The sequence below is a fragment of the Priestia sp. VA7 genome, assembly GCF_055710015.1.
The window spans coordinates 113,239-228,581 of sequence record NZ_JBVQPN010000005.1 but is presented as its reverse complement, the minus strand read 5'-3'; the positions used below and the strand labels follow the sequence as shown (position 1 = coordinate 228,581).

At 38.4% G+C, this 115,343-nt stretch carries 115 protein-coding genes and 1 tRNA gene (2 of these 116 only partly in view); 100 read left to right on the top strand and 16 right to left on the bottom strand.

All coding sequences use genetic code 11. The features are described from left to right. The 22 genes from wecB to fabZ all read left to right on the top strand — a co-directional run. Positions 1–11: the end of a non-hydrolyzing UDP-N-acetylglucosamine 2-epimerase gene (gene wecB, locus AC0C45_RS23265; RefSeq protein WP_016765923.1), read on the top strand. The gene continues 1,141 nt to the left of window position 1, outside the view; only the last 11 of its 1,152 coding nucleotides appear in the window; the start codon falls outside the window, past its left edge; it ends in the stop codon at positions 9–11. A gap of 67 nt (positions 12–78) precedes the next feature. Further along, positions 79–2,271: a S8 family serine peptidase gene (locus AC0C45_RS23260; protein ID WP_237893135.1), complete on the top strand. Its 2,193-nt coding sequence runs from the start codon at positions 79–81 to the stop codon at positions 2,269–2,271. A 297-nt stretch (positions 2,272–2,568) separates the two neighbouring features. Continuing rightward, on the top strand, positions 2,569–2,790 hold the full coding sequence (locus AC0C45_RS23255; RefSeq protein ID WP_013085464.1) for an AtpZ/AtpI family protein: 222 nt from the start codon (positions 2,569–2,571) through the stop codon (positions 2,788–2,790). Between the two features lie 6 nt (positions 2,791–2,796). Then, positions 2,797–3,168 (top strand): ATP synthase subunit I, encoded by a 372-nt coding sequence (locus AC0C45_RS23250; protein WP_013059806.1) that lies wholly within the window; start codon positions 2,797–2,799, stop codon positions 3,166–3,168. Positions 3,169–3,186: 18 nt separating this feature from the next. Continuing rightward, entirely contained in the window at positions 3,187–3,897 is a 711-nt protein-coding gene (gene atpB, locus AC0C45_RS23245; RefSeq protein ID WP_013059805.1) for a F0F1 ATP synthase subunit A, read from the top strand. 90 nt (positions 3,898–3,987) lie between these two features. Next, positions 3,988–4,200 (top strand): F0F1 ATP synthase subunit C, encoded by a 213-nt coding sequence (atpE, locus tag AC0C45_RS23240; protein WP_013059804.1) that lies wholly within the window; start codon positions 3,988–3,990, stop codon positions 4,198–4,200. A 102-nt stretch (positions 4,201–4,302) separates the two neighbouring features. Beyond that, the gene (locus AC0C45_RS23235; RefSeq protein WP_013085463.1) at positions 4,303–4,821 is read left to right on the top strand and encodes a F0F1 ATP synthase subunit B; all 519 of its coding nucleotides are present in this window, start codon (positions 4,303–4,305) and stop codon (positions 4,819–4,821) included. After that, on the top strand, positions 4,818–5,363 hold the full coding sequence (locus AC0C45_RS23230) for a F0F1 ATP synthase subunit delta (protein WP_013059802.1): 546 nt from the start codon (positions 4,818–4,820) through the stop codon (positions 5,361–5,363). The genes AC0C45_RS23235 and AC0C45_RS23230 overlap by 4 nt, the downstream gene beginning before the upstream one ends. 15 nt (positions 5,364–5,378) lie before the next feature. Then, on the top strand, positions 5,379–6,887 hold the full coding sequence (gene atpA / locus AC0C45_RS23225) for a F0F1 ATP synthase subunit alpha (protein WP_013085461.1): 1,509 nt from the start codon (positions 5,379–5,381) through the stop codon (positions 6,885–6,887). 105 nt (positions 6,888–6,992) lie between these two features. Beyond that, the gene (locus AC0C45_RS23220) at positions 6,993–7,850 is read left to right on the top strand and encodes a F0F1 ATP synthase subunit gamma (protein WP_013059800.1); all 858 of its coding nucleotides are present in this window, start codon (positions 6,993–6,995) and stop codon (positions 7,848–7,850) included. Between the two features lie 36 nt (positions 7,851–7,886). Further along, positions 7,887–9,308, top strand: a complete 1,422-nt coding sequence (atpD, locus tag AC0C45_RS23215) for a F0F1 ATP synthase subunit beta (RefSeq protein WP_013059799.1) — start codon at positions 7,887–7,889, stop codon at positions 9,306–9,308. A 26-nt stretch (positions 9,309–9,334) separates the two neighbouring features. Further along, complete coding sequence (locus tag AC0C45_RS23210) at positions 9,335–9,739, top strand: F0F1 ATP synthase subunit epsilon (protein WP_013085460.1); 405 nt, start codon at positions 9,335–9,337, stop codon at positions 9,737–9,739. A 274-nt stretch (positions 9,740–10,013) separates the two neighbouring features. Continuing rightward, positions 10,014–10,250 (top strand): DUF1146 family protein, encoded by a 237-nt coding sequence (locus AC0C45_RS23205; RefSeq protein WP_013059797.1) that lies wholly within the window; start codon positions 10,014–10,016, stop codon positions 10,248–10,250. A 160-nt stretch (positions 10,251–10,410) separates the two neighbouring features. Beyond that, a complete protein-coding gene (locus tag AC0C45_RS23200; protein WP_013059796.1) occupies positions 10,411–11,151 on the top strand; it encodes a YwmB family TATA-box binding protein in 741 nt (246 codons plus the stop codon). Positions 11,152–11,182: 31 nt separating this feature from the next. Further along, positions 11,183–12,487, top strand: coding sequence for a UDP-N-acetylglucosamine 1-carboxyvinyltransferase (gene murA, locus AC0C45_RS23195; RefSeq protein WP_472928877.1), 1,305 nt, complete (start codon positions 11,183–11,185; stop codon positions 12,485–12,487). Positions 12,488–12,649: 162 nt separating this feature from the next. Beyond that, entirely contained in the window at positions 12,650–13,672 is a 1,023-nt protein-coding gene (gene spoIID / locus AC0C45_RS23190; RefSeq protein WP_047931255.1) for a stage II sporulation protein D, read from the top strand. Positions 13,673–13,834: 162 nt separating this feature from the next. Beyond that, the gene (locus AC0C45_RS23185; protein ID WP_016765919.1) at positions 13,835–14,665 is read left to right on the top strand and encodes a M23 family metallopeptidase; all 831 of its coding nucleotides are present in this window, start codon (positions 13,835–13,837) and stop codon (positions 14,663–14,665) included. A gap of 275 nt (positions 14,666–14,940) precedes the next feature. Beyond that, entirely contained in the window at positions 14,941–15,204 is a 264-nt protein-coding gene (gene spoIIID / locus AC0C45_RS23180; RefSeq protein ID WP_013059792.1) for a sporulation transcriptional regulator SpoIIID, read from the top strand. A gap of 186 nt (positions 15,205–15,390) precedes the next feature. Further along, positions 15,391–16,392, top strand: a complete 1,002-nt coding sequence (mreB, locus tag AC0C45_RS23175; RefSeq protein WP_013085455.1) for a rod shape-determining protein — start codon at positions 15,391–15,393, stop codon at positions 16,390–16,392. Between the two features lie 114 nt (positions 16,393–16,506). Beyond that, complete coding sequence (locus tag AC0C45_RS23170; protein ID WP_047931254.1) at positions 16,507–17,331, top strand: flagellar hook-basal body protein; 825 nt, start codon at positions 16,507–16,509, stop codon at positions 17,329–17,331. 23 nt (positions 17,332–17,354) lie between these two features. Then, entirely contained in the window at positions 17,355–18,176 is an 822-nt protein-coding gene (locus tag AC0C45_RS23165; protein ID WP_034648291.1) for a flagellar hook-basal body protein, read from the top strand. A gap of 83 nt (positions 18,177–18,259) precedes the next feature. Further along, a complete protein-coding gene (gene fabZ / locus AC0C45_RS23160; protein WP_013059788.1) occupies positions 18,260–18,694 on the top strand; it encodes a 3-hydroxyacyl-ACP dehydratase FabZ in 435 nt (144 codons plus the stop codon). A gap of 28 nt (positions 18,695–18,722) precedes the next feature. Here fabZ and AC0C45_RS23155 read toward each other — a convergent pair whose 3' ends face one another. Then, the gene (locus tag AC0C45_RS23155; RefSeq protein ID WP_034648293.1) at positions 18,723–19,145 is read right to left on the bottom strand and encodes a helix-turn-helix domain-containing protein; all 423 of its coding nucleotides are present in this window, start codon (positions 19,143–19,145) and stop codon (positions 18,723–18,725) included. 523 nt (positions 19,146–19,668) lie between these two features. Next, on the bottom strand, positions 19,669–20,106 hold the full coding sequence (locus AC0C45_RS23150) for a YwpF-like family protein (RefSeq protein WP_013085451.1): 438 nt from the start codon (positions 20,104–20,106) through the stop codon (positions 19,669–19,671). A gap of 96 nt (positions 20,107–20,202) precedes the next feature. Between AC0C45_RS23150 and ssb the strand changes: the two genes are divergently transcribed. Further along, positions 20,203–20,565 (top strand): single-stranded DNA-binding protein, encoded by a 363-nt coding sequence (gene ssb / locus AC0C45_RS23145; protein ID WP_016765913.1) that lies wholly within the window; start codon positions 20,203–20,205, stop codon positions 20,563–20,565. A 517-nt stretch (positions 20,566–21,082) separates the two neighbouring features. Here ssb and AC0C45_RS23140 read toward each other — a convergent pair. The 3 genes from AC0C45_RS23140 to AC0C45_RS23130 form a co-directional block, all read right to left on the bottom strand. Continuing rightward, the gene (locus tag AC0C45_RS23140) at positions 21,083–22,129 is read right to left on the bottom strand and encodes a C40 family peptidase (RefSeq protein WP_472928876.1); all 1,047 of its coding nucleotides are present in this window, start codon (positions 22,127–22,129) and stop codon (positions 21,083–21,085) included. Between the two features lie 297 nt (positions 22,130–22,426). Then, positions 22,427–25,057 (bottom strand): DEAD/DEAH box helicase, encoded by a 2,631-nt coding sequence (locus AC0C45_RS23135; RefSeq protein WP_047933499.1) that lies wholly within the window; start codon positions 25,055–25,057, stop codon positions 22,427–22,429. Then, the gene (locus AC0C45_RS23130) at positions 25,050–26,612 is read right to left on the bottom strand and encodes a replication initiation protein (protein ID WP_237893131.1); all 1,563 of its coding nucleotides are present in this window, start codon (positions 26,610–26,612) and stop codon (positions 25,050–25,052) included. Before AC0C45_RS23130 ends, AC0C45_RS23135 begins: the two co-directional genes overlap by 8 nt. A gap of 241 nt (positions 26,613–26,853) precedes the next feature. Between AC0C45_RS23130 and galU the strand changes: the two genes are divergently transcribed. From galU to AC0C45_RS23115, 3 genes are all read left to right on the top strand, one after another. Continuing rightward, positions 26,854–27,738 (top strand): UTP--glucose-1-phosphate uridylyltransferase GalU, encoded by an 885-nt coding sequence (gene galU, locus AC0C45_RS23125; RefSeq protein WP_016765909.1) that lies wholly within the window; start codon positions 26,854–26,856, stop codon positions 27,736–27,738. A gap of 245 nt (positions 27,739–27,983) precedes the next feature. After that, on the top strand, positions 27,984–29,267 hold the full coding sequence (locus tag AC0C45_RS23120) for a nucleotide sugar dehydrogenase (protein ID WP_013059780.1): 1,284 nt from the start codon (positions 27,984–27,986) through the stop codon (positions 29,265–29,267). Between the two features lie 66 nt (positions 29,268–29,333). Next, positions 29,334–30,041: a WecB/TagA/CpsF family glycosyltransferase gene (locus AC0C45_RS23115; RefSeq protein WP_013059779.1), complete on the top strand. Its 708-nt coding sequence runs from the start codon at positions 29,334–29,336 to the stop codon at positions 30,039–30,041. A 36-nt stretch (positions 30,042–30,077) separates the two neighbouring features. On the opposite strand, the gene AC0C45_RS23110 is transcribed toward AC0C45_RS23115, so the two are convergent. Both AC0C45_RS23110 and AC0C45_RS23105 read right to left on the bottom strand, forming a co-directional pair. Then, positions 30,078–31,607 carry a flotillin family protein gene (locus AC0C45_RS23110; RefSeq protein WP_013085445.1) on the bottom strand — a complete coding sequence of 510 codons (1,530 nt, stop codon included), beginning with the start codon at positions 31,605–31,607 and terminating at the stop codon, positions 30,078–30,080. 20 nt (positions 31,608–31,627) lie between these two features. Beyond that, positions 31,628–32,161 (bottom strand): NfeD family membrane protein, encoded by a 534-nt coding sequence (locus tag AC0C45_RS23105; protein WP_034648312.1) that lies wholly within the window; start codon positions 32,159–32,161, stop codon positions 31,628–31,630. Positions 32,162–32,789: 628 nt separating this feature from the next. Between AC0C45_RS23105 and AC0C45_RS23100 the strand changes: the two genes are divergently transcribed. After that, entirely contained in the window at positions 32,790–33,842 is a 1,053-nt protein-coding gene (locus AC0C45_RS23100; protein WP_013059776.1) for a glycosyltransferase family 4 protein, read from the top strand. Positions 33,843–33,880: 38 nt separating this feature from the next. Here AC0C45_RS23100 and AC0C45_RS23095 read toward each other — a convergent pair whose 3' ends face one another. Both AC0C45_RS23095 and AC0C45_RS23090 read right to left on the bottom strand, forming a co-directional pair. Next, complete coding sequence (locus tag AC0C45_RS23095; protein WP_013059775.1) at positions 33,881–34,879, bottom strand: LCP family protein; 999 nt, start codon at positions 34,877–34,879, stop codon at positions 33,881–33,883. 195 nt (positions 34,880–35,074) lie between these two features. Further along, entirely contained in the window at positions 35,075–35,710 is a 636-nt protein-coding gene (locus AC0C45_RS23090) for a YigZ family protein (RefSeq protein ID WP_013085443.1), read from the bottom strand. A 439-nt stretch (positions 35,711–36,149) separates the two neighbouring features. On the opposite strand from AC0C45_RS23090, the gene AC0C45_RS23085 reads away from it, so the two are divergent. The 15 genes from AC0C45_RS23085 to cudC all read left to right on the top strand — a co-directional run bounded on the left by AC0C45_RS23085 (position 36,150) and on the right by cudC (position 48,040). Next, on the top strand, positions 36,150–37,298 hold the full coding sequence (locus AC0C45_RS23085) for a sensor histidine kinase (protein WP_034648316.1): 1,149 nt from the start codon (positions 36,150–36,152) through the stop codon (positions 37,296–37,298). Between the two features lie 77 nt (positions 37,299–37,375). Beyond that, positions 37,376–38,059 carry a response regulator gene (locus AC0C45_RS23080; RefSeq protein ID WP_013059772.1) on the top strand — a complete coding sequence of 228 codons (684 nt, stop codon included), beginning with the start codon at positions 37,376–37,378 and terminating at the stop codon, positions 38,057–38,059. 423 nt (positions 38,060–38,482) lie between these two features. Continuing rightward, entirely contained in the window at positions 38,483–38,914 is a 432-nt protein-coding gene (gene fliS / locus AC0C45_RS23075) for a flagellar export chaperone FliS (RefSeq protein WP_237894170.1), read from the top strand. A gap of 119 nt (positions 38,915–39,033) precedes the next feature. Then, positions 39,034–39,471, top strand: coding sequence for a YaaR family protein (locus AC0C45_RS23070; protein WP_472928872.1), 438 nt, complete (start codon positions 39,034–39,036; stop codon positions 39,469–39,471). A 106-nt stretch (positions 39,472–39,577) separates the two neighbouring features. Continuing rightward, the gene (locus AC0C45_RS23065) at positions 39,578–40,423 is read left to right on the top strand and encodes a DegV family protein (protein WP_034648322.1); all 846 of its coding nucleotides are present in this window, start codon (positions 39,578–39,580) and stop codon (positions 40,421–40,423) included. 79 nt (positions 40,424–40,502) lie between these two features. After that, complete coding sequence (locus tag AC0C45_RS23060; RefSeq protein ID WP_280168762.1) at positions 40,503–42,011, top strand: ATP-dependent helicase ComFA; 1,509 nt, start codon at positions 40,503–40,505, stop codon at positions 42,009–42,011. A gap of 53 nt (positions 42,012–42,064) precedes the next feature. After that, on the top strand, positions 42,065–42,700 hold the full coding sequence (locus tag AC0C45_RS23055; protein WP_237893127.1) for a ComF family protein: 636 nt from the start codon (positions 42,065–42,067) through the stop codon (positions 42,698–42,700). A 61-nt stretch (positions 42,701–42,761) separates the two neighbouring features. After that, positions 42,762–43,175: a TIGR03826 family flagellar region protein gene (locus AC0C45_RS23050; RefSeq protein ID WP_237893126.1), complete on the top strand. Its 414-nt coding sequence runs from the start codon at positions 42,762–42,764 to the stop codon at positions 43,173–43,175. A gap of 159 nt (positions 43,176–43,334) precedes the next feature. Continuing rightward, entirely contained in the window at positions 43,335–43,589 is a 255-nt protein-coding gene (gene flgM, locus AC0C45_RS23045; RefSeq protein WP_472928871.1) for a flagellar biosynthesis anti-sigma factor FlgM, read from the top strand. Positions 43,590–43,610: 21 nt separating this feature from the next. Then, entirely contained in the window at positions 43,611–44,072 is a 462-nt protein-coding gene (locus AC0C45_RS23040) for a flagellar protein FlgN (protein WP_223269021.1), read from the top strand. An 18-nt stretch (positions 44,073–44,090) separates the two neighbouring features. Next, positions 44,091–45,614, top strand: a complete 1,524-nt coding sequence (gene flgK, locus AC0C45_RS23035) for a flagellar hook-associated protein FlgK (RefSeq protein WP_257063963.1) — start codon at positions 44,091–44,093, stop codon at positions 45,612–45,614. A gap of 2 nt (positions 45,615–45,616) precedes the next feature. Beyond that, a complete protein-coding gene (gene flgL, locus AC0C45_RS23030; RefSeq protein WP_016765898.1) occupies positions 45,617–46,498 on the top strand; it encodes a flagellar hook-associated protein FlgL in 882 nt (293 codons plus the stop codon). A gap of 81 nt (positions 46,499–46,579) precedes the next feature. Next, entirely contained in the window at positions 46,580–47,002 is a 423-nt protein-coding gene (fliW, locus tag AC0C45_RS23025) for a flagellar assembly protein FliW (RefSeq protein WP_016765897.1), read from the top strand. A 24-nt stretch (positions 47,003–47,026) separates the two neighbouring features. Then, positions 47,027–47,257: a carbon storage regulator CsrA gene (gene csrA, locus AC0C45_RS23020; RefSeq protein WP_013085431.1), complete on the top strand. Its 231-nt coding sequence runs from the start codon at positions 47,027–47,029 to the stop codon at positions 47,255–47,257. Positions 47,258–47,485: 228 nt separating this feature from the next. Then, positions 47,486–48,040, top strand: a complete 555-nt coding sequence (gene cudC / locus AC0C45_RS23015) for a choline uptake/conversion transcriptional regulator CudC (protein WP_171776517.1) — start codon at positions 47,486–47,488, stop codon at positions 48,038–48,040. Positions 48,041–48,082: 42 nt separating this feature from the next. Here the strand turns inward: cudC and AC0C45_RS23010 are convergent, their stop codons facing one another. Beyond that, positions 48,083–49,285, bottom strand: coding sequence for an iron-containing alcohol dehydrogenase (locus AC0C45_RS23010; protein WP_171776518.1), 1,203 nt, complete (start codon positions 49,283–49,285; stop codon positions 48,083–48,085). Positions 49,286–49,306: 21 nt separating this feature from the next. Continuing rightward, positions 49,307–50,797, bottom strand: coding sequence for a betaine-aldehyde dehydrogenase (gene betB, locus AC0C45_RS23005; protein ID WP_237893124.1), 1,491 nt, complete (start codon positions 50,795–50,797; stop codon positions 49,307–49,309). Between the two features lie 628 nt (positions 50,798–51,425). Between betB and AC0C45_RS23000 the strand changes: the two genes are divergently transcribed. Next, complete coding sequence (locus tag AC0C45_RS23000; protein WP_047931143.1) at positions 51,426–53,138, top strand: high affinity choline transporter 1; 1,713 nt, start codon at positions 51,426–51,428, stop codon at positions 53,136–53,138. Positions 53,139–53,175: 37 nt separating this feature from the next. Here AC0C45_RS23000 and AC0C45_RS22995 read toward each other — a convergent pair whose 3' ends face one another. Further along, positions 53,176–54,573 carry an amino acid permease gene (locus AC0C45_RS22995; RefSeq protein WP_034648348.1) on the bottom strand — a complete coding sequence of 466 codons (1,398 nt, stop codon included), beginning with the start codon at positions 54,571–54,573 and terminating at the stop codon, positions 53,176–53,178. Between the two features lie 331 nt (positions 54,574–54,904). Between AC0C45_RS22995 and AC0C45_RS22990 the strand changes: the two genes are divergently transcribed. The 5 genes from AC0C45_RS22990 to hpf all read left to right on the top strand — a co-directional run bounded on the left by AC0C45_RS22990 (position 54,905) and on the right by hpf (position 59,090). Then, the gene (locus tag AC0C45_RS22990) at positions 54,905–55,585 is read left to right on the top strand and encodes a hypothetical protein (protein ID WP_171776520.1); all 681 of its coding nucleotides are present in this window, start codon (positions 54,905–54,907) and stop codon (positions 55,583–55,585) included. Positions 55,586–55,787: 202 nt separating this feature from the next. After that, positions 55,788–57,590 carry a flagellar hook-associated protein 2 gene (locus AC0C45_RS22985; RefSeq protein ID WP_047931142.1) on the top strand — a complete coding sequence of 601 codons (1,803 nt, stop codon included), beginning with the start codon at positions 55,788–55,790 and terminating at the stop codon, positions 57,588–57,590. Between the two features lie 16 nt (positions 57,591–57,606). Continuing rightward, entirely contained in the window at positions 57,607–58,008 is a 402-nt protein-coding gene (fliS, locus tag AC0C45_RS22980; RefSeq protein ID WP_025752547.1) for a flagellar export chaperone FliS, read from the top strand. Next, complete coding sequence (gene fliT / locus AC0C45_RS22975) at positions 57,948–58,349, top strand: flagellar protein FliT (RefSeq protein WP_234943174.1); 402 nt, start codon at positions 57,948–57,950, stop codon at positions 58,347–58,349. The genes fliS (AC0C45_RS22980) and fliT overlap by 61 nt, the downstream gene beginning before the upstream one ends. A gap of 189 nt (positions 58,350–58,538) precedes the next feature. Then, positions 58,539–59,090 carry a ribosome hibernation-promoting factor, HPF/YfiA family gene (hpf, locus tag AC0C45_RS22970; RefSeq protein ID WP_013059750.1) on the top strand — a complete coding sequence of 184 codons (552 nt, stop codon included), beginning with the start codon at positions 58,539–58,541 and terminating at the stop codon, positions 59,088–59,090. A gap of 71 nt (positions 59,091–59,161) precedes the next feature. Here the strand turns inward: hpf and AC0C45_RS22965 are convergent, their stop codons facing one another. Beyond that, positions 59,162–59,566: a GNAT family N-acetyltransferase gene (locus tag AC0C45_RS22965; RefSeq protein WP_074896298.1), complete on the bottom strand. Its 405-nt coding sequence runs from the start codon at positions 59,564–59,566 to the stop codon at positions 59,162–59,164. A 226-nt stretch (positions 59,567–59,792) separates the two neighbouring features. On the opposite strand from AC0C45_RS22965, the gene secA reads away from it, so the two are divergent. The 6 genes from secA (at position 59,793) to cccB (ending at position 67,005) form a co-directional block, all read left to right on the top strand. Next, a complete protein-coding gene (gene secA / locus AC0C45_RS22960) occupies positions 59,793–62,309 on the top strand; it encodes a preprotein translocase subunit SecA (RefSeq protein ID WP_074896299.1) in 2,517 nt (838 codons plus the stop codon). A 99-nt stretch (positions 62,310–62,408) separates the two neighbouring features. Continuing rightward, positions 62,409–63,507 (top strand): peptide chain release factor 2 gene (prfB, locus tag AC0C45_RS22955; RefSeq protein WP_115655064.1). Its coding sequence is split into 2 segments (ribosomal slippage): positions 62,409–62,471 and positions 62,473–63,507, totalling 1,098 coding nucleotides; the frame shifts between segments, so codons are not numbered across the junction. A gap of 304 nt (positions 63,508–63,811) precedes the next feature. Then, positions 63,812–65,545, top strand: coding sequence for an alkaline phosphatase D family protein (locus tag AC0C45_RS22950; protein ID WP_372588401.1), 1,734 nt, complete (start codon positions 63,812–63,814; stop codon positions 65,543–65,545). A gap of 26 nt (positions 65,546–65,571) precedes the next feature. Then, positions 65,572–65,790 (top strand): twin-arginine translocase TatA/TatE family subunit, encoded by a 219-nt coding sequence (locus AC0C45_RS22945; protein ID WP_034648359.1) that lies wholly within the window; start codon positions 65,572–65,574, stop codon positions 65,788–65,790. Between the two features lie 59 nt (positions 65,791–65,849). Continuing rightward, positions 65,850–66,566: a twin-arginine translocase subunit TatC gene (tatC, locus tag AC0C45_RS22940; RefSeq protein ID WP_034648361.1), complete on the top strand. Its 717-nt coding sequence runs from the start codon at positions 65,850–65,852 to the stop codon at positions 66,564–66,566. A 124-nt stretch (positions 66,567–66,690) separates the two neighbouring features. Then, positions 66,691–67,005: a cytochrome c551 gene (gene cccB, locus AC0C45_RS22935; RefSeq protein WP_013059743.1), complete on the top strand. Its 315-nt coding sequence runs from the start codon at positions 66,691–66,693 to the stop codon at positions 67,003–67,005. Between the two features lie 25 nt (positions 67,006–67,030). On the opposite strand, the gene AC0C45_RS22930 is transcribed toward cccB, so the two are convergent. Then, positions 67,031–67,567 carry a flavodoxin family protein gene (locus tag AC0C45_RS22930; RefSeq protein ID WP_472928870.1) on the bottom strand — a complete coding sequence of 179 codons (537 nt, stop codon included), beginning with the start codon at positions 67,565–67,567 and terminating at the stop codon, positions 67,031–67,033. 338 nt (positions 67,568–67,905) lie between these two features. Between AC0C45_RS22930 and ftsE the strand changes: the two genes are divergently transcribed. From ftsE to pruA, 8 genes are all read left to right on the top strand, one after another. Beyond that, complete coding sequence (gene ftsE, locus AC0C45_RS22925) at positions 67,906–68,592, top strand: cell division ATP-binding protein FtsE (protein ID WP_013085414.1); 687 nt, start codon at positions 67,906–67,908, stop codon at positions 68,590–68,592. Further along, entirely contained in the window at positions 68,582–69,472 is an 891-nt protein-coding gene (gene ftsX, locus AC0C45_RS22920; protein WP_016765882.1) for a permease-like cell division protein FtsX, read from the top strand. Before ftsE ends, ftsX begins: the two co-directional genes overlap by 11 nt. Positions 69,473–69,632: 160 nt before the next feature. Beyond that, positions 69,633–70,841 (top strand): murein hydrolase activator EnvC family protein, encoded by a 1,209-nt coding sequence (locus AC0C45_RS22915; RefSeq protein WP_034648370.1) that lies wholly within the window; start codon positions 69,633–69,635, stop codon positions 70,839–70,841. 173 nt (positions 70,842–71,014) lie between these two features. Beyond that, entirely contained in the window at positions 71,015–72,454 is a 1,440-nt protein-coding gene (locus AC0C45_RS22910; RefSeq protein ID WP_257063934.1) for a S41 family peptidase, read from the top strand. A gap of 162 nt (positions 72,455–72,616) precedes the next feature. Then, complete coding sequence (locus AC0C45_RS22905) at positions 72,617–73,807, top strand: PDZ domain-containing protein (RefSeq protein ID WP_016765880.1); 1,191 nt, start codon at positions 72,617–72,619, stop codon at positions 73,805–73,807. Positions 73,808–73,833: 26 nt separating this feature from the next. Further along, positions 73,834–74,058, top strand: a complete 225-nt coding sequence (locus AC0C45_RS22900; RefSeq protein WP_047931138.1) for a DUF2198 family protein — start codon at positions 73,834–73,836, stop codon at positions 74,056–74,058. A gap of 316 nt (positions 74,059–74,374) precedes the next feature. Continuing rightward, positions 74,375–75,289, top strand: coding sequence for a proline dehydrogenase family protein (locus AC0C45_RS22895; protein ID WP_237894168.1), 915 nt, complete (start codon positions 74,375–74,377; stop codon positions 75,287–75,289). A 27-nt stretch (positions 75,290–75,316) separates the two neighbouring features. Then, on the top strand, positions 75,317–76,888 hold the full coding sequence (gene pruA / locus AC0C45_RS22890; RefSeq protein WP_472928867.1) for an L-glutamate gamma-semialdehyde dehydrogenase: 1,572 nt from the start codon (positions 75,317–75,319) through the stop codon (positions 76,886–76,888). A gap of 66 nt (positions 76,889–76,954) precedes the next feature. Here pruA and AC0C45_RS22885 read toward each other — a convergent pair whose 3' ends face one another. Beyond that, positions 76,955–78,616, bottom strand: a complete 1,662-nt coding sequence (locus AC0C45_RS22885; protein ID WP_472928865.1) for a sigma-54 interaction domain-containing protein — start codon at positions 78,614–78,616, stop codon at positions 76,955–76,957. Between the two features lie 336 nt (positions 78,617–78,952). On the opposite strand from AC0C45_RS22885, the gene uvrB reads away from it, so the two are divergent. The 25 genes from uvrB (at position 78,953) to AC0C45_RS22760 (ending at position 102,533) form a co-directional block, all read left to right on the top strand. Continuing rightward, positions 78,953–80,932: an excinuclease ABC subunit UvrB gene (uvrB, locus tag AC0C45_RS22880; protein ID WP_013059732.1), complete on the top strand. Its 1,980-nt coding sequence runs from the start codon at positions 78,953–78,955 to the stop codon at positions 80,930–80,932. Between the two features lie 6 nt (positions 80,933–80,938). Further along, positions 80,939–83,815, top strand: a complete 2,877-nt coding sequence (uvrA, locus tag AC0C45_RS22875) for an excinuclease ABC subunit UvrA (protein WP_047931135.1) — start codon at positions 80,939–80,941, stop codon at positions 83,813–83,815. Between the two features lie 87 nt (positions 83,816–83,902). After that, on the top strand, positions 83,903–84,214 hold the full coding sequence (locus tag AC0C45_RS22870; RefSeq protein WP_013059730.1) for a hypothetical protein: 312 nt from the start codon (positions 83,903–83,905) through the stop codon (positions 84,212–84,214). Between the two features lie 38 nt (positions 84,215–84,252). After that, on the top strand, positions 84,253–85,344 hold the full coding sequence (locus tag AC0C45_RS22865) for a DUF4097 family beta strand repeat-containing protein (protein ID WP_237893116.1): 1,092 nt from the start codon (positions 84,253–84,255) through the stop codon (positions 85,342–85,344). Between the two features lie 41 nt (positions 85,345–85,385). Further along, a complete protein-coding gene (locus AC0C45_RS22860; protein ID WP_047931133.1) occupies positions 85,386–85,580 on the top strand; it encodes a PspC domain-containing protein in 195 nt (64 codons plus the stop codon). A gap of 2 nt (positions 85,581–85,582) precedes the next feature. Continuing rightward, positions 85,583–85,948, top strand: a complete 366-nt coding sequence (locus tag AC0C45_RS22855) for a phage holin family protein (protein WP_013059727.1) — start codon at positions 85,583–85,585, stop codon at positions 85,946–85,948. Between the two features lie 188 nt (positions 85,949–86,136). Next, entirely contained in the window at positions 86,137–87,072 is a 936-nt protein-coding gene (gene hprK / locus AC0C45_RS22850; protein ID WP_016765874.1) for an HPr(Ser) kinase/phosphatase, read from the top strand. A gap of 16 nt (positions 87,073–87,088) precedes the next feature. Next, the gene (lgt, locus tag AC0C45_RS22845) at positions 87,089–87,922 is read left to right on the top strand and encodes a prolipoprotein diacylglyceryl transferase (protein WP_013085403.1); all 834 of its coding nucleotides are present in this window, start codon (positions 87,089–87,091) and stop codon (positions 87,920–87,922) included. Positions 87,923–87,982: 60 nt separating this feature from the next. Continuing rightward, positions 87,983–88,630 carry a pyrophosphatase PpaX gene (ppaX, locus tag AC0C45_RS22840; protein WP_047931132.1) on the top strand — a complete coding sequence of 216 codons (648 nt, stop codon included), beginning with the start codon at positions 87,983–87,985 and terminating at the stop codon, positions 88,628–88,630. Further along, positions 88,627–89,154: an acyltransferase gene (locus AC0C45_RS22835; protein ID WP_013085401.1), complete on the top strand. Its 528-nt coding sequence runs from the start codon at positions 88,627–88,629 to the stop codon at positions 89,152–89,154. Before ppaX ends, AC0C45_RS22835 begins: the two co-directional genes overlap by 4 nt. Before the next feature lie 183 nt (positions 89,155–89,337). After that, positions 89,338–90,519, top strand: coding sequence for an ATP phosphoribosyltransferase regulatory subunit (locus tag AC0C45_RS22830; protein WP_034648405.1), 1,182 nt, complete (start codon positions 89,338–89,340; stop codon positions 90,517–90,519). Then, positions 90,519–91,151, top strand: coding sequence for an ATP phosphoribosyltransferase (gene hisG / locus AC0C45_RS22825; RefSeq protein WP_013059721.1), 633 nt, complete (start codon positions 90,519–90,521; stop codon positions 91,149–91,151). The genes AC0C45_RS22830 and hisG overlap by 1 nt, the downstream gene beginning before the upstream one ends. 15 nt (positions 91,152–91,166) lie before the next feature. Further along, on the top strand, positions 91,167–92,435 hold the full coding sequence (gene hisD, locus AC0C45_RS22820; RefSeq protein WP_221789138.1) for a histidinol dehydrogenase: 1,269 nt from the start codon (positions 91,167–91,169) through the stop codon (positions 92,433–92,435). A gap of 75 nt (positions 92,436–92,510) precedes the next feature. Then, positions 92,511–93,095 carry an imidazoleglycerol-phosphate dehydratase HisB gene (hisB, locus tag AC0C45_RS22815; protein ID WP_013059719.1) on the top strand — a complete coding sequence of 195 codons (585 nt, stop codon included), beginning with the start codon at positions 92,511–92,513 and terminating at the stop codon, positions 93,093–93,095. Then, entirely contained in the window at positions 93,096–93,743 is a 648-nt protein-coding gene (gene hisH, locus AC0C45_RS22810) for an imidazole glycerol phosphate synthase subunit HisH (RefSeq protein ID WP_016765871.1), read from the top strand. Then, positions 93,730–94,464: a 1-(5-phosphoribosyl)-5-[(5-phosphoribosylamino)methylideneamino]imidazole-4-carboxamide isomerase gene (hisA, locus tag AC0C45_RS22805; protein ID WP_171776528.1), complete on the top strand. Its 735-nt coding sequence runs from the start codon at positions 93,730–93,732 to the stop codon at positions 94,462–94,464. The genes hisH and hisA overlap by 14 nt, the downstream gene beginning before the upstream one ends. Beyond that, positions 94,464–95,222, top strand: a complete 759-nt coding sequence (hisF, locus tag AC0C45_RS22800; protein ID WP_472928859.1) for an imidazole glycerol phosphate synthase subunit HisF — start codon at positions 94,464–94,466, stop codon at positions 95,220–95,222. Before hisA ends, hisF begins: the two co-directional genes overlap by 1 nt. Next, positions 95,219–95,842, top strand: coding sequence for a bifunctional phosphoribosyl-AMP cyclohydrolase/phosphoribosyl-ATP diphosphatase HisIE (hisIE, locus tag AC0C45_RS22795; protein ID WP_013059715.1), 624 nt, complete (start codon positions 95,219–95,221; stop codon positions 95,840–95,842). The genes hisF and hisIE overlap by 4 nt, the downstream gene beginning before the upstream one ends. 181 nt (positions 95,843–96,023) lie before the next feature. Continuing rightward, positions 96,024–97,526 (top strand): tetratricopeptide repeat protein, encoded by a 1,503-nt coding sequence (locus AC0C45_RS22790; protein WP_237893114.1) that lies wholly within the window; start codon positions 96,024–96,026, stop codon positions 97,524–97,526. Between the two features lie 111 nt (positions 97,527–97,637). Further along, positions 97,638–98,591 (top strand): thioredoxin-disulfide reductase, encoded by a 954-nt coding sequence (gene trxB, locus AC0C45_RS22785; RefSeq protein WP_013059713.1) that lies wholly within the window; start codon positions 97,638–97,640, stop codon positions 98,589–98,591. Positions 98,592–98,895: 304 nt separating this feature from the next. Continuing rightward, on the top strand, positions 98,896–99,354 hold the full coding sequence (locus AC0C45_RS22780) for an 8-oxo-dGTP diphosphatase (RefSeq protein ID WP_013059712.1): 459 nt from the start codon (positions 98,896–98,898) through the stop codon (positions 99,352–99,354). Between the two features lie 41 nt (positions 99,355–99,395). Then, a complete protein-coding gene (rapZ, locus tag AC0C45_RS22775; protein ID WP_013059711.1) occupies positions 99,396–100,289 on the top strand; it encodes an RNase adapter RapZ in 894 nt (297 codons plus the stop codon). Then, the gene (locus AC0C45_RS22770; protein WP_013085391.1) at positions 100,286–101,272 is read left to right on the top strand and encodes a gluconeogenesis factor YvcK family protein; all 987 of its coding nucleotides are present in this window, start codon (positions 100,286–100,288) and stop codon (positions 101,270–101,272) included. Before rapZ ends, AC0C45_RS22770 begins: the two co-directional genes overlap by 4 nt. Positions 101,273–101,305: 33 nt before the next feature. Beyond that, a complete protein-coding gene (gene whiA / locus AC0C45_RS22765; protein WP_013085390.1) occupies positions 101,306–102,250 on the top strand; it encodes a DNA-binding protein WhiA in 945 nt (314 codons plus the stop codon). A 28-nt stretch (positions 102,251–102,278) separates the two neighbouring features. Then, the gene (locus tag AC0C45_RS22760) at positions 102,279–102,533 is read left to right on the top strand and encodes an HPr family phosphocarrier protein (RefSeq protein WP_013059708.1); all 255 of its coding nucleotides are present in this window, start codon (positions 102,279–102,281) and stop codon (positions 102,531–102,533) included. 32 nt (positions 102,534–102,565) lie between these two features. Here the strand turns inward: AC0C45_RS22760 and clpP are convergent, their stop codons facing one another. Beyond that, the gene (gene clpP, locus AC0C45_RS22755; RefSeq protein ID WP_013059707.1) at positions 102,566–103,153 is read right to left on the bottom strand and encodes an ATP-dependent Clp endopeptidase proteolytic subunit ClpP; all 588 of its coding nucleotides are present in this window, start codon (positions 103,151–103,153) and stop codon (positions 102,566–102,568) included. 220 nt (positions 103,154–103,373) lie between these two features. Here clpP and AC0C45_RS22750 point away from each other — a divergent pair. From AC0C45_RS22750 to rnr, 13 genes are all read left to right on the top strand, one after another. Continuing rightward, positions 103,374–103,445, top strand: a tRNA-Arg gene (locus tag AC0C45_RS22750). A 201-nt stretch (positions 103,446–103,646) separates the two neighbouring features. Then, a complete protein-coding gene (locus tag AC0C45_RS22745) occupies positions 103,647–104,321 on the top strand; it encodes a hypothetical protein (RefSeq protein WP_237893112.1) in 675 nt (224 codons plus the stop codon). Positions 104,322–104,607: 286 nt separating this feature from the next. Next, a complete protein-coding gene (gene rpoN / locus AC0C45_RS22740; RefSeq protein WP_013085388.1) occupies positions 104,608–105,918 on the top strand; it encodes an RNA polymerase factor sigma-54 in 1,311 nt (436 codons plus the stop codon). Positions 105,919–105,930: 12 nt separating this feature from the next. Further along, the gene (locus AC0C45_RS22735; RefSeq protein WP_013085387.1) at positions 105,931–106,179 is read left to right on the top strand and encodes a glutaredoxin family protein; all 249 of its coding nucleotides are present in this window, start codon (positions 105,931–105,933) and stop codon (positions 106,177–106,179) included. A gap of 133 nt (positions 106,180–106,312) precedes the next feature. Then, positions 106,313–107,341, top strand: coding sequence for a sugar-binding transcriptional regulator (locus AC0C45_RS22730; RefSeq protein WP_013085386.1), 1,029 nt, complete (start codon positions 106,313–106,315; stop codon positions 107,339–107,341). A gap of 45 nt (positions 107,342–107,386) precedes the next feature. Next, the gene (gene gap, locus AC0C45_RS22725) at positions 107,387–108,394 is read left to right on the top strand and encodes a type I glyceraldehyde-3-phosphate dehydrogenase (RefSeq protein ID WP_013059702.1); all 1,008 of its coding nucleotides are present in this window, start codon (positions 107,387–107,389) and stop codon (positions 108,392–108,394) included. A gap of 309 nt (positions 108,395–108,703) precedes the next feature. Next, complete coding sequence (locus tag AC0C45_RS22720; RefSeq protein ID WP_013059701.1) at positions 108,704–109,888, top strand: phosphoglycerate kinase; 1,185 nt, start codon at positions 108,704–108,706, stop codon at positions 109,886–109,888. Between the two features lie 175 nt (positions 109,889–110,063). Continuing rightward, complete coding sequence (tpiA, locus tag AC0C45_RS22715) at positions 110,064–110,819, top strand: triose-phosphate isomerase (protein ID WP_013085385.1); 756 nt, start codon at positions 110,064–110,066, stop codon at positions 110,817–110,819. Further along, the gene (gene gpmI / locus AC0C45_RS22710) at positions 110,819–112,351 is read left to right on the top strand and encodes a 2,3-bisphosphoglycerate-independent phosphoglycerate mutase (protein WP_016765863.1); all 1,533 of its coding nucleotides are present in this window, start codon (positions 110,819–110,821) and stop codon (positions 112,349–112,351) included. Before tpiA ends, gpmI begins: the two co-directional genes overlap by 1 nt. A gap of 24 nt (positions 112,352–112,375) precedes the next feature. Further along, positions 112,376–113,671, top strand: coding sequence for a phosphopyruvate hydratase (eno, locus tag AC0C45_RS22705; protein ID WP_013059698.1), 1,296 nt, complete (start codon positions 112,376–112,378; stop codon positions 113,669–113,671). A gap of 209 nt (positions 113,672–113,880) precedes the next feature. Further along, on the top strand, positions 113,881–114,114 hold the full coding sequence (secG, locus tag AC0C45_RS22700) for a preprotein translocase subunit SecG (protein ID WP_013059697.1): 234 nt from the start codon (positions 113,881–113,883) through the stop codon (positions 114,112–114,114). A 267-nt stretch (positions 114,115–114,381) separates the two neighbouring features. Then, a complete protein-coding gene (locus tag AC0C45_RS22695) occupies positions 114,382–115,122 on the top strand; it encodes an alpha/beta hydrolase (RefSeq protein WP_013059696.1) in 741 nt (246 codons plus the stop codon). 38 nt (positions 115,123–115,160) lie between these two features. Continuing rightward, positions 115,161–115,343, top strand: partial view of a ribonuclease R gene (gene rnr, locus AC0C45_RS22690; RefSeq protein ID WP_237893111.1) — the start only. Its footprint extends 2,160 nt past the window's final position; the window shows 183 of its 2,343 coding nt (coding positions 1–183); it begins with the start codon at positions 115,161–115,163; its stop codon lies off the right edge, out of view.

Sequence of the window (115,343 nt, the reverse complement as noted above, 5' to 3'; positions counted from 1 at the left end):
CACTTTCGTAAGATTTCTAAACACCTTTCACATGAAAAGTGTCTCTTTGAGACACGATAGTGTGAGAGGTGTTTTTTTATGTGGATTAAATGGTTAATGATTAGCTTTATATTAGGGAGCGGGGGAGGGCAAATGTCGTTCAATCCGATATTTCCTTCTATAAAACAAGAAATGAATCATCAGGAAAAATCAATAATTGTCATGGTTGAAAAAGAAAAATTCGCGGAATTTAAAAATCAGCTACAAAAAAATTATCCTAATATAAAGATTAAGAGCGAATTTCACACGGTATTTACAGGACTTTCATTAAACGGCTCCATCTCGGATTTGGAAAAACTATCTCATAATCCTTCTATTATTGGTTCACATTCTATTAAAAACTACCAGGTTGCAGAAGAAAATAGCGTAACCTTCATTGGCTCAGAACAGGTAAGGGGCTTATTTGATACTTATAATCGGCGCTTAACAGGAAAAGGGATCAAAGTAGGCATCATCGATACGGGTGTTGATTATTCTCATCCCGATTTAAAACAAACCTACAGGGGAGGGTATGATGTAATAGATAAAGATTATGAGCCGATGGAAACCACTCGGGAGCAAGGAGAGCCTACTCTGCATGGCACTCATGTAGCTGGTATTATTGCAGCAAATGGAAATATTAAAGGTGTAGCACCTCAAGCGGAGATCTACGCATACCGAGCTCTTGGACCTGGTGGAGCTGGAACGTCTGAAAGTGTTATTCTAGCTATCGAAAAAGCAATTCAAGATGATGTAGATATTATTAATTTATCATTAGGAAATGATGTGAATGGCCCTGATTTACCAACAAGCTTAGCGTTAGATCGAGCTGTTGAAAAAGGAATTGTAACGGTTACATCCAGCGGCAATTCAGGTCCAGGTTTATGGACTGTGGGCTCTCCAGGTACAGCGGGAAAAGCTATTTCGGTTGGCGCTTCTGTTTCCCCGACAACAGTTCAATTTCTAACAATTGGATTTAGCAAAGAAAAAATTATGATGGCGCCAGTAGAAGGGTCTCGTCCATGGACGTTTAATCAAACGCTGCGTGTAATAAATGAAGAATACTTCAAAGAGCAAAAGCATGCGTTGGGTAACGTCATTTTGCTAAAAGCAGAAGGAAATGTGGTTGAAAAAAAGATTAAACAAGCTGAACAGGCAGGAGCAAAAGCCGTTATTTTATATAGTCCGACTGAAAAAAGCATAATCGGTAAACTACAAGAGTCAGTAAATATTCCAGTGATATGGATAAGTAAAAAAAACGGTGATACCATTAGTCAATACATTCAGTCTCAACAGCCATACTTACGTACTGGCAAGCAAGTGGTGCAAGACTTGCTCACATCTTTCAGTTCAAGAGGACCTGTAACGACTACTTGGGGAATCAAGCCGGACGTCGTCGCACCTGGTTACTTCATTAATAGTACAGTTCCTGGGGGATATGAACGCATGCATGGAACAAGTATGGCTGCGCCCCATGTAGCTGGAGCGTGCGCTCTTATTTTACAAGCTCACCCGAACTGGTCTCCTGAACAAGTCAAAGCTTCATTGATGAACACAAGTAAAGTAATGCAGCAGCTAAATGGTCAAACGTATCGCGTATATGAACAAGGAGCTGGGAGAATTCAAATAGCAAAAGCTGTCACAGCAGACTCTTTATTTTATCCATCTTCTTTATCTTTCGGTATTTTTACGCGCCCATCAAAGAAAGTCTTATCATTTAAAATTGATAACCAGTCTGATAAAGCAAAAACGTATCGCTTAAACGTTCCGAGAAGGGATGAAGGAGTGAACTGGGATGTTCCATTACCCGTCACGGTGCAGCCCCATCAGACAAAAGAAATAGCTGTCACTTTATCGGTGCAGACCCGTTTTAAAAATAAAGGTATATATGACGGATATTTGGAAATAAATGATTCACGTGAAACATTTTCGATTCCTTATATGTACATGGTTAGCATTCCAGATTATCCTCGTATCATGGGATTGCAAGTAGCAGCGGAAAAAGAGAAAAATACTTATAGCTATGAACTGTTTTTGCCTGAAGGAGCAGATGAGTTAGGCGTTGCTCTTTTTGATAAGCAGTCTTTACAGTTTATATCGTATTTAGATGTTGACGTTGATGTAGAAAGAGGCATGAGAAAACGGAAAATAACGATCGATGAATCGCTTGTACCGGGGGCGTACCAAATATTTGCATTTGTGAAAAAGCATAGACAAGAGCAGGTTGTACACAGTACAATAACGATTGAATGAACCTCTTTAAATGTTTTCATTTGAAGAGGTTTTATGTGTGGCAGAAATGTGAACAATAAGAAGAGATTGTGAAGTTTTTAGCTTAAACACATTGACATTAAATATACGCTATTGTATGCTTACAGGGAATATAAATGATAAGGTTTTCAACCTGTGAAAACCGTTGATATTTCTGCGTATTTTATTAGCTGTTTTTACCTTTTTTAGCAATTTTTTTTGCCTTTCTATCATATATTGAGCTATAAAAACGATAGAGAATTCGGAAAAAAGAAAATTTTGCAAAAGGGGTATGAGCTTATGAAAGATCGCAACCGTCATCCTTTGCAAGCGATGGCATTAGTGTCAATCATTCTATCACAGTTAGCAGGTTCAGTCTTAATTGGCTTATTCTCTGGAAGATGGGCTGATCAATGGCTTGACACCGAACCACTATTTTTGATTTTAGGCCTTCTTTCAGGGCTAGCAGCAGGTGTTTTTATGATGCTGCGGACAGTCCACCATTTTTTTTCAGGAGATTAATAATTCATGCAGGATTTGCAGCACGTTTTTCCAAGACTTCGTTCATACATATTGTATTTGTTAGCATTATACGTTCTCGGCTGGGGATTTACAAGTTATAAGGCTGTTTTTGCAGGTTTAATTTTAGGAACCGCCCTGAGTTTGTATAATTTGTGGAACTTAGTAAGAAAGTTTGAGCAGTTTGGACAGGCGTTGGATGAGGGGAAAAAGCCCCGTTCAATTGGGACTGTTGTAAGATTTGCAACAGCTGCTCTCGCAGTTGTGATTACCATCTCTTATCCAAAAACCTTTCATATTATTAGTGTAGTTGTGGGATTAATGACGTATTACGTTGTCATTATCATAGATTTAGTTGTTCAAAATATGCGTAGAAGATAGAAAGAGAGGTGAACACAGTTGGGTCATGAATCACCAACTATAGAGTTTCTAGGCCTTACTTTTAGTCAAAGTAACTTGCTTATGGTTACCGTAGCTTCTGTTATTGTATTCTTAATTGCAGTTTTATGTACTCGTACTCTTGCTATGAAGCCAAGCGGTGCACAAAACTTTATTGAATGGGTCTTAGATTTTGTTAAAGGACTCGTTAATAGCAATATGGATTGGAAAACAGGTGGCCGCTTTTTGACGCTAGGTGTAACTTTACTTATGTACATTTTTGTGTCAAATATGTTGGGTCTTCCATTTGCCATCGTGATTGACCATAACTTATGGTGGAAATCGCCAACCGCTGATCCAGCAATTACGCTGACGTTAGCCGTTATGGTAGTTGTACTATCACATTATTATGGTATTAAAATGCGAGGTTTTTCTGCATACACGAAAGATTACTTCAAGCCAATGGCGTTTTTATTCCCGCTTAAGATTATCGAGGAGTTTGCCAATACGTTAACGCTTGGCCTTCGTCTTTACGGTAATATTTATGCTGGGGAAATTTTGTTAAGCTTGCTAGCTGGTTTAGCAACAACAGGCTTCCTAGGTACAATTGGAGCTGCTATTCCAATGCTTTTATGGCAAGGATTCAGTATTTTTGTAGGCGCAATTCAGGCCTTCATTTTCACAATGTTAACGATGGTTTATTTATCTCACAAAGTGAGTAGCGACCATTAATTTATAAAGCTTTGTTCAAGTAATACCCAATTTGGACAAAACAAAACTTAGTTAAACAAAATCATATATATTAAGGGAGGACTTTATAAAATGGGTTTAATAGCATCTGCAATTGCGATTGGTTTAGCGGCACTAGGTGCTGGTATTGGTAACGGTCTTATCGTTTCTAAGACGATTGAAGGCACAGCTCGCCAACCAGAAGCACGTGGTACATTAACTTCAATGATGTTCGTTGGGGTTGCCTTAGTTGAGGCGCTTCCAATTATCGCCGTAGTTATTGCATTCATGGTACAAGGTAAATAATAATGTGTTACATGTGGCGAAGATCATTCAAAAGAACCTTCGCCATTACTTTATGTCTTTAATAAGTAAATTATATATGTGGAGTCTCTGAAGGGAGTGAACATGGCCGTGTCGAACATGTTTGTGTTAGGAGCAGCAGGCATTAATGGTGGAGATATTCTTTTCCAATTAGTGATGTTCCTTATCCTACTTGCGTTACTTCAAAAATTCGCGTTTGGTCCTGTAATGGGAATCATGAAAAAACGTGAAGAGCATATTGCCGGTGAGATTGATGAAGCAGAAAAGCAAAATGAGGAAGCGAAGAAGCTTGTTGAAGAGCAGCGTGAAATCTTAAAGCAATCTCGTCAAGAAGTGCAAGTAATGATGGAAAACGCTAGAAAGTCTGCAGAAGATAAAAAAGAAGAAATCATTGCGGCAGCACGCGAAGAGTCTGAGCGTCTAAAAGCTGCAGCAAAACAAGAAATCGAACAGCAAAAAGATCAAGCAGTTGCTGCGTTACGTGAGCAAGTTGCTTCATTATCTGTTTTAATTGCGTCGAAAGTTATTGAAAAAGAACTTTCTGAACAAGATCAAGAGAAGTTAATTCATGAATATATCCAAGAAGTAGGGGATGTACGATGAGTCAACCAGCTGTAGCCAAACGCTATGCACTAGCTCTTTTTCAATTAGCAACAGAAAAACAGATGATCGATGAAATGCAAGACCAGCTACAAATCGTTGAAGAGGTGTTTGCTAAAACACCTGAATTAATGGATGTATTAACTCATCCAAAAATTACAATTGAGCGAAAAAAACAGTTTGTAAGTGAGGCATTTGCTGAACTTTCACCAACTGTTCAACATACGGTTCTTCTATTATTAGAGCGTCACCGCATTCAAATTGTTAGCGAAATGGTAAAAGAGTATCGTTTCCTAGCGAACGAAGTACGTGGCGTGGCAGATGCAACTGTTTATTCTGTCAAACCTTTAAGTGCAGATGAGAAAAGAGCAATCTCACAATCATTTGCTTCTAAAGTTGGAAAACATACGTTAAATATTTCAAATATAGTAGATAAAAGCCTAATCGGCGGCGTGAAGCTTCGCATTGGTAATCGTATCTATGATGGCAGCATTAGCAGCAAATTAGAAACGATCCACCGAGGACTTCTTGCACACAGATCGTAGATAGGGGTGAAATTCATGAGCATCAAAGCTGAAGAAATTAGTGCGCTGATCAAGCAGCAAATTGAAAACTATCAGTCTGAGATTAAAGTGAGTGATGTAGGTACTGTTATCCAAGTTGGGGACGGTATCGCACGTGCTCATGGCCTCGACAATGTCATGGCTGGAGAACTGGTTGAATTTTCAAATGGTGTCATGGGAATGGCACAAAACTTAGAAGAAAACAATGTAGGTATCATTATTTTAGGACCATATACGGAAATTCGTGAAGGTGACGAAGTTCGCCGTACAGGACGCATCATGGAAGTTCCAGTAGGGGAGCAGTTAATCGGTCGTGTTGTTAACTCATTAGGTCAGCCAGTAGACGGCTTAGGCCCAGTAGAAACAACAAAAACACGTCCAATTGAAGGTGCTGCACCTGGCGTTATGGATCGTAAATCAGTACATGAGCCGCTTCAAACAGGTATCAAGGCGATTGACGCACTTGTGCCGATCGGTCGTGGACAGCGTGAGTTAATTATCGGTGACCGTCAAACGGGTAAAACATCGGTAGCAATCGATACAATCTTAAACCAAAAAGATCAAGATATGGTATGTATCTATGTAGCGATTGGCCAAAAAGAATCAACAGTTCGTAACGTAGTAGAGACATTACGTAAACACGGTGCTCTAGATTACACAATCGTTGTAACAGCATCAGCTTCACAACCAGCCCCACTATTATTCTTAGCGCCATATGCTGGGGTAACAATGGGTGAAGAGTTTATGTATAACGGTAAGCACGTACTTGTTATTTACGATGACTTAACAAAACAAGCATCAGCTTATCGTGAACTTTCATTACTATTACGCCGTCCTCCAGGTCGTGAAGCGTATCCAGGGGATGTATTCTACCTGCACTCTCGTTTATTAGAGCGTGCGGCAAAGTTATCGGACGCAAAAGGTGGAGGTTCATTAACAGCTCTTCCATTTATTGAAACGCAAGCAGGAGACGTATCTGCTTATATCCCAACGAACGTAATTTCGATTACAGACGGACAAATTTTCTTACAGTCAGATCTATTCTTCTCAGGCGTGCGTCCTGCGATTAATGCTGGTCTTTCTGTATCACGTGTAGGGGGATCTGCACAAATTAAAGCGATGAAAAAGGTAGCAGGTACACTGCGTCTAGACCTTGCATCTTATCGTGAGCTTGAATCGTTTGCTCAGTTTGGTTCTGATCTTGACCAAGCAACTCAAGCAAAATTAAATCGAGGAGCGCGTACAGTTGAAATCTTAAAACAAGGTTTACACAAACCGCTTCGCGTAGAAAAACAAGTAGCTGTGCTTTACGCATTAACAAAAGGCTTCTTAGATGATGTTCCGGTATCAGATATTACGCGCTTTGAAGACGAGTACTTAACATGGTTAGAATCAAACCGTAAAGAAGTACTTGAATCAATCCGTACAACTGGTGGACTTCCTGAAGCTGGCGTATTCGAATCAGCACTTGAAGAATTCAAGAAAACATTTATTGCATCTGAATAATATATTGTCAGCATGGTATGTTAAGACAATCTTTCAATAAGGTGAAGGTGAACATTTGTTCACCTTTCATACCACGTGATCTTCTAAAACAAGGTGGTGAAACCTTTGGCATCATTACGTGATATACAAACTCGAATCACATCGACGAAAAAAACGAGCCAGATTACGAAAGCAATGGAAATGGTTTCAGCTGCAAAGCTGAATAGAGCGGAACAAAATGCAAAATCGTTTGTTCCATACATGGAAAAAATTCAAGAAGTAGTCTCAAGCGTAGCCCTAGGCAGCAGAGGCGCTTCACATCCAATGCTAACTGCGCGCAGTGTGAAGAAGACTGGTTACATCGTAATCACTTCAGATCGCGGCCTAGCAGGAGCATATAACAGTAATATTTTGCGAAAAGTATCTCAAGCTATTGAAGAACGCCATCAATCACCTGATGAATACGGTGTGATTGCAATTGGACGAGTAGGGAGAGATTTCTTCGTGAAACGCGGCATTCCGGTTTTGCTTGAAATCACAGGCTTAGCAGATCAGCCAGCTTTTGCTGACATTCAAGGAATCGCTTCACAAACAGTTCAAATGTTTGCAGACGGTACGTTTGATGAACTTTACTTATACTACAATCACTTTATCAATACGATTTCACAAGAAGTGACGGAGAAGAAGCTATTGCCTCTAACAGATCTTCAACCTTCTGGTAAACTTGTTGGTTATGAATTTGAACCATCACAAGAAGAGATTTTAGAAGTATTACTTCCTCAGTATGCAGAGAGTTTAATTTACGGCGGCCTACTTGACGGAAAAGCAAGTGAGCATGCTGCTCGTATGACAGCGATGAAAAGTGCAACAGACAACGCAAAAGATCTTATCAATAATCTTACATTGTCATATAACCGTGCACGTCAAGCGGCAATTACCCAGGAAATTACGGAAATTGTTGGCGGAGCGGCAGCGTTAGAATAGAAAGTTTAATGGAAAAGCAAGTTAGGAGGGAACACGATGACAAAAGGACGCGTTACTCAAATCATGGGTCCAGTTGTAGACGTAAAGTTTGACAACGGACACCTTCCGGCAATTTATAACGCCCTTAAAATTTCACATAAACCGAGCAGTGCAAGTGAAGTTGCAATCGAATTAACATTAGAAGTTGCGATTCACTTAGGTGATAACACAGTTCGTACAGTAGCAATGTCATCCACTGACGGCTTAGTTCGTGGATTAGAAGTAGAAGATACAGGTGCAGCAATCTCAGTACCAGTTGGTGACGTTACGTTAGGTCGTGTATTTAACGTATTAGGTGAAAAAATCGACTTAGACGCCCCAATCGATGCAGGTGCACGTCGTGATCCAATTCACCGTCAAGCACCAAAGTTCGAAAATCTATCTACACAAGCTGAAATTCTTGAAACAGGTATTAAAGTAGTAGACTTATTAGCTCCTTACATTAAAGGTGGAAAAATCGGTCTATTCGGTGGTGCCGGTGTAGGTAAAACAGTATTGATTCAAGAATTAATCAATAACATTGCTCAAGAGCACGGCGGTATTTCAGTATTCGCTGGTGTAGGTGAGCGTACGCGTGAAGGTAATGACTTATACCATGAAATGACAGATTCTGGTGTTATTAAGAAGACGGCTATGGTATTTGGACAAATGAATGAGCCACCTGGTGCACGTCAACGTGTTGCATTAACAGGATTAACAATGGCAGAATACTTCCGTGACGAACAAGGTCAAGACGTATTATTCTTTATTGATAATATCTTCCGTTTCACACAAGCGGGTTCGGAAGTATCAGCATTACTTGGCCGTATGCCATCAGCAGTAGGTTATCAGCCAACGTTAGCGACAGAAATGGGTCAGCTTCAAGAGCGTATTACGTCAACAAGCGTAGGTTCTGTAACATCGATTCAAGCGATTTACGTACCAGCCGATGACTATACGGATCCAGCTCCAGCGACAACATTTGCTCACTTAGATGCAACAACAAACTTAGAGCGTAAATTATCAGAGATGGGTATTTACCCTGCGGTAGATCCATTAGCATCTACATCTCGCGCTTTATCTCCTGAAATTGTTGGAGAAGAGCACTATGCAATTGCGCGTCAAGTTCAACAAACGTTACAGCGTTATAAAGAGTTACAAGATATCATTGCAATCCTAGGTATGGATGAGTTATCTGATGAAGATAAACTTGTTGTACAACGTGCTCGTCGCGTTCAATTCTTCTTATCTCAAAACTTCCACGTAGCAGAACAATTTACAGGTCAAAAAGGTTCTTATGTTCCTGTAAAAGAAACTGTTAAAGGATTTAAAGAGATCTTGGAAGGTAAATACGATCATTTACCTGAAGATGCGTTCCGTTTAGTTGGTCGCATTGAAGAAGTTATTGAAAATGCGAAACGTATGGGAGTAGAAGTTTAATTTAAGGGACATAGGAGGTTTTTTAAATGAAGACAATCCATGTCAGTGTAGTGACTCCTGATGGCCCAGTTTACGAATCAGAAGTGGAAATGGTAAGTACCCGCGCACAGAGTGGTGAGCTTGGTATTTTACACGGCCATATTCCGATGGTTGCTCCTTTACAAATTGGAGCCGTCCGCTTGAAGAAAGCAAGCAGTACAGAACTTGTGGCTGTTAGCGGAGGATTTCTTGAAGTAAGACCTGACAAAGTAACAATTCTTGCACAGGCTGCTGAAACAGCTGAAGAGATTGACATAGCTCGTGCAGAAGAAGCGAAAAAGCGCGCTGAAATGCGCCTTGATAGCAAACAAGATGACGTTGATGTTAAGCGTGCTGAAATTGCCTTAAAACGGGCAGTCAATCGTTTAGATATTAGTCAACGTAAGTTCTAAAAAAAGCCCTCTCAAACGAATGAGAGGGCTTTTTTGCTCTATTATACAAAAAGGGAAGAGCAAATAGCATTGATCTATGATTATATATTCCATTTAACTAAGCGCATCTATCTTCTTTATTTTGCTCAATAGTGGAAAAGGATCTTAAAATAGGGAATAAAATAAATGTTTTTCATGTTACCGTTTACGAATTTGCATAATTGTGCTTTAATATGAAAAGAAGAGACGATGATCGTCTCTTCTTTTCATATGGTGTTTAAAAGGAGTGCTTTTATTGTTTGGAGGAATTGAACAGCAAACGTTACTAACCATGATTTCACATTTGATTTTTATTGTGATTACTTGGTATGCTTTGCAAGGCTTTCAAATTGAAAAGCTGATGAAACCTAATCATGTGTTTCAAGCAAAATTAATGCTTATTTTATTGACCATTACGATTTCATCAACAGTAAGTAATTTCTTTTTGGATTATTTATTTTGGTCACAGCGCATTCCCTCATTTTTTCAATGATTGGCAAGCTATGAGTCTATGATAAAATAGGCGTTCATTCATTGAAGATATACGAATTTATACGCTAATGTATGTCGCTATGTCTAAATATGACGACCCTTTTCATGTATGTATCATCGCCTTCTGGAAAGACTGATGAGTACGGAGAGGGAGTGGCGAAATGTTTAAAAAAATTAGTGTCTTTTTGGCTATTTTCATTACTGGCTTATTCGTATATCATGGAAGTTATGTGAGCAATGCCCAAAACAATGAAACTACTATTGAGAAGATTGTTCACACCTTAAATAAGCAGCATGTTTCGTTAACTGAAGTATCGTTGTATGCAAGAGAAGAAGTAAAAGCTGTTACTGACCAAAAAACCTTTTATTCGCAAGCTAAAAGTATTAAAAGTAATTTTAGAGGTTTTAAATGGGAAGTGAAGAGGGAAAGAGACCTATGGAAAGCAATAGGTACACGCAAAAGTGAAGATGTGAACGAAGTCATTCTGTTAACTTATGCGATCGATGAACACAGCAATGCGTACATATCGTATCATGTAACGGGACAAGGTTTGAAAGAAAAAAATATGACCCATTTTCAAAATGTATTTCAGACAAATTATGAAAAAATTTTCCTATCAGAACCCATAATTTTCTCTTGTGCAACTGGGGAAATCAATGATAAGATGGAAAGTGTTTTGTCTGTTGAAATTCAAGACCTATTACGAGCTTTCAATGCTAAACCAGTGGAATCTCTAGTGGAAGAGTCATTTACCTCTGTTTCAGCATATACTGGACTGTGGAAAGAAGCTCTTCAAACGAAAAAGCAGGAAATGAACTTACAAATTGCATTACGCAAGACAAGAATGGGCGGTCAAACAACCATAGTTGTTGGCACACCTATCATTACGTCTGAATATTAATATAGAGAAAATGGACGCGGAGGGGAATACCTTGGAAAAAATCATCGTCCGCGGTGGAAATAGATTAAGCGGTACAGTTAAAGTTGAAGGAGCAAAAAACGCCGTTTTACCTATTATCACTGCAACCTTATTAGCTAGTGAAGGAAAAACAATTCTAAATGATGTACCAGCTCTCTCCGATGTATTTACGATTGGCGAAGTTTTAAGACATCTGAATGCAGAAGTAGATTTTGAAACAAATCGTGTAGTTGTAGATGCATCAAGAGAGTTAAAAACAGATGCACCTTTTGAATATGTAAGAAAAATGCGCGCTTCAGTACTTGTAATGGGTCCTTTATTGGCGCGTACAGGTGAGGCTCGTGTAGCTTTACCTGGCGGATGTGCAATTGGATCAAGACCGATTGATCAGCATCTTAAAGGCTTTGAAGCAATGGGTGCTAAAGTTCAAGTAGGAAATGGTTTTATTGATGCAAAAGTTGAAGGAAGACTAAAAGGTGCTAAAATTTATTTAGACTTCCCAAGTGTAGGCGCCACAGAAAATATTATGATGGCAGCAGCATTAGCGGAAGGCACTACAATTATGGAAAACGTAGCAAAAGAACCTGAGATTGTCGATTTAGCAAACTTCTTAAACGCAATGGGTGCTAAAGTTCGCGGTGCAGGAACTGGTACGATCCGTATTGAAGGTGTTAATAAATTATATGGTGCAGAACATGCAATTATTCCAGATCGTATCGAAGCTGGAACATTCATGGTAGCAGCAGCTATTACAGGTGGAAACGTACTTGTACGCGGTGCAGTAGCAGAGCACATCAGTTCACTTGTTGCTAAAATGGAAGAAATGGGTGTTGAAATTACTGAAGAAGGCGACGGCTTACGTGTTGTAGGACCTGAAAAGCTAAAATCAATAGATATTAAAACAATGCCTCATCCAGGGTTCCCTACAGATATGCAATCTCAAATGATGGCATTATTGTTAGCAGCAGAAGGCACAAGTATGATTACAGAAACAGTTTTTGAAAACCGCTTTATGCACGTAGAAGAGTTTCGCCGCATGAACGCTGATATTAAAATTGAAGGGCGCTCTGTTATCATTAACGGACCTACTCAACTACAAGGCGCTGAAGTAGCAGCAACAGATCTTCGTGCAGCAGCAGCGTTAACATTAGCAGGACTTGTAGCAGACGGCTATACGCGTGTAACGGAATTAAAACACCTTGATCGTGGTTATGTAAATTTCCACAATAAATTAGCCGCTTTAGGCGCTGATATTGAACGTGTAAATGATGAAACAAAGCAAGTAGAACAAACTCAACAGGCTTCAGACGTCAAGTAAATATGTCATAAAAAAGGCATCTCATAGCGAGATGCTTTTTTTGTCGTTGGACGACCCTTATGGCCGGTTTGCTGTCATAAAAGGTTGTCCACCTCCATACATATGAAATATAGGGATATAGGTGTTCCTTGTCAAAATAATAGATATGGAGGCTAGGCGTTCATGAAACAAGCAAAGCCAATCGTCGTACTAGGAGTCATCTTTTTTTTCGTTGTGTTACTCATCCCAACACTTCTCGTTGTTCCTTTTACTGAAAAGACAGATGGAAAGCTACATGAAAATGTCAAACAGACCCCAAAAACCGAAAAACTACAAAAAGTGACAGCGTCTCCTCTTGACGTCAGTGTTTATCGTACGGAAACGAAAAAAGTAGAAAAACTGCCGCTCGAAGACTATCTTGTAGGGGTAGTAGCAGCTGAAATGCCTGCTACTTTTGAGCTTGAAGCACTTAAGGCTCAAAGTTTGGCAGCCAGAACCTATATTGTGCAAACTATGATGAATGGAAATAGTCATCTTCCCCAAGGAGCGGATGTGACTGATACCGTAGAGTACCAAGTATATTTAAATAAAGATGAGTTAAGAAGCAGATGGAACAAAGACTATGATTGGAAAATCAAAAAAATTCAAGAAGCAGTGAAGGACACCCAAGGTCAAATTCTTACGTATAAAAATAAGCCAATTAATGCTACGTTCTTTTCTACCAGCAATGGTTACACTGAAAATTCAGAAGCGTATTGGAAGAATTCCATTCCTTATCTAAAAAGTGTAGCTAGTCCGTGGGATAAAAAGTCCCCTGAATTTACAAATCAGAAAGTAATGTCTGTTGCTAGCTTTGAACAGAGGCTTGGAGTGAAATTAACAAACACTGGATCAGTAGGTGAAATTGTCTCTAGAACGCCGGGTCAGCGCGTAGATTACGTAAAGATAAACGGTAAAGAACTGTCGGGAAAAGATGTTCGAGAAAAACTGGGTTTATCCTCAGCCGACTTTCATTGGACAAAAAAAGGTAATGAAATTATCATCAACACAAAAGGATATGGACATGGTATTGGGATGAGTCAGTACGGAGCAAATGGTATGGCACTAGAAGGAAAAACCTATAAAGATATTGTTACTCATTATTATACAGGTGTTGCGATTACCCCTAACGATCAGTTTGTTGCACAATTGACAGCTAAACGCTAATTCAAAGACCCTTATAGAAGGGTCTTTTTTTATGTTTTTCACTTTTTTTAAATAAAATGTATATTTTAGATTCATCTGTTGAAAAATAATCGAAAAAAATTTTTTATCGCTGTGTATATATTCATTCAATTGTGTTCAGACTGATTGCTGAGGTGATGATATATGAGAGAGGAAGAAAAGAAACGTACTTCTCCAAAATCGAAAGTTCAAAAATTAGTTAGAAAGCGTTGGGTGTTCCCGGCTATCTATTTAGCGAGTGCAGCAATTATTCTTACAGCAGTCCTTTGGTTTCAAGCTAATGGAAACGATATTAGCAAAGAAGACAAAAGCGGCTATAGCCAAGACGGTACGGCTTATCGAGACGACGCTGTAGAGGTAAATGCTTCGCTTGAAAATTTAAAGATGCCAGTTGCTAGTGAAGCATCAGCTATCGTGAAAAAGCCTTTCTACGACGATCAAGCATCTGAAAAACAGCAAGAAGAAGCACTAGTTTTCTACAACAATACGTATCATCCAAACACAGGTGTTGACTTAGCTGTTAAGGGAGATAAATCATTTGATGTTGTAGCAGCAGCTAGCGGTACAGTAACAAAAGCAACAAAAGATCCTTTACTAGGTTATGTAGTAGAAATTGATCACAAAGATGGTTTAGTCACACAGTATCAATCTCTTGAGAAAGCTGATGTAGAAGTAGGAGATATTGTTAAACAAGGCCAAACCATCGCAAAAGCTGGAAAAAGCTTATATAATCAAGAAGCAAAAACACATGTACATTTTGAAGTTCGTAAAGATGGTGTAGCAATTAATCCAAGCAGTTATTTTGGAAAATCTGTTAGTTCTATCAAAGAAGTCAAAGCAGCTGAAGTGACAGAACCAAAAGACGACTCTTCTTCTGAAGAATCAAAGGATAGCGAAAAATCATCTGATGAAAAGACTAAAGAAGATAAAGATTCAAAACACCCTTCAACAGATACGTCTAAACCAAATGCATAAGGCAAGACCATAAATACGAAAAGAAGCTGGATAAAATCGAGCTTCTTTTTTTATGAATTTTTCTAAAATGAGATGCATTATGTCAAAAAAGTAAATAAAAAACACTAAATTTTCAAAAAAATATAAGAAATCACTTGTCCTTACTGACTTTTCTAGCATATATCTGCACACAAGCTAATAAACTGTTACAAACCTATAAAGAGAATGTTAGAAAAGGGATAATATATACATTCCCTTGGATACTTCTCATATCCAATTTGGGGAGGGCGAGTAGTGTGCACGATTACATCAAAGAGAGAACTATCAAGATTGGAAAGTATATTGTAGAAACAAAGAAAACAGTTCGTGTAATTGCGAAAGAATTTGGCGTTTCGAAAAGTACTGTCCATAAAGATTTAACAGAGCGTCTACCAGAAATAAATCCTGAGTTAGCAAATGAAGTAAAAGAAATTCTTGATTATCATAAATCTATTCGACATTTGCGTGGGGGAGAAGCAACAAAATTAAAGTACAAAAAGGAAGAAGAAACTGTAAAATGAAAAAATGCCCCATATTGCCTTTTTTATAGAGGTAGTATAGGGCATTTTATTTTTTGGATAAAATAGGTATATAATAAATATTTTTGCTAATAACAACATACATATACAAATTGTGATAAAATAGTAAATTAGGAAAAAAGAATGGTTATCATGCAAAGATATGTAAATAGAAGGAGGATTTAAGGTATGTTAGCAAAAGACATTGGTATCGATTTAGGTACAGCTAACGTCTTAATTCACGTTAAAGGCAAAGGAATTGTGTTAAATGAACCGTCTGTTGTGGCGATTGATAAAAATACAAATAGAGTGCTAGCAGTAGGGGAAGAAGCGAGACGTATGGTAGGAAGAACGCCCAGTAATATTATTGCCATTCGTCCCTTAAAAGATGGTGTTATCGCTGACTTCGAAATTACAGAGTCTATGCTCAAACACTTTATTAACAAATTAAATGTAAAAGGTTTTTTATCCAAGCCTCGCATTTTAATTTGTTGTCCAACAAATATTACCTCTGTTGAACAAAAAGCCATTCGCGAAGCTGCTGAAAAGAGCGGTGGAAAAACCATTTATTTGGAAGAAGAACCAAAAGTCGCGGCCATTGGCGCTGGAATGGATATCTTTCAGCCGAGCGGAAATATGGTCGTAGATATTGGTGGAGGTACAACCGATGTGGCCGTCCTTTCAATGGGCGATATCGTAACAGCAGCTTCTATTAAGATGGCTGGTGATCGTTTTGATGCCGAAATTTTGCAGTACATTAAGCAAAAATATAAGCTCTTAATCGGAGAGCGTACAGCAGAAGAAATTAAAGTGAAAATTGGTACGGTGTTTCCTAAAGCTCGTAATGAAGAGCTGGACATTCGAGGGCGAGACATGGTTTCAGGCCTACCTCGTACGATTACTGTTTATTCTGAAGAAGTAGAGGAGGCACTTAGAGAGTCTGTCAGCGTCATTGTACAAGCTTCGAAAAGTGTATTAGAGCGTACACCTCCTGAACTTTCTGCCGATATTATAGACAGAGGCGTTATTTTAACTGGCGGTGGAGCATTGCTTCACGGTATGGACCAGCTGTTAGCGGAAGAATTAAAGGTGCCTGTGCTAATTGCAGAAAATCCAATGGGCTGTGTAGCTGTTGGAACAGGTATTATGCTCGATAATATTGATAAACTATCTCGTCGCAATATTGTTTAAATAAATGAAGACTCCTCTATTGGCTCGTTTCATACAGAGGAGTCTCTTCTTTTATCTATTATACTCTGTGAGCTGGCTATAACGAGCAACGTTTACTTGTAAGGAGGATGAAGTATGTTTAAAGGGTTTTACACGGCAGCAGCGGGTATGCTGTCTCAACAGCGTCAAACTGACTTATTAACGAATAACATAGCAAATGCTAATACGCCGGGATTTAAAGCAGATCAAGGTACGTTAAAGGCATTTCCTGATATGTTGCTGCAGCGAATGGAATCTGAAGATTTACCTACTGACCGTAGCATCTCTGTTCAGAACAAAAAAGAAATAGGTACGATTAATACGGGCGTGTATATGCAAGAAACAGTTCCAAATTTTACACAAGGTGATCTTCAGCAAACGTATCAATCAACTGATATTGCATTGATGGAGCAAAATATGCCTACAAAAGAGGGCGGACTATTTTTTGTGGTACAAAGCCCTGATAATACGCCTCAATATACAAGAAACAGTAATTTTACATTAGATCAGCAAGGGTTTTTAACTACGTCTACCGGAGCTTATGTATTAAATACAAATAATCAACCAATTCAACTAAAAAATGAAAACTTTACAGTTGATTCACAAGGTAACGTAACGGAAAATAATCAGCAGGTTGCACAAATCGATATTGCTTATGCTAGTGACTTACAAACGATTAAAAAGGCAGGGAATGGATTGTATGAAACGCTGAACAATCAGCCCTTGCCTTCAGCTAGGAATAATCCAGGCATTTCTTATCAGTTAAAGCAAGGATTTGTTGAACGTTCCAATGTAGATGCTGCTCAAAGTATGACTGATTTACTAACGGCTTACAGAGCTTTTGAGGCAAATCAAAAAATAATGCAAGCTTACGATAGAAGCATGGATAAAGCGGCAAATGAAATTGGGCGTGTGCGCTAAAAGCAACAGGGGAGATGAGAAGGATGAACCTTACAATGATAACAGCGGCTAATACGATGGGACAGCTGCAGCAGCAGCTTGATGTCATTGGCCATAATCTATCTAATACAAATACGACAGGATATAAAGCGAGAGATGCTTCATTTAATGATATGCTGTATCAACAAGTGAACAATCAAGAAGATAAGGGAACAGAAAAGCGGCTTACGCCAGCTGGAATTCGGCAAGGCACAGGCGCTTATTTAGATCAAACGAGCTTGAATATGACGCAGGGTGCTTTTCAGAATACAGATAAACTATTAGATGTAGCTGCATCAAATCCAAACGTTTATTTTCAAGTTGCCGTAAACGATTCCCAACAGCCTGTACAATATACGAGAGATGGTTCTTTTCATCTTAGCCCTGAAGGCCCGAACAATGTTAAATTAGTAAACGGTTCTGGTCAGGATGTGCTGGGGGAAAATGGTCAAGCTATTATTTTCAGTAACGCGTTCAAAGATATACAAATTGATGGAAGTGGAACGATAACGGTTACTACGAATAAGGGTGTTGACCAGTTTACACTTGGGTTAACAAATGTCCAAAAGCCGCAGGTGCTAGAAGCTAAAGGAGAAAATCTATTTGCTTTTCCAGCAGGGATGAACCAACCGAATATGTTTACAGATTTGACTGGAAAGGCTCGAGAAACAGCAGGCGTAGAGCAAGGGAAATTGGAACAGTCAAATGTAGATTTGAGTAAAGAACTTACTGATATGTCCATTGCTCAACGTGCGTATCAATTTAATTCCCGCTCTATTTCAATTGCAGATCAAATGATGGGCTTGGTTAATGGAATCAGAGCTTAAGCAAGTAGTTGCTTCTCAATTGAGCATTCTGTATATTGATAATAGTATCGTATGTTACATGCGGTTTGAAAGGAGACTTATTTATGCTTGATATTGAACAAATTAAAGAAATTATTCCACACCGATATCCATTTTTATTGGTCGATCGTATTTTAGAAGTGGAAGAGGGAAAAAAAGCAGTTGGTTTAAAAAACGTATCTGCCAATGAAGAATTTTTTAACGGGCATTTCCCTGACTATCCTGTGATGCCAGGGGTTTTAATTGTAGAAGCTTTGGCTCAGGTAGGAGCAGTAGCTATGCTAAAAAAAGAAGAAAATCAAGGACGTTTAGCATTTTTTGCAGGCATTGACAACTGCCGCTTTAAAAAGCAAGTAAGACCTGGTGATCAACTGCGTTTAGAGGTGGAAATTGTACGTGCGCGTGGATCTATTGGCAAAGGAAAAGGTATCGCAACTGTAGATGGAGAGTTAGTCTGCGAAACAGATATTATGTTTGCTTTAGGCGATAAAAAAGAATAGTACATAAGAGCTGCTGATGCAGCTTTTTTTATTGGCGCTGCAAAGCAGAAAAAAGTTTCTTTAATAAAGGTATAATATCCGTTAGCAACTCTTTTTGAAGTGTTGGTGACAGAGATGAAAATTGTAAGAGCACATGTTTCAATAAGGGCTGTTTATCTATGAGGGTTAAAATGGTCTCGTCATGTGAATCCGATTCACATTTTCTTGTTAAGTAAAGAAGTTGGAAGTCATGTAAATGATCTTGTTTATAAGAGGAAGGCTCAATAAGTTGGTCCAGCGTAATTTGAAAACAATTACATAAAGATAAAAAATCAAAAATAGAAGGTGTTTGTTTTGAACATTCCCATTTTGAAATAGTTGTACGAGAAACATTCAATTGATTTGCTAATTCTTCTTGTGAAAATCCTCCTTTTAGTCTGAACTGTTTAATTCTTTCTCCAAAATCTTTCATATGCATCACCTGATTTCGTAAAGATAAATATATGTCTTATTGTTCGAATGTAGTTCATATTCTTTGTAACATGCTGAATTCGCACAATATGAAACATATACACTTTACCTTCTGCAATAAAGGGAATAAAACCTGTTTTTATTTCTTTTTTTTCTCTAAAAAGATTCGTTTTTTTTCATGGATATAAAAAAAAGAACAAAAATAGAGGTTTTTATAGTAAAAAAATCCTATTTTTTGTTCGTTATATTGAAAAAAATGGTTGAATAACGGGGAAAAATGCATTAATATACGAATTACAAAGAAAAAGGAGTGAAAAAATGACAAATTTTTATTTGAAAAGGCAAGGCGCTCGCATAAGAGATAATCGCTTCAAACGTTCTAGTTGTGCTCATTTATTTTTAGGAAAAAAAGAAAGGTACCTCTCCAGTGAGTTCTCTTTTCTTTACCCTACTCATGCACCAACGAAAAAGGCCGCAAACAATAATCCTCCCTTTTAAATCCAGACACCTTGAGATGACTTGACTTATTTTTTAGATGTACTTTTTATCGGTCTGTTTCGAAGCTGCAGTTTGAACTGTTGAAGTAAATCTTGACCTGATAACCCTTGGTTAATTAAATCCTCTAAGAGCATTTCAGCATAATGAAGTCTCCGTTCTTTTAAAACACCTTTCATCAACAAACTAATACGATTTTCACCAATTGAAGTAATGGAAGCCACGGTAGCTATAAAGGTAGCCGGATCATTTGTTTCTTTCGTAATTTTAGCTTCTACCGTTATTTTTTGTTTATCTTTCAACAAAACATGAAATTCATCGTACCATTTCTTATCGATAACTGCTTCTAAAATCCAGTTATTTTCGCCGTCTTCTTTATTAATAATAAGTCCATTAGTGAGTGAGACAGACTGACGCTTTTCTTGATCATCAACCAATTGAAATGACACAAGTTTAAATGTTTTCATTGATGTTTCCTCCTTTACGTAAATAGTAGGTTATCCATATTATAACATGAATGAGCTTAAAGATTCCCATTATTCAATCAGTTGGAGTGGTAGACTATGATTAACCATATTGTTCTTGTAGGAAGACTGACAAAAAAACCTGAGCTTAGATATACCCATGAAGGGATTGCAGTATCTACTATTACTTTAGCAATTAATCGAACGTTTCGAAATGTTGAAGGTGAATATGATGCTGATTTTGTCAACATTACTCTGTGGAGAAAAAATGCAGAAAATACGGCTGCTTACTGTGATAAAGGAGCGGTTGTAGGTGTAGTAGGGCGTGTACAAACGCGCACATTTGAAAATAATCTTCAGCAACGAGTATATATGACCGACGTTGTGGCTGATGCTGTTAAGTTTTTAAGTGGAAAGCCATCCGGTTTTTCTTCATTTGATTCAAATCAACAAGAAGAATAAAGTTATCTAGTATGAAAGGGGGTGATTAGTTCAGCTAAGGTTTTAATTCCTCTTATCTATCATAATAGAAGATAGATCCTTTTTAAGAGCAAGGCTCTTTCTATGTTCTCAAGAGAGAAAATTAAAGTATTCACTATCCCCGAACTATCCCTCTATTTCAGCCGTTAAATCATTTAACGGTTTTTTTCTGTATATAAGAGATTGAGACATAACTGAATTAATGCAATCTAAAGACAAACAAATGGGATGAGCTAGTATGGATCATTTGTTAAACCACTGTTGATTTCCGTGCAAGGCTTCGCTTTCCGTGGACGGCTGATGAGCCTCCTCGTCACTTGCGCGCGGGATCATCTATTCTGCTTTTCTCGCAGGAGTCTTCGCTTTGCCCTCCCTACATATATGAAAACTACTTCCACCCTACCAATGAAAAAATCCGAACGAGTTTGATTCTTCATCAAGAATCAAACTCGTTCGGATCTTCCTTCAACTAAAATACTTTTGTTTCAGCTTCTATCAATTATTTAGAAAATCTTTTTGCACCTAAGTAGCGCTTGCTCCAGTAGCTGTTATCTAAGCTTGCAATGGTTACACCCGTAGAAGATCCAGCATGAATAAATTGACGATTACCAAGGTAAATGCCCATATGTGAAGGACCGCTAGAATATGTATTAAAAAACACTAAGTCTCCAGGCTGTGGATTACTGACGGGTGTTGATACACTCCAATAACCAGCCGTCGTATAGCGCGTTGTAGAAATTTGTTGTTTCGTTACGTAATAAATGAATCCGCTGCAGTCAAAACCAGAAGGAGTTGTGCCACCCCATTTGTAAGGAACACCTATATAACGTTTTGCCTCTGAAATCATTTGCGATACATTTAATGTTCCGTTAGAAGTTGAAGGTGTGGATGTACTTGGTTTTGTTGTTGGCGTAGTTGTTTCGCTGCTTTTTGATACCTTTAATTGTTGATTTACATAAATCGTATTAGACGTTAATCCGTTTATTTGTTTTAGCTCACTCACGCTCATGTGAAATGTCGAAGCTATTTTAGATAGGCTATCTCCACGCTGAACTTTGTAAGTTCCATTTGCATCCTTAGAAGGAGTTTCTGCTGGTTTACTCGTAGTTGGAGTCGATGCGCTATTGCTTCCATTTACTTTTAACGTTTGGTTAATATAAATAATGTTAGAAGAAAGAGCGTTCAAACGTTTTAATTCTTCTACGCTCATATTAAAACGAGTAGCAACTTTCCAAAGGGTATCGCCGCTTTGAACTTTATATGTCGAACCAGTAGAAGGAGCTGAAGGCTGTTCTTCCTTATTAGATGGTTGAGAGGTTGAAGCAGAAGGAATCGATAACGTTTGTCCTATGTGAATTGTATTTGAAGATAACTTATTTACGCTTTTTAAAGCTTCTACCGTTGTATGGTATTTGGTAGATAATGACCAAAGTGTATCTCCAGCTTTCACTTGAACAGTTGAAGCAGATGCTTCAGCTGAAGCGTGATATAAGAATGTCCCGCCAACAATGGCGCCTAGAGATAAAGCGAGCTGCCTTTTTTTCATTAATAAATCCCCCTAATTATGTAAATGTTTCATATTTATTTTTCCAATATGTCTATTAAATTACAAAAATATTATATGTATAAATATGCTGGAATTTAAAGAGAAAGTAAAGGGTATTTTTCTCTATAAAAATACCTTTTTATACAAAAAACGCTATTTATTTCGTTTTTTGTATCTTTATAAGTAGCTGGATAATGATTTACACTTATTTTTTTGTGTCGAATGATCTAATAAAAAAAGAGGACAAGTAAAAAAGTCCTCTTTTCAGTAAAGTTGTAACACATTTTATAATTTTTCTTATTCATTTCTGTATGCAAGAAGCTCTTGTAGTTCTTTATTAGAAAGTTCTGTTACCCATTGATCTCCTTGTATGAGTTCATTGTTTAGATGTTGTTTTTGATTGATCACTTCATCAATTTTTTCTTCAATCGTTCCTCTTGTAATAAACTTATGAACATGAACAAATTTATTCTGCCCAATTCGATGGGCGCGATCGGTTGCTTGGTTTTCAACAGCTGGGTTCCACCATCGGTCAAAATGAATAACGTGATTTGCAGCTGTTAAATTCAATCCAGTTCCACCTGCGCGAAGAGAAAGGATAAAGATGGCTTTGTTCCTTGCTTGAAATTGAGCAACCATTTCATCTCGTTGTTCTTTTGACAAACTTCCGTGGAGGAATAAAACCGGCTCGTTGATTTCTTTTTCTAAGGTTCTTTGCAGCATGAGTCCTGTTTCAATATACTGAGTAAAGATTAAACAGCTTTCTTGCTGTGTGCGAATGCTCTCTACGAGTTCAATAATTTTTTCACTTTTATGAGATCGCCGTACCGTTTGTTTAGCTGCACTTTCCTTTAAGTACAAAGCTGGATGGTTGCATAATAATTTTAGCTTATTTAGTGTTTGCAAAATTATGCCTTTTCGTTCAAATCCTGTTTTTTCCTCTGTTTCTTGAAACATTCCTTGAACTAGCTCCTGGTAAAGTGAAGCTTGTTCCGCTGTCAGCGGGATATATTCTTTTTGTTCTTGTTTATCAGGCAGTGAGCGGGCGATGTTTTTATCTTGTTTCGTTCTTCTCAATAAAAAAGGCTGAATGAGTGCTTTAAGCTCAACAGTTCGTTCAGGTTTCTCGCCTTTTTCAATACCTGCTACAAATCGGTTTTTAAATGAATTAATTGTTCCTAAATAACCAGGATTGATGAATTCAAATAATGACCATAGTTCCAGCAGACGGTTTTCAATTGGAGTTCCAGTAAGCGCAATTTTGTGTCTTCCTTGCAGCTGACGGATGGCTCTCGCCTGTTTAGTCTGCGGGTTTTTAACATGTTGTGCTTCGTCTAAGGAAATGCTGTTCCACATAAACCCTTTCAACAATTCGACATCCAAAAGAGCAACTTGATAAGTCGTGATCACAACGTCAGTACTTTCACATATCTTCTCAAATGCGTATCCGTTGGTTCTTTTCGGCCCGTAATGAACATGAACACGAAGAGAAGGGGCAAATTTCTGTAATTCTTTTTCCCAGTTTCCAATTAAAGAAGTTGGGCAAACGATAAGAGAAGGAGAGCTATGTAACGGATGAATATTTGTTAAATAACTAATTAATTGAATGGTTTTACCTAGCCCCATGTCATCTGCTAGACATCCTCCTAAGTTAAACTTTCTCAAAAACATGAGCCAATTCAAACCTTGCTGCTGATAAGGTCTTAATGCACCTTTAAATTCAGAGGGAGGCAGCACTTCCGGCAGCCGTTCTAAATCCGTTAAGGATGTAATAAATGATTGAAAGGAAGCGGGGAGTTGGAACTCAACTTTTACCTCTTCTTCATCGGTTTTACTGTCTGCCATGTAGGTTAGCTTCGTTTTTAAAATTTCATGAATTGAGACGCCTTTTTTACTAGCTTCTTTAACAATTTTCTGCGCTTGTTTAATTAATCTAGAATCCAGTTGAATCCACTGTCCGCTAATAGATAATAATCGGCGTTTTTGTTCGACTAATTTCCGAAACTCTTCTTCTGAGAAAGTTTGATCGCCAATAGAAAATGACCAGCGGAAGCTGCTGATAGCTTGTTTACCAAACAATGCAGATGAAGTATTTTCTATAGTACCAGATACTTTTATGGTGGCTTTTTTTAATGATTCCCACCAGCTTGGCAAATGGATAGAGACACCTTGTTTAATCAATGCTGCACTATCTTGAGTTAGAAATTCCCATACTTCCTCATCTGTTAGGACAGACTGAATAAAAGCTCCTTTTTGGTATAAAGTAGGAGCCAATGCTTTCCATCGCTCGTGTTCATAAGCGATATATGATTCGTAGTGATTCCACTCTTTAGGAAGCATTCTTCCCAGTATAAAAGGTTCTTTGGCTTCATCGTGGGGAATCACGAATGTTTCAGCCGTCCATACATCTCCATCGGTCGTTGGCTCTACAATACGCAATGAAAGGTCAAAGGGAGGATTATAGCTCTCGCCTTCTATGCTTATTAAAAAGTCCTTTCCTTCCTTTTTTAATAGGCTCTCTTTAATTTGTGCTCGCCACTCTTGCTCATCAGCTTGTGAAAGCGATCCAGTCATTTGTTTTTTTAAAGGAAGAGAATGAAATTTCCCTTGGATAATCCTCTTTGTCATATCGACTGCAATTTGCTGATAAGCTTCCGCTGAAGCGGACAAAGCCGGTTTCAACACATGCTGTTGAATAGGTAATTGTATGAAAGTGAACATTTGCCATGCAGAAAGAAGAATTCCTTTTTTTCCATTAATCTCAACCTGTGTGGCTTCGCTTCCGTAATAGGTCTGTTCATGCCATAGAAACAGCGCATCTTTCCATGTATCAGGGAGCAAAATTTGGCCGCTAGGTGATACACAGTAGAGAAAAAAGTCACCGTGTACAGGTTCGACTTCAAGTGTTAAATGGAACAAATCAAACATTCAGTAAATCTCCTTTTTCTAATAGTTGTTGAAACGAGCGCTGTTTCTTTGTTTTTATCGCTAATTCTTCCATATAATGTTCCCATAGTAGAGAGCGATTCATTTGTAGATAAAGTCTCTTTAATTCTTGTAAGTAGATATAGGCTTCTTGGTAACTGCTTTTCTTTTTTTCATAAATCAGCTTTGAGATCATTTGATGATAAAGAGGAATAACCAGCTTTTCATCTTTTTGTTTTAAGGCTTCTATCGTTTGCTCGTCATATTTGATGCTGTCATATTGAAGAAGCACCTGTAATTCAACCCACTTTTTCAATTGGTCAGAAGCATATAGAAAATCACTGTATTCAATAAAACTATAGGGAAGTAATGTTTGCAATGCTTCAATATACAAAGTTTGATCGTTCGTTAAGTCTTTATAGTGCTGAAATAAATTTACAATCATGGAGACCATGTTTCGGCTTCCTTGATAAGTAGTCGGAACGGTGCGTACGTAATCTCCTATATAGGTCATTATATAAGAGCCCCACTGAGCAAAGCGGTCAGTTTCTTTTTCATGCAATAAATCATTTAACCAAGGAATAAGATAGGGAATTGTTTGTAGTGTTTCATCGCTCAAACGTTCTTTTGCTTCCCCATCTTTTTCTTGAAGGAATAAAAGATAGGAAAGAGCTGTATTGTTTATAAAAGAACCGTACTTAGCTTTTAATTTGCTTTCCTCAGTTTTTCGCCACTTTTCTAACGTGAAGATTTTTTGCCAAACAACGCGATAAATCTCAATACGTTCATATTGTAAAGGCATATCTTTATGCAATAATTCTCGGATGTATGGAATGCTATCCTCTATAATAGATAATGCATCTCCATCGTATTTCATTTGCTTTAATGAATCAGCGGTAGCATAAATTTCATTTGTTATTTTGTAGACGTGACTATATACGAATGATTCCTCGATGTTAGTAGAAAGCTGATGTGCCTGTAATTGAGCTGATAGTTTATAGAATGTATGAACCCCTCCATACATACAAAATAAAGCATAAAGCAATGGGTGCTCAGGAGCCTTTTTCACTAAAGCACGGTAATAGTACTGATAATATTCATGATAAATAGAACGGTCATTTTCGTTCCGCCCCTGCATAAAAAGCGTATACTGCTCCTCAAAAGTTTGTCTCCACTCTTGAAAAGTTGCCTTCGGCTTTTTTAACACTTGTTTGGCAGATAGCATAGTCAAAGCTGCTTTTTCATGGTTTCGCCATTCTTTGAATAGGGGCGCAAGCGGTTCTATTAATGAGTACATATAAAAAAACGCTGCAAAGCAGTGTTCACAAAATCCGTTATGCTGACAAGAACAGGTACTTTCAGGGAGCAGCTGCTTGTTTAGTTCCACATAAAACGAATCGATTTTAACATTTAATATCTGTTCATCATTGTGCAAAATGAAGAATGAATGGGTACGGTAAAGGTCTAGCCCTGCTTGGGCATTCATGCGATAGCGTACATCACTGTACGGGAAATGATGTATAAATTGGTGCTGTAAGTGATCTGAAAACGAACTCATAATCCCATTCCTTTCTATACATAAGTGGAGCATAAAATTATATTTATAATTGATTAATTTTCTTTTCATTATAAATGATAAAAATAGAATTATACAAAATCTTTTGTTATGATAAAGCAGAATCCAACATGACTCTTTATAAAAAGAAATGGATTCAACATGACTTTGTGTACATACTCAATCGCAGACTTACTATACTATAACCAATAAGCACGATTGACATTGACAGGAGGAAAAGTAAGTGAAAATTCGTAAAGCTATTATTCCAGCAGCTGGATTAGGGACACGCTTTTTGCCGGCTACAAAAGCACAGCCTAAAGAAATGCTGCCAATTGTAGATAAACCAACGATTCAATACATTGTGGAAGAAGCAGTAGCATCAGGTATTGAAGATATTTTAATTGTAAGCGGTCGCGGAAAACGAGCAATCGAAGACCATTTTGATAAATCATATGAGTTAGAAGAAACATTAGCCGCAAAGGAAAAGTGGGACATGCTCGAAGAAGTGCAGGGGATTTCGAATTTGGCTAATGTTCACTACATTCGTCAAAAGGAACCTAAAGGGTTAGGTCATGCCATTCACTGTGCAAGAAGTTTTATCGGAGATGAACCTTTTGCTGTTATGCTAGGCGATGATGTAGTTCAATCAGAAACACCTTGTTTGAAACAGTTAATGAACGTATACGAAAAATATGAATGCGCTGTAGTTGGTGTACAGGAGGTGCCTAGGAAAGAAACTTCAAAGTACGGAATTGTAGGTCCTAAAGGAGAGCCTCTTGAAAAAGGATTATTAGACGTAGAAACGCTCGTTGAAAAACCGAATCCAGAAGAGGCCCCTTCTGGCTATGCAATTATGGGGCGCTATATTTTAACACCGGAAATTTTTGATATCTTAAGCAGAGAAGAGATTGGCGCAGGAGGAGAAATTCAATTAACAGATGCTATTTTACGCCTGAATGAATTTCAACGTGTTCTTGCTTATTATTTCGAAGGAAAACGTTATGATGTTGGAGATAAATTTGGATTCATTAAAGCAACAATTGATTTAGCTCTGCAAAGAGAACCGCTGCGAGAAGAGTTAGTGAGCTATTTTAGAGAAATTGTCGAAAAAGAAGGGCATATGTAAAATATATTTACTAGGGGAACTATTGGGAATCAAGGAGATTTTCAATAGTTCTTTTGGGTTAGAGCTCGTTGTATAAAAGATGGTTATATCGTTTATTGATGAATTCTCATAAAATGTTACATAATAATAAGTAAAAGAAATTATTTCATGTTTTTATATAAATGCTATCATGAAATGACATTTTTCGATATAATATCAGATAGGTTTTATTTATTAAGCATGTCATATAAAGGAGATTTTCTGCAATGACAAAGAAATTGTGTGTAGTTGGTTTAGGATATATAGGTTTACCGACAGCTGTTATGTTTGCCAATCACGGCTTATATGTACATGGTGTCGACGTAAATGAAAAAGCAGTAGAATTAATTAAAAATAAGCAACTTCATATAGAAGAAAACGGCTTACAAGAACGTTTAGAATCAGCAGTTGACAACGGACACTTCACGGTAGGCACAACAGCTGAAGAGGCGGATATTTTTATTATTGCTGTACCATCACCAATTAATGAAGATAAAACGGCAAACTTGAACTATGTTCGAGAAGCGACAAAATCGATTGTTCCTTACGTTCGTAAAGGAAATTTAGTAATTTTAGAATCCACAGTTCCTCCGCGTACAGTAGAAGACGTTATGCTACCTGTGCTAAAAGAAACTGGTTTAGAATTAGGCAGTGAGTTATTTGTTTCTCATTCACCTGAACGCGTTATTCCAGGAAAAGTATTTGAGGAATTAGTCAATAATGACCGTATTGTCGGTGGTATTAACGAAGAGTCTAGTCGTTTGACTGTTGAGCTTTATAAAACATTTGTAAAAGGAAATATTCACGTAACGGATGCTACAACAGCTGAAATGGTGAAAGTAATCGAAAACACATATCGTGATGTGAACATTGCGTTTGCAAATGAGCTGGCAAAAATCAGTGAAAAAATTGGTGTAAACGCGTGGGAAGCGATTAAGTTAGCGAACTATCATCCACGTGTAAACATTCATTTACCAGGTCCTGGTGTAGGCGGCCACTGTATTGCTGTTGACCCTTGGTTCTTAACGGAGCTTCAGCCAGAACTGGCAAAAATTATTTCTCTTTCTCGTCATACAAATGATTCAATGCCTGAATATACAGCATTGAAAACGAAAAGCCTACTAGATGAAAAGGGCATTCAACATGGACGTGTAGCTGTTTTAGGTTTAGCTTTTAAAGGGAATATTGACGATATGCGTGAAAGTCCATCAACAGATGTACTTCATCATTTAGAAAAGCTGGGCGTTGATTACACAGCATTTGATCCTCATATCAAAGAGAATAAAATCGAACGTCAGACGCAAAGTTTGGATGAAGCTGTTGCACATGCGGATGTGATTCTTATTTTAACAGATCATAATGAGTTCAAAGAGCTTCTTCCATCAGCTGTTGAAAATCACATGCGTACAAAAGTTATTTTTGATACGAAAAACTGCATTCAGCGTGATCAATGGAAAGCAGCAGGCTTTGACGTAGTGTTACTTGGTGATTCAAAAGTTTCTACTTTATAAAAAGACGGGCTGAACAGCCTGTCTTTCGTTTGTAAAAAACTAAAAAATCAACATACGGGTGATTTAATGAAGGAAAACATCTTAGGAATAGACGTTTGTAGCGACACGTACGATGAGCTAGCGGTAAAGTTACTTCAGGATATAGATAAAGGCCGAAAATCATTTATTGTAGCAATCAACCCTGAAAAAATTATGAAAGCACAAGAAGACAGGGAATTAAAGTCACTATTAAATCAAGCGACTTATCAAATTCCAGATGGAATCGGTGTGATTTTAGCTTCAAAGCTCAAAAAGGGACGTATTCGTGAGCGTGTAACGGGTATTGATATGATGCTGAAGCTGTGTAAAGAAGCAACGAATAACGGTAAAAGAATTTTTTTATACGGAGCCAAGCCTGGAATTGCAGATGAAGCCAAAGCTAAGTTGGAAGAGATGTTTCCAGGGATTTTAATTGTTGGAACATTAAATGGCTATGAAAAAAATGAAGAAGTCATTGAACGTACGATTAATGATTCAGGAGCAGAAATTGTTTTTGTGGCTTTAGGCAGTCCAGCCCAAGAAAATTGGATTATTGCTCATAAAGAGAAACTTAATCCTTCTGTTTATCAAGGCGTAGGGGGCTCGTTCGATGTTATTTCAGGACGATTGAACCGAGCACCTGCTGTTTTTCAAAAGTTTGGTTTAGAGTGGCTTTATCGACTGTTAAAAGAACCATGGAGATGGAAGCGTCAGTTAGAATTACCTAGGTTTCTTCTTCGAGTGTTAAGAGGTTAAAAAAGCATGCGGATATAATCCGCATGCTTTTTATTTTTAGATATCTTCTTTCTTGTTTTGTTGCTTGATTTCATCCGTTAGTTCGTGCAAGCTTTGTCGCACATTTCCTTTTCCAGAAAAGTTTTCAATCAATTCCTTCACATCTATACCTGAGGATGCTTTCAGCGATTCTTGAAGAGAAGACATTAAGTTTGTTGCATAGCCAGTCACTTTATTAGCTCCGCTGTTTTCACCGTTGCTTCCTGTATCCACAACCGTAATTTTGTCGATATTTGCTAAAGGACTTGCAACTTGTTTTGCATATTCAGGAAGCATCTTGATAATCATATCTAAAATAGCCGCTTGACCGAACTGCTCGAATGCTTCAGCTACTTTTTGTTTAGCTTCAGCTTCAGCTAAACCTTTTAAGCGGATAATCTCAGCTTCAGATTCACCTTGGGCACGCTGAGCTTCCGCCTTTGCTAAACCATCAATTCGAACGCGTTCAGCTTCAGCTTTAGCCATTGCTTCAATTCGATATTTGTTGGCGTCTGCTTCAGCAAGCTGTTTTGCTTTTTCAGCTTCTGCGGATTGTTCAACAGAGTAACGATCTGCATCTGCTTTCTTTTTTACTTCAGAATCGTATTGACGCTCACGACGAAGAATTTCTTTTTCTTCTAATTCAATTTGTTTCTGACGTTCAATGATGCGGATTTGCATTTCTTGTTCTGTTACATCTTGTTTCGCGCGAGCTGTTTCTAGATCATATGCTTGGTCAGCACGAGCTTTGGCAATATCTTGTTCGCGACGATATTCAGCGGTTTTTAACTGATTCATTTTTTCAGCTTCCGCGATTTCTGTATTTCGCTCAAGCTCCGCTTTTTGGGCATCTTTATGAGCCTCAGCACGCTTGATTCTTGTTTCTTTTTCAGCTTCTGCTGTTGCAATGTCAGCATCTCGCTTAACTTGAGCAATACGAGGTTTCCCTAGAGATTCTAGATAGCCGTTCTTATCCCGAACGTCTTTAATTGTAAACGATACAATAATTAAGCCCATTTTAGCCAGATCTTGTGAAGCTACGCGCTGTACTTCTTGAGAGAATTTTTCACGGTTTTTATAAATTTCTTCTACCGTCATAGAACCAAGAATCGAGCGAAGGTGACCTTCTAAGACTTCTCTAGCTTCGGTTTCGCGATCTTCTTTTGCTTTGCCTAAAAACTGCTCAGCGGCCGTTGCAATTTCTGAAATAGAACCTCCAATTTTGATGATTGATACCCCATCAGCCATAACAGGAACACCTTGTTCTGTATATACTTCAGGTGTAGATACTTCAAGTTTGCTTGACAGCAAGCTCAGAGGCTCAGCCTGCTGAAAAACTGGCAGCACAAACGTACCGCCTCCGCGAACAATTTTAATGCGGTTTCCGGATTCATCGACGTGCACGTTTTTATTTCCCAGATAGCTTCCTGTTACAATTAACGCTTCATCTGGACCTGCTGTACGGTATTTTGTAATAAATACGGCAATCAGCGCAATTAATAAAAAAACAACAATTCCAACGACAACTAATATAGGTGTTGAAAACATAAAACTCCCCCTAATACTATTTATAATGAGTGATTGGTGATAACTTCTTCATAAATCACAACGAGTGCGTTGCCCCTTTGTATATCTACAACAAGCACTTTGCTGCCTAAAGGTATAGCAGTGTTTTTAAAGCTGGCAGCGGGTTTGGAAATAGTGCCGCTAACCCCTTCGATAAATACTTCTCCATAACCATCTGCAGGAACGGAAGTAATAATGGTACCAAGTCTTCCTTTTAACGAATCTTCAGTAAAAGCAAGAGACTCTTCAGCCGATGATAAAGGAATCAATACAAAAACATTGAGCAAAATAACGAGTAGAAGGGCAATAAGAGCGGAAATCGAAATAATCAAATAATTTTGCAATGACGTATAGGCGAACAAATATCCACTGGCACTAAAGAATGTTAAAAAAGAAAAAAAAAGAGTGGGGTTAAAAAAAGGTATCGCTTCAGATAATCCATCTAACAAATCGCTAAATAAAATGTATAAGAAGGTGAGACTTCCGCAGATAATTAATCCATACAAATACACTGTTTGAACAGATAGACCGAACATAGTTCATTCAACACCCCCTTTATGTAAGATGATTGATGCTGTTCCTACTATGTATTACGAACCGTATCGAAAAAAGTTTCATTTTTTTGATAAAATTCCTTTTTTTGTTTAATTTTATCTCTATCCATTTTACTATATTTTAACTTTTAAATGATATAAGATAAGGACAACGATTCAGTGAATGGGGTTTGAAATAGTGGACATGCATAGGTTAAAAGTTTGTTCATATAATGAGTGGGCCATATGAAATAAAAATAAAGGTTTAAATATGCTTAATAAAAAGGAAAAAGAGTTAGAGATGACGAATAAATTAGACGAAAAGGGGGGAGTTCGCTTATATTTTAATAAAGCATAGTAAAGAAAATGTTCTACATAAAATAACCACATAAGAATAAAGTAAATCAGCTGTTTATACACAAAAAAATACAATTCTTTTCTATTGATAGTTTGTAAATGTGCTAATTTTTGAGAATAAATTTCTATTTAAGTAGTAGAATCATTGTGATATAATCCATTTTGGGAATAAGTAAGTAATTATTGTTATAAGCAATTTGAAATACTATCCAATTATATAAAGTTGGATACATTTTTTATGGTTTTGGTTAACATAAACCTGAGGAGGGTCTCCATGCTATATTTGACCTTGTTTATTTGTTTTATTACATCTATTCTGATCACTCCGCTGGTTAAGAAGCTGGCGTTTAAAATAGGTGCAACGGATAAACCAAATCAACGAAAAGTTCATCAAAAAATTATGCCTCGCCTTGGAGGTTTGGCGATATTTTTTAGTTTTCTTATTGGATACCTCGTTTTACAGCCTGACAGTAAATATGCGCTGCCGATTTTAATCGGAAGCATCATTATCATCATTACCGGTGTCTTAGATGATATGATTGAGCTATCCGCTAAAATCAAATTAGGCGGTCAGCTAGTAGCGACATTAATTGTTGTTGTATACGGTGGAGTCCAAATTGATTTCATTAACTTGCCGTTTGGCGGAAAATTAGAATTCGGAATGTTAAGTATTCCAATTACGGTATTATGGATTGTAGGAATTACCAATGCTATTAATTTAATTGATGGATTGGATGGATTAGCTGCCGGCGTTTCCTCTATTGTATTGATTACCATCTCGGGTATGGCTATTATGATGGGCAATGTGTTTGTGACAAGCATGGGTTTCATCGTATTGGGAAGTACGCTCGGATTTTTGTTTTACAACTTTCACCCCGCTAAGATTTTTATGGGCGATACAGGAGCACTATTTTTAGGCTATATGATTTCTGTATTGTCTCTGTTAGGATTTAAAAATGTAGCGGTTATTTCTTTCATTGTTCCAGTTATTATTTTAGGGGTACCAATTTCAGATACGTTCTTTGCTATTATTCGCCGAATCGTAAAAAATCAACCGCTATCGGCTCCTGATAAATCTCATTTGCATCATTGCTTGTTGCGCTTAGGGTACAGCCATAGACAAACGGTTTTAATTATTTATGGAATGAGTGCGATATTTGGTTTAGCGGCAGTTATCTTCTCAAAGGTACAAACAATGTGGGGATCTTTTCTTGTACTAGCTATCCTCCTTGTAGCGATTGAAATTATCGTTGAAAAGATAGGACTAGTTGATAAGACATATAGGCCAATTCTCAACATGGTCCGTGGACTTCGTTTAAAAAATTAATTAAAAAGACCTCTTGGATATCCAAGAGGTCTTTTTAATTATTCTGTTGTATCTGAAGTTGATTCAATGCCTAAATGCTTGCGGAGCTTTTCACTTACTTTTTCTACTGAATCATTGTCTAGTTTAAAGTAGTACACGCCGTTAATTTTTTCATCGCTGCCGTCTAAGTTAATGGTTTCGATGTCTACTTTTTTCGAAGCATAATCATAAAACGAAAGCATTTCACCGAACATTAAATTCGTTTTCATATTATCGCCAACAGCTTCGATAAGATTTCCATATTTATTTAGTGATCCAATGGAAGCAGCTTTTTTAATCATGGCTTCAATCAACTGCTGTTGTCTTTTTCCTCGCTCAATATCGTTGTCTTGTTTTCGTGTTCGAGCAACAGCTAACGCTTCTTCGCCATTTAAATGTTGATTTCCTGGTTTTAAGACAATAGCATTATGACGATCTTTTGAGTCCTTTTCACTCATCGCATAAGGTACATCAAAATCGATTCCCCCAAGTGAGTCTACAATGTCTGTGAAAGCTTTAAAATTCACTTTAACATAGTAATCAACGGGGACATTAAACAGCTGTTCTACCGTTTCTACAGTTGCTTTTGGACCTCCGTAAGCATGCGCATGAGTAATTTTATCTTTTCTGTTCACTTCAGGTATATAAACCCGCGAATCTCGAGGTATGCTTACAAGCTTTACGGTTTTATTGGTTTCGTTAAAGGTCGCCAAAATTAAAGCATCCGTACGGGCTGATTTCCCGAATTTCCTGGTTTCACTATCATCTACGCCCATAAATAAAATGGATATATCATCTTTTTTGGGATCGATTTTACGATCACGCATAGGAGAGTTATCGCGATCTCCGAGTCCTTCATAAGAATCAGAAGCTACTGTTTTAGCTTTAACAAACAAATAAGAGCCATAAGCAGTCGCAGAAAGCCCTAAAATAAGGATAGGTAACAGAAAAAATGTAAAAAGCCTTCGTTTTCTTTTCCGTTTGTTTACTCTTTTTTGAAAACGTCTATATTGAGCCATACGGTTTCTCCTTTTATTCGTATATTCGAACACTTATTGTGACAATTAGTATGTGTTATAAATTGGAATGTATGAATCAAACTCGTCAAAGCTATGCATCTGTACGAGGTTTTTACTCATTGACAAGTAGCGCAACCATCAGAATAGTTGCGCTATTTATCAATTGTACAATGTTTTTTAATAAGAGTAAATAATTCATTCTACATCTTCTTCTAAATAGGTCGTCTCACCTGCTCGAATATCTGCTTGGCCGTTTGTTAGCTCAGTCATCCATTCAGTAAATGCTTCTGTTTGAGCTTCCTCTACAAATGTTTCAATTTCTACCATATCTGCGTAGTGGATTTCTTTTAATAGATAAACGGAACTGCGAAGTTCATTTTCTAATTTTCCAAGCCATGTATAGTCGACGGTTGTATGCATAACCGCCATGAGAGTTCGTTTGACTGTACCTAGTTCATTTAACGCTTCGGAAACAGATTTCCCATATGCGCGCACCAAGCCACCTGCGCCCAATTTAATGCCTCCGAAATAGCGCGTAACGACGACCACCGTATCTTTTAAGCCTCTTTTTTTAAGCACTTCTAACATTGGTACGCCTGCTGTTCCACTTGGTTCTCCATCATCGTTTGCTTTTTGAAATTGATCTCGTTCTCCAATTAGGTAAGCTGAACAGTTATGAGTAGCATTCCAGTGCTGTTTTTTAATGTCTTGAATAAATTGCTGAGCTTCTTCCTCAGTTGTTACACGTTTCATATGACAAATGAATCTAGATTTTTGAATAGTGATTTCATGTGAACCTTCTTGTTTTACGGTATAATATTGTGATAACAATCAAAAAATCCTCCTTAGCGTTATAAATAGAAGAAAAACGGGTATTTACGTACTGTTTACTTGCTATTAGTATAAAATGTTTATGAAAAGACATCAATTAATCAAATTCAACCTCACTTGAACAAGCTATACAGAATATACGTTATAATAAAAGAGTGTGCAGGCTTGTATAGCTAAATAATGAAATGGTTTAAACAGGCAGTTAGTCACTGTTGAAGAGTGAGCGTAAATGGTAATCTATTCAAATAACACGAGTCAAGCGTCGATTGATGTCGAGTTTGAGGGTACTAAAAACAACCGTTACTTTTTGGATATAAAAAGTCAGATAGGGAGAAAATATGGATCTTATCCTCACAATTCAGATAGGTCATACGAATACTATATATAGCATGAACGTATAGACATTTCTCCGAATGTGAGTATAGTTTGGGGTGAGTAAATGTCGAAACATAAATTAACAAGTAAGGCACTTGATGAAATTTTTGAGAAGATTATTGGCACAGTGGGAGATAGTAAAAATGAAGTCTATCGTCTTTCTGAAGATGCCAGACAAGAATATCAGCAAATAAAAGAAGAGTTAGAAGTGTTAAAAGGGAAAGTTCTTGAGACGATAGAGCAAGGCGATAAATTGGAAACCCAGGCAAGGTTGGCTCGAAAGCGTTTGTCTGATGTGAGCCGACATTTTCAAATTTATTCAGAGCCTGAAGTAAAAGACGCTTATGAAAAAGCACACGAATTACAAACCAAGCTGCTGATGAATCAGCAAAGCGAATATCAGCTGCGTAATCGTCGAGATGAACTAGAAAGACGCTTGCTTACATTAGAAGAAACGATTAAACGTGCAGATCACCTAGTAGGTCAAATTTCCGTTGTGTTAAATTATTTAACAAGTGATTTAAAACAAGTAGGGGAAATAGTAGAAGATGCCATTCAAAAAGAGTATTTTGGCTTTCGGATTATTGAAGCTCAGGAAGAGGAACGGAAACGTTTGTCAAGAGAGATTCATGACGGCCCAGCTCAAATGCTTGCAAATGTTATGATGAGATCGGAATTAATTGACCGAATTTACCGGGAACGTAGTGCAAAAGAAGCAATGGAGGAAATTCGGGATTTAAGAAAAATGGTTCGTTCTGCCCTATACGAAGTGCGTCGAATTATATATGATTTAAGACCGATGGCACTTGACGACTTAGGTCTAATTCCGACGCTGCGTAAATATCTTGATACAATCGAAGATTATAACGAAGGCAAGCCTCGGATTACGTTTATTTCCATTGGACAAGAGAAGCGAACTGCTTCAAAATTAGAAGTAGCACTGTTTCGCTTAGTGCAAGAAGCTGTAACGAACGCATTAAAACATGCAGACGCGACGGAAATCCAAGTGAAGATAGAGTTCAACAATGAATACGCTATTTTGCTTGTCAAAGATGACGGCTGCGGTTTTAATCAAGAAGAGAAAAAAGAGAATTCGTTCGGCTTAATAGGAATGAAAGAGCGTGTTGATTTGTTAGATGGGACTATTTCTGTTCATTCGAAAATTAACCAAGGCACGCTTGTTATGATTAAAGTACCGATTATAGCCGCTTAAAAAGGCAGAGATATGTATATAAATAGGGGTCAATATAGAGTAAAACATTTGTTGTTCGATTTGGGGAGGAATCAAACATGCAGACAAGAATTATCATAATCGACGATCACCAATTATTCCGTGAAGGAGTAAAAAGAATTTTAGATTTCGAAAAAGATTTTGAAGTAGTTGCAGAAGGTGACGACGGTAGCGAAGTTATTGACCTTGTAGAAGAACATCAACCTGATGTTGTAATCATGGATATTAACATGCCGGCTGTAAATGGTGTAGAAGCTACGAAAAAGCTTGTAGAAGTAAATCCGGACGCTAAAGTTATTATCTTATCTATCCATGATGATGAGACATATGTAACTCACGCCTTACAAACAGGTGCACGAGGCTATCTGCTAAAAGAAATGGATGCGGATGCGTTAATTGAGGCGGTGAAAGTAGTTGCAGAAGGTGGTTCATATTTACACCCGAAAGTAACGCATAGTTTAGTAAAAGAGTACCGTCGACTAGCAGCTCAAGGACAATCGTCTTCTTATCCGCACGAACCAATTGAGATTCGCCGTCCACTACATTTGTTAACACGTCGTGAGTGCGAAGTGCTCCAACTGTTAGCTGATGGTAAAAGTAACCGAGGAATCGGAGAAGCATTATATATTAGTGAGAAAACCGTTAAAAACCATGTGAGTAATATTTTGCAAAAAATGAATGTAAATGATCGTACTCAAGCTGTCGTTGTGGCAATCAAAAACGGGTGGGTAGAAGTAAGATAAGTTCAAAAGTCCGATATACCACTAGGTATATCGGACTTTTTTTTTCTTTTTATAAATTTTTTTGAAATTGTAGGTAAAAAGGCATGTTTAATGAGAGAGTAAAACAACCGATAAGTTAAGGGGAGAAAATATCTTTTAGGAAGGCAAAGGGTGATACCTTTACACATTTACTCGTCCTTTAACTTCGCTTAAGCATAAAGGGAATCTTAAGGATCCTACACCCTTCGACGAAAGCATCCATACCTCAAAATAATGTCCATCAAGTTGATGCATGCTCTTGTAAGAAAAGGTCTTTAATACATTGAGATACATATGAGGTCTTAGAAAAATTTATTCAAACCTCAACTGGTGTCCTTTAAAAAATTTATAAGTTAGCTTTTAGTGAAATAAACAGAAAACTGATTTAAAGAAGACAAGAAGGTGATGAAGCTGAATTTTATAACGGAAGAATTAATCTATCATAAATCTCCGCAAGAGCTAACAGCTATGATGTATGAAAAATTTATTCAAAATATTGATGAAGCTGTTATAGCAATTCAACACAGCGATTATTTTACAGCGAATGAAAAAATTAAACAGTGCAACGATATTTTATATCAGCTAGGAATTGGCTTAACATATCAAGCAGGTATCATTGCAGAGCAGTTAGATACCCTGTACAACTATATGTCTGAGCGATTAATTATGGCTAATTTTAAAAAAGATACGTTTATTTTATGTGAAGTTCAACAAATGATGAAGCAGCTTTCTAACGCTTGGAATGAAGTGTTAAAAGCGACGCCTAAAGTTACCTCTTCGCTCCAAAAAAACAAGCTGTCTTCTTATGAACAGCACATAAGCATCACTGTTAGCTAAAGGGGAATCATCATATCCACGCATCAGATGCCTCTCGAAACTTTCAGCTAATCCAGCTAGCATATCTAAAAGTCTAAATTGAATGGAGTGTATACTAACAGAGAAAGGAGAGATACATAGTGGAGGTACAGCGAATTAACAGTCTTTCTTCTTCCATGAATCTCATTAGAGAAAAAGAAGTAAGTGGTTCGGTTTCATTTACAGGAGTAATGGCCAAGAAACAAAACGAACTAACCTATGAACATTTAACTCAAGTGATAAATAAAATTGAAGAACAGGGAAAGCAGTTAGTGAAAAGTCAAACTATTGATTCTTTGCGGAAATACAAGACGCTTGTGAAGCAGTTTATGAACGAAGCCGTTAAAAATGGTTTTGAACTTCATGAAGAAAGAGGATTTAATCATAGAGGAACGACTAAAGTATATAAGTTAATGAAAGAAGTGGATACGAAACTAGTTGACTTGACAAATGATATCCTTCAAAAAGAAAAAGACAGTTTAAATTTACTCAAGCGGGTTGGAGAAATTCAAGGTTTGTTAATCGATATGTATACGTGAGGGAGCTTTTACTAATAGGTAAACCTCTCGTTACATGCATTTTAATTCTAAATGTTGTAGAATAGAGTGAAATTATTTTATATAACAAAGGATGGATCCCTATCTTATGAAAACAGCAATTATTACAGATAGTACCGCCTATATATCAGAGGAAATTCAATCAAACTATCATATACATATGGTGCCGCTAAGCGTTATTTTCGGTGAAGAAACATATCGTGAAGAAGTAGATATGACTGCAGATCAATATTTTGAAAAAATTAAAGAAGCAAAAAATCTTCCAACCACTTCTCAGCCTGCTATCGGAGAATTTGTAGAGTTGTTTGAACAGTTAAAACGAGATCAATTCGATGCTGCTATCGTTATTACGTTATCTAGTGGAATTAGCGGAACGTATCAGGGAGCTTTGACGGCAGGTAGCATGGTAGAAGACTTTGACGTGCACGTATTTGATTCAGAAATCAGCTGTATGGTTCAAGGCTTTTATGCGATTGAAGGAGCCGAGATGGTCCAATTAAATAAACATCCTGACGAAATCATTGCGCGTTTTGAAGAGATGAAACTATCAATGCGTGCGTATTTTATGGTAGATGATTTATCTCACTTGCAGCGTGGAGGTCGCCTAAATGCTGCTCAGGCTATTATCGGCAGTCTGCTTCAAGTAAAGCCAGTGCTGCATTTTGAATCTAAAAAAATTGTTCCATTTGAAAAAATTCGTACGCGTAAGCGAGCGTTAAAACGAATCACGGAGCTTCTTGATGAGGATGCAAAAGAAAATGTACCTATGAAAGCTGTAGTTATTCATTCTAATCGTGAAAATGAAGCAAAAGAAATTCAACGAGACTTAGAACAAGAATATCCTCATATTGAATGGAGTCTTTCTTATTTTGGCGCTGTGATTGGCACGCATTTAGGTGAAGGTGCCATCGGTATAGGCTGGTATAAAAAGTAATCGAAAACCAAATCATTTGATTTGGTTTTTTTGCAGGAAAAAACACCTTTTTTTGCGTATATAGATGTGTACGATAAACATGGAAAGGAATGAAGATATGCTTTTTACTGTTAAACAAGAATTGCTAAATCCCGTTCAAGTGCCTAGCCCAGCTGCTTTTCCTCTCTCAAAACTCGATATGTGGAGAACTCCACCTTTAAATCCTTCATACCCCTACTCTTTAGATCTTCAGCGCTCTCTAAGCGGAAAGCAGCTTCTGCTAACTCAGACTCCCTATCCTTTATCTCTCATTCATGAACATTATCTAAACGGATATATTTCCTATCAAAAAGCACTTACCCAGAAAGAAAACGGATATAAATGCAACCGGTGTGGAAGTGATAGCCCCTTTTATTTTGCTTCATTTCCATGCAGTAGATGTCACCAGGAGTGCTGCTATTGCCGAGCATGTATTGCAATGGGGAAAGTAAGTGAGTGCACACCTTTTATAAACTGGGAAGGACCAACAAGTAATGTCCTGCCAAAAAGCAGCGTGATGAATTGGAAAGGAATGCTGTCTAAAGCTCAAGAACGTGCTTCAAATGAACTCATTCAAGCTATAAAAAAGGATGAAGAGCTGTTAATTTGGGCTGTTTGCGGAGCAGGAAAAACGGAAATTTTATTTAAAGGTATTGAAGCAGCGTTGAACAGCGGAAAGAAAGTCTGTATTGCTACTCCAAGAACAGATGTAGTTATTGAGTTAAAGCCAAGAATTCAATCAGCATTCCCGGACATGTCTGTGCTGGCTATGTATGGAGGCAGCGAAGACCGTTTTCATGAATCCTCTCTTATTATTTCCACCACTCATCAACTTCTGCATTATTATCAAGCATTCGATGTGCTGATTATTGACGAAGTAGATGCATTCCCGTATTCGACAGAGCCTATGCTGCACTATGCTGTTGCAAAAGCAGCTAAACACGCTGCATCAAAGATTTATTTAACAGCGACTCCAAATGAATCATTAAAAAAAGACGTTGAGCAAGGTAAAAAACAAGTAGTTAAAATTCCAGCCCGCTATCACCGAATGCTTATTCCTGTTCCCCGGTTTGAATGGTGTGGCAATTGGAAGAAAAAAATGAAAACAAATACTTTGCCTGCTAATGTTGAGAAATGGCTGAAAAAAAGAATAAATGAAGGGAAACAATGCTTTATCTTCGTCCCGCAAATTAAGTGGATTGCTCCGATCACAGACATGATTCGGAAGCTGACGGAAAAGGTAGACGGTGTCCATGCTGAAGATTCCCAGCGAAAAGAAAAAGTAATGAAATTTAGAGAAGGGCAGCTCGTTATTTTAGTAACGACAACAATATTAGAGCGAGGCGTAACGGTTCCCAACATAGATGTTGCAGTATTGGGAGCAGAAGAAACGATTTTTACTGAAAGTGCTCTTGTTCAGATTTCAGGAAGAGTGGGGAGGAGTGCTCAATTTCCAACGGGAGACGTGGTGTTTTTTCATTATGGGCAGTCTCTGTTTATGCGAAAAGCAAAAGAGCATATTGAATATATGAATGCTCTAGCTTATAAGGAAGGGCTGGTTGATCGATGACAATATGTCTGATTTGTTTTGAACCTCTTGTCTCTTCTTTCGATTGGAGGTCATTGTTAAAACCTTCTTCAACGGACAGAATTTGCACTGTTTGCTTGCAAAAATGTCCCATCATCAGCAGCAGCATTTGCAGGGGATGCGGCCGTTCTCTTGCAGACCTGGCTTCTTCTCATTATGAGCTAGACACATGTATGGACTGTCAGAAATGGAATGATGCTTCTTTTTTTAACCGTTCTCTTTATGCGTACAATGATTTTATGCAAAGCATAATAGAACGTTTTAAATTTCAAGGAGATTATGAAATTATCCAAGCATTCAAGGAGCAGTGGTATAAGTTTTATAAAAAAGAATGTAATCCAAAAGCTATACTAGTTCCTATACCTTTAACGGACGAGAGATTATATGAGAGAGGGTTTAACCAATCTTTAGCGCTAGCTGAACTGATCAGTGGCAACATAGAAATGCCTCTTGTTCGCTGTTCAGGAACAAAGCAATCAAAGAAAAATAGGCGAAGTCGGCTGGCAGAAAGACTGGAATTTAAAGTAGTCGATTCCTCAATGGTTACGAATCAAGAATTTCTCTTGATTGATGATATTTATACAACAGGAGCAACTGTGCGCCAAGCGGCAAATTGTTTGCAGGAAGCTGGAGCACGTTCAGTTCGTTCGCTCACTTTAATTCGCGCATGAAGATGTATAATTTAAAAATTTGACCGATAGTAAAATAAAAAACAAATGAGGAGTTTCGAATATGGAAACGTTAGATAATTGCAGGGAATGCGGTCATTTATTTGTAAAAAGTGGATCAATAAACATATGTAAATCATGTTTTGACAAAGAAGAAGCTCTGTTTCAACGTGTTTCTTCATTCTTGAAGAAGAGAGCAAATCGTACAGCAACGACTTACGAAGTAATGAAAGAAACGGGCGTTTCAGATTCGTTAATTCATCAATTTATTCGACAAGGTCGATTAGTGCTAACGAACTTTCCAAACATAAGCTATCCATGCATGCAATGCAACGCTCAGATTCGAGAAGGTAAACTCTGTCATTCATGCTCTCAAGAAATTAAACATGGGTTAGAAAAGCATAATCATGAGATAATTCGTTCAAATGAAGAGCCGACGCGTCCCACCTATCGTTCTAACGAAAGGAAAAAAGAGTAAAAGTGTGCGGAGTGTTTGCAGATTCTCTATCTATAGACCTATGTTTAAGGTGGACTGTGAAAATGGTCTCAACTTCTTTGCTGATGCTAAAGGTTTAGGCTGAAATTCCGATATAATGAATAGAGATAACGGATACAAATATAAAAAGAGGTGAGAGAGATGAAGATTAACCCATCGAACTTATTTGGAATAAATCCGTACAAAAAACAATCAAAAAAAACAGAACAGGTCTCTAAAAAGAATCCACAAGATCAGATTCATATTTCATCTGAGGCGAAGAAACTTCAGGGAAATGAACCATCTCCAGAAAGACTTGAAAAATTGGAGAAACTAAAACAGCAAATTAACAGCGGAACATACGAAATTAACGGAAAAGAAATTGCTAAAAGTATTGTAGATTTCTATAAAAAATAAAAGGACTGACATTGATTGAACGTGCAAGAAATTCAAACGATACTAGAAAAACAAGTAACGCTTCACAAAAGTTTGTCTGTCATTGTTAAAGAGAAAACGAACTTTATTATTAAACAAGATGTAAAGGCATTGACGGCTTCTTTGCAAAAAGAGCAATCTCATATAGCTGCTATTTCTGCACTGGAAACAAAACGTATAGAAGCAATGGAAAAAAGCGGACATGCTGCTCGCTCCATTGAAGAAATAGCAGGCTCATTCTCTGAGTACTCCATCTTGATACCCTTTCAAAAACAGCTAATAGATATAATTCAAGATATAAAGTATGCAAATGACTTAAACAATCAGCTGCTTACACAGTCTTTGCAGCTGATTCATACCGAACTAGACCTTCTTGTTCCATCGAAACGAGAGGATTCGTTCAATTACACAAAAACAAATAATAGATCGTTTCAATCAAACTCTATTTTTAATTCGAAGGCATAAAGAACGGAGGAAAGCAGAATGAGTTCAACATTTCATGGTTTGCAGGTGGCTAAACGAGGAATGGATGCCCAACAAGCGGCTCTTTACACGATTGGCCATAACGTATCTAATGCAAATACGCCGGGCTATACGCGTCAGCGAGTAAGTTTAGAAACGTTCCCAGCTTATCCAGCCCCAGGGATGAATCAGACTGGAACTGCGGGCCAAATAGGAATGGGAGTAGAAGCCAGCACGGTAGAGCGAATACGTGATACATTTTTAGATACCCAGTATCGAGATGAAACCATTAAAGTGGGGTATTGGGATGCGCGCGCTGGTGCTCTTGAAAAAATGGAGGAAATTATGAATGAACCTACTGAAGATGGACTTTCAGCTGTTTTTAATCAATTCTTTGAGTCCGTTCAAGATGTAGCTTCACACCCTTCAGAAGCAGGAGCCAGGTCTGTTATGATTGAACGAGCCGAAGCAGTAGGCGATACTTTCTCTTATTTATCTACTTCTTTAAAAACGGTTCAAAGTGATTTACAAAACGAGCGTGACGTAGCGGTAACACAAGTGAATTCTTTGTTAGAGCAAATAAGTAATGTGAACCAACAAATACAAAACGTAGAACCGAATGGCTATTTGCCTAATGATTTGTATGATGAAAGAGATCGGCTGCTGGATGAGATTTCTAAATTTATGCCGGTTTCTTTAGAGTATACAAAAAGCAGCGGGAACGCTTCTGCAACGTCAGAAGGAGTGGTAACGGTTCAGCTTCAAACGTCTCAGGGGCCTATTACTCTTTTAGATGGGAAAACTCATCAAGTAAATGCCATCAGTTTGAAAACAAATCAAGATTCCTATGTGACGGAAATTCATATAGGGGATGAGATACGGAACCCTGAGTCATTTCCTCAAGGAAAACTTAAAGGGTTAATTGAGGCTTCTGGATATATAGATAATAGTGGTAATAAAACAGGTGTTTACGCTTCAATGATTGATGATTTAGATGAAATGGCATATGAATTTGTAAATTGGTTTAATGATAAGCACCAACAAGGTGTCACACTAGATGGTGATACTGGTATGTCCTTTTTTAATGAGATTTCTCAGAAAGAAGGGGCTGCAACTGGAATTGTTATTGCTGATAAAATTAAACAAAACACAAACAATATTGCTGCTGCTTCTTCGGGCTCCTCTGGGGATGATGGAACTGGTCGCAAAGGAGATGGAAAAACTGCTCAGCTATTGTCTCAATTTCGTCAAAAGGTGCTTATTAATTCCAGGAATCAAGCTGTTTCCCTAGATGGCTTTTATCAATCTGTTATTGGCCAAATGTCAGTAGATGCCCAACAAGCCAACCGCTTAAAAAGTAATTCAGAAACCCTTCAGGGAGCTGTAGAGCAAAGGCGCCAGTCTATCAGTGCAGTTTCATTAGATGAAGAGATGACCAATATGATTCAGTTTCAGCATGCATATAACGCTAGTGCCCGTATGGTGACTATGATTGATGAAATGCTTGATAAAATTGTAAACGGTCTTGGAACTGGAGGAAGGTAAAGATGCGCGTCACACAAGGAATGTTAGCGGCTAATTCGTTAAAACAGATTAGCAATAGCTATAATAAGCTGGAAACACTTCAAAACCAATTATCAACGGGAAAGAAAATTACTCGTCCTTCTGATGACCCGGTAGTGGCTACTAAAGGAATGGCTTATCGTTCGAATCTTTCTGAAGTAAATCAATATAAACGTAATTTAACAGAAGCACAGTCTTGGTTTGATAGTTCAGAATCAGGACTTGAACAAGTCAATTCCATTCTTCAGCGCACTAAGGAGTTGGTCGTGCAAGGGTTAAACGGTACGAATGAAAGTGATGACCGTCAAGCGATTGCACGTGAAATCGAACAGTTAAAGCTGGATTATATGCAAGTAGGCAATACGCAGGTGGCAGGAAACTATATCTTTAACGGTGTAAATGTAGGAACAGCGCCTATAAGTGAGAATGCAAGCGGTATGATAGAATCGAATATTAACCTGGATCCTTTTTCAGTTGAAGTCTCAAAAGGTATCCAGTTAAGAGTCAATATTCACCCTGAAAACATTTTTGGACAAGGTGCATTTGACTTAATGAACAATGTTCAAACAGCTTTTGAGCAAAATGATGTAAACTCACTAAAAGATCTTTCTACACAGGTAGACACGCAGCTGTCTACGCTATTAGCGGAGCGATCTGAATTGGGAGCAAGAAGCAATCGGCTTGAGCTGATCGAAAACCGCCTTGATTCACAGGAAATTACGGCTACTAAGATGCTTTCAAATAATGAAGATGCAGATATTGAAAAAGTCATTACGGATTTAACCGTACAAGAAAGCGTGCATCGTGCTGCTTTGGGAGTAGGGGCTCAAATTATTCAGCCTACGCTGCTAGATTTCTTGCGTTAAAAAGTTCCTTCTAAACAGAAGGAGCTTTTTTACAATGAAAAAAGATAACAATAAAAAATCAATTAGCAAAGGTGTGATGAGATGAAAATTTCAACAAGCTATCATGGAGATATAGAAATAGATAATCAGCAAACACTGACATTCAATCAAGGGATTCCAGGTTTTTTGGAAGAAACTGAATTTGTTATTTTACCACTTCCAGAAGCCGAAGCTTTCCAAGTTCTGCAGTCTATTCAAACCAAAGAAGTAGCTTTTATTATCACGGATCCATTTCAGTTTTTTTTAGATTATGATTTTCAACTAGAACCTCAGGAAATCGAAAAGCTTCAATTACAACAAGTGGAAGATGCAGCTGTTTACGTATTGCTTACGATGTCAAATTCGGTGGAAAAGATAACGGCTAATTTGCAGGCGCCTGTTATTATTAATACAAAGAAACAGCTTGCTAAGCAAGTGATTTTAATGAATACAGCTTACGAAACGAAGCACAGGTTATTTGAGTAAGAGGAATAGATAAGGAGTGAGTCCATGCTTGTTTTAACACGAAAGTTAAATGAAACAATCAAAATAGGTGATGAAATTGAAGTGACCGTCCTTGCAGTTAATGGTGATCAAGTAAAGTTAGGAATTCAAGCTCCAAAGTCTGTAGATATTCATAGACAAGAGATTTATGAAGAAATACGTAACGAAAATAAAAGTGCTTCTCAAATTACATTACATGCTATTGACATGCTGAAACAATTACCGAAAAAGAAATAAAACGATCAGTTTGAAAATAATCAAAAATATACGGTATAAATAATATCTAAATCGGGAAAGATAAACATATAGTATTCCCCACTATGTCTTAAGTCTTTCTCTTCAAGAGAAAGGCTTCTTTTTTATCAAAAAAATCGAACTGAATTTCTGTTTTTTTCCTTTTTATCATGTATCATTAAATTTATTAAGTATAATTCAAATAAATTTAACAAAAGAGGAGAAGAGTAAATGAGTGATTTTCAAGAGTATCATGATTTATTAAAAGAAGCAGAAGATGTAGTTGTCAGCGCTTTAGCTGATACGATGGATTTATATGGGGTCACACCTTCAGTAGGAAGGCTGTATGGCATGCTTTATTTTATGGATGAGCCTGTTACATTAGATCAAATGAGTGAAGAATTGGGTATGAGTAAACCAACGATGAGTACATCCATTCGTTCACTGCAAAATATTGATATGGTCCACAAAGTGTGGAAAAAAGGTGTTCGAAAAGACTTATATGAAGCAGAAAAAGATTTTTCTAAGTCCTTTTTTTCATTTTTCTGTAAGAAGTGGCAAAGAGAAATTTCAGTTAATTTAGAGGCAATCGAAGAAGCGGGAAACAAGTTGCAGATTCTCTTAAATGATGAAGATGTGCCTGAGGAGATCGCAGTAAAAGCAAAGCGTAATTTAGCGCAGATTATAGAGTCCAAAAATTATTATCATTTCTTGAAAAAAGTAGTGAAAGTTTTTGACGACCGAAGAATCATCGATATTTTAAATGAAGAATTAGCGAAAGAGTAAATAAAAAAAGCTGTTGAAGAATCAACAGCCTTTTTATCATTTTTATACAGTTAATGGTGTAGCTTCAAAACAGCGATTATAAATCCATTCGTAACTTTTTACAGTTAAATCACGAGGGTTACCAACAGTTTGTGGATCATTAAATGCTTCTTGAGCTAAGCGAGAAACCGCTTCTTTTGGAACACCTTGTTCTTCTAAAGAAGGGATTTGTACATCTTTAACTAGTTGATATACTTCACGAACAGCTGCTTGAGCTGCTTCTTCAAGCGTTAATTCGTGTGTATTAACTCCTAAAGCTTGAGCTATGCGCGCAAATTTTTCAGGCTCGCCCATCCAGTTATATTCCATTACAGGACCTAGCATTGCTGCTACGCAAGGGCCATGGGCAATTGGATAAATGCCTCCTAATGTTTGAGCCATCGCGTGAGCTGCTCCTGCAGATTCACTTCCATATGAAAGGCCAGCGAGCATAGCTGCATGCGCCATTCCATAGCGTGCTTCGATATCCTGTCCATTTGCAACTGCACGTCGTAAGTATTTTCCAACGTACTCAATAGCTAACAAAGCAACAGAGTCTGTCATTGGTTGTGCAAAATGGCATGTATAACATTCAATTGCATGAGCTAAGGCGTCAATTCCTGTACCGGCCGTAATATGTGAAGGCATAGATACGTGAAGTTCTGGATCAATAATTGTTAAGTGGGCAGCAATTAAAGGTCCACCTGTATTAAACTTAAACTCACGAACAGGATCCGTAATGACAGCCCATTGTGTGACTTCACTTCCTGTACCCGCAGTTGTAGGAATGGTTGTTAAAGGGGGGATACGTTTTGTTAAAGATTTTTTTCCTTCAGCTGCTTCATAATCTAAGACGGGAGCATTATGAGCTACTTCTACACCAATAGCTTTTGCCGTATCCATTGAGCTTCCGCCTCCAACAGCTACTAGTCCGTTGCATCCATTTTCTTTGTACATTTTTGTGCCGTCTGCTACCACGTGAATAGAAGGGTTGGCTTCTACTTGGTCAAATAGAATAACGTCTACGTCCGCTTCTTTTAAACTAGCGATTACAGGATCTGCTAAACCTACCTTTTTTACACCAGGATCTGTTACTAGTAAAACCTTAGATACACCTAGGTTTTTTACTTCTTCTCCAGTATGCTTAACAGCACCAATTCCATGTTTTACAACCGTTGGCATCTCAAAACTTTTTAAACGTTCCATTCTTTCAAATCGCATAAACATCTTTACATTCCCCCTTGAATTTTATTGAAACCAGCGCATTGGCTGTGGATTCGTATTCGTATAAATATGTTTAATTTCCGTATATTCTTCTAGCCCAATGTGGCTAAGCTCTCTTCCGATCCCAGATTGCTTATAACCTCCCCAAGGAGCCTGCGGGAAGTAGGGATGATAATCGTTAATCCAAGTTGTTCCCATACGGAGTGCTTTCACTACACGTTCAGCTCGATTCATATCACTTGTCCAAACGGCTCCAGCTAATCCATAAATTGTATCGTTAGCAAGTGCCACCGCTTCTTCTTCGGTGTTGAAGCGCTCAATGGTCATAATTGGACCAAATGACTCTTCTAGGACAACTTTCATATCTCCATGACAGTTTGTAAAAATAGTTGGTTCAATGAATAAACCTTTTTGTAAAGACTCTTGAGTTGGACGTTTGCCTCCTAAAACAAGAGAAGCACCTTCTTGTTTCCCAAGTTCAATGTAATGTTCCACTTTAGCTAGGTGTTCTTTTGAGATGACGGGTCCCATTTGAGTGGCTTCATCCATGCCGTCTCCCAGCTTAATTTTTTTGGCTTGTTCAATAACTGCTGAAACAAATTTATCGTGAATATCATCTTGAACGAGTAATCTCGCACCAGCTGAACAAACTTGACCGGCATGAAAGAAGACCGCATTTAATGCATAGTCAACCGCAGTGTCAAAGTCAGCGTCAGCAAAGACGATATTCGGATTTTTCCCACCGAGTTCAAGAGCGATTTTTTTAAAGTTGCCTGCGGCAGCCTGCATGACTTTACGTCCAGATACACCGCCGCCTGTAAAGGAAACTAAATCTACTAAGTCACTTTCTGCCATTTCTTGTCCAACGGTCGCACCGGGGCCGAGTACAATGTTAATGACGCCTGATGGAAAGCCAACTCTTTCAAAAATTTTCATCATATGAATAGTTGTTAAAGGGGTGATTTCGCTTGGTTTAATAACAATTGTGTTCCCAGCAGCAAGTGCCGGAGCCAATTTCCAAGAGGCTTGCAATAAAGGATAATTCCAAGGAGTAATTTGGCTGCATACACCTACAGGTTCGCGGACAACGCGGCTAACAGAATCGGGATTAGGTGACTCAATCATCTGTCCACCATCTTTATCTGCTAATCCAGCATAGTATTGAAAGACATCAGCAATTCCATCCATGTCTGCCAGGCTTTCAACGAGGGTTTTTCCAGTATTCAAGGTTTCAAGTTTAGCGAGTTCTTCACGATCATTACGAATTTCTTCCGCTACTTTAAATAGTAAAGAACCTCTTTGGGCCGCTGTGAATTTAGACCATTCACCTGCATCAAAAGCTTTTCTAGCTGCTTCAATAGCTTCTACAGTATCAGCACGATTTCCTTCTGTAACGACAGCGATAACCTCTTGATTAAAAGGATTTATAATCTCTCTTTTCTCGCCGCTGCGTGCTTCAACCCATTCGCCGTTTATGTGCATTTTTTCAAGCGTCAGTGTTTGTTCCAATAGCATCGACCTCCAAATAATAGAATTTATTAAATTTATATTTAACGTTCTTAACAATTCGAATTATAGCATCGGCTATTTAATTTAGTCAAATATAAAAAATCAAAATGTTCAGAATTTATTAGATTATCTTCTCTGGAAGAGACTAATCATTCGGATATTAAGAAAAAATTTAACAAAAAGTAATAAAAAATCACTGATTGCTATGTCCCTTGATACAAAAGGTTTTTTTATGTACGAGCTATGAGAATATTATTCTTTTTTTATATGAAAACACTCAAACTTTTTTGACAATATCTTAAACATTCAGATATATTAACCATAGTACTATATCTGCTTGCATACAAACCTTGAGAAACAAAGGATTTTGAATGTGGAAATTAAGAAAGGAGTTTAGATGGAAGATGAAAATAATTATGAATTCTTAGCAAAATAATAAAAAAAGTCAATTTAAATTATTTTAATATAATTATATAAACATAATTTCTCCCCTTCGCATTGGTATTTATAATCCAACTATTTATATTTTATTCTAAAAAATCGATTTTTAGGTTTAATTGTATGCTGGTAGGAAAAAGGAATAGAGGACAATTATGTCTTTAGATTTCTTTATCAATTTAAAGGATGTGAGACGATGCAAAATGCTAAAAAGCCATTTCGTTCAGACACACAACAAGCCAGGCCTGAAAAGTCGAATGAGACTTCTGACTTTTCAGGGAAATCAAACAGGAACAACCGTCTACTAACCCCCTTATGGACAACTATTATAGGATTTTCCATCTTTATGGTTGTCGCATTTATCTATTCTCTCTATAATCCAGATCTCTATTGGCCAGGCCTCATTTTAATGTTCATTATGTATGGTGTTATTTATTTTATTGGTGCTCGAGCCGCTGCAAGTAAAAAAGGAAAATCAGATGATATGCTTGTTGCAGGAAGATCTATGCCGCTATGGATTTCAATGTTCACAATGACCGCCACTTGGGTAGGTGGAGGGTATATTGCTGGAACGGCCGAAACCGTTTATTCCTCAGGGCTGACATGGACTCAAGCGCCATGGTGTTATTCAATCAGCTTGATTTTAGGCGGTATCTTTTTTGCTAGAAAGATGAGAAGGTTTGAGTTTATGACAATGCTCGATCCTCTAGAATCTCGTTTCGGTAAGAAAATGGCTACGGTTCTTTATTTTCCAGCTATACTGGGAGAGCTGTTTTGGAGCGCAGCTATCTTAACTGCTTTAGGAACAACATTCGGTGTGATTTTAGGCCTCAGTTTTTCAATTTCCATCATTCTTTCCGCACTTATTGCCATTGCATACACCGTGATTGGCGGCTTGTGGGCAGTAGCACATACCGATATCTTACAGCTTTCTATTATGTTTTTAGGACTATTTCTGGTGCTTCCCTTTGCATTTTCGAATACGGGAGGAGTGGGAGCCGTTTTTTCTACTTATTCAGAAGGCATGACTGGTTCTCTTCGTTTATTTCCTCCAATAAAAGGCTGGGAAGATCCGAAATGGGGAAATACATATTGGCAATGGTGGGATAGCACATTTTTACTTATTTTTGGTGGTATTCCATGGCAGATTTATTTTCAGCGCGTGTTATCTGCTAAAAACGAAAAAGCAGCAATGTGGCTATCTATTACAGCCGGCATCTTTTGCGCGTTAGCGGCCTTGCCTCCAACTTTAATAGGAATGATAGGTTATAGTGCAGACTGGTCTTCATTTGGAGCGTCAAGCCCTGAGAGTGCGTCCATGATTCTAACGTATGTATTTAAATACCTAACGCCCGATTTAGTAGGAGCGATTGCACTTGGAGGACTAGCTGCTGCCGTTATGGCTGCAGTAGCGGCTTCGTTGCTTTCAGCGTCGGGGATGGCAGCCTGGAACGTGTATCGTCCGATTGTAAAACCAAATGCGACACAGGCGCAGTTAGATAAAGTTATTAAACGTTCTATCATTATCATTGGAACGGGAGCAACTCTAATTGCTTTGAACTCTGAGAGTGTCTACTCTTTATGGTATTTATCAGGGGACCTCGTGTATTGTATACTTTTTCCGCAGTTGGTTTGTGCTTTATTCTTTAAAGGAGCTAACTGGTACGGATCTTTGGCTGGGTTTATTGTGTCTCTTGTTCTTCGAATAGGTGGAGGAGAACCGCTGCTTCATTTAAAAGCGCTGCTTCCGTATCCGATGATTGAAGACGGAGTGGTCATGTTTCCGTTTCGCACATTTGCGATGGTAGGCGGGTTGTTAACTATTTTTATCGTTTCTTACGCGACGCGACGTATTTGCCCTCCTCAGCCGCTTCGAAATCTTCATCGTGACCTATCGGTTGAGAAATAATCAAAAGCAAAATAAAAAAGCCGCATCTGCGGCTTTTTTATTTTGCAATATTTTCTGACTCGGAAAATTGATCGTCAGGTCGCTTGTTGTTTGTTTTTTTGATGAACGAGTATGAAAGAAGAACCACAGCGGTTAATCCAAGAGTTAAGAAAAACTGTGAGCGCATCGAATCAATAAATGCCATCGATAAGAAGATCACGGTAATAACAGCAATTGTTACGTATGTTAAATACGGGAACAACCACATTTTCATTCCTTTAATTGGCTGGTTGGTTTGAATCATTTTCTTACGCAGGCGTAAATGAGAAATAGCGATAGCTAAGTACACAATAAGAGCAATGGCCCCTGATGCATTAACTAAGAATAAAAAGAGTTTATCCGGCGAAACGAAGCTAAAGATAGCACATACATATGCGGCAGCTGTGCTAATCCATACGGCTCTTGCCGGCACGCCTGATTTGCTAACTTTTGCTAAAGCGCGAGGAGCTTGTCCCTTTTGAGCTAATGATAAAATCATTCGTGAGTTCGTATACAAAGCAGAGTTTAAGCAAGACAAAACGGATACTAATACGACTAAATTCATAATTTGTGCAGCTGCTGGAATATTGACCATTTCTAACATTGTTACATATGGACTTTTTAGTAAATCAGCTGAGTTCCAAGGTAAAAGAGTTACTAAAATAGCAACTGAACCAATATAGAAAATTAAAATTCGCCATACGACACTGCGAATAGCAGTTGTGATAGCTTTTGCTGGGTTTTCTGATTCACTAGCTGCAATAGCCGCAATTTCAGCCCCGAAATAAGAGAAAATAACGGTGATAACTCCCAAAAAGATAGAGTTCGTACCTTTTGGCATAAAGCCTCCGTGGCCCGTTAAATTAGCTAGACCAGGTGAAGATGTACCTGGGATTAATCCGAAAATGATAGCTAAACCGATTCCCATAAAAGCAACGATTGCCACAATTTTAATCATAGCAAACCAATATTCAAATTCTCCAAATGATTTGACAGAGAACAAGTTTGTTAAAGTTAATGCAAAGGTTAAGATTAAGCTTAAAAGCCAAATTGGTACGGAAGGGAGCCATTCATGAACAATTGCTCCTCCTGCAGTGGCTTCAATCGCAATTACAATTAGCCAGAAAAACCAGTAAAGCCATCCGACAGCATAACCTGCCCATGCGCCAATTCCTTGCTGAGCATATGTTGCGAATGAGCCTTTATCTGGGTTTACCATAGCCATTTCACCGAGCATACGCATCAATAGAACGACTAGCAGTCCGGCTGCTGCATATGAAACTACTGCTGCTGGGCCTGTTGCATTAATAACGGATCCGCTTCCTACAAATAAGCCGGCTCCGATAATACCTGCAATGGAAATCATGGAAACGTGACGTTGCTTTAACTTTCCGTGTGATTCTGTTTTGTTTCCCATCGTATTCACTCCTTTAAAATTATCGAAAGACTATTAGAAAATAAAGTAAATTCTGAAAATATAAATAGAAATTCCTCCCCTTACCTTTATAATAAGCAAGAAGTGTGCCAATTATCAAATTCCTATAAAAATCGACTTTAAGTTACTAAAATTGTCGTTTTTCAAGTCTAAAAAGACTCGATTTATTCATCGTAGACTTATTCACCGTTTGGGACGTCTGGTATATACGTACATTTTATACAAGTTTTCGACATACATCTTATTTATCTTGTATGATAAAAGAGAAATCGGTATTATATTCCAAGAAGAATGTTTGAGAGGGTGCATGTGTTTGAGAAAATTTATAGCTGTTATTTTTCTATTTATTATCCTTTTAGTTGGGTTGTACTTTTTCGTTAGTCCAGTCAGAAATATTGAAAAACTTGATCAGACTGCTTCATTATCTTCACTGGCACAAGAAAAGTCCGCTCATGCGACGTCGCTAGAACTGAACGGAGGCTCTCCTATTTTAGGATACCGATTAAGCGAGAGCGATGTTAATGATTATTTGCGCAGCTACCTTTACGAAAATGATGAAACGGTTGACGGAGCAGAAGCTGTGTTGCTTCCAAAACATATAAAATTTTATATTAATAAACATGTAGTATCTTTTATGGAATCACAGTTTATAGTTGACGTAACACCAAATGCCGAAAATGGAAAGCTTGTTTTAAAGGTGAATAGCGTGCATTTAGGAAGAATGCCGATTCCGATGTCTCTTGTATGGGATCGCTTAAATATTGATAAGGCTTCTGATATCACGGTCGATAAAGAAATGAATGAAATTACTCTGCTCAATAATTTGCCAGATTCCATTTCTTTTGAGCAAGCAGATACAACGGATGAATATATAAATTTATCTGCCTCTGTAACCATTGATTCGTTACGAGATATTATAAATCTAGCACCATACCTTATTCCTAAGGATATTCAAAGAAATTTATCCCAGAAACTGAACTTGCTTGGCCAATAATAAAAAGCTCACTTATTGTAGAAAAATAAGTGAGCTTTTTCTATCTTGCACCATTTGACCTATGAAAAAAATGTTTGTTTTACCGATACAAAATAGAGAAGTGTTGAACCTATGAACGAATAAGAAGATTCGAAAAAATACGCTCATATTTCATGGCTAACAGTTGATGGATAGATGAATAAAAAAACGGTGGTGATGGTAAGTGGTAAGAGTAAGTGGGCTAGCAAGTGGAATGGATATTGATCAAATCGTCAGTGATTTAATGAAGGCTGAACGTATGCCTATTGATAAAATGAAAAAACAAAAGCAAACGTTAGAGTGGCAGCGAGATGATTATCGCTCTATGAACTTGCTGTTATCAGAATTTAATAATCTCGCTTTTAATATGACCTTGCAGTCTTCTTATTCATCCAAAACGGTATCTTCATCGGATGAAACGAAAGTAAAAGCAGCAGCTACTTCCTCAGCAGCAAATGCCTCTTATACTCTTTCAAACGTGACAATGGCGACTGCTGCTCAGAGTATTAGCACTAGTATTGATTCTAGTATGGATCCGACGAAAAGCTTGTGGTCTCAACGCGGGTCGATGGATTCAAGTGTGTGGACTGAGAAAACAGTGGAACAAGCTGCCATAACATTAAGTGCGGATACTAGTACAGTGAAATTAGCTAAAGGTGCTGTTTCTGCTGTAAATCAGAACACAGGCACTTTAAACTCTATATCTGTTACCACGGATGGTACAAGTAAAGCCTATACCGTAAGAATAGGAACAGCGGCGGGAATTATAAATTCTAATGAAGTATTCATTAACGAAGACACAGGTGAAATGACGTTTGGTACAACATTAACAAGCGGCAGTACAATTGAAGCGTTCTCGTATCAGCAAAATGTGCTGAACTTTTCTGTGACAACTTATGATAGTACAGGCAAAGCAACAGGAAATATTCAAGATGGGGGAAGTACGCCATTTGAATTTGACGGTTCCACCTCATTAAACACCCTTCTCACACAAATCAGCAATTCAAAAGTAGGCATTTCAGCCTTTTTCGATGAAGGAACAAATAAAGTTGTCATGACTCGTAAAGATACAGGAAATTTATCTTCTGCTGATAGTGCGGATGGTTCAAACATGGTTTTTTCAGGAGGATTTTTGACGGGCTTTTTACAGCTCGCCGGTGATGCCAAAGGAACAGACGCAAAATTCACGCTAAACGGTCTAGAAACAACTCGTAAGTCCAATACATTTACAACGGGAGGAGTTACCTATACTCTTCAAAACAATTTCACAGGAGATGTGCGCGTTAACGTAAGTAATGATACGCAAAAAGTATTTGATACAATTAAAGATTTCGTGACCAAATACAATGAACTGATTGAGAAAATTAATGGGAAGATTACGGAAGAAAGAGACCGGAACTATCAGCCTTTGACTGATGAAGAAAGAGAAAAACTAACCGATAAACAAGCTGAGCAGTGGGATGAAAAGGCGAAAAGCGGTTTGTTAAAAGGAGACTCAATTTTATCAAGCGGGCTAAACCAAATGCGTTCTAACTGGTATGCCTCTGTATCAGGAATGAGCGGAGGATTTTCGCAGCTAACCGACATTGGCATTTCAACTAGCGCAAACTATACCGATCGAGGCAAGCTAGTCATAGAAGGCGACGGAACTAAATTAAAAGAAGCAATTGAAAAAGATCCTCAGTCTGTGATGGATTTATTTATGAAAAGTGGAAGTACAACAAGTGAAAAAGGGATTGTACGACGTTTACGAGATACGATTACTCAAACCGTATCCAAAGTTGAGCAGCGCGCTGGCCGTTCAACATGGACAAGTGAACAATTTTTACTTGGGCGGAATTTAAAAAGCGTAAATAGCCAAATCACTAGTTTTGAAAGCAGGCTCACACAAGTAGAGGACCGGTATTATCGTCAGTTTACAGCAATGGAAAAAGCTATTCAAAATGCAAATGCTCAAAGCGCGCAGTTATCGCAATATTTTAGTTAAGAAGGAGTGAACGTTTATGGCAGCAAATAATCCATATCAAGCGTATCAGCAAGGAGCTGTTCAGACTGCTTCTCCAGGAGAGTTAACGCTTATGCTGTATAACGGGTGTTTAAAATTTATCAAACTTGCACGAACAGGCATACAGGAAAAAAATATTGAGCTGAAAAATACGAATCTGTTAAAAGCACAAAATATTATTCAAGAATTAATGATTACCCTTGATACAAACGTGCAAGTTGCTAAGTCTATGATGGCTATGTATGACTATATTAACCAGTGTTTAATTGAAGCAAATACAAAAAATGACACAGCAAGCTTGGATGAAGCGGAACAATATGTAACAGAATTCCGCGATACATGGAAGCAAGTCGTGCAGCTTCACCGCCAGCAAGTCCATGGAAGCGGCGGTCAAGCATAAATATGATTAACGACCTATATCAGCTAACTGATGAGATTTATCGGCTTATTCAAACATTTTCTGACAAAAATCGAGAAGAAGGCATTCAAAAGTTAGAGTATCTTCTATTAAAAAGACGTGACCTCATAGAGAAACTGCCGCCAAAAAGTAGGGATAATGAATCGATTGGTAAGAAAATTGTCGAAATGAATAAGGAAATTGATCAAAAGCTCATCTTAATTCGGCATCAAATTATGGTAGATCTTCGTTTGCTAAAAGCGAAAAAAAAGCATAGCAACAGATATGTAAACCCTTACGAAACAAAAACGTTTGATGGAATGTTTTACGATAAAAAAAATTAATCCTGCGTAAAAAAATACAACCCTTCTTCTTATGAAGAAGGTCTATTTTTTTGGTTTTTTCATAAACTTTTCTCAGGTTCCATAAATTTTAACTAAATTTTCAAAAAATTTTAATAGTTTAGGAAGGGATTGTGTCGGGTATTGTAGAATTGTAGAGGTATAGCAATGGATTAAAGGAGGAGTTCGAACATGATGTATAACATTCGCGGTGAAAACATTGAGGTGACTCCAGCAATTAGGGAATACGTAGAGAAAAAGCTTGGTAAGTTAGAGCGTTATTTCGACGAAACACCAACTGCTGACGTAAATGTAAACTTAAAAGTCTACAATAACGATCAAAAAATAGAAGTCACAATCCCAATGAATGATCTCGTATTGAGAGCTGAAGAGACACACAGTGATTTATACGCAGCTGTCGATCTTGTCCTAGATAAATTAGAGCGTCAAATTCGTAAACATAAAACAAAAGTAAATCGAAAAATGCGTGAAAAAGGCGCTGAGAAGTATCTGTTCGCAGCATTAGAAAGCGAAGCGAACGTAGCAGTTGCAACTGAAGAAGATGAATTAGAGCTAGTTCGTACAAAACGATTTAACTTAAAGCCAATGGATAGTGAAGAGGCTATTTTGCAAATGAATATGTTAGGACATAGTTTCTTTGTATTTACAAACGCTGAGACCAACATTACAAACGTGGTATATCGAAGAAAAGATGGACGATATGGATTGATTGAACCAAACTAAGATTATAGGCTCTCTTAAACAAGAGCAGTAAAGTAAAAGCAGCGTGCCTCCGCACGCTGCTTTTTAGCTGCTTAAAAAAATAGTTCCATTACTACATAGCGCGTAGAAGATTTGGTGAATACACGCGTGGTTTCTTTCATGTTGAATGTCTTATAAAAAGAGACTTTATTTTCTCGTGCGTTACACCAGATCTTTCGTACCCCAAGGTTCTTAGCTTTGAGAAAAACCTCCTCTAGTAGACGACTGCCATATCCTTTTCCTTGTTCTTCTTTGAAAGTAGCAAATTTTCGAAATTGAGCTTCATTACCTGTTATAAATAAGGAAACAACTGATTTTAACTCTCCTTCTTCAAACAGTCCATAGTGAATGCCTAATAGATCATCTTTCAGCTGAATATAACTGAAATCTTTATCAGGCCACATGACGGTATGGCGGACTTCCCAAGCTTGTTCTTTTGTAATCGATTGAACATTCATTCTACATTCCCCTTTTTTATTGTAAGAGTGAGGCAGGGGAAATCACAATAGAAAATAACTCGTTAATAGAGTAGTACTAGTAAAGAGACAGACGAAAAAGGGTACAAGTTGCTACTTGTTTAGCTGCAATGTTACAATTTTACTCAGAATGTTTTATAATGAAAGATACAGATATGAATGAAAATAGTATAAAATGTACTGATTATAAATAGAGGAGCGTTTTAATATGCTTGGATTATTTAAAAAAGTGTTTGACGGCAATCAGCGCCAAATCGGCCGTTTAGAAAAAATGGCGGACCAAATTGATGCGTTAGGTCCTGAAATAGCGTCTTTAACAGACGATCAGCTTCGTGAAAAAACGGCTGAATTTCAACAACGCTACCAAAATGGCGAATCGCTCGATAACCTATTAGATGAAGCTTTTGCGGTTGTACGTGAAGCAGCGAAACGTGTGTTAGGCATGTATCCGTACAAAGTTCAGCTAATGGGGGGTATTTCTCTGCATGAAGGGAATATCTCGGAAATGAAAACGGGTGAAGGTAAAACGTTGACAGCTACTATGCCTGTATACTTAAACGCCATTACAGGAAAAGGTGTACATGTAGTAACAGTCAATGAATACTTAGCGAGCCGTGATGCTAGTGAAATGGGTCGTTTATATGAATTCCTAGGCTTGAAAGTAGGTTTAAATTTAAACCATTTAACGCGTGAAGAAAAGCAAGAAGCATATGCAGCGGATATTACGTATAGTACAAATAATGAACTCGGATTTGACTATTTACGTGATAACATGGTGCTTTACAAAGAACAAATGGTTCAACGTCCGCTTCATTTTGCCGTAATCGATGAAGTTGACTCTATCTTAATTGATGAAGCACGTACGCCGCTTATTATATCCGGCAGCGCGCAGAAATCGACTGCTCTTTATATTCAAGCTAATGCATTCGTTCGCACGCTTGATAAAGAAACCGATTTTACTTTTGATATCAAAACAAAAAGCGTTCAGCTAACCGAAGAAGGTATGTCAAAAGCAGAGCGCGCATTTGGCATTGAAAACTTATTTGATATTTCACACGTAGCGCTAAACCATCACATCAACCAAGCGCTTAAAGCACATGTAACGATGCAAAATGATGTGGATTACGTAATTGATGAAGATCAGGTCGTAATCGTTGACCAATTTACTGGTCGTTTAATGAAAGGAAGACGTTTTAGCGACGGCTTGCATCAAGCTATCGAAGCTAAAGAGAATGTTGAGATTCAAAATGAAAGCATGACGTTAGCTACGATCACATTCCAAAACTACTTCCGTATGTATGAAAAATTATCAGGTATGACGGGTACAGCTAAAACGGAAGAAGAAGAATTCCGTAATATTTACAATATGCACGTTGTTGTTATTCCGACAAACAAGCCAATTTCACGTGATGATAAAGCAGATTTAATTTATAAGTCAATGGAAGGCAAGTTTAATGCGGTAGTAGAAGATATTGCTGAGCGCCACGCAAAAGGACAGCCTGTTCTTGTTGGTACAGTTGCGATTGAAACATCTGAAATTTTATCAGCTTTATTAAAGAAAAAAGGCATTCCTCATCACGTTTTAAATGCAAAACAGCATGAGCGTGAAGCGGATATTATCGAAAATGCGGGTCACAAAGGTGCGGTAACAATCGCAACAAATATGGCCGGTCGTGGTACAGATATCAAACTAGGTGAAGGTGTCGTTGAAGCTGGAGGTCTTGCTGTAATTGGTACAGAGCGTCATGAATCACGCCGTATTGATAATCAGCTTCGCGGACGTGCTGGACGTCAAGGGGATCCAGGGGTATCTCAATTCTATCTATCCATGGAAGATGAATTAATGCGCCGATTTGGTTCAGATAATATGATGGCAATGATGGATCGTCTTGGTATGGATGACTCACAGCCAATTCAAAGTAAAATTGTAACAAGAGCTGTTGAATCGGCTCAAAAACGCGTTGAAGGTAATAACTTCGATGCGCGTAAACAATTGCTTCAATATGATGACGTGCTTCGTCAACAGCGTGAAGTTATTTACAAACAGCGCTTTGAAGTACTTGATTCAGACAACCTGCGTGCGATTGTAGAACGTATGATTGAATCAACTCTACAGCGTGTGGTTGAAGTAAACACACCGCGTGAAGAATTAGAAGAAGAATGGAATTTACAAGCGATTATTGATTACGTAAATGCTAATGTTCTTGAGGAAGGTGAAGTCACAGAAGAAGATCTTCGCCGTAAAGAGCCTGAAGAAATGGTAGAACTGCTGGTAGATCATGCAAAAGCTCGTTATAATGAAAAAGAAGAGCAGCTCCCTGAAGAACAAATGCGTGAATTTGAAAAAGTTGTTGTTCTTAGAGCTGTTGATTCTAAATGGATGGATCATATCGATACGATGGATCAGCTTCGCCAAGGTATCCACCTTCGTGCGTACGGCCAAACAGATCCTCTTCGCGAATACCAAATGGAAGGTTTTGCGATGTTTGAAAATATGATTGCAACCATTGAAGAAGAAGTGACGAAGTATATCATGAAAGCAGAAATTAACAACAACCTTGAGCGTCAAGAGGTAGCGCAAGGTCAGGCGGCTGTTCATCCAAAAGAAGGAGACGCGCCGGCTAAGAAGAAGCCAAAAGTAAATGCAATAGAAGTTGGCCGAAATGATCCTTGTATCTGCGGAAGTGGCAAAAAGTATAAAAACTGCTGCGGTAAAGAATCATAAAGTAAGAGTCAATTAGTATAGAATGAATTAGTACAGGAAGGAAATGAGTCTTCTCATTTCCTTCCTGTGCGTCAAAAATAAAATAGAGGTGTTCAACTCATGGATTTAGTAGAAATTAAGCAAGAACTTGACAAAACAGCTAAGCGATTAGCGGACTTTAGGGGGTCTCTTTGACCTCGATACAAAACAAGCTCGTATCGATGAATTAGATGAGACTATGGCTGATCCAAATTTTTGGAATGACCAGCAGGCAGCTCAGACTGTTATTAATGAAGCCAATGGTTTGAAAGATGCAGTAAATCAATTTAACCACTTGGATGAAACATATGAAAATTTACAAGTGTCTTATGAACTTGTAAAAGAAGAATACGATGAAGATTTAGCAGAAGAACTAGTTAGTGAATTAAAAGAGCTTATATCAGGCATGAATGACTTTGAATTACAGCTGCTTTTAAGCGAGCCGTATGATAAAAATAATGCCATTTTAGAACTGCACCCAGGTGCTGGTGGAACAGAATCACAGGATTGGGGTTCAATGTTACTACGTATGTATACGCGCTGGGCGGAGAAAAAAGGTTTCAAAGTAGAAACGCTTGATTACTTACCTGGAGATGAAGCTGGTATTAAAAGTGTAACGCTTTTAATTAAAGGTCATAATGCGTATGGGTATTTAAAAGCTGAAAAAGGCGTCCATCGTCTCGTTCGTATTTCTCCGTTCGATTCATCAGGCCGTCGTCATACATCATTCGTATCGTGCGACATAATGCCGGAATTTAATGATGAAATTTCAATTGATATTCGTACGGAAGATTTGAAGGTTGATACGTATCGTGCAAGCGGTGCCGGAGGTCAGCATATCAATACAACAGATTCAGCTGTTCGTATTACTCACCTCCCAACTAATGTAGTCGTATCTTGTCAGACGGAACGTTCACAAATTAAAAACCGTGAGCAAGCAATGAAAATGTTAAAATCTAAGCTGTATCAATTAGAAATTGAAAAGCAGCAAGAACAGCTAGCTGAAATTCGCGGAGAACAAAAAGATATTGGATGGGGAAGTCAAATTCGTTCGTACGTATTCCATCCGTATTCATTAGTAAAAGATCACCGCACAAATACGGAAGTCGGAAACACGCAAAGCGTAATGGATGGAGATCTAGATCCGTTTATCGATGCGTATTTACGTTCTCATATTTAATTAAGAGGCAGCATACTTAGGTATGCTGCCTTTTTTTAGTTGTTGGACTTTGTAAAATTTGGATGAAGAAAAACGAGCGTAAAGAACTATTGTTAAAAAGAAAATTAAGAAAATGAAGAAATTTAAAGGTTGCTGTCGTCAGTTCAATTATTTTGTCAATGAAATAAAATGGTTAAAAATACCTGTTTTGCAGTAAGTGCTTCTTTACAATCCTTTATATTCCTTTTACAAACAGTATTTATAATTTGAGTTAAATCATGAGGAAGGGGCATGTGCAGTGGAAAATAAATCGTTAAACGAATTAATAGAGCAAGTGAAACAGAATAGCTTTTCTTCGAGTAAAGGGTTTGATAGACGGCGTTTTTTACAAGGAGCTGGAAAAGTAGCGGGAGTATCACTTGGCTTAACAATTGCTCAGTCTGTTGGTTTAAATGCAGTAGAAGTTTCAGCTGCAGCGCCTAAATTTTCAAGTTATCCGTTCACTCTAGGCGTCGCATCAGGAGACCCTTTAGCAGATAGCATTGTTCTTTGGACAAGATTAGCACCAGACCCATTGAATGGCGGGGGAATGCCTAATCAACCTATTCCAGTAAAATGGGAGCTTAGTGAAGATGAAGACTTTCATCGAATTGTCAAACGAGGAACAGAAGTGGCTAGACCTGAACTTGCTCATTCGGTTCACGTTGATGTAAAAGGATTGAAGCCGAGTCATATTTATTATTATCGATTTAAAAGCGGCCATGAGTTAAGCCCGGTTGGAAAAACAAAAACACTTCCTTCAGCAAATGAAGAAGTAGCCAGTATGACGTTTGCATTTGCTTCGTGTCAGCAATATGAACATGGGTACTTTACAGCCTATGAGCATATGGTTAAAGAACAATTAGATTTTGTCGTTCATTTGGGCGATTACATCTATGAATATGGACCAAACGAGTACGTGGCTGCAAGCGGAAACGTTCGTACTCACAGCAGCGCAGAAATTCAAACGCTGCAAGATTATCGAAACAGGCATGCTCAGTACAGGGCAGATGCCAATTTGAAGTCTGCTCACGCTGTTTTTCCATGGATTGTGACGTGGGATGACCATGAAGTAGAAAACAATTATGCAAATGTAATTCCTGAAAAAGGCCAATCAGTAGAAGCATTTATTCAACGCCGTGCGGCAGCTTATCAAGCTTATTACGAACATATGCCTTTGCGTCAAACATCCTTGCCTCACGGAGCGGATATGAGATTATATCGTGACTTTTCATATGGGAAATTAGCTTCTTTTCAAGTGTTGGATACGCGTCAATACAGAGACGATCAAGCAAACGGAGACGGAACAAAGCCGCAAACGCCAGAATCTCTTGATCCCAAACGTACGCTATTGGGGAATGAACAAGAAAAATGGCTGTTTACTAATCTTGAAAAGTCAGCGTGTCATTGGAACGTACTGGCTCAACAAATTTTCTTTGCGCCAAGAAAATTTGGAACGGCTGCTAAGCCTACATACAGCATGGATGCATGGGATGGGTATACGGCGAATCGTCAGCGCGTCATTGATTTTATTGAAAAGAAAAAGTTGGACAACGTCATTGTACTAACTGGAGATGTACACGCTAACTGGGCTTCTAACTTATACGCGGATTTTGCTAACTTTAATTCAAGAATTATTGGTGCAGAGTTCATCGGCACCTCCATCACTTCCGGAGGGAACGGAGCAGATAAACGAGCAGACACGGATAAAATTTTAAGTCAAAATCCACACCTCACATTTTTTAATGATTATAGAGGATATGTAAGGTGTACGGTAACTCCTGATATATGGCAAGCCGATTATCGCGTTGTGCCTTTTGTAACAGAGCCTGGTGCAGAAATTTCAACTCGAGCTTCCTTTCAATATAAAAAAGATGGAAAAGGTATGACGGAAGTTGAAGTAAATAACGTGCCGCGTGGACTAAAGATTTCTAAGGAAGTAGAGGAAGATCGTATGCGGGCACACGGGAAAGCACATGAAAAACAAGAGTTGAAAAAGAAAGAAAAAGTTCAGCAGTAAACTAAGTAAGAAAAAGGAGGTCAAGTATGTTTTCTAATATTGGAATCCCTGGTTTGGTTATTATTTTAGTCATTGCGTTAATAATTTTTGGACCGTCTAAGCTGCCGGAAGTTGGACGAGCGTTTGGACGAACATTAACTGAATTTAAAGGAGCAGCAAAAGGGCTCGTATCAGATGATGAAAGTGTTAAAGAAAAGCAGACCGCAACCGTTTCTGAACAAAAAGGGAAGGAATCCACATTGTAAGTAAGGAAATAGACGAGGAAACTCGTCTATTTCTACTTGTCAGAAAGGAGAGAAAGACAATGGGAGAAATGAGCTTGATGGAGCACCTTGAAGAATTGCGTGTTCGTATTATTAAAACACTTTGTGCATTTGTAGTTTTACTTATTGTTAGTTTTGTATTTGTGCAAGATATTTATCACTGGCTAGTAAAAGATTTGGACGGCAAGCTTGCGGTACTTGGACCAAGTGAAATCGTATGGATTTATATGGTGATTGCATTTGTTTTTGCGCTGGCTTTTACACTTCCAGTAGCTGCTTATCAAGTATTTCGGTTTGTTTCACCCGGGTTAAAAAAGGAAGAATATAAGGTTCTGATTACCTTCATTCCATTCTTTTTTCTTTTGTTTGTAAGCGGACTGGGGTTCGGTTATCTTGTTTTATTTCCAATGGTTTTAGCATTTTTAACGGGCTTATCGAATGATCAGTTTTCACTGATGTTTACGGCGGAGCATTATTTCCGTTTTATGCTTAATCTGTGTTTACCGTTTGGATTTTTATTTGAAATGCCTTTAGTTGTTCTATTCTTAACGCGCTTAGGGGTTCTAAATCCATTAAGATTAGCTAAAGCAAGGAAGCTCTCTTATTTTGCTTTAATTGTGATATCCGTACTTATTACTCCTCCTGATTTTATTTCGGATATTTTAGTCATTGTCCCGCTTCTGCTTTTATATGAGCTCAGTGTGACAATTTCACGCGTAGTATACAAAAAACGTTTAGGAAACGAATCAATTGCTTAATCGTATACATAAGTGTGATGAGAGAATTCATGAAATTGAAACAAAGTCCTTGTAAACAGAGTGTTTTAAACATTCTGGAGTAGGTTATAATAGAGTGAAAACTCTACAGCAAGGGGGAGAAGGCTTGAAAAAAGTATTACTGACGTTAACAATCGGTCTAGCGCTTGTTTTGTCCGCGTGCGGCGGAGGAAGCTCTAAAAATGAATCTGCTGGTGAATCTTCAGCGAGTGCAGAAGACATTGTGAAGAAAAACTGTACAGGCTGTCACGGAGTAGATTTAGGAGGAGCGAATGGACCAAGCTTGCAGCATGTAGGCAGCAAGCACTCAGAAGCTGAAATTGAAAACATTATCAATAATGGTCAAGGCGGTATGCCAAAGGGACTAATTAATGAAGAAGATGCAAAGAAAGTTGCTGCTTGGCTGGCAAAGAAAAAATAAGACGGATATCCGTCTTATTTTTGTGTTAAAGCTGCTTTAATTCTTGGTTTAAGACAATGGCTTGCTTTTGAGCTTTGACATCTTTTGCTATGTCTCCAGGTGCATTGGCTTCTCCAATGATGTATCCGCTAAAGGAAGAGCCAATAAAATCGACAATGTATTGAAATTGCATAATAAGAGGAAGAGCTTTTACAGATGCACCTGTGCCCCCTACTACTAATACATACACGCGCTTATTTTTCATTTGTTCTTTAAAGTTGATTGTCGAATCTCTAAGACTTTCAGACCAACGATCCACAAAGTTCTTCATTAATCCGCTCATACCGTACCAGTAAAGAGGCGTAACAAATAAAATAGTGTCGTGCGCTGCTATCTTTTTCGCTATATCATAATAATCATCTTGTTGATTGGTAAATCCAAGTTCATCGTGACGCATATCAGTAATGGGATTAATGGTATGCCGGCGCAAGTAAACTTCTTCCGTATTGATATCTTTTAAGACTGCTTTAGCTAATTCCTCCGTATTTCCGTTTTCTCGTGAACTTCCATAAATGGTGATCATGTTATCCCTCCTCATCGTTTTTCTTATTTATCATACCTTGTTTGTAAAAAAAGTAGACATGAATCTGCTTTGTCTAACGATATTCGTAAAAAATGAACAGCAAAAAACAACAGAATTATAAATAAGGATAAATTCTCATACCTTGCTAAAAATATCCTACTTATGTCATATTTGAAATAAAAATGTAATATTTTTGGGGCTTATTTTCACGAAGAGTGATGTTATAATGAGAAAGCGCGTGAGAAGAGTCGAATTTTTGGTTTGAATTGTAGAGTTTTGTCGTATTTTGACAAGTTTTACATAGTATTAAAATAACACACTTGATTAGGTGATTACTTATGATTGAAATGCAAAATGTATATAAAACGTATCCGAACGGTGTAAAAGCAATCAATGGCATTAGCATCAAGATTAATCAAGGTGAGTTTGCTTATATCGTAGGACCAAGTGGAGCAGGAAAATCCACTTTTATTAAAATGATGTATCGTGAAGAAAAGCCTTCTTCAGGAAATATCATTGTAAACGGTGCAAATGTAGCAAAAATAAAAGATAGCAGAGTTCCTATCTTTAGACGTCATATTGGTGTAGTCTTTCAAGATTTCAAGCTGCTTCCAAAATTAACGGTCTACGAAAACATTGCTTTTGCACTAGAAGTAATTGAGCAAAGTCCCGAAGAAATTAAAAAGCGAGTGCTAGAGGTGCTAGAGCTTGTTAAGTTAAAGGGTAAAATGGATTCTTTCCCTGATGAACTATCTGGAGGAGAGCAGCAGCGTGTGTCTATTGCGCGTTCAATTGTGAATAGTCCTAAGGTTGTCATCGCCGACGAACCGACAGGGAATCTTGATCCGGAGACTTCGTGGGAAATTATGGATATATTTGAGGAGATTAATAAACGCGGTACGACTATTTTAATGGCAACGCATAACCGTGAAATTGTAAATACAATTCGAAAGCGCGTAATTGCGATTGAAAATGGGAATGTTGTGCGCGATGAAGTAAGAGGTGAATACGGATATGAAGGCTAGAACATTCGGTCGCCACTTACGTGAAGGATCTAAAAGTTTAGGAAGAAACGGCTGGATGACATTCGCATCTGCAAGTGCTGTTACCGTGACGCTCTTGCTTGTAGGCGTATTTTTTATGTTGATGATGAATTTAAACCACATTGCTAAATTGATTGAAAATGATGTGGAAATTCGCGTTCACGTTGATGCTGCAGCGACAGCAGATGATCGAAAAGCAATGAAGGAAAAGCTAGATGCAATTAAGCAAGTTGATACGGTGACGTTTTCTTCTAAAGATAAAGAGTTAAAAGATTTGATTAATAGTATGGGTGATGAAGGACAAGCTTTTGAACCGTTTGAACAGCAAAACCCATTAAATGATGTATTTGTTGTTAAAACAAAAGAGCCGACTGATGTCGCAAAAGTAGCTAAACAAATTGAGAAATATCCGTATGCAGCAAAAGTTCAATACGGCCAAGATCAAGTTGAAAAGTTATTTAAAGTGCTGAAAGTAGCTCGTAATATCGGAGTAGTGCTGATTTTAGGGCTTCTATTTACAGCAATGTTCCTAATTTCAAATACAATTAAAATTACGATTGTAGCTCGCCGTGAAGAGATTGAAATTATGCGCTTAGTTGGAGCCACAAACTCCTTTATTCGCTGGCCGTTCTTTATTGAAGGTCTGTTTTTAGGAGTGCTTGGTTCTATTGTGCCAATTGCAGTTATTATCGGTGTGTACAGCGTTTTATATAATGAAGTTCAACCTAAATTTGATGGATTCTTTGAACTTTTACCTGCCTTTCCATTCGTGCTTCAAGTATCGCTACTGTTACTGTTAATCGGCGGTCTAATTGGGATGTGGGGAAGTACATTATCCATCCGTAAGTTCTTGCGAAAATAAGAATAGATTTTTAACATAATAGATTACAACAACCTCACATTTGATGTTTATCAAATGTGAGGTTGTTGTGTAATTACACATAAAAATAGAAAAAAGTGCTAATGGGGGTCTTGCTAATGCCCGTTTATACGGGGAAATATGTGCAGATGGGGAGAAACAAATGACACGTAAGACATTAGTAATGACAGCAGCAGTTTTAGTTGGACTAAGTGCGGCTTGGATAGGTAATGAAAAAATTGCTTATGCACAAAGTGCCAGCACTACTAAACTCAGTGATTTAGAGAAAAAAAGTGATGATGTGAACCAAAATATTAATCAAAATAAAGAGAAATTAAAAGAGGTTCAAGAAAAGCAAAAAAATGAAGAAGCTGAGATTGCGCGCTTGGATTCAGAAGTCGGACAAACGAATGCAGATATCCGCAGCCGTGAATCTGAAGTAGAAAAAGCAAAGCAAGACGTCGAAAAGCTGAAAAGCGAGATTGACGTTGTAAAAAAACGAATTGAAAAACAAAATGAGCTATTAAAAAAACGTGCTCGGGCTTTACAAGAAAATGGCGGGTCTGTGGATTACATAGATGTACTGCTAGGCTCTGAAAGCTTCGGAGACTTTATTAGCAGAGTGAGTGCGGTTTCGACAATTGTAGGGGCTGACCGTGATTTGTTAATGCAGCATGAAGCCGATAAAAAGGCAAAAGAAGAGAAAGAAACAAAAGTTCAAAACAAGCTAACGGAAGTAAATCAAGCGCTTGAAGAGCTTAAAAATCTTCGTGCGCAGCTGCAAAAACAAGTGGATGAAAAGAATCAGCTCATGCAAACGCTCAAAGATCAGGAAAAAGAATTTAATGAAGAAGCCGTTGGATTAGAAGAGCAAGCTTCTATTTTAGCTGATCAAAAAAATGCAGTACAAGCTCAACAGCAAGAAATTGAAAAAGCCGGGGCAACGGAGGAGGCACCCCCTGTTACAAGCGGGTCGTTTATGAGGCCAGCAAAGGGCCCAGTAACATCTCATTTTGGGTATCGAGAAACGTTTGGAAGAGGACACTATGGTATTGATATTGGAAAGCGAGGAGAAAGTGTGCCAGTTGTAGCCGCAGCAAGCGGAAAGGTAATTAGAGCATATCACTCTTCTTCTTTTGGTAATGCCGTATTTATTCGTCACAATGTAGAAGGTCAGACGTGGGTTACAGTTTATGCTCATTTAGAGAGCTACAGCGTCTCAAGCGGTCAATCTATCAATAAAGGTCAACAATTAGGTTATATAGGGAACACAGGACGTTCGTTTGGTGCTCACCTGCATTTTGAATTGCATAAAGGCGATTGGAAAGGTAAAAGTTCCGCTGTAAACCCTGAAAGTTATATTAAATTTTAAGTTCCTAGCATACGTGGTACAAGCTCAACATATAGTTTAACAAAAAGGCATCGCACTTGATTTGTGTGGTGCCTTTTGCTACAAATAACACATGCATCCTTTTTATTACATAGTTTTGGTTGTATCTATTATAATAAGAAGAGATGGCTTAAGGTTGAGGAGGATGAAAGAACTTGAATCGGAAAATCGTTGCACTATTAATGGCACTCTCCTTAGTTGTTGGAGCAGCTGGTACATATTTTGGCATTCAGTATGCAAATGCTGGAATGGTCAGTACCCCCCTTACAACTTCTTCAAATGATAGTAAAGTGGAAAAGGAAGAGCTAGACAAAATCAAGCAAGCTTATGAACTGATATCTTCAAAATATTACAAAGATGTAGATGACAAAAAATTATTAGATGGCGCAATCCAAGGGATGGTACAAACCTTAGGAGACCCTCACTCATCTTACATGGATAAGAAAACGGCACAGCAATTCACGCAGTCTCTTGATTCATCGTTTGAGGGAATTGGCGCTGAAGTAAGCATGGTAGATGGAAAAGTAACAATCGTAGCTCCGTTTAAACAATCTCCTGCGGAAAAAGCAGGATTAAAACCAAATGATCAGATTTTAAAGATCGATGATAAAAGTATCGCGGGCCTGGAATTGAATGAAGCAGTATTAAAAATTCGCGGTAAAAAAGGCTCTACCGTGACATTAGATGTTCAACGACCGGGCGTGAAAGAAACGATGAAAGTAAAAGTTGTAAGAGATGAGATTCCAATTGAAACCGTCTATTCTTCTGTTAAAAATGTAAACAATAAAAAAATTGGCTACATGGAAATTACGTCATTCTCTGAATCAACGGGAGACGAATTTACGAAACAGTTGAAAAAACTTGAAAATAAAAATATCGATGGCTTAGTTCTAGACGTTCGGGGAAATCCTGGTGGCTATTTAACGAGCGTTGAAAAAATGCTTGATAAATTAGTAACGAATAAAAAGCCATATATCCAAATTGAAGATCGTAACGGTGAACGTCAAAAAGTGGTTTCTTCAATGAAAAAGCAAAAGGATTATCCAATTGTGGCCTTGATTGATGGAGGGAGTGCATCCGCTTCTGAAATTCTTGCCGGGGCATTAAAAGAAGCAGGAGGATACAAGCTAGTCGGTGAAAAATCCTATGGAAAAGGAACCGTTCAACAAGCTGTTCCAATGGAAGACGGCAGTAATTTAAAATTAACGTTCTATAAATGGCTAACGCCTGATGGAAACTGGATTAACGAAAAAGGTATAAAGCCAACAGTAGAAGTCAAGCAGCCGGATTATTATTATGCAAATCCAATTCAAGTTGATAAAAAGCCATTAACACGTGATATGACAGGTGACCAAGTGAAGAATGCTCAAGTGATGCTAAAAGGCCTTGGCTTTGAACCTGGACGTACAGACGGATACTTTAGTAAAGAGACAGAAACAGCTGTAACTGCATTCCAAAAAGCCAATAAGCAAAAAGCTACAGGTGAAATCGATGAAGATACAGCAGCGCTTTTACAAACAAAACTTCTAGAAAAAATTAAATCAAAAGATGAAGATCGTCAGCTTCAAACGGCTTTAAAGCTAGCTAGTCAATAAGAAGTAGAAAAAGTTCCGTGCTTTTCCAAAGCACGGAACTTTTTTAGTAAAAACAACATTGTCGGTTAGTGATGCATTTTGATAAAATAAAGAAGCCTATGATACATAACAATCAATCGTAAATGTTGTAATAAAAATGTGAAAAATACAGGTGGTGAAAAAATGGATTTTGCATTAGAGCTTTTAAAAGGTATCGGACGTTTGTTTTTACATCCGCTAACTTATTTATTTCTGCTCGTCTCGTTTTTTGTAGGTCTTTCTCGCGTCAAGAGAGAGCGTCAGAATTTTCATGTTCGCGTGTTTGATTTTATTTTAGAAGCAAAATATTTATTTTTTCCAGGTATCATTATTGGGTTGATTTTATCCGTTGTTACCGTGTTGCTAGGTGTCTATGTATCTATAGGAATGATTGTACTTGTAGCTGTTTTAACTTTTATCATAAGCGGCCCTTGGACGTTTAAATGGCTTTCTCCTTCTTACACCGTAGGACTGGCTGTGCTTGCAACCTTGGTTATTCCGGCATCTGGTTTCGGTGAAGGATTTATTCAAACGTGGTCTGTGCAAGCTCATAACGCAGATTTACCTTCTCTGACTATTTTAATGTCTCTGCTTGTATTAGCAGAAGGATATTTAATTTGGAAATTTGGAGCAAAAGGTACGTCTCCAGCCATTGTGAAAAGTAAAAGAGGGCAGGAAATTGGAGCTCATTACTCTCAAAAATTATGGGTTGTCCCGCTTTTTGTCTTAATTCCAGGCAGCGCCATTACGTCTGTGTTTCCATGGTGGCCTGTGTTATCTATTGACGGAACGTCATTTAGCCTGTTTTTTGTTCCTTTTGCTATCGGTTTTTATCAGCGAATTCAAAGTATGGTGCCGTTTAAATCTATTGAATTTACCGGTAAGCGTGTATTAGCATTAGGCGTGGGATTAACGGTCATTACGATTGCTGCCATTTTTTATCCTCTTGCCGCTGTAGCTGTTGTTATTCTAGCGATCATAGGAAGAGAGTGGATTCGTTTGCAGCAGCGTCGGAGCGATGAAAAAGCGCCCGCACTATTTACTAAGCGTACACAAGGTTTGGTTGTGTTAGGAATCATCCCTCATTCTCCGGCAGAGAAAATGGGTTTGAAAGTAGGAGAAGTGATTATTAAGGTAAATGGAATCGCTGTATCTGAAGTCCATAAATTTTATGAAGCATTACAAGTTAATAACCGTGCTTTTTGTAAGCTAGAAGTTATTGACGAAAATGGAGAAGTTCGCTTTACTCAGCGAGCATTGTATGACAACGAACATCATGAACTAGGTATTTTGTTTGTACACAATTATACAAAACGTGATTCACAAGCTGGTTAAAAGACGGATAAAAAGGAGAAATGTTTGTGGAAGTCAAAACGATTGCCGCAGTTTTTCTACCCGCCATATTGCTTGTTCTGTTTGCTAGAGTAACATATAACTTATATGTTGCCACAGCGCTGACGCTTTTGTTGATAGCTGTTTCTGTATATAAAGGGTACGCAGATTATCCGCTTATTATTTTAATAGATTTACTTTCAGCAGCCATCGGTTTTATATATGCAAAAAGCATGCTAACAGCTGGAAAATAAAGATTGTTGGTTTGATGATAAGTTAATCGCTTATTATTAAACTGTACACAAAAGCTCTCTGCACAACGTGGAGAGCTTTTGTGTGTAAAAAAGTGAGTTAGAACTTATAACAATATTGTTTCGGTTCATTTAATGAGCGAGTATAATCAAATTAATTAGACAAATATGTTTATTTGTAAAATATTTTAAACACTTATGTATAAATTTATTTAAATAAGTGTACAGAAATGTGAGGAGGGTATAGAAAAATAAAATTATTAATCTGAAAATTTAGTTTATTTTTTAATTTTAAAAAATAAAAGGAGGTTTAGGATTGATGGAAGTACTAATGAGAACGATGTTTCAGTCGCTTGGCAAAAATCATTCAATGAACAAATTAGCTAAAAAGTATGGATTGAGGATGGGGGCAGCTCGTTTTGTTGCTGGAGACTCAACCGAATCAGCAATTCAAACATCTAAGGAGCTTAACAATAATGGAAAAGTTGTTACACTTGATCATTTAGGAGAATTTGTTTTTACAGAAGAGGAAGCCAGGTTGTCTACTGCCATGTGCATTCAGACACTAGAAGCCATTGCAGAATCGGGCGTTCAATCAAATTTATCATTAAAGATGACTTCTTTAGGATTGGATATTAGCAAAGAGCTTTGTATAGAAAATATGCGCAGAATTCTACACACGGCCAGAATGAATAATATTTTTGTTCGAATTGATATGGAAGACTACTTGCACTGCCAAATCTCCCTTGATATGTATAAAGAATTACGCAAAGAATTTGATAATGTTGGAATTGTGATTCAAGCGTATCTTTATCGTACAGAACAAGATATAAATGACTTACATCAATATCAAGCTAATTTACGTCTAGTAAAAGGAGCTTATAAAGAATCACCAGAAGTATCATTTCCAGAAAAGAAAGACGTAGATGAAAACTATAAAAAAATCATTAAAATGCATTTATTAAATGGTCACTATACAGCTGTAGCAAGTCATGATGAAGAAATGATTCAGTACACAAAACGATTAGTAAGAGAAAATGGTATTTCAAATGACCAATTTGAGTTCCAAATGCTTTATGGAATTTGCGTAGAGCTGCAGGACCGTCTAGTAAAAGAAGGATATAAAGTCAGGGTTTATGTTCCTTACGGCATTGATTGGTTTGGGTATTTCATGAGGCGCCTAGCTGAACGTCCCGCCAACGTATGGTTCGTGCTGAAAAACTTCGCGAAATAAATTTCTAATTAAAGGGGACTGGTTGAAATGACAGTAAGTACAAAAATCTCAGTTTTTAAAAATGAACCGTTTACTGATTTTTCGTTAGAAGAGAATAAACAAGCGATGCAAGCGGCGTTAATGAAAGTGAAAAAAGAATTGGGACAAACATATCCTCTCACGATTGGAAAGGATAAAATCTCAACAGAAGAAGTGATTGTCTCTACGAACCCGGGAAAAGTAGATGAAGTGATTGGGAGAGTAAGCCGTGGCACTAAAGCTTATGCTGAGCAGGCAATGCAAGAAGCATCAGCAGCATTTCAATCATGGAAGCACGTCCCGCCTGCTGAACGTGCTGATTATTTATTCAAAGCAGCAGAGCTGATGAGAAAAAGAAAGTATGAATTTTCTGCCATGCTCGTTTATGAAGTGGGGAAAAACTGGGCAGAAGCTGATGCGGATACCGCGGAAGCTATTGACTTTATGGAATTTTATGCGCGAAAAATGATTCGTTTAAGTGAAACGAATGAGCATCGGCCTTTAACGCCGGTAGAAGGTGAAACAACAGAGATGACGTATATTCCTTTAGGAGTAGGAGTAGTCATTTCACCTTTTAATTTTCCGCTTGCCATTATGGCTGGAACGACTGTAGCTGGAATTGTATCTGGAAATGCGGTTATTTTAAAGCCAGCTGATTCTGCACCGGTTATTGCTGCGAAATTTGTTCAATTAATGGAGGAAGTCGGTCTTCCGTCTGGTGTTCTAAATTTTATCCCTGGAGATGGCATAGAAGTTGGAGAATATTTAGTCGAACATCCTCAAACTCGTTTTATTTCTTTTACGGGATCAAGAGAAGTAGGATGTCGCATTTATGAACGTGCTTCAAAACTACAGTCTGGACAAATTTGGCTGAAACGCGTCATTGCTGAAATGGGAGGAAAAGATGGCGTTGTAGTAGATGAAACGGCAGACTTAGACGCGGCAGCGCAAGCGATCGTAGCATCTGCGTTTGGATTTCAAGGCCAAAAGTGTTCCGCTGGCTCTCGAGCGATTATTGTAGAATCTGTTTATGAAGAGGTTGCCCAAAAGGTAGCCGCATTAACAAAAGAATTAACCGTCGGACTGCCTGAAGACAACCCTTCTATGGGACCTGTTATTGATCAAAAAGCGTATGAAAAAGTATTAGCCTACATTGAAATTGGCAAAGAAGAAGGAAAGCTTATTGCCGGGGGAGCTAAAGCTCCCGGAAATGGCTATTATGTAGAACCTACAGTATTCAAAGATGTGGATTCAAAAGCACGAATTATGCAAGAAGAGATTTTTGGACCGGTCCTTGCGTTGACAAAAGCAGCTAACTGGGAAGAAGCCATTGAGATTTACAATGAAACTGATTACGGTTTGACGGGAGCCTTTTTCTCTGAAACCGAAGAGAGAATTCAAAGGGCGTTAGCTACCATGCACTGCGGTAACTTATATATTAACAAAAAATGTACAGGAGCATTAGTTGGTGTTCATCCTTTTGGCGGTTTTAATATGTCCGGAACGGACTCGAAAGCCGGAGGGTATGATTATCTTCTATTATTTACACAAGGGAAGATGACAGCGAGAAAGCAGAAATAAGTTCAGTCTATAGGAAATCAAAAAATTCGACACGAAGCATCTTTGGCTTCGTGTCGAATTTTTTGATTAGTTTAATCCATATTCTTTGATTTTGTTGTAAAGGGTGCCGCGTGAAATGCCAAGCAGATCCGCTGCTGCACTTTTGTTTCCATAGGTTTTTTGAAGAGTCTCTTCTATTAGCCTAGCTTCTTGGAGAGAATCTTCTTCTTTTTGAACTTCTGTGAAAGAACTTACATCCTTCAGATTGTCAGGAAGGTGCGTAAGGGTAATCAACGACTGATCACTTAGAAAAATCATTCGTTCAATCGTATTTCTCAGCTCGCGAATATTGCCTGGCCAATCGTATTGCATAAAGGCTTCGAGAACTTCAGAGCTGATGAAAGGAGCCTTCTTTTTATACTTTTTACTAAATTCCTGTACAAATTGCTGAGTTAATGCTTCAATGTCTTCTTTATGGTCTCGAAGCGGCGGAATGATAATATTAATGACGGTCAGCAAATAGTAAAGGTTTTCATGGAATTCACCGGCTTTTAGCAACTCTTCCAAAGGCGTCGTGGTAGAGGCTACAATTCGGATTTGAACTTGAATTTCTTCCGTGCCTCCAACGTGATAAAAGGATCGTTCTTCCAAGTAACGGAGAAACTTAACTTGAATTTCAAGAGGCATTTTATCAATTTCTTCAATAAATAGCGTCCCGTTATGAGCCTGCTCGAGTTTTCCTGCAATGGTTGTTGGATCTTCTGAAAAGACATCTTTTTGATGACCAAAGAGCTCAATTTCCAAGAGTCCCGATGGAATAGTCGCGCAGTTTAAAGATAAAAAAGGTTCTTTATGTTTGGATCCGCCGTAGTGAATGGCCTGAGCCAGCATTTCTTTCCCAGAACCAGGTTCTCCTGTTAATAAAATAGGCATATCTGTAGATGCCACTTTTTTGGCAATGTCAACGGCTTGCTTAATTTCAGGACTGATACCCGCGAAAGAAGAAAATGGATTATCTTTTGGAATGAGAAGAGACACATCAATTTCTTCATTTAATCGTACAATATTGGTAATGTCATGTTCGGTTGCGACTCCACCTATGACTCGGTTATTTCTTATAATAGGAGATGCATTGATGAGCACGTGAGTTTGTTCATTAGGACGATGATACGTTCCGCGCACAGGACGCCCTTCATTTAGAATCGTATGTAGAATGATGGATTCATCTTTGAAATGCTCTCCGATTTTTCTCCCCATAATATCATCTCTCTGAATCTTATACGTATGTTCCGCAGCAGTATTCCACAAGATTACATTTCCTTCATTATCGACCGCTGTCACTGCATCATTAATGGTTTCTGCCAATGCATCAAAATAGGAAGCTAATATCTCATTTTGGCTCTGCAAATGTGTAATCCACTGTGAAGGTGTTACAAGTCCTATTATGGTTTCTTGGTTTTCTGCTTGAATGAGGACTGGTCTGTTCCAGTTTGTGTTGGCTTGTAAATTGGCTAACGTAGAAGTAGAAGATGAAGGCCAATTTGTATCCGCTATTACTTTTTTTATGGACGATGCCTCGTCATGACCTGTTAAAAGGTATCGTTCATCTTTTTGTATTACATAAAAGGTACTTGCTGTGACTACAACGAAGTCGTAGTTGGAAAGTTCAGATGTCACTTTAGCTAAAGAAGTTGATTCTTCAACTGTTATAAAGGAGTTATTTATAAGAACTTGATCAACGCTTGCCATACTAAACCCCTCTCAGTACATATTTTTTATACTGTATCATAATTTAGAAATTGGCGCAAAAGCCTATTTTTTTCAAACAATCATGCAGCTTACTTTCTTTTATTGCTTTCATCCAAAGAGTTGTATTTCCTTCGAAAAGGGTAGTATAAGAATTTAGTGGGTAATAAAGTAACAGGGTAAAAAATAAAAACAAACAAACACTATATAAGATTAATACTGATTAGTTTCATTTATGAGTATAAAGTGATAAAATACGAATATCAGTTCGTGTTTTCGGTTTTTACATATCGTAATAAAAAATAGATAAAACAAGAAAATGGAAACGGAGGCCTTCATTTGAAAGATCAGTTTGAATTAGTATCCCCATATCAACCGCAAGGTGATCAGCCAAAGGCAATTGAAAAGATTGTGAAAGGAATTAAAGAAGGTAAGCAGCATCAAGTTTTATTAGGTGCTACAGGAACGGGAAAAACCTTCACCATGTCTAATGTTATTAAGGAAATAAATAAGCCGACATTAATTATGGCTCATAACAAAACGCTTGCTGGTCAATTGTACAGTGAGTTTAAAGAGTTTTTTCCTAATAATGCAGTCGAATACTTTGTCAGTTACTATGATTACTATCAGCCTGAAGCCTATGTACCTCAAACAGATACATTTATTGAAAAAGATGCAAGCATTAATGATGAAATTGATAAACTTCGTCACTCGGCAACTTCTTCTCTTTTTGAACGAAAAGATGTCATTATTATTGCCAGCGTATCCTGTATTTATGGCTTAGGGTCTCCGGAAGAATACAAAGAAATGGTCGTATCTCTTCGAGTAGGAATGGAGAAAGAGCGTAATCAACTGCTTCGTACGCTAGTAGATGTACAGTACGAAAGAAATGATATTGACTTTAAACGCGGAACGTTTCGCGTTCGCGGTGATGTTGTGGAGATTTTCCCTGTGTCTCGAGATGAACACTGTATTCGCGTCGAGTTTTTCGGCGATGAAATTGACCGCATTCGAGAAGTTGACGCTCTAACAGGAGAAATCATTGGTGATCGTGAACATGTAGCTATCTTCCCGGCATCTCACTTTGTCACGAGAGAAGAAAAAATGCGTGTTGCCATTCAAAATATTGAAAAAGAACTAGAAGAACAGCTAGAGAAGCTAAAAGAAGCAGGCAAGCTTTTAGAAGCGCAGCGCTTGGAGCAGCGCACGCGCTACGACCTAGAAATGATGAGAGAAATGGGCTTTTGTTCGGGAATCGAGAACTACTCTCGTCATTTAACGCTTCGTCCCGCTGGTTCTACACCTTATACACTGCTGGACTTCTTCCCTGAAGATTTCCTTCTTGTTGTGGATGAATCACACGTTACGATTCCTCAAGTTAGAGGAATGTACAATGGGGACCAAGCGCGTAAACAAGTGTTAGTGGACCATGGTTTCCGCTTGCCTTCCGCATTAGATAACCGCCCGCTTAAATTTGATGAATTTGAACAGCATATTAACCAAATTGTTCATGTTTCCGCAACACCAGGTCCTTATGAACTTGAGAAGGCACCTGATGTGATTGAACAAATTATCCGTCCAACGGGATTATTGGATCCAAATATTGAAGTTCGACCGATTGAAGGGCAGATTGATGATTTAATTGGAGAAATTCACGACCGGATTAAGCGAAATGAACGAGTACTCGTTACGACGTTAACAAAGAAAATGTCCGAGGATTTAACGAACTACTTAAAAGAAATCGGCATTAAAGTTCAATATCTTCACTCTGAAGTGAAGACGCTCGAGCGTATTGAAATTATCCGAGAGCTGCGGCTTGGAAAATATGATGTGCTTGTAGGAATTAACTTACTTCGTGAAGGTTTAGATATTCCGGAAGTTTCGTTAGTAACCATATTAGACGCGGATAAAGAAGGGTTCTTGCGTTCAGAACGATCGCTTATTCAAACCATCGGACGTGCTGCACGAAATGCTAATGGACATGTCATTATGTATGCAGATCGCATTACAAACTCCATGGACATTGCTATCAATGAGACCAAGCGTCGTAGAAGTATTCAAGAAGCTTACAATGAAGAGCATGGTATTACACCGACAACGATTCAAAAAGAAGTTCGAGGCTCAATTCGTGCAACAGTAGTAGCAGAAGATACAGAAACGTATGAAGAAGCACCGGCATTTGATAAGCTCAACAAAAAAGAAAAAGCAAAGCTCGTAGAAGAAATGGAACAAGAAATGAAAGAAGCAGCCAAAGCGCTTAACTTTGAACGCGCAGCTGAGCTTCGTGACTTGATTCTAGAATTAAAAGCGGAAGGGTGATAAAACATGGCGATGGAAAAAATCGTGGTAAAAGGTGCACGAGCCCACAATTTGAAAAATATCGATATTGAAATCCCGCGAGACAAATTAGTGGTGTTAACAGGATTATCAGGTTCTGGTAAATCTTCTTTGGCTTTCGATACAATCTATGCAGAAGGACAAAGACGTTATGTCGAGTCGCTTTCGGCATATGCAAGACAGTTTTTAGGTCAAATGGATAAGCCAGATGTAGATTCAATCGAAGGATTGTCGCCTGCTATTTCAATCGACCAAAAAACAACGAGCCGAAACCCTCGTTCAACCGTCGGAACTGTGACCGAAATCTATGACTATTTGCGCCTTTTGTTTGCTCGTGTAGGAAAGCCGATTTGTCCTAATCATGGAATTGAAATTACATCTCAAACGATTGAGCAAATGGTAGATAGAATTTTAGAGTACCCTGAACGCACAAAACTTCAAGTACTGGCACCTGTGGTATCTGGCCGAAAAGGCACCCACGTAAAAGTGTTAGAAGATATTAAAAAGGAAGGGTACGTTCGCATTCGAGTAGACGGAGAAATGCGTGAAATAACAGAAGAAATCGAACTGGAAAAAAACAAAAAGCACTCCATTGAAGTAGTGATTGATCGCGTTGTTGTAAAAGAAGGTGTAGCCGCTCGTTTGTCGGACTCTTTGGAATCAGCTCTTCGCCTTGGAGAAGGGAAAGTAATTATTGATGTAATAGGTGAAGAAGAACTGCTTTTTAGTGAGCATCATGCTTGTCCAAAATGTGGTTTCTCCATTGGAGAGCTTGAGCCCCGCATGTTTTCATTTAATAGTCCGTACGGGGCGTGTCCAACGTGTGACGGGTTAGGCACGAAATTAGAAGTGGATAAAGATTTAGTTATTCCTAACTATGACTTAACGCTTCGTCAGCACGCAATTGCACCTTGGGAGCCAACAAGTTCTCAATACTATCCGCAGCTGCTTGAAGCCGTATGTACACATTACGGCATCGATATGGACGTGCCGGTGCGAGATATCCCGGAACATTTATTTGATAAAGTATTATATGGCAGCGGTAAAGAAAAAATTTACTTTCGCTATGAAAATGATTTTGGCCAAGTAAGAGAAAATCATATCGAATTTGAAGGCGTGCTTCGGAATGTAGAGCGCCGTTATCATGAAACAAGTTCAGATTATATTCGTGAGCAAATGGAAAAGTACATGGCTCAGCAAGCTTGTCCAAAATGTAAAGGAAATCGCTTGAAACGGGAAAGCTTAGCGGTGCTTATTGACGAAAAGCATATAGGAGATACAACCCGCTTCTCAGTAAAAGAAGCATATGATTTTTTTGAAAGTCTCAGCCTATCTGAAAAAGACATGAAGATTGCGGATATGATACTGCGTGAAATTCGTGAGCGTTTAAGCTTTCTCATTAACGTGGGACTTGATTACTTAACATTAAACCGCTCTGCTGGAACTCTCTCAGGAGGAGAAGCACAGCGGATCCGTTTAGCTACTCAAATTGGTTCTCGCTTGACGGGGGTTCTTTATATTTTAGATGAACCTTCTATCGGTCTTCATCAGCGTGACAATGATCGCTTAATTCGCACGATGCAAGATATGCGCGATATTGGAAATACGTTGATTGTTGTAGAACATGACGAAGATACGATGATGGCAGCTGATTATTTAATTGATATCGGACCAGGAGCCGGAGTACACGGGGGTGCTGTTGTTTCTCAAGGTACGCCTCAGGAAGTGATGGAGGATGAAAATTCTTTAACGGGTCAATATCTATCAGGAGAGAAGTTTATTCCTCTTCCAGCGGAAAGACGGTCAATAGATAAAGATCGAATGATTGAAATTATAGGAGCAAAAGAAAACAATTTAAAAAATGTAAAAGCAAAGCTTCCGTTAGGTATGTTCACGGCTGTTACAGGTGTATCCGGATCAGGTAAGAGTACGTTGGTAAATGATATCCTTCATAAATCATTGGCGCAAAAGCTGCATAAAGCAAAAAGCAAAGCAGGAGAACATAAAGAAATCAAAGGCATTGAACACTTAGATAAAGTCATTGATATTGATCAGTCTCCCATAGGCCGTACGCCTCGTTCGAACCCTGCAACGTATACAGGTGTATTCGATGACATTCGAGATGTATTTGCCCAAACAAACGAAGCAAAAGTGCGCGGATATAAAAAAGGCCGTTTTAGCTTTAACGTGAAAGGCGGCCGCTGTGAAGCTTGTCGAGGAGACGGTATTATCAAAATTGAAATGCATTTCTTGCCAGATGTATACGTCCCTTGTGAAGTCTGCCACGGCAAACGATATAACCGTGAAACTTTAGAAGTGAAATACAAAGATCAAAACATTTCAGATGTGTTGGATATGACCGTTGAAGACGCGCTTCACTTCTTTGAAAACATTCCAAAGATTAAGCGGAAGCTGCAGACAATTTACGATGTAGGACTTGGCTATATCACGCTTGGACAGCCGGCTACTACTTTATCCGGTGGAGAGGCACAGCGTGTAAAGTTAGCTTCAGAGCTTCACCGCCGCTCAACAGGAAGAACGCTATACATTTTAGACGAACCGACTACCGGTCTTCATGTCGATGATATTGCACGATTATTAAAAGTGCTCCAGCGTTTAGTTGAAAATGGAGATACAGTTCTAGTGATCGAACATAATTTAGACGTCATTAAAGCTGCTGATTATCTGCTTGATTTAGGGCCTGAAGGTGGAGATAAAGGCGGACAAATTGTGGCTATGGGTACGCCAGAAGAAGTGGCAAAAGTAAAAGAATCCTATACGGGTCATTATTTGAAGCCAATTTTAGAACGTGACCGTAAGCGTATGGAGAAGAAAGTTGAAAAAGCAGAGGCATTAACTCGTTAAAAGACACCAGCATTGGTGTCTTTTTTATAAAGAATGAAACTTTTTAACTCATTAAACCGTAATACATGATATAAGGAGCTGATTATTATGGAAGGAAATCGCATACTATCTTCCTTAAATTATTTTAGCGTTTTCTTTGCACCATTTTTATTACCTATTATTATTTATTTTGTTGTTCATAACATAGAAGTAAAGAAACATGCAAAAACTGCATTTTTGTCACATTTATTACCTATCGCTACAGCGATCTTGTTCTTATTTTTCTTGCTTCCTGCTCTTACTGGCTCTAGTGGAACGGTATTTATTCTTTTAATTGTAGCTTTAGTTGTTGTTTCTTTAGTTAATGTTGTTGTGTTTGTATGGAATATTGTAAAAGGGATACAAATATTAAGCAGATAAAAGTTAAATGACTAAAACGCAAAGAGGAGATGGAAGGTATGAGTGAAAAGCGCAAACAAATTTTACAGATGGTAGAAGAAGGGAAACTTAGCGTAGGCGAGGCTTTAACTTTGCTGAATTCACTGGAAAAAGACTCAGCTAATGATTCTTCCTATGCTACGCCTGATAAAGCTGAGCTATCCCCTTATGTAGGAGGAAAACAGAAAAAAACGTACGCTTCTAAGTCATCTCAAAGCTCTTTAAAGGAAAAATTATTTACATTTGTAGATCAAACGGTAAAAAAAGTAAAAGAAGGAGATTTAGATTTTAACTTTGGTCCTTCGATTGACGTTCAGCACATCTTTCAACAATCAGAAGCATATATTCAAGAGATTGACGTAGATTTAGCAAATGGAAGTGTTCAACTCCGACCTTGGGGAAGTACAGAAGTACGAATAGAGTGTGAAGCTGCTATCTACAGAGTAGAAAATTCGGATGAAGCGCGCCGCACTTTCTTGCAGCATACGGCATTTTCGATCGAAAATGGCAAATTGCGCTTTGCAATTCAGCAAAAGCAAATGAAAGTGAAAGCGATTATTTATATTCCAGAAATGGAATATGAACGCGTCAAGCTCCGTATGTTTAATGGTTCAATCGATGGGGAAAGACTAAGCGTACGAGACCTGAAAGCCAAAACAGCTAATGGTACCATCCGCTTTTACGATGTGAACAGCCATTCTCTTGAAATGGAGACATCAAACGGGCATATGGAACTTTCTCGGATACTCGCTTCGAAATGTGAGCTTGAAACAATCAATGGAACGGTTAAATTTGATGGAGATACAAAAAAGATTGATGTTCAGACATTTAACGGAGATATTGATACGTATTTAAAAGGAGAGCGCATTGAAAAAGCATTTTTCAAAACGACTACGGGAAGCATTACACTCTATACGCCGCCTCATCTCTCCGTTGATGGAGATTTGAAATCTAACTTTGGGAATTTTACGTGTACACTTCCTGAGATGGAAATAGTAGATGAGAAAAAAGAAACGGTGATGAAACAACTTCGTTTCAAAGCAAATGTCGCTTCGCCGAAAGGCTATAAATTGTTAGCTGAATCCAAAACGGGCTCAATTGTTATAAAATAGAAAACACTTGTTTTAGTAAAAAAACAAAGGAGATGATTAACGTGCGAAAGTTGTATCGTTCGCGAACAAATCGCAAGCTTGCGGGTGTTATCGGCGGTATTTCTCAGTATATCGGAATAGATGCTTCACTACTCCGCGTATTGTTTATCATCAGTTTATTTTTTACAGTAGGTACTCCGGTCATTTTATATATGATTTTTGTGTTTTTAGTTCCAAATGAAGAAGGAGATTTATAAAGATGTTATTGCGTGGAATCATTAGTATTTTAATCAATGCCCTCGTATTAATCGTAATTGCAGGTTATATCGACACTTTCCACTTGGAATCAGTCAGTGCAGCTATTATCGCGAGCTTGATTCTATCTATTTTGAACGTGTTTGTTAAGCCGATTTTAATTTTACTTACCCTGCCGGTGACATTTCTTACCCTTGGGCTGTTTTTATTCGTCATTAATGCCATTACGCTGATGATTACACAAAGTGTTATGGGAGATTCTTTTAATATTGACGGGTTTGGTACAGCACTTTTAGCCTCAGTAATTATGTCGCTTTTAAATGCGCTTATTCAACGAGTGATTGTTGAACCGCTTCAAAATAGAAGATAACTTTCTTGCAATATTTAATTTTCTAAAAAAGATGGTAAGGCGATGCAGCCTATGCCATCTTTTTTTTCTTTTCTTTCCGTATTAATGATAAAATAAAATGGCTAGAACCAAACGCGACATAAAAGCGAGAGTTGGATATACTGTAGACATGAACAGGTATATGACTGTTCATAAAAGGAGGATGCACGGTGGTTAAAGTACGTACAAAAGACATCATTGAGAAATTTAAATTAGAGCTTATTAGCGGAGAAGAAGGAATCGACCGTCCTATTTCAACAAGTGATATTTCACGTCCAGGTATTGAAATGGCAGGTTATTTTACATATTACCCAGCAGAACGTATCCAGCTGTTAGGTAAAACAGAACTATCATTTTTTAAACAATTAGATGATGAACAAAAAAAAGTTCGAATGGAAAAGATGTGTACAGATATCACGCCGGCTATTATTGTTTCGCGCGAAATGGAGGTACCGAAAGAACTTATCGAAGCTTCAGAGCGTGAATCAGTTCCTGTGTTGCGTTCAAGCTTTAAAACAACGCGACTTTCCAGCCATTTAACGAATTTTCTTGAAAGCCGGCTAGCACCTACTACTGCTATGCACGGCGTATTAGTTGATATATACGGAATTGGTGTATTAATCATGGGAAAAAGCGGCGTTGGTAAAAGTGAAACAGCTCTAGAGCTTGTTAAGAGGGGACATCGTCTAGTAGCTGATGACTGTGTGGAAATCCGTCAAGAAGATCAAGACACGCTTGTAGGAAATGCGCCTGGTTTAATCGAGCATTTGCTTGAAATTCGAGGACTAGGGATCATCAATGTGATGACGCTATTCGGCGCAGGAGCTGTACGAAGCTATAAGCGAATTTCACTTGTTATTCAGTTAGAGACATGGGATCAGCAGAAACATTATGATCGCCTTGGTTTAGAAGAAGATAAAATGAAAATTATTGATACAGACGTTACAAAAATTACATTGCCAGTACGTCCGGGACGAAACTTAGCTGTTATCATTGAAGTGGCAGCAATGAACTTCCGCTTAAAGCGTATGGGTATTAACGCAGCAGAACAATTTTCTGCACGTCTAACAGATGTAATTGAAGAAGGAGACCGTGAAGACTTATAAGAAAGGGTGTTAACTTGTGGAAGCAACTATTCAGCCGTTAGATCGCGTTTTCCTTGAAATTGGCCCTCTAACGGTCTACTGGTACGGCGTAATTATCGGTGCAGGTGTTCTATTAGGTCTTTATATTGCGACAAGAGAAAGTGTAAGAAGAGGCTTATCAAAAGATACATTTGTTGATCTTATCTTATTTGCTGTGCCAATAGCTATTATTTGTGCACGAATTTATTATGTATCCTTTGAATGGGGATACTATTCAAAGCATTTAAATGAAATACCTCAGATTTGGCAAGGTGGGATTGCCATTCATGGTGGCTTAATCGGAGGCGTATTAACTGCCATTGTGTATTCGAAAGTAAAAAAGATTTCATTTTGGAAGTTGGCTGATATTGCTGCGCCTAGTTTAATCCTTGGCCAAGCCATTGGGCGCTGGGGAAACTTTATGAATCAAGAGGCACATGGGGGGCCGGTTACCCGTGCTTTTTTAGAAGGGTTGCACCTTCCAAATTTTATTATTAACCAAATGTATATTAACGGTACATACTATCATCCTACGTTTTTATACGAATCATTATGGGATTTTGCCGGATTTATCCTGTTGATGGTACTTCGCCGCACCAGTCTGCGAAAAGGAGAAATTTTCTTATCTTATTTAATCTGGTACTCAGTTGGACGCTTCTTTGTAGAAGGGCTTCGCACGGATAGTTTAATGCTGACGCATACACTCAGAATCGCTCAAGTTGTTTCACTTGCACTGATTGTAATAGCCATTATTTTAATTATTGTCCGCCGCGTGACGGGAATGAGTAAACAGAAATACTTAGAGAATGAAGAAGCACAATCTAAGGCTTAAATGAAGAAAAGCTACAAGGTTTACACAAACTTGATTTGACGCAAGGGAAGGAAATGAATAATGACGATTAATACGGTTTTGTTTGATTTAGACGGTACGTTAATTGATACAAATGAATTAATTATTGCCTCGTTTACTCATACGCTTAATCACTATTATCCTGAACAATATACTCGTGAAGATATTTTACAGTTTATGGGACCTCCTTTATACGACACGTTTGTAGAAATGGATAAAACGAAAGTAAACGAAATGATTGAGATGTATCGCACGCATAATCTAGCCAATCACGATTTGCTTGTTAAAGAATTTGAAGGCGTACTTGAAACAGTTAAATGGCTGCACGAGCAGAATTATAAATTAGGTATTGTCACAACCAAGCAAAGAAATACGGTCATGATGGGGCTTAAGTTAACGAAGTTAGAGCAGTTCTTTGATACGATTGTCGCAATTGAAGACGTAACAAATGCAAAGCCGCATCCTGAGCCGGTAGAAAAAGCACTGAAGCTGCTGGATGCTAAACCTGAAGAAGCACTGATGGTGGGAGATAACCATCATGACATCATTTCTGGCCAAAGAGCTTATACGAAAACAGCTGGAGTTGCTTGGAGTGCAAAAGGAAGAGATCATATCGCTTCTTATAATCCTGATATTATTTTAGAGAATATGACGGATTTAATTGATATATTAAAAGGAGAACGTCAGTGAGAAAAACGACGCGCTATCCGGTTAAAGGAGCTAATTCCCTTTGGCATGTCTATAAGACCGTGCCTTTTTGGAAAGTAGTGCGCAACTTCCTAATCATTCAATGCGCTCGCTATACACCTTTTCTTTCGATGAAAAACTGGCTGTACAAAGTGTGCTTAGGGATGAAAGTAGGACCTCAAACATCCTTTGCCCTTATGGTGATGCTCGATATTATGTTTCCTGAAAAAATACAAGTAGGACGCAATACGGTTATCGGATACAATACAACTATTCTCGCTCATGAATATCTGATAACGGAATATCGTCTTGGAGATGTCATCATTGGGGATGAAGTGATGATTGGAGCAAATAGCACCATCCTTCCAGGCGTAACAATCGGCAACGAAGCGGTTGTAGCGGCTGGAACGGTGGTTCATAAAGATGTAGCACCCGGTTTCTTTGTTGGAGGTAACCCTATGCGTGTCATCTATACAAAAGAAGAAATGGAAAAGCGCAGGGAAGCAGAACCTAAAGCCACAACTTAGCAAGAACTAAGCTGTGGTTTTTTTTGTAAATTTGAACAGCTGGCGGTTGACGGCTGACTTTATCGGGTGTAAACTATCAATAACTTTAATTTGTTATTTCGCTAATACATTAGTGTGATAAAGTAAAATCAACCTATCAATGGTTCCTTAATAGATAAAATCAAGCTTAAAGGACGTGTCGGAATGTCAAAGTTATTTATGTTTGAAAAACCCCTTGGAATGAGAGATACCCTGCCAGCTCTTTTTGAAAGAAAAAAACAAGTTCGCAATCAGCTGGCAGATGAAATCGGCAGCTGGGGCTATCAATATATGGCAACGCCTACTGTGGAATACTACGAGACGGTAGGAAGCGCATCAGCTATTTTAGATCAACAATTGTTTAAACTTTTAGATAAAGAAGGGCATACGCTTGTGCTGCGACCGGATGTAACAACACCATTTGCACGTGTGGCCGCTTCAAAACTTTTAAATAATTCTCCTTTGCGCTTAGCTTATGAAGCAAATGTATTCCGAGCTCAGCAGCGTGAGGGTGGCCGCCCGGCGGAGTTTGAACAAATAGGCGTTGAGCTAATTGGAGACGCTACGATGAGCAGCGATGCTGAAGTGATTGCTCTCATGATCGGCGCATTAAAAAGAGCGGGACTTAAATCATTTAAAGTGGCAATTGGCCACATCGGGTTTGTTAATTCGCTTTTTTTAGAAATTGTCGGAAATGAAGAACGTGCTAACGTGCTTCGCCGCTTTTTATATGAGAAAAATTATGTGGGCTATCGTAATCATGTAAAAGATTTGAATCTATCTTCTATTGATAAACAGCGTCTTCTTCAGCTGCTTAACCTGCGCGGAGATGAAAAGAAGATTGAAGAAGCGGTTGAACTAGTTGAAAACGAAGCTGGTAAAAAAGCAGCCGGTGATTTGAAAAAGCTATGGAATATGCTTGATGCATACGGTGTAACGGATGAAATTAAAATTGATTTTAACTTAGTCAGTCATATGAGCTATTACACAGGTATTTTATTTGAAGTCTTTGCTGAAAACGTTGGTTTCCATATCGGTAATGGAGGACGTTATGACCAGCTTCTTGAAAAATTTGCGTCTAAAACACCAGCTACAGGATTTGGAATTCAGCTTGACCGCTTAATTGAAGCGCTGGGCGAAGAAGTATATGAGCCTTCAGCAGTATACGGCATATTATATAGCCAGGAGCGTTTGGATGAGGCGTTAGCTTTAGCTACTGAGCAGCGCAAGCAAGGATACCGGGTAGTGACTCAGGAAATTGCAGGCGTTGATGATGTTGATGTATTTACTGCACAGTTTGAAGAAGTCACGTTTCTAATTGGAAAACGAGGCAAGGGGGGACAATAATGAGTGAACTATTAACAATTGCAATGCCAAAAGGACGTATTTTTGAAGAAGCAGCTGAACTTTTGCGTCAAGCAGACTTTCAATTGCCGCCAGAATTTGACGATTCGCGCAAGCTGATTGTAGATATTCCTGAAGAGAACATGCGCTTTATTTTAGCAAAACCAATGGACGTTACTACTTATGTAGAATACGGAGTAGCGGATCTTGGTATTGCAGGTAAAGACGTAATGTTAGAAGAAGAACGAGATGTTTATGAGCTGTTGGATTTAAATATTAGTAAATGTCATTTGGCCGTTGCCGGTTTGCCTAATGCTAAAAAATCAGAAATTGCTCAAAAAGTGGCAACCAAATATCCAAATGTAGCATCTACTTATTTCAGGGAGCAAGGAGAGCAAGTAGAAATTATAAAATTGAATGGTTCAATTGAATTAGCGCCTTTAATCGGCCTGGCTGATCGGATCGTTGATATTGTATCAACGGGACAAACCCTAAAAGAGAACGGACTTGTTGAATTGGAGCATATTGAAGATATTACATCGCGTTTGATTGTGAACCCTGTGAGCTATCGTTTAAAAGACGAACGAATTGATGATTTAGTGAATCGTTTAGCCCAAGTGGTTCAACCTGTATAAAAGAGGTGACATACATTGAAAATTACACGTGTAACAGAACAAGTGAGCTTAAAGCGTACGATTGATCAAGGGACAAGTGCTCAAAGAGAAATTGTCGTAAATATTTTAAAGCAGGTGCAAGAGCAAAAAGACGAAGCTTTAAAAAGGTATACAGCCCAATTTGACGGCGTTGAGCTTTCTTCTTTGCTTGTGACAGAACAAGAAAAGAAGCGTGCTTATGAGCTGGTTGATGCAGATATGCTGTCAATCATTCGTGAAGCTGCTGACAACATTCGTGATTACCACGAAAGAATGGTCGAGCAGTCTTGGATGACAACAAAAGAAGACGGCACCATTTTAGGGCAGAAAGTAACGCCTTTAGATGCAGTAGGTGTTTATGTACCGGGAGGCCTTGCGGCTTATCCTTCTTCAGTTTTGATGAATGTCATTCCTGCTCAAGTGGCAGGTGTAAAACGTATCGTGATGGTTTCACCTCCAGGAAAAGACGGCGCGCTTCCTGCTGGAGTAGTGGTAGCAGCGAGTGAGCTTGGGGTCAAAGAGATTTATAAAGTAGGGGGAGCTCAGGCAGTAGGAGCACTTGCCTATGGAACAGAAACAATTCAATCCGTCGATAAAATTGTAGGGCCAGGTAATATCTTTGTTGCATTAGCGAAAAGAGAAGTATATGGCTTAGTAGACATTGACTCAATTGCTGGACCTAGTGAAATTGTCGTACTAGCAGACGATACGGCTAAGCCGAACGAAGTGGCCGCTGATTTATTGTCTCAAGCAGAACATGACAAATTAGCTTCAAGTATTTTAGTTACACCTTCGATGACATTAGCCGAAGCTGTTAAAGAAGAAGTGGAAAGACAAGTGGAATCTTTACCTCGTAAAGAAATTGCAAAACCTTCTATTGATAACCATGGCGCTATTTATGTGACCGGGTCATTAGAAGAAGCGATTGAAGCTGTTAATCAATTAGCTCCTGAGCATTTAGAAATCATGACTGAAAGTCCACTTGAACTTTTAGGTTCCATTCGTCATGCCGGTGCTATTTTTCTAGGAAGATACAGCTCAGAACCTGTTGGCGATTATTTCGCGGGACCAAACCATGTTCTTCCAACAAATGGGACAGCAAAATTCTCAAGTCCTTTATCAGTTGATTCATTTGTGAAAAAGTCTAGTATCATTTCATACAGCCAACAAGCTCTCCAGAAAAATGTCTCGAAAATCGCAGCATTTGCTCGTTTAGAAGGGCTAGAAGCTCATGCAAGGGCGGTTGAAGAACGCTTTAAAAAATAAGGTGGAGATTAAAAGAAAAGAGTAGAAATGTTCTTTTCTTTACTTATTACATGCACAGTTGAAAGGAGTTTCACAATGAGAGAGTCAAGTATTAAACGTACAACAAACGAAACGGATATTGCATTAGCGATTGGAATCGATGGAGAAGGAAAAGCGAACATTGATACAGGCGTTCCTTTTTTAAATCATATGCTCGATTTATTTACAAAACACGGACAGTTTAACCTTGATGTAAAAGCAGACGGGGACACGGAGATTGATGATCACCATACAACGGAAGATATCGGTATTTGCCTTGGTCAAACGTTCAAAGAAGCGCTCGGTGATAAAAAAGGAATTAAACGCTATGGAAATGCTTTTGTACCAATGGATGACGCGTTGGCTCAAGTCGTAGTAGATTTAAGCAATCGTCCTCATTTTGAATTTAAAGGTGATATTCCCGCGTCGCGCGTTGGTACATTTGATACAGAGCTTGTGTATGAATTTTTATGGAAATTCGCATTAGAATCTCGCATGAATGTACATGTAATTGTACACTACGGTAAAAATACGCACCACATTATTGAAGCAGTATTTAAGGCATTAGCACGTGCTTTGGACGAAGCGACAACGATTGATCCGCGTGTCAAAGGTGTGCCTTCGACGAAAGGGATGTTGTAAATGATTGGAATTATCGACTATGGGATGGGCAACTTATACAGCGTAAGTAAAGCTCTTGAACGATTAAACTATGACTATATTATCTCCGCAGATCCTGCAGAACTAAGAAAGGCAAAAGGGCTGATTCTTCCTGGGGTTGGAGCATTCAAAGATGCGATGGAACAGCTGAATCAAACAAAGCTGACGGACTTTATTAAAGAAGAAGTAGCAAAAGGAATGCCTTTGCTTGGAATTTGTTTAGGTATGCAGCTTTTATTTGAAGAAAGCGATGAGAACGGTGTAACAAAAGGGCTGGAACTGTTAAAAGGGAGAGTCGAGCGTATTCCCGGCATTACTGCCGAAGGACAGACATATAAAGTTCCGCATATGGGCTGGAACTCTTTAGATTTTCATCAGCAGTCTGCTCTGCTTGATGGAATCAGTGAAGGTCACGTGTACTTTGTTCACTCTTATTACGTAAAAACAAATGATCAAGACGTGCTTTTAGCAACAAGTCCTTATGATGTCGAAGTTCCAGCAGTTGTTGGAAAAGAACACGTATTTGGCACTCAATTCCATCCTGAAAAAAGCAGTGCAATCGGAATGCAAATGCTGCAAAATTATGCAAACTTCGTAGAGAAAAGGAGCCCATCGTATGAGCAAATTTGAAATATATCCAGCCATTGATATGCGCGGAGGAAAGTGCGTCCGTTTGCTTCAAGGAGATTACTCAAAAGAAACGGTGTACGGAGATTCTCCGGTAGATATGGCCACACAATTCGCAAGTGAAGGCGCTCAGTGGATTCACATGGTTGATTTAGACGGCGCAAAAGCGGCCAAGTGCGTGAATGATGAATTTGTGCTAGGCGTGAAAAAGAAATTAGATGTACGTGTGCAAATTGGAGGAGGCATTCGCTCAGAAGCTGACGTTGCTTACTACTTAGAAAACGGAATTGACCGTGTTATTTTAGGAAGTGCAGCTATTTCTAATCCTGAATTTGTGAAAAAAATGCTGAAGGAATATGGTGCGCGTATTGCTATTGGTATTGATGCACGTGATGGCTATGTTGCGACGGAAGGCTGGGTGGAAACATCTACAATCAAAGCGACAGAACTAGGAAAAGAATTGGCTAATGCTGGTGCGGAAACATTTATTTTCACGGATATTTCTACTGATGGTATGCTGTCTGGTCCTAATGTGGAAGGAATTGTTGAGATGGCTAAGGCTACTGGAAAAGGTGTGATTGCATCAGGGGGAGTTAGTAAACTTGCTGATCTAGATGCACTAAAGAAATATGAAGCTGACGGCGTTATTGGTGCCATTGTAGGGAAAGCACTTTATACAAATAAGTTTACAGTAGCTGAAGCACTTCAAGAGGTGAAAGCGTAATGATTACAAAACGAATCATTCCTTGTTTAGATGTAAAGGACGGCCGTGTGGTAAAAGGAGTTCAGTTTGTGGAACTTCGAGATGCAGGAGATCCTGTAGAGTTAGCGAAATTTTATGACGAAGAAGGCGCAGACGAATTAGTCTTTTTAGACATTTCTGCTTCTCATGAAGGACGCAAAACGATGGTACATGTTGTAGAAGAAGTAGCATCTCAGCTAGCGATTCCTTTTACGGTGGGCGGAGGAATTAATGCATTAGAAGATATGAAAAGAATGCTTCGTGCTGGTGCAGACAAAGTGTCATTAAATACAGCGGCCGTACTCAATCCAACACTGATTACAGAAGGGTCCGACTTTTTTGGAGCTCAGTGTATTGTGGTAGCCATCGATGCTAAGTACGATGAAAGCTTACAATCATGGCGAGTCTACACACACGGAGGCCGCAATGCAACGGACTGGGAAGTAATCGACTGGGCAAGAGAAGCAGTAAAGCGCGGTGCGGGTGAGATCTTGTTAACGAGTATGGATAAAGACGGTGAAAAGTCAGGGTTTGATTTAGCATTAACCAAAGCAGTCAGCCAATCGGTGAGCGTTCCTGTTATTGCTTCCGGCGGCGCAGGAAATGGTCAAGATTTTGTCGATGCGTTTGAAAAAGGGGAAGCTGACGCGGCTTTGGCGGCTTCGATCTTTCACTATAAAGAAACATCTGTAAAAGAAATTAAAAGCTATGCAAAACAACAAGGAGTGAGCATTCGATGACGATTGAAAATATTAAATTCAACAGTGATGGACTTGTGCCAGCTATTGTACAAGATGCTGTGAGCAAAGAAGTTTTAACATTGGCTTATATGAACGAAGAATCACTTCAAAAATCAATTGATACACGTGAAACATGGTTTTACAGCCGTTCTCGACAAGAGTTGTGGCACAAGGGGGCAACCTCTGGAAACACACAAAAAATTGTGAGCATGGCATATGACTGTGATGCTGATTCTCTTGTTGTAAAAGTGGAGCCTCAAGGTCCTGCTTGTCATACGGGCGCTTACAGCTGCTTTAATGAAACAATTCTTGGCGAAAATAAACAAAACGATAATCGGTTTGCTATTATTAATGAGCTAGAAGAAGTAATCGCTAAGCGTGAAGCTGAAATGCCAGAAGGAGCTTATACAACATACTTATTCGATAAAGGCGTAGATAAAATCCTCAAAAAAGTAGGAGAAGAAGCTGGTGAAGTGATTATTGCAGCAAAAAATCGTGACCATGATGAACTGAAGTGGGAAGTTGCAGATTTATTGTACCACGTACTTGTTTTACTTCGTGAGCAAAAGCTGCCTTTAGACGATGTCCTATCAGTATTAAAAGAGCGTCACTCTAGCTAATAGCTACATAGTGAAAAGAGAGAAGGAGTTGTCTCATTTTAGATAAAAGAGGCAAAACCTTCTCTTATTTGCGTCAAGAAACGACTGCTTACAGGCTCCTTTTTTGAATAGAGGTATTAAACTTCTTGGCAAATGTGATATACTACGAACGTCGAAATTATCAACTTATTTGGAGGGCTTAATGGAAAAACACTCAAAAGTAATTCAAAAAATGGCACAAGTAATTCCATTTTCGCAAACGGGTGACTTCTATTTCGAAAAAGCGCTGCAGGCGTTTGAAGAAGAGGAGTCGGATAAAGCGCTCAAGTATTTAACGCGTGCAAACAAAGAAAATGCCCGTAATCCACAGCTTCTTACAAACGTTGGAGTAGCTTTAACGGAGCAGGGAGATTATCAAGATGCCAACGAGCTTTTTCTCCATGTGATTCATCATATGGACGATACATTAGGAAGCTGTTACTACTATATAGCCAACAGCTATGCGCATCTTGGACTGTTTGAAGAATCAAAAAAATACGCGATGTATTACATTGAGCATTTTCCAAATGGTGACCTCTTTCGATCGGCTACAGATCTGTTAGATTTACTATCAATTGATGTGGATGAAGAAGATGAAGAGCCTAAAAATCAGCTAGGGGACATGCTGATTATAAAACAAGAACAAGCAAAAAGACTGCTTGAAGCAACAAATTTTGAAGAAGCAGTGGATTTGTTAACTGAAATAATTGATGATTATCCAGAATTCTGGTCTGCATATAATAATTTAGCGTTAGCTTATTTTTATTTAAATAAAATTGATGAGGCAATGGATTTGCTGAATGAAGTATTGGAGAAAAACCCTGGAAATCTTCATGCGTTATGCAATCAGCTGATTTTCTATTATTATTGCCATAAGCATAAAGAAGTTGAGGAGCTTACAGACGGGCTTAGCCGCGTTTATCCAATGTCATTTGAACACCGCTATAAGCTTGGAGCAACATTTGCATTGATTGGTCAATACAAACTATCATACAGATGGTTAAAAAAGCTTTATACACAAGGATTTCAAGGAGACAACTCATTTCATTATTGGCTCTCATATGCTTCTTACTATACCGGGCGTGAAGCGTTCGCTAAAGAAATGTGGAAGCTGGCATTGGAAGACGTTCCTGATAAAGAAGGAGAGGAGCCTTGGCGCATCAGTCAAAAAGCTGCGAAGGTTTTTCAATCGAAAGTGGATGTTACAGCGAAAAAGAAGTGTGCAACAAAAAATGTTCACGATCAGCTTTACAGCTTGTATATGGCAAAAAAGCTTCCTGAACAACAGCGTCTGCTCCTTTTAGAAGAAATCAAGTCTTCCATACATATGAGTACACTTTTGGATGAAGTATATACGTATGTATGGCAGGATAAACAACATGTGATTTTTGAGGTGGCAGATGTTATTGAACTGGAAATGGAATCGCAGAATGAAAGTGATACCCAGGATCTTTTAAGCTTTTGGTTTTATGTATATGTACAGGTATATAAACAATCCTATGATTTTCAGCATGTGAACGTAAATGCATGGGCTGCAGCCGTCACATATATATGGGCGAAAGAAAAAAGGCAGGCTATTACTCAAGCCGATGCGGCAAAACAATATTCCATTTCCGCTGCAACAGTGAGAAAGTACAGTAAAATTGTGAATACATTATTAAATTGAGCAAAAAAATAGACGATAATAGGAAGAACATATTAGGATAGTGGTAACGAAATAATTATCCATAAATTTGGAATCAACTACGAAGGAATTTCCTAAAAGGAGTGTAAAGCAATGACAGAAGAAAAAATTTATGATGTCATTATTATTGGGGCAGGTCCAGCAGGTATGACTGCTGCTGTATATACATCTCGTGCAGATTTATCAACACTAATGATTGAACGCGGAATTCCAGGCGGTCAAATGGCTAATACGGAAGATGTAGAAAACTATCCAGGTTATGACCATATCCTTGGCCCTGACCTTTCTAACAAAATGTTTGAGCATGCAAAAAAATTCGGTGCGGAATATGCGTACGGTGATATTAAAGAAATCATCGACGGAGAAGAATACAAGACAGTTCGTGCAGGCAGCAAAGAATATAAAACACGTTCAGTAATCGTTGCTACTGGTGCGGAATATAAAAAATTAGGCGCGCCAGGAGAAAAAGAACTAGGCGGCCGCGGCGTATCTTATTGTGCTGTATGTGACGGCGCATTTTTTAAAGGTAAAGAGCTAGTCGTTGTAGGCGGTGGAGACTCTGCAGTTGAAGAAGGCGTATATTTAACACGCTTCGCAACAAAAGTAACAATTATTCACCGACGTGATGAGCTTCGCGCGCAGAAAATCCTACAGCAGCGTGCATTTGACAACGAAAAAGTTGATTTTATTTGGAATACAACGGTCAAAGAAGTAAATGAAAAAGACGGTAAAGTAGGCAGCGTAACGTTAGTAGACACCAAAACAGGTGAAGAGCGCGAGTTCGGTGCGGACGGCGTATTCATTTATGTTGGAATGGTTCCACTAACAAAACCATTCGAAAGCCTAAACATCACGAATAAAGAAGGATATATTGAAACGAACGAGCAAATGGAAACAAAAGTACCAGGTGTGTTCGCAGCTGGAGATGTTCGTGAAAAGGCTCTTCGTCAAATTGTAACAGCTACAGGTGATGGCAGCATTGCGGCTCAAGCGGCTCAGCACTATGTAGAAGAGTTAAAAGAAAAGTTAAAAGCTATTCAGCAATAAGGCTGAAATCAACCTTTTACAAAACGTAATTCGGTTTTAACTGTTCTGTAACACCTGTGAAACATTGATGGGGTACTATATAGATAGTAATTGACCCCCTTTTATAAAATATATGTATGTCGGGCATAGGACGTGTTCCTATGCCTCTTTTTTGTGACTATAACAGATTGGATTTACGTATAATAACAGCAATTGATTATTTTCAGAAAATTTAGTAATAGTTAGTTCATCTCCGTTGTGAGAGAAGTTTGTTTCGTAGTATAATAAAAGAAAATGTCAGTATACATATGATGAGGTGGAAAACATGCAAAGGGTCACAAATTGTGTATTAATGAAAGATGATAAAGTATTGTTGCTTCAAAAGCCACGAAGAAACTGGTGGGTGGCCCCGGGTGGGAAAATGGAGCAAGGAGAATCTGTAAAAGACTCTGTTGTAAGAGAATTTCGTGAAGAGACGGGAATTTATTTGAAAAATCCCACTGTAAAAGGTATCTTTACTTTTACGATGAAAGAAAACGATCAAATTTCATCTGAATGGATGATGTTTACTTTTTTTGCTACAGATTTTGATGGGACAAATGTGCTAGAATCAGAAGAAGGCAAACTTGGTTGGCATAATTTGAGTGAAGTAAGTGAATTGCCGATGGCACCGGGAGATCATCACATTATCGATTATGTAGCAAAAGGGTCGGGTGTTATTTATGGCAACTTTACGTATACAACGGATTTCGAGTTATTATCTTATCGAATTGATCCTTGTTAATGATAAATAGACATGTATGCATAGATTGAGGGGGATGGAAAATGAGTACTGGGTCTGTAAGCGATATTCAATTAGTGATTATTACTGGAATGTCAGGTGCAGGAAAAACAGTAGCAATTCAGAGTTTTGAAGATTTAGGGTTCTTTTGTGTAGATAATTTACCCCCTACATTGCTACCGAAATTTTTAGAACTCATGAAAGAGTCAGGGAATAAAATGAATAAAGTTGCTCTTGTTATGGACTTGCGAGGCAGAGAGTTTTTTGAAAGCCTGTTTGAAGCATTAGATAACATGAGTGAAACAACGTGGGTCACGCCACAAATTTTATTTTTAGATGCAAAAGATTCTGTATTGGTGACACGCTATAAAGAAACAAGACGTTCACATCCCCTAGCTCCTTCGGGTTTACCTTTAGAAGGAATTGGTATGGAACGTGAGCTTCTTGAGGAGTTAAAGGGAAGAGCTCAGCTTATTTATGAGACGTCAGAGTTAAAACCAAGAGAGCTTAGAGAAAAGATTTTAACTCAGTTTTCGTCGCACGCTTCACAGGTTTTTACTGTTAATGTGATGTCGTTTGGTTTTAAATATGGTGTACCTATTGACGCTGATTTAGTCTTTGATGTGCGCTTTTTGCCAAACCCTCACTACATTGACCATATGCGTCCTAAAACAGGGCTTGAAGAAGAGGTTTCTTCTTACGTATTAAAATGGACGGAAACTCAAAAGTTCATTGAAAAAGTAGTAGACTTACTTTCGTTTATGCTTCCACAATACAAGCGAGAAGGTAAAAGCCAGCTGGTCATTGCTATAGGATGCACAGGCGGGCAGCATCGCTCCGTCACATTAGCTGAATATTTAGGTCACCATTTCCAGAATGAATACAAAACTCATATTTCTCATCGTGACATTGAGAGGAGAAAGGAAAATCATAGATGAGCAGTGAACAGCTTCCAAAAGTTGTCGTCATTGGGGGAGGAACGGGTTTACCAGTGCTGTTAAGAGGGTTGAAGGAATACCCTCTTGATCTTACAGCCATCGTAACCGTAGCAGACGACGGGGGAAGTTCTGGCCGATTGCGCGATGAACTTGAAATCCCTGCTCCTGGTGATATTCGAAATGTGCTAGTTGCTTTATCTGATGTGGAGCCACTAGTTGAAGAGCTTTTTCAGCATCGATTTGATACAGGAAATGAGCTTACAGGCCATTCTCTTGGCAATTTGTTGCTTGCAGCTATGACGTCTATTACTGGCGATTTTGTGCATGCTATACGAGAAATGAGCAAAGTACTAAACGTCAGAGGGAAAGTACTTCCAGCAGCTAATCAAAGTGTTGTGCTGCATGCGGAGATGCAAGATGGATCCATCGTAACAGGTGAATCTAAAATTCCAGAAGTTAATAAAAAAATTAATAAAGTATTTTTATCGCCCGCCGATGTGAAACCGCTTGTCGAGACAATAAAAGCGATTCGACGCGCTGATTTAATTGTGTTGGGGCCCGGAAGTCTTTATACAAGTATTTTGCCGAATTTACTGGTGCAGGATATTTGTAACGAGCTTTGTTCGACAAAAGCCAAGAAAGTGTACGTATGCAACGTGATGACGCAGCCGGGTGAGACATTGGGCTTTAAGGCAAGTGATCATATTAAAGCGCTTTACAATCATATGCCGTGTGCATTTTTAGATGCAATTATCGTCAATAATGCACCTATTCCAGCACCTTTAAAAAAGAAATATCAAGTAGAGCAGGCTCAGCCTGTAGAATATGATCGTGAAGTATTGCTAAAATTAGGGTTAGAAGTGATTGAAGATCAAATTATTCAGTATGACGGCAGCGTAATTAGGCATGATACAAAAAAAGTAGCAAAGCTTGTGTATTCTATGCTGACATCGCTGCAAGGTAAAGCGAATACGGGTGTTTAACACCATTTCCGTATGTAGATTGGAGGTGAAGTTATGTCATTTGCATCAGAAACAAAAAAAGAGTTAACGAATTTAGAAGTCAAAGATTGCTGTGCAAAAGCAGAGCTTTCTGCATTAATTCGAATGAATGGTTCACTTTCTTTTTCGAATAAAAAATTCACGGTTGATGTTCAAACAGAAAACGCAGCGATTGCTCGGCGCATTTATGTCCTGCTTAAGAAAAATTATGATGTGTCAGTAGAACTGCTTGTACGTAAGAAAATGCGATTGAAGAAAAATAATGTGTATATTGTTCGATTAGTAGAGAAAACGAGAATGCTTTTGGAAGACTTAAAAATTGTAGAAGAAGGATTCACGTTTACACATCGTATTTCACCAGAGCTAGTACAAAAGAAATGCTGTAAGCGATCCTACTTAAGAGGCGCATTTTTAGCCGGCGGTTCTATTAATAACCCAGAGACATCATCGTACCATCTTGAAATCTTTTCATTGTATGAAGAGCACAACGAAGCTTTATGCAATTTAATGAACGAATTTCAATTGAATAGTAAAACATTAGAACGGAAAAAAGGCTATATTAACTATTTGAAAGAAGCTGAAAAAATTACGGAGTTTCTAAATATCATTGGAGCCCATAACGCTCTTTTACGGTTTGAGGATGTAAGAATCGTCCGAGATATGCGAAATTCCGTTAATCGCTTAGTCAATTGTGAAACAGCTAACTTAAATAAAACGATCGGAGCGGCTATTCGTCAAGTGGAAAACATTCGTTATATTGATGAAACAGCTGGATTAGACATCTTACCAGAAAAGCTAAGAGAAATTGCTCGTTTGCGTGTGGAATACCAAGACGTTACGTTAAAGGAGCTTGGTGAGATGGTATCTGGAGGTCAAATTAGCAAATCGGGCATTAACCATCGGTTGCGTAAAATTGACCAAATAGCAGACAAGCTTCGCGCCGGTCAGCCAGTCACATAAGGGGAATTGCAAGGGGGAGGATTTTATCATGGAGAAACAAGTAGAAGTAAAATTAAAAACGGGATTACAAGCTCGTGTTGCGGCACTGTTTGTGCAAGAAGCAACTCGTTTTACATCTGATGTGTACTTGAAGAAAGATGAGAAAGTAGTCAATGCTAAAAGTATCATGGGGTTAATGAGCTTAGCGATTAATAATGGTTCTCTTATTACGCTCATTGTTGAAGGGGTAGATGAAAAAGAAGCAATGGATGCGTTAGTAGCTTACGTAGAGAACGACGCATAAAAAAGCCTTTCCCGCTCCGGGAAAGGCTTTTTTTATTTAGGGTCGTTTTCTAATACTTTGTCAATTAGACCGTATTCTAAAGCGCGTTCAGCAGTCATGAAATTATCACGATCTGTATCACGTTGTAGCACTTCTAACGGTTGACCTGTACGCTCAGCTAAAATTGAATTTAGTTTTTCGCGTAAGAATAGAATACGTTTTGCCGCAATTTCGATTTCAGTAGCTTGTCCTTGAGCACCACCAAGAGGTTGATGAATCATTACTTCGCTGTTTGGAAGAGCAAAACGTTTGCCCTTTTCACCAGCAGCCAGTAAGAAAGCACCCATTGATGCAGCCATACCGATACAAATTGTAGAAACTTTTGGCTTAATGAATTGCATCGTATCGTAGATAGCCATTCCAGCTGTAATAGAGCCACCTGGACTGTTGATATAAAGTGAGATATCTTTTTCTGGATCTTCAGCAGCTAAGAATAAAAGCTGAGAAACGATTGAGTTAGCTACGTTATCGTCAATAGCGCTACCTAAAATAATAATGCGGTCTTTTAATAAACGTGAATAAATGTCATAAGCACGTTCACCACGGTTTGTTTGTTCAATAACTGTAGGAATTAAGTTCATATTAAATTCCTCCTTAACAAGAATAATTTGTTATGTACCTATAATACACGTATGGTCAATAAAGGTCAAACAAAAGAACCTCTACTACACATATTCGCTTAAAAGACTATGTATTCCTCTTTGACATTATTAAAATTTTTCCCCCTTCTAAAAAAAATAAACGTAGTATTCTATTGAAAAGAGAAGTTTTCTCTCCTATAATGGAAGTTGTGACAAATATGCCCTCGTAGTGTAGTGGATAGCACAAGAGATTCCGGTTCTCTTAGGGTGGGTTCGAATCCTGTCGAGGGCGTCTTAAAACGTTGCGGATTACGCAACGTTTTTTATTTTGAGTAAAAAGGCTCATATTCTCAAAAAATAATATTTATTTTCCTCCTCTAACCCTTTATACGCGCAAGGAAGCAAGAAATTAATTCCATTGTACCGGTTGCAGAATTTGTCAGAATACTATAAAACAGTATATAAAGAAAAGAAACACGGAGGAGGAATAAATATGAAGTATGTGAACAAACTTTTCATTGTCAGTGCATCGGTAGCACTATTGCTGTCTGCATGCGGGACGAACGAAGATTCTGCTCAGCCGAAGTCTAATGATCAAGCAGAAAATGTTCAGCAGGATAAGGCTTCTAAATCTGATCAAACATCAGGCGCTGCAAAAGAAGATTCGAAAAAAGATGCGGATTCTCCCGAGGTCTCAGCCAAACCTTCAGGAAGTCAATCATCAACTAGCGAAACAGTGGAAGATGGACAGTCAACATCTTTTTCAGAAACAAAACTAACAAAAAGCCCAGAACAAGATTATTCTATTCAAGTAATGGACGGTTATAAACTAACGGGTGAAGAACCAGGAAAAGATGCGCTAGTATTAACTTCAGATGATTCTCAATTCATGCGTATTGAAATGCTTTCACCAGAAGCATCGATGAACGACGCTGCTCAATCTGTTAAACAAACGGCAACAGCAGTTGATAAAAATGCAGCAGAGAAAAAGAATCTTGAAGAGAATGGAATCTTCAAAGATTCTGTTTGGTATGAAGCTACATCTGGGGACCATACGGTAAACGCGGTGTTGGTTAAAGGAAAGAAACCAATGAAGCTAACCATCTTCACGAAAAATGACGAAGAAAACTTGGACAAGTTTATGCAAATGGCACAAACCATTCAATAAGCAATTTTTCTATATATTATACACATGCAGAAAATTCGACATGACGAAGAAAACGTCATGTCGGATTATTACTCGGATCATGTGGCTGGTACGAATTATAATGAAAAGTTATAAAGGTGCATAGCTCTATTACTTTTTTGAAGGTTAGTGATTAAAAATAGGATGAATCGCTTCGTTAACAAAGGTTGACGGAGGTTTTTTGGTGAAAAAATTACATATAAAAAATAGTTACATGCTCTTTGAAAGCGTTTTTATAGTAAAATAGATGAAGGGGAGGGGAGAAATAATGGAGATTGGATTATTTCAGCAGCAGTCGTTAAAGCTGACGATGTCAAAAGAATTATCACAAGCTATTTCTCTTTTACAATATTCATCGATGGATATTGTAGCGTTTTTACATGAGCAGGCGCTTCAAAATCCGCTTATAGATTTTTCAGAGCTGCCCGTTTATACATCTCACAATCAAAAAAATCATGCAACTTCTGATTCAACAGATTATATGAGCAGTATACCAGCTCCTAAAGAAACGCTGTACGAACATTTAATGAATCAATCCGCATTATTAAAATTAGATGAATGTGAGCAGGCAGCCGTTGAGTTTGTTATTCATAGTCTGGATGATGCTGGCTATTTGCACGATGAGTTAATTATACTTGCTAACCAGCTTGGTCAAGGTCAAGAGCAGGTTGAAAAGGCTCTCCAGCTTGTGCAGCAGATGGACCCGGCAGGAGTAGGGGCAAGAAGTTTACAAGAGTGCTTAATGCTTCAATTAAAAAGGAATAATCAATGGACAGAAAAAATAGAGCAAATTTTGACACATCACTTTGAGGAATTTGCGTATAAAAAATGGATGAAAATCTCAAAGTTATGTCAAATCTCACTTGAAGCTCTTCAACAATTACATGAACAGATTAAAAAATTAAATCCTCGTCCTGGATCATTTTATATGAAGTCCAATGAACGATTCATTGTACCGGATTTTATTGTAAAAATTGAAGATGGAAATGTCGTTGCTTATGCAAATGAGGATTTGGAACCTCGCCTTTCAGTGAATGAACAATACAAACTCCAGCTGAAAAACAGGCAAAACCAAGAAATGTTTTCTTATTTACAAGAGAAATATCGTGAATTTCAATGGATTATGAAAAGTTTACACACACGCAAAGATACATTAAACGCATTAATGAATACCTTACTTGTTGAACAAGAAGCATTTTTTAAAAAGGGTCCTTCGTATTTGAAACCCTTAACAATGAAGGAAGTAGCGGAACAAACGTCCGTGCATGAATCGACGATTAGCCGTGCTACTCGGCACAAATATATTCAAACACCTTTTGGCACCTTTTCAATGAAATCTTTTTTCTCAACTAGTATTCAACTGGGCAACAACGAAGCGACTTCTACAACTCATGTAAAAGAACTGCTTAAAAAGCTAGTATCAGAAGAAAACAAACAGCGTCCGCTTTCAGATCAGCAGTTAGCTAACGTCTTGCAAAGCAATTATAACGTTACTATTTCAAGAAGAACGGTAGCCAAATATCGAGATCAATTAAACGTTCTACCATCCAGTCAACGAAAACTTTTTGTCACGCAGTAAAGGAGTGGGAATGTGGAAGTTGTACTGTATACCAAAAATAGCTGTCATTTATGCGATGATGCAAAGAAGCTGCTTGCAGAGCTGCAGTCGGATTTTCCCTTTCAGCTTATTGAACGAGATATTTATAAAAACGATGAGTGGTTGGAAAAATATCATCTTACGATTCCTGTAGTAGAAATGGACGGAGAAGAAGTGGAATATGGAAAAATAACAGGTATTCCATTAAGAAAACGCTTACTTTTAAAAATAGGCAACACATGAGTTGAATAAAGGATTCACTCCTGTTAGAATAGATTTTGTAGCAGGGTGAATTTTTTTTGCGCAAGGTGGGACATAATATGTCTATACGGGACGAAACATGTCCAGCGAGTTTATGCCTTAAGGGGATTTTAACATGCGTTCTTTAATAGAAGTACAACGAAAATTATTACCTGAACTTCTCTCAGTTATGCAAAAGCGCTATCAAATCTTGCAATACATACGTTTAATGCAGCCGATTGGCCGCAGAAACTTAGCTGTAAGCCTTGGGCTAACAGAGCGTGTGTTACGAAGCGAAGTAACATTCTTAAAAGAACAAGATTTGATTGACATTTACCCTAGTGGAATGACGCTTACAAATGAGGGAGAGCTCCTTCTGGCTGAATTAGAAGAAGTAATGAAGGAAGTTTCAGGACTTCGGTTATTGGAAACAACATTAAAAGAGGCGTTTTCTTTATCAGAAGTTGTTGTTGTATCTGGAGATAGTGATCAGTCTCCTTGGGTCAAAAATGAAATGGGTCGAGCATCTGTTTCGTGTATCAAGGAGCGCCTTGTTGGTAAAAAAAATACCGTTGCTGTTACAGGTGGTACGACGCTTGCCGCCGTTGCCGAAATGATGACACCTGATTTAAAACACCCTGATGTACTTTTTGTACCTGCTCGCGGAGGGCTAGGTGAAAATGTACAAAACCAAGCAAATACGATTTGTGCTAAGATGGCTGAAAAGTCCATGAGTCACTATCGCTTGCTTCATGTTCCAGATCAGCTTAGTGATGAAGCATACCGATCCATTATCGGTGAACCATCTATTAAAGACATGCTTCATTTAATTAAGTCCGCTGGTATGGTTGTTCACGGAATAGGAGACGCTATGACAATGGCAGAACGCCGTAAAACACCACAAGCAGACTTAGAAAAAGTGAAAAATGGACATGCTGTAGGTGAGGCATTTGGATACTATTTTAATCATCAAGGCGAAGTTGTTCATAAAGTTAAAACAGTTGGCATACAACTCGATGATTTAAAGAACAATAAATGTGTTATTGCTGTTGCAGGAGGTTCATCAAAAGCAAAGGCAATTAAAGCGTTTATGCAACAAGCGCATGATTCGATTCTCATTACAGATGAAGGCGCCGCAAAAGAGTTAGTAAGGGATTTTAATTAATCCCTCATATAAAAAATACTTTTTACATTCAAGGAGGAAATACCCATGGCAGTAAAAATTGGTATTAACGGATTTGGTCGTATCGGCCGTAATGTATTCCGCGCAGCTTTAAAAAATGATAACGTTGAAGTAGTAGCAATCAACGACTTAACAGATGCTAACATGCTTGCTCACCTTTTAAAATATGATTCTGTACACGGAAAATTAGATGCAGAAGTAGTAGTAGATGGTAGCAACTTAGTAGTAAACGGTAAAACAATCGAAATCTCTGCTGAACGTGACCCAGCTCAATTATCTTGGGGCAAACAAGGCGTAGAAATCGTTGTTGAATCTACTGGATTCTTCACAAAACGCGCTGACGCTGCGAAACACTTAGAAGCAGGAGCTAAAAAAGTAATCATCTCTGCTCCAGCATCTGACGAAGATATCACAATCGTAATGGGTGTTAACGAAGACAAATACGATGCGGCTAACCACAACGTAATTTCAAACGCTTCTTGTACAACTAACTGCTTAGCGCCATTTGCTAAAGTGTTAAATGACAAGTTCGGTCTTAAACGCGGAATGATGACAACAGTTCACTCTTACACAAACGACCAACAAATCTTAGACTTACCACACAAAGATTACCGTCGTGCTCGTGCAGCTGCTGAAAACATCATCCCAACTTCAACTGGTGCTGCTAAAGCTGTATCTCTAGTATTACCTGAATTAAAAGGTAAATTAAACGGTGGAGCTATGCGTGTTCCAACTCCAAACGTTTCTTTAGTAGACTTAGTTGCTGAACTTGACAAAGAAGTAACTGTTGAAGATGTAAACAACGCTCTTAAAGAAGCTGCTGAAGGCGATCTTAAAGGCATCCTTGGTTACAGCGAAGAGCCACTAGTATCTGGTGACTACAATGGTAACATCAACTCTTCTACAATCGATGCATTATCTACAATGGTAATGGAAGGTAACATGGTTAAAGTTATCTCTTGGTACGATAACGAGAGCGGATATTCTAACCGTGTAGTAGACCTTGCTCAATACATCGCTGCTAAAGGACTATAAGAATAACTTAAAATTCGCTTCTATTTTATTCAATAAGACAGAAATCGACTAGACTTTCCTTTTTTATTGGATATCTGAAAATAGAACGACTATAATAAGACTTGCTAAGGAAGAGAGGGGCATACCCCCTCTTCCTTGATTTATGTATTGGCTTCTACATGAAAAAGCGTCATAAGCAGCTAACTGGAGTTTCACTTTATATAGAAAGGCGCCAATATATAAAATGAAATCTACGGTGGTTTGTGGATTGATGATTACATAGAAGCCTACTTGCTTAGTACCATAAATACTTAAGGAGGCCTTTTAACGATGAACAAAAAAACGTTGAAAGACATCGATGTAAAAGGAAAGCGAGTATTTTGTCGCGTAGACTTTAACGTACCAATGAAAGACGGAAAAGTAACAGACGAAACTCGTATTCGTGCAGCTATTCCTACTATTCAATATTTAGTAGAACAAGGTGCAAAAGTAATTTTAGCTAGCCATCTTGGACGTCCAAAAGGCGAAGTTGTTGAAGAGTTACGTCTAAATGCTGTTGCAGAACGTTTACAAGCTCTTCTTGGTAAAGACGTTGCAAAAGCTGACGAAGCTTTTGGTGAAGAAGTAAAGAAAACAATCGACGGCATGAGCGAAGGCGATGTTTTAGTACTTGAAAACGTACGTTTTTACCCAGGTGAAGAGAAAAACGATCCTGAATTAGCAAAAGCATTTGCTGAATTAGCAGACGTGTACGTAAACGATGCATTCGGTGCAGCTCACCGTGCGCATGCTTCAACAGAAGGAATTGCACAACATATTCCAGCAGTAGCAGGTTTCTTAATGGAAAAAGAGCTTGATGTGCTTTCAAAAGCATTATCAAACCCAGAACGTCCATTTACTGCAATCGTTGGTGGAGCAAAAGTTAAAGACAAAATCGGTGTAATTGACCACTTGCTTGATAAAGTAGATAACTTAATCATCGGTGGAGGACTTTCTTACACATTTATTAAGGCACTAGGCCATGAAGTAGGTAAATCACTTCTTGAAGAAGACAAGATTGAACTTGCAAAATCTTTCATGGAAAAAGCTAAGAAAAACGGAGTAAACTTCTACATGCCAGTGGACGTGGTAGTAGCAGATGACTTCTCAAATGATGCTAATATTCAAGTTGTATCAATTGAAGATATTCCAAGCGATTGGGAAGGCTTAGACGCAGGACCGAAAACGCGTGAAATCTATGCTGACGTAATCAAAAACTCTAAGTTAGTTATTTGGAATGGACCAATGGGTGTATTTGAATTAGACGCATTTGCTAACGGAACAAAAGCAGTAGCAGAAGCTTTAGCAGAAGCAACTGACACATATTCAGTAATCGGCGGAGGAGACTCTGCAGCAGCTGTTGAAAAATTCAACTTAGCTGATAAAATGAGCCATATTTCTACAGGTGGCGGTGCGTCACTAGAGTTTATGGAAGGTAAAGAACTTCCAGGCGTAGTTGCATTAAACGATAAGTAAGTTTATGTTTCAGTAAGACGGAGGACCGACCTGACGACTGATAATATAAAAAATTATCAAGCAGCGAAGATGGATGACCAAGAGATAAAAGGGACCGAATCACTTTTAACAGCACCCTCTTGGACATCTAACGCGTGAAGGGAAAACCCACAATAAACAAAGGACGGTGTTATACATGCGTAAACCAATTATTGCAGGAAACTGGAAAATGAACAAAGTACTTTCTGAAGCAACTAGCTTTGTTGAAGAAGTAAAAGGAGCAGTACCATCTCCTGAAAGCGTAGATTCAGTAGTATGTGCACCTGCACTATTTTTAGATCGTTTAGTAGAAGCGACTAAAGGCACAGACTTAAAAATTGGTGCACAAAACATGCACTTTGAAGAAAACGGTGCGTTCACTGGAGAAGTGAGCCCTGTTGCTTTAGCAGACTTAGGTGTGAACTATGTCATTTTAGGACACTCTGAGCGTCGTGAAATGTTTGCTGAAACGGACGAAACAGTAAACCAAAAAACAATTGCTGCATTCAAACACGGTTTAACACCAATCGTTTGCTGCGGTGAAACAAACGAAGAGTACGAACAAGATCAAACAAAAACAGTTGTAGCTAATCAAGTGCAAAAAGCATTAGCTGGTCTAACTGATGAGCAAGTAAAGCAAACGGTTATTGCATATGAGCCAATTTGGGCAATCGGTACAGGTAAATCTTCAACTGCTGAAGGTGCAAACGAAGTTTGTGCATACATCCGTAGCGTTGTTGCAGAACAATTCTCTCAAGATGTTGCAGATGCTGTACGTATTCAATACGGCGGTAGCGTAAAACCTGCTAATATTAAAGAATATATGTCTCAATCAGACATTGACGGAGCTTTAGTAGGTGGAGCAAGCTTAGAAGCAGATTCTTTCTTACAGCTTTTGGAGGCTGGTAAGTAATGAGTAAAAAGCCAGTAGCATTAATCATCTTAGATGGTTTTGCATTACGCGATGAAGATAAAGGTAATGCGGTAACACATGCAAAAAAACCAAACTTCGACCGTTTCTGGAACGAGTATCCTCATGCTACACTTCAGGCGTCTGGAGAAGCTGTAGGCTTACCAGAAGGCCAAATGGGTAACTCTGAAGTAGGTCACTTAAACATCGGCGCAGGCCGAATTGTGTACCAAAGCTTAACTCGTGTAAACGTAGCAATTCGTGAAGGCGAGTTTGAACGAAACGAAACGCTTCTAGCAGCTGTAAAGCACGCAAAAGAAAAGGGTACAAACCTTCATCTTTTCGGTCTTTTATCTGATGGCGGTGTACACAGTCATATCGAACATCTATATGCATTATTGCGTCTAGCTAAGAGTGAAGGCTTAGAAAAAGTCTACATTCATGGTTTCTTAGATGGCCGTGACGTAGCACCTCAATCTGCTGAAACGTATTTAAAAGAACTTAATGAAAAAATTGAAGAGTACGGCGTTGGTGAAATTGCAACACTTTCAGGACGTTACTACTCAATGGACCGCGATAAACGCTGGGAGCGCGTAGAGAAATCATACCGCGCAATGGTGTACGGCGAAGGTCCATCATATACAAGCGCTGAAGAGTGCGTAAAAGATTCGTATGAAAATGGAATCTATGACGAATTCGTTTTACCTTCTGTTATTACAAAAGAAGACGGATCGCCAGTTGCGACAATTCAAGACGAAGATGCAGTTATTTTCTACAACTTCCGTCCCGATCGCGCAATTCAAATTTCAAATACGTTCGCAAACGAAGATTTCCGTTCATTTGATCGCGGTGAAAAACATCCGAAAAACTTACATTTTGTATGTTTAACTCACTTCAGCGAAACAGTTGACGGATATGTAGCCTTTAAGCCAAATAACTTAGATAACACGCTTGGTGAAGTATTATCTCAAAATAACTTAAAGCAGCTTCGTATTGCCGAGACAGAAAAATATCCTCACGTAACGTTCTTTATGAGCGGTGGACGTGAAGCAGAGTTTCCTGGTGAAACACGTATCTTAATCGATTCACCAAAAGTAGCAACATATGACTTGAAACCTGAGATGAGTGCTTATGAAGTGACGGACGCGTTGCTTGCAGAAATCGAAGGCGATAAGCAAGACGCTATTTTGTTAAACTTTGCAAATCCTGATATGGTAGGCCATTCAGGTATGCTAGAACCAACGGTAAAAGCGATTGAAACAGTAGATGAGTGCTTAGGCAAAATCGTTGATGCAATTTTAGCTAAAGGCGGTACAGCAATCATCACAGCAGACCATGGTAATGCTGATGAAGTGATTACACTTGAAGGTAATCCAATGACGGCTCATACAACGAATCCTGTTCCAGTAATCGTAACCAAACAAGGCTTAGAGCTTCGTGAAGATGGTATTCTAGGAGATCTAGCTCCTACGATGCTTACTCTTCTAGATGTAGCACAGCCAAAAGAAATGACAGGTAAAACATTAATTAAATAATTAATTATAAAGGAGAGTTTTAAAATGCCAGCAATTCTTGACATTTATGCACGCGAAGTATTAGATTCTCGCGGTAACCCAACAGTTGAAGTTGAAGTATATACTGAATCAGGCGCTTTCGGACGCGCTTTAGTACCAAGTGGTGCTTCTACTGGTGAATACGAAGCAGTAGAATTACGCGATGGTGACAAATCTCGCTACCTAGGTAAAGGTGTATTAAAAGCAGTAGAAAACGTAAACGAAATTATCGCTCCTGAATTAGTAGGTATGGACGTAACTGATCAAATCGGTATTGACCGCCTTATGATCGAGTTAGACGGTACTGAAAACAAAGGTAAATTAGGTGCCAACGCTATTCTTGGTGTATCTATGGCAGTAGCTCACGCAGCAGCTGATTTCGTAGGTCTTCCATTATACCGTTACCTTGGTGGATTCAACGCTAAGCAATTACCAACTCCAATGATGAACATCATCAACGGTGGTTCTCATGCTGATAACAACGTTGACTTCCAAGAATTCATGATCTTACCTGTAGGAGCTCCTACATTCAAAGAAGCAATCCGTATGGGTGCTGAAGTATTCCACGCGTTAAAATCTGTTTTATCTGCTAAAGGCTTAAACACAGCTGTAGGTGACGAAGGTGGTTTCGCTCCTAACTTAGGTTCTAACCGTGAAGCATTAGAAGTAATCGTAGAAGCAATCACAAAAGCTGGTTACGAAGCTGGTAAAGACATCCAATTAGGTATGGACGTAGCTTCTTCTGAATTCTTCAACAAAGAAACTGGTAAATATGATTTAGCAGGCGAAGGCCGTACAGGCGTAACTTCTGCTGAAATGGTAGATTTCTACGAGCAGTTAGTTAACGAATTCCCAATTGTTTCAATCGAAGACGGTTTAGACGAAAATGACTGGGATGGTCACAAGCTATTAACTGAGCGCATTGGCGGAAAAGTACAGCTTGTTGGTGACGATCTATTCGTAACAAACACGAAAAAACTTGCTCAAGGTATCGAACAAGGCGTAGGTAACTCTATCCTTATCAAAGTTAACCAAATCGGTACATTAACTGAAACGTTCGAAGCTATCGAAATGGCTAAACGTGCTGGTTACACAGCAGTAGTTTCTCACCGTTCTGGTGAAACTGAAGATGCAACAATCGCTGATATCGCTGTTGCAACAAACGCTGGTCAAATCAAAACTGGTTCTATGAGCCGTACAGATCGTATTGCGAAATACAACCAATTATTACGCATCGAAGACGAGTTAGGTGTTCTAGCTGTATACGATGGCGCTAAATCTTTCTACAACTTAAAAAAATAAGTTGAAAGTATAAAAAACGGATGACGATTGTCGTCCGTTTTTTTTACGTTAAAATCCGTTGTATTTCACTGCCATTACTTGTACGAGAGGGTTTTTTATGATAAATTAACCTTAGCGTAGTGCGCGTACTTTATCCCCGGTAATGCCAATCAGAAGGGATGAAGAAACCCCGCTGATGGACTATTACTTGGTGTAGGAGGTGTGTCTTAGTGCATACATTGCTGATTACTTTGCTAGTGATTGTTTCAATTGCTTTGATTGTTGTGGTCGTTTTACAATCAAGTAAAACTACTGGATTATCTGGAGCTATTTCCGGTGGAGCTGAAACGTTATTTGGGAAACAAAAAGCACGTGGAATTGACTTAGTTTTACACCGTTTGACAGTAGTGTTATCTATCTTATTCTTTGTGTTAACACTTGCTGTATCTTATTTCAAACTTTAATATGTTACTGGATAGACTGCCACCTAATGCATATGTACTTGGTGTATACCAACTTATGTATTAGGTGGTTTTTTAATGGGCGTGTTGAATACTTTAATTTCATTTTTAAGTAATGATATAATATAGCTTTAGAAAAAAGTACTAAATATAGTATAAAAGCGTAAAAGTTGATGGCTACATCTCTTTTTATGTGATGACCGTCACATAAATACATGTTTTTTTCTATTAGGACTGCAGATATTATAACTAAAAGGAGTTAAGTGATATATGAAAATTGCACAACCAAAGCCATTTACATTTGAAGGCGGCGAAAAAGCTGTTTTATTACTTCATGGTTTTACCGGAAATTCTGCTGATGTTCGTATGTTAGGTCGTTTTTTAGAGAAAAAAGGATACACATGCCACGCACCTCATTACAAAGGACATGGCGTAGCGCCTGAAGAACTTGTTCATACTGGTCCAAAAGATTGGTGGAAAGATGTCATGGACGGCTATGAGTTTTTGAAAAGCAAAGGTCATGAAAGTATTGCCGCTGTAGGTCTTTCACTAGGTGGCGTATTTTCACTGAAATTAGGTTACACTGTACCTATAAAGGGTATTGTGCCTATGTGCGCCCCTATGTATATAAAGAGTGAAGAAGTCATGTATGAAGGTGTTTTAGCGTATGCACGCGAATATAAAAAGCGTGAAGGTAAATCGTCTGAACAGATTGAACAAGAAATGGAAGAATTCAAGCAAACACCAATGAACACATTAAAGTCTTTACAGGAATTAATCGCTGAAGTGCGAAATTCAGTAGATATGATTTATGCACCGACATTTGTTGTACAAGGTCGTCATGATCATATGATTAATACAGACAGCGCCAATATTATCTATAATAGCGTTGAGTCTCCCACAAAAGATATAAAATGGTACGAAGAATCTGGTCATACCATTACTTTTGATAAAGAGCGTGATCAGCTTCACGAGGATGTATATGCATTTTTGGAATCACTTGATTGGTGATAGAGATAATACGAATAAAGAAAAAGGAGGGACATGATGTGAAAGAAGAAAATCAGCCCTATATAAATGAAATATTGGATTTTATGAAAAGGGATAATTATAAACCTTTGACTGTCCAAGAGCTTGCAAAAGAATTCAATACTGAGGATGCAGAGTCATTCAAAGAGTTTGTAAAGGCACTTGTTATTATGGAAGAGAAGGGTTTAATTATCCGAGCAAGA

Coding starts and splice junctions, on each gene's coding strand:
- AC0C45_RS22760 (WP_013059708.1), top strand. CDS start 102,279: ATGGAGAAACAAGTAGAAGTAAAATTAAAAACGGGATTACAAGCTCGT.
- rpoN (WP_013085388.1), top strand. CDS start 104,608: ATGGAGATTGGATTATTTCAGCAGCAGTCGTTAAAGCTGACGATGTCA.
- gpmI (WP_016765863.1), top strand. CDS start 110,819: ATGAGTAAAAAGCCAGTAGCATTAATCATCTTAGATGGTTTTGCATTA.
- whiA (WP_013085390.1), top strand. CDS start 101,306: ATGTCATTTGCATCAGAAACAAAAAAAGAGTTAACGAATTTAGAAGTC.
- AC0C45_RS23000 (WP_047931143.1), top strand. CDS start 51,426: ATGCAAAATGCTAAAAAGCCATTTCGTTCAGACACACAACAAGCCAGG.
- AC0C45_RS23050 (WP_237893126.1), top strand. CDS start 42,762: ATGGAAACGTTAGATAATTGCAGGGAATGCGGTCATTTATTTGTAAAA.
- AC0C45_RS23260 (WP_237893135.1), top strand. CDS start 79: ATGTGGATTAAATGGTTAATGATTAGCTTTATATTAGGGAGCGGGGGA.
- AC0C45_RS23080 (WP_013059772.1), top strand. CDS start 37,376: ATGCAGACAAGAATTATCATAATCGACGATCACCAATTATTCCGTGAA.
- AC0C45_RS23135 (WP_047933499.1), bottom strand. CDS start 25,057: ATGTTTGATTTGTTCCATTTAACACTTGAAGTCGAACCTGTACACGGT.
- tpiA (WP_013085385.1), top strand. CDS start 110,064: ATGCGTAAACCAATTATTGCAGGAAACTGGAAAATGAACAAAGTACTT.
- AC0C45_RS22830 (WP_034648405.1), top strand. CDS start 89,338: ATGTCAAAGTTATTTATGTTTGAAAAACCCCTTGGAATGAGAGATACC.
- AC0C45_RS22930 (WP_472928870.1), bottom strand. CDS start 67,567: ATGATCACCATTTATGGAAGTTCACGAGAAAACGGAAATACGGAGGAA.
- clpP (WP_013059707.1), bottom strand. CDS start 103,153: ATGAACTTAATTCCTACAGTTATTGAACAAACAAACCGTGGTGAACGT.
- AC0C45_RS23155 (WP_034648293.1), bottom strand. CDS start 19,145: ATGAAAGATTTTGGAGAAAGAATTAAACAGTTCAGACTAAAAGGAGGA.
- AC0C45_RS23095 (WP_013059775.1), bottom strand. CDS start 34,879: ATGGCTCAATATAGACGTTTTCAAAAAAGAGTAAACAAACGGAAAAGA.
- AC0C45_RS23065 (WP_034648322.1), top strand. CDS start 39,578: ATGAAAACAGCAATTATTACAGATAGTACCGCCTATATATCAGAGGAA.
- AC0C45_RS22730 (WP_013085386.1), top strand. CDS start 106,313: ATGCGTTCTTTAATAGAAGTACAACGAAAATTATTACCTGAACTTCTC.
- AC0C45_RS23115 (WP_013059779.1), top strand. CDS start 29,334: ATGAAGGAAAACATCTTAGGAATAGACGTTTGTAGCGACACGTACGAT.
- AC0C45_RS23105 (WP_034648312.1), bottom strand. CDS start 32,161: ATGTTCGGTCTATCTGTTCAAACAGTGTATTTGTATGGATTAATTATC.
- AC0C45_RS22855 (WP_013059727.1), top strand. CDS start 85,583: ATGTTATTGCGTGGAATCATTAGTATTTTAATCAATGCCCTCGTATTA.
- tatC (WP_034648361.1), top strand. CDS start 65,850: ATGGGAGAAATGAGCTTGATGGAGCACCTTGAAGAATTGCGTGTTCGT.
- spoIID (WP_047931255.1), top strand. CDS start 12,650: ATGAAACAAGCAAAGCCAATCGTCGTACTAGGAGTCATCTTTTTTTTC.
- AC0C45_RS23120 (WP_013059780.1), top strand. CDS start 27,984: ATGACAAAGAAATTGTGTGTAGTTGGTTTAGGATATATAGGTTTACCG.
- AC0C45_RS23250 (WP_013059806.1), top strand. CDS start 2,797: ATGCAGGATTTGCAGCACGTTTTTCCAAGACTTCGTTCATACATATTG.
- AC0C45_RS22745 (WP_237893112.1), top strand. CDS start 103,647: ATGAAGTATGTGAACAAACTTTTCATTGTCAGTGCATCGGTAGCACTA.
- AC0C45_RS22780 (WP_013059712.1), top strand. CDS start 98,896: ATGCAAAGGGTCACAAATTGTGTATTAATGAAAGATGATAAAGTATTG.
- betB (WP_237893124.1), bottom strand. CDS start 50,797: ATGCTATTGGAACAAACACTGACGCTTGAAAAAATGCACATAAACGGC.
- fliW (WP_016765897.1), top strand. CDS start 46,580: ATGAAAATTTCAACAAGCTATCATGGAGATATAGAAATAGATAATCAG.
- hpf (WP_013059750.1), top strand. CDS start 58,539: ATGATGTATAACATTCGCGGTGAAAACATTGAGGTGACTCCAGCAATT.
- AC0C45_RS23165 (WP_034648291.1), top strand. CDS start 17,355: ATGAACCTTACAATGATAACAGCGGCTAATACGATGGGACAGCTGCAG.
- AC0C45_RS22945 (WP_034648359.1), top strand. CDS start 65,572: ATGTTTTCTAATATTGGAATCCCTGGTTTGGTTATTATTTTAGTCATT.
- hisG (WP_013059721.1), top strand. CDS start 90,519: ATGAGTGAACTATTAACAATTGCAATGCCAAAAGGACGTATTTTTGAA.
- hisA (WP_171776528.1), top strand. CDS start 93,730: ATGAGCAAATTTGAAATATATCCAGCCATTGATATGCGCGGAGGAAAG.
- AC0C45_RS22885 (WP_472928865.1), bottom strand. CDS start 78,616: ATGGCAAGCGTTGATCAAGTTCTTATAAATAACTCCTTTATAACAGTT.
- pruA (WP_472928867.1), top strand. CDS start 75,317: ATGACAGTAAGTACAAAAATCTCAGTTTTTAAAAATGAACCGTTTACT.
- gap (WP_013059702.1), top strand. CDS start 107,387: ATGGCAGTAAAAATTGGTATTAACGGATTTGGTCGTATCGGCCGTAAT.
- uvrA (WP_047931135.1), top strand. CDS start 80,939: ATGGCGATGGAAAAAATCGTGGTAAAAGGTGCACGAGCCCACAATTTG.
- AC0C45_RS22895 (WP_237894168.1), top strand. CDS start 74,375: ATGGAAGTACTAATGAGAACGATGTTTCAGTCGCTTGGCAAAAATCAT.
- trxB (WP_013059713.1), top strand. CDS start 97,638: ATGACAGAAGAAAAAATTTATGATGTCATTATTATTGGGGCAGGTCCA.
- AC0C45_RS22695 (WP_013059696.1), top strand. CDS start 114,382: ATGAAAATTGCACAACCAAAGCCATTTACATTTGAAGGCGGCGAAAAA.
- AC0C45_RS23140 (WP_472928876.1), bottom strand. CDS start 22,129: ATGAAAAAAAGGCAGCTCGCTTTATCTCTAGGCGCCATTGTTGGCGGG.
- AC0C45_RS23255 (WP_013085464.1), top strand. CDS start 2,569: ATGAAAGATCGCAACCGTCATCCTTTGCAAGCGATGGCATTAGTGTCA.
- flgK (WP_257063963.1), top strand. CDS start 44,091: ATGAGTTCAACATTTCATGGTTTGCAGGTGGCTAAACGAGGAATGGAT.
- atpA (WP_013085461.1), top strand. CDS start 5,379: ATGAGCATCAAAGCTGAAGAAATTAGTGCGCTGATCAAGCAGCAAATT.
- AC0C45_RS22915 (WP_034648370.1), top strand. CDS start 69,633: ATGACACGTAAGACATTAGTAATGACAGCAGCAGTTTTAGTTGGACTA.
- AC0C45_RS23085 (WP_034648316.1), top strand. CDS start 36,150: ATGTCGAAACATAAATTAACAAGTAAGGCACTTGATGAAATTTTTGAG.
- hisIE (WP_013059715.1), top strand. CDS start 95,219: ATGACGATTGAAAATATTAAATTCAACAGTGATGGACTTGTGCCAGCT.
- AC0C45_RS22870 (WP_013059730.1), top strand. CDS start 83,903: ATGGAAGGAAATCGCATACTATCTTCCTTAAATTATTTTAGCGTTTTC.
- rapZ (WP_013059711.1), top strand. CDS start 99,396: ATGAGTACTGGGTCTGTAAGCGATATTCAATTAGTGATTATTACTGGA.
- AC0C45_RS23210 (WP_013085460.1), top strand. CDS start 9,335: ATGAAGACAATCCATGTCAGTGTAGTGACTCCTGATGGCCCAGTTTAC.
- AC0C45_RS22995 (WP_034648348.1), bottom strand. CDS start 54,573: ATGGGAAACAAAACAGAATCACACGGAAAGTTAAAGCAACGTCACGTT.
- mreB (WP_013085455.1), top strand. CDS start 15,391: ATGTTAGCAAAAGACATTGGTATCGATTTAGGTACAGCTAACGTCTTA.
- AC0C45_RS23010 (WP_171776518.1), bottom strand. CDS start 49,285: ATGTTTATGCGATTTGAAAGAATGGAACGTTTAAAAAGTTTTGAGATG.
- csrA (WP_013085431.1), top strand. CDS start 47,027: ATGCTTGTTTTAACACGAAAGTTAAATGAAACAATCAAAATAGGTGAT.
- secA (WP_074896299.1), top strand. CDS start 59,793: ATGCTTGGATTATTTAAAAAAGTGTTTGACGGCAATCAGCGCCAAATC.
- AC0C45_RS23110 (WP_013085445.1), bottom strand. CDS start 31,607: ATGTTTTCAACACCTATATTAGTTGTCGTTGGAATTGTTGTTTTTTTA.
- AC0C45_RS23150 (WP_013085451.1), bottom strand. CDS start 20,106: ATGAAAACATTTAAACTTGTGTCATTTCAATTGGTTGATGATCAAGAA.
- cudC (WP_171776517.1), top strand. CDS start 47,486: ATGAGTGATTTTCAAGAGTATCATGATTTATTAAAAGAAGCAGAAGAT.
- atpE (WP_013059804.1), top strand. CDS start 3,988: ATGGGTTTAATAGCATCTGCAATTGCGATTGGTTTAGCGGCACTAGGT.
- AC0C45_RS23185 (WP_016765919.1), top strand. CDS start 13,835: ATGAGAGAGGAAGAAAAGAAACGTACTTCTCCAAAATCGAAAGTTCAA.
- eno (WP_013059698.1), top strand. CDS start 112,376: ATGCCAGCAATTCTTGACATTTATGCACGCGAAGTATTAGATTCTCGC.
- flgL (WP_016765898.1), top strand. CDS start 45,617: ATGCGCGTCACACAAGGAATGTTAGCGGCTAATTCGTTAAAACAGATT.
- hisB (WP_013059719.1), top strand. CDS start 92,511: ATGAGAGAGTCAAGTATTAAACGTACAACAAACGAAACGGATATTGCA.
- AC0C45_RS23230 (WP_013059802.1), top strand. CDS start 4,818: ATGAGTCAACCAGCTGTAGCCAAACGCTATGCACTAGCTCTTTTTCAA.
- AC0C45_RS23060 (WP_280168762.1), top strand. CDS start 40,503: ATGGAAAGGAATGAAGATATGCTTTTTACTGTTAAACAAGAATTGCTA.
- AC0C45_RS22905 (WP_016765880.1), top strand. CDS start 72,617: ATGGATTTTGCATTAGAGCTTTTAAAAGGTATCGGACGTTTGTTTTTA.
- fliS (WP_025752547.1), top strand. CDS start 57,607: ATGGCAGCAAATAATCCATATCAAGCGTATCAGCAAGGAGCTGTTCAG.
- hisF (WP_472928859.1), top strand. CDS start 94,464: ATGATTACAAAACGAATCATTCCTTGTTTAGATGTAAAGGACGGCCGT.
- ssb (WP_016765913.1), top strand. CDS start 20,203: ATGATTAACCATATTGTTCTTGTAGGAAGACTGACAAAAAAACCTGAG.
- AC0C45_RS23235 (WP_013085463.1), top strand. CDS start 4,303: ATGGCCGTGTCGAACATGTTTGTGTTAGGAGCAGCAGGCATTAATGGT.
- ppaX (WP_047931132.1), top strand. CDS start 87,983: ATGACGATTAATACGGTTTTGTTTGATTTAGACGGTACGTTAATTGAT.
- ftsE (WP_013085414.1), top strand. CDS start 67,906: ATGATTGAAATGCAAAATGTATATAAAACGTATCCGAACGGTGTAAAA.
- ftsX (WP_016765882.1), top strand. CDS start 68,582: ATGAAGGCTAGAACATTCGGTCGCCACTTACGTGAAGGATCTAAAAGT.
- fliT (WP_234943174.1), top strand. CDS start 57,948: ATGGAAGCAAGTCGTGCAGCTTCACCGCCAGCAAGTCCATGGAAGCGG.
- atpD (WP_013059799.1), top strand. CDS start 7,887: ATGACAAAAGGACGCGTTACTCAAATCATGGGTCCAGTTGTAGACGTA.
- AC0C45_RS23200 (WP_013059796.1), top strand. CDS start 10,411: ATGTTTAAAAAAATTAGTGTCTTTTTGGCTATTTTCATTACTGGCTTA.
- flgM (WP_472928871.1), top strand. CDS start 43,335: ATGAAGATTAACCCATCGAACTTATTTGGAATAAATCCGTACAAAAAA.
- fliS (WP_237894170.1), top strand. CDS start 38,483: ATGAAGCTGAATTTTATAACGGAAGAATTAATCTATCATAAATCTCCG.
- AC0C45_RS23130 (WP_237893131.1), bottom strand. CDS start 26,612: ATGAGTTCGTTTTCAGATCACTTACAGCACCAATTTATACATCATTTC.
- AC0C45_RS22720 (WP_013059701.1), top strand. CDS start 108,704: ATGAACAAAAAAACGTTGAAAGACATCGATGTAAAAGGAAAGCGAGTA.
- AC0C45_RS23170 (WP_047931254.1), top strand. CDS start 16,507: ATGTTTAAAGGGTTTTACACGGCAGCAGCGGGTATGCTGTCTCAACAG.
- AC0C45_RS22790 (WP_237893114.1), top strand. CDS start 96,024: ATGGAAAAACACTCAAAAGTAATTCAAAAAATGGCACAAGTAATTCCA.
- AC0C45_RS22965 (WP_074896298.1), bottom strand. CDS start 59,566: ATGAATGTTCAATCGATTACAAAAGAACAAGCTTGGGAAGTCCGCCAT.
- AC0C45_RS23100 (WP_013059776.1), top strand. CDS start 32,790: ATGCTATATTTGACCTTGTTTATTTGTTTTATTACATCTATTCTGATC.
- fabZ (WP_013059788.1), top strand. CDS start 18,260: ATGCTTGATATTGAACAAATTAAAGAAATTATTCCACACCGATATCCA.
- AC0C45_RS22865 (WP_237893116.1), top strand. CDS start 84,253: ATGAGTGAAAAGCGCAAACAAATTTTACAGATGGTAGAAGAAGGGAAA.
- AC0C45_RS22770 (WP_013085391.1), top strand. CDS start 100,286: ATGAGCAGTGAACAGCTTCCAAAAGTTGTCGTCATTGGGGGAGGAACG.
- hisH (WP_016765871.1), top strand. CDS start 93,096: ATGATTGGAATTATCGACTATGGGATGGGCAACTTATACAGCGTAAGT.